This window comes from Citrobacter sp. Cpo126 (genome assembly GCF_030332445.1).
GTDB lineage: Bacteria > Pseudomonadota > Gammaproteobacteria > Enterobacterales > Enterobacteriaceae > Citrobacter > Citrobacter portucalensis.
In genome coordinates this window covers 57,672-173,014 of record NZ_JAOWHT010000029.1, presented here as the reverse complement: position 1 = coordinate 173,014, position 115,343 = coordinate 57,672, and the positions used below count along the sequence as shown (strand labels likewise).

The following is a 115,343-nucleotide window of genomic DNA, read 5'->3' as shown; positions in this document are numbered from 1 at the left end:
CTGGAAGGGACCGGTCGAATAAACGCAGATTCGGCGCGGGCCAGCTCCGTCATGCGGGTTTTATCGCCAAGAATGCTGCCGCCGCTGACCGGGCTGCTGGGATCGACGGCGATCACCGCTACCCGTAATCCGTGGTGGATAAGCAGCATGCCGAATGCTTCCAGAAAAGTGCTTTTGCCCGCGCCCGGCGTACCGGTGATCCCCAAACGCAGGGCGTTACCGGTGAACGGCATAATCGCGTCCAGCAATTGCGTACTTAACGGCTGGTGGCGCGGGTGGTTGCTTTCGACCAGCGTCATTGCCTGGGCGAGTGTGGCTCTTTCACCGAGTCGTAAGCGGCGGACGGTATCCTCAAGCGTGGCGGCGTTAATCATGATGCTGACTGATACGGGTTAACACATCGCGGACGCTGTCGAGCATTGGCGTGCCGGGACCATAAATGGCTGCCACGCCATGTTCGTGCAGGAAGGCGTAATCCTGTGGCGGAATAACGCCTCCTGCTACCACGCAGATATCTTCACGCCCCCATTTTTTGAGTGCGGTAACCAGTTCCGGGATCAGCGTTTTATGGCCCGCCGCCAGTGACGATGCGCCTATTACATGCACATCGTTTTCTACCGCCAGACGGGCGATCTCTTCCGGAGTGGAGAACATCGGGCTGAGATCGACATCGAAACCGAGATCGGAATAGGCGCTGGCGATTACCTTCGCGCCGCGATCGTGGCCGTCCTGGCCCATCTTGGCGATCAGAATACGCGGGCGGCGGCCATTTTCCGCGAGGAACTGTTCGGTTTGCGCAACGATGGTATCGAACTCATCGGCGGATTTGTCTGACTGATGATAGCTTTGCGCAATCACGCCGGTGACGCAGTGGCTGGGAACCAGATACCGATCAAAAGCGACTTCCAGCGCGTCGGAGATTTCACCGAGTGTGGCGCGAACGCGGGCGGCGTTGACGGCAGCAGCCAGCAGGTTTTCATTATGCTGCGCGGCGTGGGTCAGTGCCGTGAGCGCGGCTTTAACGGCATCGTTGTCGCGGGTGGTGCGGATATGTTTCAGCGAGGCAATCTGCTCGTTGCGCACCTTCACGTTGTCGATCTCCAGTACCGACGTCTCGTCTTCTTTATCCAGCTTGTACTTATTGACGCCGACGATAACGCGCTTACCCTGGTCGATCAGCGACTGTTCACGCGCGGAAGCTTCTTCGATCATCCGTTTAGGGAGCCCGGCTTCGATCGCTTTCGCCATGCCGCCTGCCTCGTCAATCTGTTTGATGATCCTGCGTGCCTGCTTCACAATTTGATCGGTGAGAGACTCGACGTAATACGATCCGGCCAGCGGATCAACGGTGCGGCAGATCTCTGATTCTTCCTGAATGATGATTTGCGTATTACGCGCAATACGGGCGGAGAAATCGGTGGGCAGACCGAGCGCTTCATCAAAGGCGTTGGTATGCAGCGACTGGGTGCCGCCAAGCGTAGCGCCGAGCGCTTCAATAGTGGTTCGTACCACGTTGTTATATGGATCCTGCTCGGTCAGGCTCCAGCCAGACGTCTGGCAGTGGGTACGCAGAGCAAGAGATTTCGGGTTGGTCGCGCCAAAGCTGCTGACCGCTTCGCTCCACAAATAGCGCGCTGCGCGCAGCATGGCGACGTTCATAAACAGATCCATGCCGATGCCGAAAAAGAACGACAGGCGTGGGGCGAAGTCATCAATTTTCAGTCCGGCGGAGAGTGCGGCTTTGATGTATTCAATACCGTCTGCCAGCGTAAACGCTACCTGCTGCACGCAGTTTGCTCCGGCTTCACCCATGTGATAGCCGCTGATGCTGATGGTGTTAAAGCGCGGCATGTTGCCGGAGCACCAGGCGATGATGTCGGCGATAATGCGCATGGACGGTTTTGGTGGATAAATGTAGGTGTTGCGGCACAGGTACTCTTTCAGAATATCGTTCTGAATGGTCCCGGTGAGTTGTTCCGGCGTTACGCCTTGTTCTTCTGCAGCGACGATATAAAACGCCAGCACCGGCAGAACCGCGCCGTTCATGGTCATCGATACTGACATCTTATCCAGCGGGATCTGGTCGAACAGTATCTTCATATCTTCGACGGTATCGATCGCCACGCCCGCTTTGCCGACGTCACCCGCCACGCGCGGGTTGTCAGAGTCATAGCCACGATGGGTGGCAAGGTCAAAGGCGACGGAAAGCCCTTTTTGCCCGGCGGCGAGGTTGCGGCGGTAAAAGGCGTTGGACTCTTTGGCGGTAGAGAAACCGGCGTACTGACGAATGGTCCACGGCTGCGCGGTATACATGGTGGCGCGCGGGCCACGCACGTAAGGCGGCAGGCCGGGAAGGGTGCCCGTGACTTCCAGATTATCGAGGTCTTCTTCGGTGTACAGCGGCTTGATGGCAATCCCTTCCGCCGTCTGTCTTTCCAGCGACTCGACGGTTTTTTCCCGTCGACTGAGTTCTTTATTGGCGAGTGTTTGCCACTCCTGCACGTTTGCCATTTTTTGCTCCGTATTACGCAATAAGTTGAATCTTTGCGAATACGGTGAGCTTTTTCATTTGGCTTGTCGCCAGCAAAAAATAGCCAACAGGGCGTCGTTTTTTGCCGCGTGGCGTGTTTGATTTTGTGATTTATTTCAAAGACGTGGTGGGAATAGCATGAAAAGAGGGTAAAAGGCTTGTCGGCCGGATAGGGCGTTACGCCACCATCCGGCACTCAGAGGTTATGAGCGGTTTAATCCTGACGCAGTACGTTGTGACCATAGGCCAGCAGCGCATCGGTGACGTTGCGCATCATGCGGCTTTCCGGCGCAAAACGGTGCCAGTACAGCATCCGGCGCTGGAACAGACCTGGCGTTAAGTCGATAAGCTCACCGCTTTCCAGTTCTTTCTCAATCTGCAAGTGGGGGATCATGCAGCAGGTCGTTCCCTGACGCGCCAACTGAACAAAGGCTTCAGACGAGTTAACGATATGACACGGCACGCTGCCCGGCGGCAGGTCGAAGTTTTGTTGCAGGAACGCCTGGTGCATATCATCAAGATGGTCAAACGCTACCGCTGGGGCTTTCAGCAGGGCAGAGCGGGTGACGCCGTTAGGGAAATAACGCTCGGCGAAAGGTTTAGAACCGACAAACAGGTAGTCCAGCGCGCCGAGTTTATCCACCAGACAGCTTGGCAGCGCCTGATGTTGAATACTCACCGCACCGACCACTTCACCACGACGCAGACGTTCCTGAGTTCGGGTTTCATCCTCAACCTGCAGGTTCAGCCGAATCGGCGAATTTGCCAGTACCGGAGCCAGCGCCGGAAGCAACCAGGTCGCCAGACTGTCGGCGTTCACCGCCAGTGAGAGCAGCAGCGGCGTCGAGCCGGTTTGTTCATCACCCAGCCACTCGTCTTCCAGCAGTTCAACCTGACGCAAAAGCGCCAGTAGTTTCTGCCCCTGTTCGGTTGGGCGTGGTGGTACGGTACGCACCAGCAGCGGTTGTCCGAACATATTCTCAAGCTGTTTTATGCGCTGTGAAACCGCGGATTGCGTGATGCACAGCTTTTGCGCCGCGCGCTCAAATCCTCGTTCACGAATAACCGCATCCAGTGCTTGTAGTGTTCTGTAGTCCGGACGTTTCATTGCTTTGACGCACTCCTGAAAATTTTGCTTGTTCTGCACTATGACACAAATTTAGGTTGGGTAAAGACGAAATCCGCCGCTTGCGAGCGGGTGTGGGGACATTTTTCTGCACAATGTTCTATAATGCGCGTGAATTTTCCCACCATATTCACACCACAGGCGAAACGATCATGACGCAGGATGAACTGAAAAAAGCAGTAGGATGGGCGGCACTTCAGTATGTACAGCCCGGTACCATTGTGGGCGTAGGTACAGGTTCAACAGCCGCACACTTTATTGATGCGCTGGGCACAATGAAAGGTCAGATTGAAGGTGCGGTATCCAGTTCGGACGCTTCAACCGAAAAACTCAAAAGTCTCGGTATCCACGTGTTCGATCTTAACGAAGTGGACAGCCTCGGCGTATACGTTGACGGCGCGGATGAAATCAACGGCCACATGCAGATGATCAAGGGCGGCGGCGCAGCGTTGACCCGTGAAAAAATTATTGCTTCCGTGGCGAAGAAATTTATCTGCATTGCCGACGCGTCCAAAGAAGTCGATATTCTCGGTAACTTCCCGCTGCCGGTTGAAGTGATCCCAATGGCGCGCAGCGCTGTGGCTCGCCAGTTGGTGAAGCTGGGCGGTCGTCCTGAATACCGTCAGGGCGTAGTGACGGACAATGGTAACGTGATCCTTGATGTACACGGTCTGGAGATCCTCGATGCCATCGCGATGGAAAACGCCATCAATGCGATTCCGGGCGTGGTAACCGTCGGTCTGTTTGCCAACCGTGGTGCGGATGTTGCGCTGATCGGTACGCCAGACGGCGTGAAAACTATCGTAAAATGATCTGACGGGAGTGTCTTCTCCCGTTAAAAAAATTTTGGCAGGGCAAATTTGGTGACTTGTGTCACGTTTATAATATTGTCCTGCCGATCTCTCCAAAGAAAAAGTTATCGCCAGTATTTTCCTCTGACATTTCTCTCTGAATGACATTTCTTCAGCACGGCGACGCAAACGTTCATATTGCCGCAATATTATTTTTTGATATGTTGAAGAGACGGATGAAAATCCCACACACAACACATCAGTTTGAACAAAAAAAGACAGGGTCGGGGAAATGGCAAAGGTATCACTGGAGAAAGATAAGATTAAATTTCTGCTGGTTGAAGGCGTGCATCAAAAAGCGCTCGAAAGCCTTCGTGCAGCAGGTTATACCAACATCGAGTTTCATAAAGGCGCTCTGGACACTGAACAACTGAAAGAGTCCATCCGTGATGCCCACTTCATTGGCCTGCGATCCCGTACCCATCTGACTGAAGATGTGATTGACGCCGCAGAGAAACTGGTCGCGATTGGCTGCTTCTGTATCGGCACCAACCAGGTTGATCTCAGCGCTGCGGCAAAGCGCGGTATCCCCGTGTTTAACGCACCATTCTCTAACACACGTTCCGTTGCGGAACTGGTGATTGGCGAACTGCTGCTGCTGCTACGCGGCGTACCCGAAGCAAACGCCAAAGCACACCGCGGCGTGTGGAATAAACTGGCTACCGGCTCGTTTGAAGCGCGTGGCAAAAAACTGGGGATCATCGGCTACGGCCACATTGGTACTCAGCTGGGCATTCTGGCGGAATCGCTGGGGATGCACGTCTATTTCTATGATATTGAAAATAAACTCCCGCTCGGCAACGCCACGCAGGTGCAGCATCTTTCCGACCTGCTCAATATGAGCGACGTGGTCAGTTTGCACGTACCGGAAAATGCCTCCACCAAAAATCTGATGGGCGCGCGTGAGATTGCGTTGATGAAACCAGGCGCGCTACTGATTAACGCCGCACGCGGCACAGTTGTTGATATTCCTGCGCTGTGCGACGCGTTAGCGACCAAGCACCTGGCAGGGGCAGCAATCGACGTATTCCCAACCGAGCCGGCAACCAACAGCGATCCTTTCACTTCGCCGCTGTGTGATTTCGACAACGTGATCCTGACGCCGCACATTGGTGGTTCAACGCTGGAAGCACAGGAAAACATCGGTCTGGAAGTGGCTGGGAAACTGACCAAGTATTCCGACAACGGCTCTACGCTGTCTGCAGTTAACTTCCCGGAAGTTTCGCTGCCGCTGCACGGCGGTCGTCGTCTGATGCACATTCACGAAAACCGTCCGGGCGTACTGACTGCGCTGAACCAGATTTTTGCCGAGCAGGGCGTCAACATTGCCGCGCAGTATCTGCAGACTTCCGCACAGGTAGGTTACGTGGTTATTGATATTGAAGCGGATGAAGATGTGGCAGAGAAAGCGCTGCTGGCGATGAAAGCCCTTCCGGGAACCATTCGCGCTCGTCTGCTGTACTGATTTCCTCTACATGGGCAGGCGGTTGACCTGCCCATCTTTCCTCTGATTTTCCGGCCTCAAAATCTCTTCCTGTCACGCATACATTCTGTTTTCGAGCCTTGCCGCAATTGGCAAAAAAGCTACCACTCCCAGATTTTGGACGGCGTCACCACCGCAGGCAGCGGGATATCCCATTCTTCGACAGGCAGCTTTTCCACTCGCTGACAATCGTGCGCGTAGCCTACGGGCTGGATCTTATGCTGCTGCCAGTTTTGAAGCGTTCGATCGTAAAATCCACCGCCCATACCCAGGCGTTGCCCGACCTCATCAAACGCCACTAACGGCGTAATCAGTACATCCAGCTGTGAGAGCGGCAATACGTCACGTACATCAAGCCGTGGTTCCTGGATCTTTAAGCGATTGGTTACCAGGTCGCTGTGCGGATGATAGTGCAGGAACAGCAGGTTGCCAGGGCTGAAGGGATGAAGAACCGGAAGATAGACGCGCTTGCCTGCCCGCCACAGCTGATCTATTAGCGGCTGGGTATCGAGTTCGCCATCGAACGAGAGGAATACCGCCACGGTATGAGCGAGTATAACAGGGGGATAACTGAGCATTCGGGTCGCGGCTTGCTGACCGTATTGTCGTTGCTGTTCGGAAGTAAGCGTGCGACGACGCTGCCGAATCAGTTGACGGATTTCTTGCCGGGATAAAGGGAGTTCAGAAAGTAATGTCATGGCTGTTGCCAGGTAGAAGGGAATCTCCGAGATGCCGCCGCAGGCTGTAACCCTTGAACCCTTGGTTCAAGGTGAATGCGTCGTCACAGTTTTAAGGCTTCTCGGACGGGCCGAGCATGCTCACCAACCGTGGAGCGCCACATTCTTGTGGTATGAAATATCGGCTCAGGGGACTGGCCCGCTTGCAAACATCTCAGAGAAATTTTGTCTTCACGGTCACTCTACCACAGTAAACCGAAAAGTGTTATTCAAAGTTTTGGCCCGTTTTTTCGGTTATGCGACCCTGATCAAGCAACGCCTGTTCGATGGTCTGTTGTAGCATCCGAATACGTTGTTCCATGCTCGCCGCGTACTCACGCGTCTTCGCTTTTTCCTGAGTTAATTCATAGCTGATGTTCAACGCGGCGATGAAAACCAACTGCTCAGTATTTGTGACTCTAGTGCGAACTTTCAGATCTTGCAATCGCTGATTGAGATCGTCCGCAGCCTGATTCAACGCATCCCTTTGTTCAGGCGGGCAATTCACTCGCAGTGAACGGCCAAATATTTGGATATCGACGGGTTGTGCAGACATGCCACCTTCCTGCTGATTGACTGCGCTGCCTTCGTCTCCAGACCGTGGGTCCGCGAAGGGGCGACACTATAGCTACCCTGGTATCAAGATACAAGCCCTTTTCTGGTCCACCAGGGTCCAAAGTGGTAGCATACCATGAATATTCCTCCCTTTGATGACGAATGCTTATGTCTATACAGAACGAAATGCCTGGTTACAACGAAGTTAGCCAGTTTTTGAACCAACAAGGGGCTGGATTAACCCCGGCCGAAATGCACGGCTTGATAAGCGGAATGATTTGCGGCGGAAACAACGACAGCTCATGGCAGCCGCTGCTGCACGACCTGACGAACGAAGGTCTGGCCTTTGGTCACGAGCTGGCTCAGGCGCTGCTGAAAATGCACTCAGCCACCAGTGATGCCCTCGAAGACGACGGCTTCCTTTTTCAGCTTTATCTGCCTGAAGGGGATGACGTCAGCGTGTTCGATCGCGCCGATGCGCTGGCGGGATGGGTAAACCACTTTTTACTGGGCCTTGGCGTCACGCAGCCGAAGCTCGACAAAGTGACCGGCGAAACCGGGGAAGCGATTGACGACCTGCGCAATATCGCTCAGTTGGGATATGACGAAGACGAAGATCAGGAAGAGCTGGAAATGTCGCTCGAAGAGATCATCGAATACGTGCGCGTAGCCGCCTTGCTGTGCCATGACACGTTTACGCGTCAGCAGCCGACCGCGCCGGAAGTCCGTAAACCGACTCTGCATTAAGAACGAAACGCAAAGGAGAGTGTGATGAGCGAGATATCTCAGCAAGAATTCCAGCGTCGTCGCCAGGCTTTACTGGCACAAATGCAGCCCGGCAGCGCCGCGCTGATTTTTGCCGCACCGGAAGCGACGCGTAGCGCGGACAGTGAATACCCCTACCGCCAAAGCAGTGATTTCTGGTACTTCACCGGTTTTAACGAACCTGAAGCCGTGCTGGTGCTGATTAAAAGTGATGACACTCATAACCACAGCGTTTTGTTCAATCGGGTTCGCGATCTGACAGCGGAAATCTGGTTTGGCCGCCGTCTGGGCCAGGATGCTGCCCCGGCAAAACTTGGCGTTGACCGGGCGCTGGCCTTCAGTGAAATCAACCAACAGCTGTATTTACTGCTCAATGGTCTGGACGCGGTATACCACGCCCAGGGCGAGTATGCCTGGGCCGACGAGATTGTGTGCACGGCGCTGGATAAACTGCGCAAAGGCTCCAGACAAAATCTGCACGCGCCTGCCGCGATTATCGACTGGCGTCCGATGGTGCATGAAATGCGCCTGTTCAAATCACCGGAAGAAATTGCGGTCATGCGTCGTGCCGGAGAAATCACCGCACTGGCGCATACCCGCGCGATGGAAAAATGCCGTCCGGGAATGTTTGAATACCAGTTAGAAGGGGAGATTCACCATGAATTTACCCGTCATGGCGCGCGTTATCCGTCCTATAACACGATTGTCGGCAGCGGTGAAAACGGCTGTATCCTGCATTACACCGAAAATGAAAGTGAAATGCGCGATGGCGATCTGGTGCTAATCGACGCTGGATGCGAATACAAAGGCTATGCGGGTGACATTACGCGTACCTTCCCGGTAAACGGTAAATTTACCCCAGCGCAGCGTGAAATCTACGATATCGTACTGGAATCCTTAGAGACCAGCCTGCGTCTGTATCGTCCCGGAACGTCCATTCAGGAAGTCACTGGCGAAGTGGTGCGTATCATGATTACGGGCCTGGTGAAGCTTGGCATTCTGCACGGTGATGTCGATCAGTTGATTACCGAAAATGCTCACCGCCCATTCTTTATGCATGGCCTAAGTCACTGGCTGGGTCTGGATGTGCACGACGTCGGCGTTTATGGTCAGGACCGCTCACGTATTCTTGAGCCGGGAATGGTACTCACCGTCGAACCGGGACTATATATCGCGCCGGACGCCGATGTACCGCCGGCTTATCGTGGTATCGGCATTCGTATTGAGGATGACATCCTCATCACCGAGGACGGCAATGAAAACCTGACCGCCAGCGTAGTGAAGAAAGCTGATGACATTGAAGCCTTAATGGCTGCGGCGCGACTGCAATGAGCGTGATTATCGTTGGTGGTGGTATGGTCGGTGCGACGCTGGCGCTGGCCATTTCCCAGCTCAGTCATGGGACGCTGCCGGTTCATCTGATAGAAGCGAGCGAACCTGAAACTGACCGTCATCCTGGGTTTGACGCCCGGGCGATCGCGCTGGCGGCAGGAACCTGCCAACAGCTGGCGCGAATTGGTGTATGGCAGGCGATTGCCGATTGCGCAACGGCCATTAAAACGGTTCACGTCAGCGATCGCGGCCATGCCGGATTTGTGACGCTGGATGCGCAGGAATACCGTATTCCGGCTCTGGGTCAGGTGGTAGAACTGCACGACGTCGGGCTGCGTCTGTTTGCGCTGCTGCGCAAAGCACCTGGCGTCACATTGCACTGCCCCGACCGCGTAGCCAGCGTGTCGCGCACGCAGGAGCGCGTTGAAGTGACGCTGGAGAATGGCGAGATGATTACCGGTCGCCTGCTGGTGGCTGCTGACGGCACGCGTTCCGCACTGGCGACTGCCTGCGGTGTTGACTGGCTGCAACAGCCTTATGAGCAACTGGCGGTGATTGCCAACGTCACGACCTCTGTACCGCACGACGGGCGAGCGTTTGAACGCTTCACGCAATATGGCCCGCTGGCAATGCTGCCAATGTCTGACGGTCGCTGCTCGCTGGTGTGGTGCCATCCGCTGGAGCTGCGTGATGAGATCATGGCCTTGTCCGACGAACAGTTTTGCCGTGAACTGCAAACCGCATTTGGCTGGCGACTGGGACGTATTACCCAGGCTGGTAAACGCAGCGCTTATCCGCTTTCGTTAACTACGGCGCTGAAAGCGATTACCCATCGTACCGTGCTGGTAGGGAACGCCGCCCAGACGCTGCACCCCATTGCCGGGCAAGGCTTCAACCTTGGCCTGCGCGATGTAATGAGCCTTGCTGAGACGTTGACGCAGGCGCAAAACGGCGCGGAAGATGTGGGTGATTATGCGGTGCTGGCACGCTATCAGCAGCGCCGCGAGCGCGATCGCGAGACGACGATTGGTGTGACCAACAATTTAGTGTATTTGTTTGCCAATCACTGGGCCCCGCTGGTTGTTGGGCGCAATGTCGGGTTGATGGCGATGGAATTATTCACCCCTGCGCGCGATGCGCTGGCGGAGCGGACCCTGGGTTGGGTTGCACGATAAATATGACCTGTAGGCCGGATAAGGCAACGCCGACATCCGGCAAGGGTCCCCGCAAAAATGCCTGATGGCGCTGCGCTTATCAGGCCTACGGATTACAGGTTTCGAGGTACAAACAGTGCAAAGTGTTGATGTAGCAATTGTTGGTGGCGGCATGGTGGGGCTGGCGGTTGCCTGCGGCCTGCAGGGCAGTGGGTTACGCGTTGCTGTATTAGAACAACATGTTCCGCAGCCGTTGGCGGCGGATGCACCTCCTCGGCTTCGCGTTTCGGCCATTAATGCAGCCAGCGAAAAACTGCTTACCCGTCTTGGCGTCTGGTCCGACATTGTTGCCCGTCGCGCTTGCTGCTACCACGGCATGGAAGTCTGGGACAAAGACAGCTTTGGACGCATTGAGTTTGATGACCAGAGCATGGGTTATAGCCATTTGGGCCACATCGTTGAAAACTCAGAAATCCATTATGCGTTGTGGCAAAAGGCACAGCGTTCAGCGGATATTACGCTGATGGCGCCAGCTGAAATACAGCAGGTGGCCTGGGGCGAGAACGAGGCATTTCTGAGCCTCAAAGATGGCGCAATGCTGACGGCGCGTCTGGTCGTCGGTGCCGATGGTGCTAATTCCTGGCTGCGCAATAAAGCGGACATTCCGCTCACCTTCTGGGACTACCGTCATCATGCGCTGGTGGCGACTATCCGCACGCAGGAAGCTCACGGTGCGGTTGCGCGTCAGGCGTTTCATGGTGAGGGGATCCTGGCATTCCTGCCACTCAGCGATCCACACCTGTGTTCTATTGTCTGGTCGCTCTCGCCGCAAGAAGCAGAACGTATGCAGCAGGCAAGCGTTGACGAGTTTAATCAGGCGCTGAATATCGCCTTTGATAATCGTCTGGGGCTGTGCAGCCTTGAAAGCGAACGTCAGGCGTTTCCGCTGACGGGACGTTATGCTCGCCAGTTTGCGGCCCATCGTCTGGCGCTGGTGGGGGATGCTGCGCATACCATCCACCCGCTGGCGGGTCAGGGGGTTAACCTTGGCTTTATGGATGCGGCGGAACTGATCGATGAGCTTAAGCGGCTACAGCGTCAGGGCAAAGATATTGGGCAGTATCTCTATTTACGCCGCTACGAGCGCAGCCGTAAGCACAGCGCAGCGCTGATGCTGGCGGGGATGCAGGGTTTCCGTGAACTGTTTGCAGGCGAGAATCCGGCGAAAAAACTGCTACGCGATATTGGGCTGAAACTGGCCGATACCCTCCCGGGCGTAAAACCACAACTCATCCGTCAGGCGATGGGACTGAACGATCTTCCCGAGTGGTTACGTTAGTGTCCGTAAGGACAATCTTAAGAGTTTGAGACCCGTCACACTTTCCTCTCCCGGCCTTCGCGCCGGGGTGCTTCTCTCATTTGAAATAATCTAATTCCACGCCTTTTTTCGCATTAGTTTTTCTAATATTGCGTTTTTTTCATAACGCCATTTTTGACATTTTTTCCACATTTAATGTGGATTGGTGCTGTGATTTTACGCTTACCTTTGTTTGTTGTTCTGATTAATTGCTATATGTATGGAGTTTTATTCTGTTGGCGATCTGGCTGTTTTTCGCCATAAGCTAATGTGATGGTTAATTTTGACTTATGGTTTAGCGTCTGTTTCGGTGGTAAGTTCAGGACAAAGAGAACGTTTGCGTCGTAGCCCCTGGAGCGGCTGCGGTGCTGGGTTTCGTGGCGAAAATTTCACCGCGAAAGAGTTGGTAGCCCCGCTTATTCAACGAGGAAAAGATGGCTCAACAGACTCCTTTGTACGAACAACACACGCTATGTGGCGCGCGCATGGTCGATTTCCATGGCTGGATGATGCCACTGCATTACGGTTCTCAGCTCGATGAACACCATGCTGTTCGCACCGACGCCGGAATGTTTGATGTGTCGCATATGACCATCGTCGACCTGCGCGGTAGCCGCACCCGGGAGTTCTTGCGTTATCTGCTGGCAAACGACGTCGCGAAGCTAACGAAGACGGGTAAAGCCCTCTACTCCGGGATGCTCAACGCTTCGGGCGGCGTGATAGATGACCTGATTGTCTACTACTTCACTGAAGATTTCTTCCGCCTCGTTGTAAACTCCGCCACCCGCGAAAAAGACCTATCCTGGATTACCCAACACGCTGAACCTTACGCCATCGACATCACCGTTCGTGACGACCTGTCGCTGATTGCGGTGCAGGGGCCAAACGCGCAGGAAAAAGCAGCCACGTTGTTTACTGACGAACAGCGCCATGCGGTAGAAGGTATGAAGCCGTTCTTTGGCGTTCAGGCGGGTGATTTGTTTATCGCAACCACCGGTTATACCGGCGAAGCAGGCTATGAAATCGCCATGCCGAATGAAAAAGCGGCTGATTTCTGGCGTGCGCTGGTACAGGCTGGTGTCAAACCTTGTGGTCTCGGCGCGCGTGACACCCTGCGTCTGGAAGCGGGTATGAACCTGTATGGTCAGGAGATGGACGAAGGGATTTCTCCGCTGGAAGCCAATATGGGTTGGACCATTGCGTGGGAACCTGCCGACCGCGACTTTATTGGTCGTGAAGCACTGGAAATGCAGCGCGAAAAAGGCCACGAACAGCTGGTCGGGCTGGTGATGACTGAGAAGGGCGTGCTGCGTAATGAACTGCCGGTGCGTTTCACCGATGCTTCTGGCAACCAGCATGAAGGCATTATCACCAGTGGCACATTCTCCCCAACCCTGGGTTACAGCATCGCGTTGGCGCGCGTGCCTGCGGGTATCGGTGAGACTGCGATCGTACAGATCCGTAACCGTGAAATGCCGGTAAAAGTGACTAAACCTGTTTTTGTGCGTAACGGCAAAGCCGTCGCGTAATTCATCCTTTTTTGGAGATTGATTGATGAGCAACGTACCTGCAGAACTGAAATACAGCAAAGAACACGAATGGCTGCGCAAAGAAGCTGACGGTTCTTACACCGTTGGTATCACCGAACACGCTCAGGAGCTGTTAGGCGACATGGTTTTCGTTGACCTGCCAGAAGTTGGCGCCACCGTCAGCGCGGGCGATGATTGCGCCGTTGCGGAGTCCGTAAAAGCGGCATCCGATATCTATGCGCCAGTAGGCGGTGAGATTGTTGCGGTTAACGATGCGCTCAGCGACTCCCCGGAACTGGTCAACAGCGAACCGTATGCGGGTGGCTGGATTTTCAAAATCAAAGCCAGCGATGAAAGCGAAATTGAATCGCTGTTGGATGCCACTGCGTACGAGGCATTACTGGAAGACGAATAAGATTGTGCCGGATGGCACTGCGTTTATCCGGCCTACGGTTTTATGTAGGCCCGGTAAGCGTCAGCGCCACCGGGCAATTGAGTTAGAGACCATCACGATTCACTGCACGTTTCAGGAACCATCGCCCATGACACAGACGTTAAGCCAGCTTGAAAACAGCGGCGCTTTCATTGAACGCCACATCGGACCGGACGCCGCGCAGCAGCAAGAGATGCTGAATGCGGTTGGCGCCGAGTCGTTAAACGCGCTGATCGGCCAGATTGTGCCGAAAGACATTCAGCTCGCAACCCCGCCACAGGTGGGCGAGGCGGCGACCGAATACGCTGCGCTGGCTGAATTAAAAGCCATCGCCGGGCGTAACAAGCGCTTCACGTCCTACATTGGCATGGGCTACACCGCCGTGCAGTTGCCACCGGTTATTCTGCGTAACATGCTGGAAAACCCAGGTTGGTACACCGCATATACGCCGTATCAGCCGGAAGTCTCCCAGGGACGACTGGAAGCTCTTCTGAACTTCCAACAGGTCACACTGGACCTGACGGGGCTGGATATGGCTTCCGCTTCTCTGCTGGATGAAGCCACTGCGGCTGCTGAAGCCATGGCGATGGCCAAACGTGTCAGCAAACTGAAAAATGCCAACCGTTTCTTTGTGGCGGCTGATGTTCACCCGCAAACGCTGGACGTGGTTCGCACCCGTGCAGAAACCTTTGGCTTTGACGTCATTGTTGATGACGCGGCGAAAGCACTGGATCACCAGGATGTGTTTGGCGTGCTGTTGCAGCAGGTTGGCACCACCGGTGAAGTGCACGACTACAGCAAACTGATTGCCGAGCTGAAATCCCGTAAAGTTGTGGTCAGTGTCGCTGCCGACTTTATGGCGCTGGTACTGCTGACTGCACCGGGCAAACAGGGCGCGGATATTGTTTTCGGCTCTGCGCAACGCTTCGGCGTACCGATGGGTTACGGCGGCCCACACGCGGCATTCTTCGCCGCTAAAGACGAATTCAAACGCTCCATGCCAGGCCGTATTATCGGCGTATCGAAAGATGCGGCGGGCAATACCGCACTGCGCATGGCGATGCAGACTCGCGAGCAGCATATCCGCCGTGAAAAAGCGAACTCCAACATTTGTACCTCGCAGGTTCTGCTGGCCAACATCGCCAGCCTGTATGCCGTTTATCATGGTCCGGTTGGCCTGAAACGTATCGCTAATCGCATCCACCGCCTGACTGATATTCTGGCGGCCGGTCTGCAGCAGAAAGGGCTGAAGCTGCGCCATGCGCACTACTTCGACACTCTGTGTGTTGAAGTGGCCGACAAAGCGGCTGTTCTGGCGCGTGCCGAAGCGGCAGAAATCAACCTGCGTAGCGATATCCATAACGCGGTAGGTATTACGCTCGATGAAACCACCACCCGTGAAAATGTGGTGCAGTTGTTCAATGTTCTGCTGGGCGGCAACCACGGTTTGAATATCGATACGCTGGATAAAGATGTGGCGCTCGACAGCCGTTCCATTCAGGACAGCATGCTGCGTGACGATGCGATCCTCAGCCATCCGGTGTTTAATCGCTATCACAGCGAAACCGAGATGATGCGCTACATGCACTCGCTGGAGCGCAAAGATCTGGCGCTGAACCAGGCAATGATCCCGCTGGGTTCTTGCACCATGAAGCTGAACGCTGCCGCCGAGATGATCCCTATCACCTGGCCGGAATTCGCTGAACTTCACCCGTTCTGCCCGCCAGAGCAGGCAGAAGGTTATCACCAGATGATCGGCCAGCTTTCCGAGTGGCTGGTAAAACTGACCGGTTATGACGCCGTCTGCATGCAGCCGAACTCTGGCGCGCAGGGCGAGTATGCGGGTCTGCTGGCGATTCGTCACTATCACGAAAGCCGTAACGAAGGCCATCGCGATATCTGTCTGATCCCGGCTTCTGCCCACGGTACCAACCCAGCATCCGCACAGATGGCGGGGATGCAGGTTGTGGTTGTCGCGTGTGATAAGAACGGCAACATCGACCTGGACGATCTGCGAGCAAAAGCAGAACAACATGCTGCGAATCTCTCCTGCATCATGGTGACCTATCCGTCTACTCACGGCGTGTATGAAGAAACGATCCGTGAAGTGTGCGACGTTGTGCACCAGTTTGGCGGCCAGGTTTACCTCGATGGCGCGAACATGAACGCTCAGGTTGGGATCACTACGCCGGGCTTTATCGGCGCAGATGTCTCGCACCTCAACCTGCATAAAACATTCTGCATTCCGCACGGCGGCGGCGGCCCAGGTATGGGACCGATTGGCGTCAAATCACATCTGGCACCGTTCGTACCGGGTCACAGCGTAGTGCAGATTGAAGGAATGCTCACCCGTCAGGGCGCAGTTTCTGCGGCGCCGTTCGGTAGTGCATCCATTCTGCCGATCAGCTGGATGTACATCCGTATGATGGGTGCAGAAGGTCTGAAGCAGGCAAGCCAGGTGGCTATCCTTAACGCTAACTACATTGCCAGCCGTCTGAAAGATGCTTATCCGGTGCTGTATACCGGTCGCGACGGTCGCGTGGCGCATGAATGCATTCTCGATATTCGCCCACTGAAAGAAGAGACTGGCATCAGCGAACTGGATATTGCCAAGCGTCTGATCGATTACGGTTTCCATGCGCCGACCATGTCATTCCCGGTCGCGGGTACCCTGATGGTTGAACCGACTGAATCTGAAAGCAAAGTGGAACTTGATCGCTTTATCAATGCGATGCTGGCAATCCGCGCTGAAATCGATCGCGTGAAAGCCGGTGAATGGTCACTGGAAGATAACCCGCTGGTTAACTCACCGCACACGCAAAACGAGCTGGTCGCGGAGTGGAATCACGGTTATAGCCGCGAAATCGCCGTCTTCCCGGCTGGTGTGGCGAACAAATACTGGCCGACCGTGAAACGCCTTGATGATGTTTACGGTGACCGTAACCTGTTCTGCTCCTGCGTGCCGATGAGCGAATATCAGTAACTTTTCCGCGCAGTAAAGCTTTTGTAGGCCGGGTAAGGCGAAGTCGCCTCCCGGCTTTTTCATATCTGGAGGTATCCATGGGAATCGCACTGGTTACTGGCGGCAGTCGCGGCATTGGGCGGGCAACCGCGCTGCAGTTAGCGCAAGAGGGTTACACGGTTGCGGTTAACTTTCATCACAATATCCGTGCGGCAACGGAGGTGGTGAATACTATTGTCGCTGCCGGGGGAAAGGCGTTTGCTCTACGGGCTGATATCAGCGATGAAAGCCAGGTTGTGGCAATGTTTGAATCTATTGACCGCGAAGGTGAACCACTGACTGCGTTAGTGAATAATGCCGGGATTTTGTTTGAACAGAGCACGGTGGAAAGCCTAACCGCCGAAAGAATTAACCGCGTGCTGGCGACCAATGTTACCGGCTATTTTTTGTGTTGTCGGGAAGCGGTAAAGCGCATGTCGTTCAAACACGGAGGGCAAGGCGGGGCGATTGTGAATGTCTCTTCGGCGGCATCGCGGCTTGGTGCGCCATTCGAATATGTTGATTACGCGGCCTCAAAAGGCGCTGTGGACACGCTCACCACCGGCCTTGCGCTGGAGGTTGCGGCGCAAGGGATCCGCGTAAACTGCGTGCGACCTGGTCTTATCTACACTGAAATGCACGCTTCAGGCGGCGAGCCGGGAAGGGTCGATCGCGTGAAATCGATGTTGCCTATGCAGCGCGGCGGACAACCGGAGGAGGTCGCGCAGGCGATTACCTGGCTGCTGAGCGAGAAGGCGTCGTACGTAACGGGCAGTTTTCTGGAACTGGCTGGCGGGAAGTAGGGTTTAATCGCCGGATGGCGCTACGCTTATCCGGCCTACGGGAATTTAATCTGTAGGCTGGATAAGGCGTTTACGCCGCCATCCGGCAAAAAATCAAAGTTTCTCGCCGTTGCTGGCAATCACCGCTTTGTACCAGTTAAAACTTTTCTTGCGTGAACGCGACATATCGCCGGTGCCGTCGTCGTGTTTGTTCACGTAGATAAAGCCGTAGCGCTTGCTGTACTGACCGGTGGTGAACGAGACACAGTCGATGCAGCCCCACGGCGTGTAGCCCATCAGGTCTACGCCATCATAGGTTACCGCTTTCATCATCTCTTCAACGTGGGCGCGCAAATAGTCGATGCGATAGTCGTCGTTGATGCTGCCGTCTTCTTCCACTTTGTCGTAGGCACCAAATCCGTTTTCTACGATAAATAGCGGTTTCTGATAGCGCTCATACAGTTCACATAAGGCGAAACGCAGGCCGACCGGATCAATCTGCCAGCCCCAGTCGGACGCTTTTACGTGCGGGTTCGGTACGCTGCCCTCAAAACCAGAAATGGCATCGCCGCTGCCGCCTTCCGCTTTTACCGCGTTGGTCATGTAGTAACTGAATCCGAGATAGTCACAGGTGCCTTCACGCAGGATTTGCTCATCTCCGGCTTCCATTCGGATGTTGAATTCGCGGCGTTCCCACTCGTTCAGTACATATGATGGATAGTAGCCGCGCAGTTGAACGTCGGTGAAAACGTAGCGCTCACGCATCGATTCCTGCGCGAACATCACATCTTCAGGCTTACAGGAGAACGGGTACAGCGGCACCATCGCCAGCATGCAGCCGACTTTCATTTCCGGGTTGATGCGACGTGCGGCTTTCACTGCCAGAGCGCTGGCCACGAACTGGTGATGCAGCACCTGGTACATGGTTTCTTCCGGGTTTTCATGCTCGGTATACACCACGCCGGAGCAGCAATAACCAAACAGCGGTGCGCGCCAGTTGCGCTGGTTGTTGATCTCGTTAAAGGTCATCCAGTATTTGACCTTGTGCTTGTAGCGCTCAAAAACGACTTCAGCAAATCGGACAAAGAAATCGACGACTTTACGATTGGTCCAGCTACCGTATTGTTGAACCAGGTGCAGCGGCATTTCAAAGTGGGAAAGGGTGATGACCGGTTCGATGTTGTACTTCAGCAGTTCATCGAACATGTCGTCGTAGAACTTAAGCCCTTCTTCATTCGGCTGGCTTTCGTCCCCTTTGGGGAAGATACGGGTCCAGGCGATTGAGGTACGGAAGCATTTGAAGCCCATCTCGGCAAACAGCTTGATGTCTTCTTTGTAATGACCGTAAAAATCGACGGCTTCGTGGTTGGGGTAGTACTTACCGGGCTCAACTTCCTGAGTGATTTCTCGCGGAACGCCGTGTGCCCCTCCGGTCAGTACATCGCAAATGCTGGGGCCTTTGCCACCTTTGTTCCAGCCGCCTTCAACCTGGTGCGCCGCAACCGCGCCACCCCATAAAAAATCTTTTGGTAAGGTAAGTTTTTTCATCTGCGCTCAGTCTCAAATTAATACCATCTGATTTTGAGTCTAACAAAGGAAAGATAAATGTCACGATATAACAAAATAGCGCTAATGTGATTTGTTACATCCAAAAAACAGATTGTTTTTTTACGCTATTCTTTTCGCCAACTTGCGGCCGAGTGATTCCAGAATATAAATAACAGGGATCTGCGTGGTTATATCGTATACCCCGGCAATGCGCGTCTGTGGAACGTGCCAGGAGAGATTAAAGTCAGCCAATTTGGCCAGCCGCGAATGTTCATGACTGGTGACAGACAGGACCTTACAGTTATGCAGGCTGAACTGGCTGGCAAAACGCAGGATCTCTTCTGTTTCACCGGAAACGGAAAGCACGATCGCCAGCGCGTTTCTGGCCATGTCATTCGTTACCGGGAAATAAGGGTCATCAATGTGATTACTGAATTTTCCAACGTTTGAGAAAAAACGTGCGCCATATTTGGCTAAGGCTCCGGATGTTCCCGCCCCAACGAATATAATACGCTCGGAAGATAATATAATATCAACAGCCTGATCGAGCAGATTATCGAACTCATCGTTATTAACGCCTTTAAAGAAGCTGATAATTTCGCTAGCACCGAAATTAGCCTGTTGCGGTTCATTCTGCTCTAAATATAATTTGAAGCGCACGCGAAATTCTGAGTAACCTTCACACTTAAGCTTGCGGCAAAAGCGCAGTACGGTGGTAGTGGAAACACCCACGGCATCGGCCAGTTCGCGAATGGTCATGTACATGACTTTGTCACGGTTTTTGATGACATAGTTGTAGACCAGCATCTCAAGATTGTTGAGACTGGCGATGGCAGCGTGGGAGAACATACTCACAATGGCAAAACTCACTCATCAGACTTCATCTACAGGGAATAATAACATGCAGCCAAATGACATCACTTTTTTTCAGCGTTTCCAGGATGACATTCTGGCCGGACGCAAGACCATCACTATTCGTGACGAGTCTGAATCACACTTCAAAGCCGGGGACATTTTACGGGTTGGGCGCTTCGAAGATGACGGTTACTTCTGCACGATTGAGGTTGTTGGCACCTCAACCGTCACGCTGGATACGCTGACGGATAAACATGCCCAGCAGGAAAACATGACGCTTGAAGAACTTAAACGTGTCATTGCCGAGATTTACCCGGATCAGACGCAATTTTATGTGATTGATTTTAAATGCCTTTGATTTTAATAGTACGCATGTTAGCTGAAATTTAAAAACTAACACCATGATTTTTAATGGTAAATATTTATCTGGTAATTATTTTAGCTAACAGGTGTTCACTGGAACCATTCTCAGTTACGCTAGAGGAGCAATCACGATAGGGTTCGTTTCTCGGGAGTAAGTTATGGTTCAGAAGCCATTAATCGTGCAGGGATATTCGCTGGCAGAGGAAATAGCCAACAGCATCAGTCACGGTATCGGGCTGGTGTTTGGGATTGTCGGACTGGTGTTGTTGCTGGTTCAGGCAGTGGATACCAATGCCAGCGCTATGGCGATTACCAGCTATAGCCTGTACGGCGGCAGCATGATCCTGCTGTTCCTCGCCTCAACCTTGTATCACGCGATCCCCCATCAGAGAGCGAAAGTCTGGCTGAAAAAATTCGACCACTGTGCGATTTATCTGCTGATTGCCGGGACCTATACGCCATTTCTGCTGGTGGGGCTTGATTCGCCGCTGGCTCGTGGGTTGATGATTGTTATCTGGAGCCTGGCGCTGCTCGGTATTTTATTCAAACTGACCATCGCACACCGGTTTAAAATTCTGTCGCTGGTGACTTACCTGACAATGGGCTGGCTTTCGCTGATTGTGGTGTATCAACTGGCGGTGAAGTTGGCGGCGGGAGGCGTGACGTTGCTGGCTGTTGGCGGTGTGGTGTATTCGCTGGGCGTAATTTTCTACGTCTGTAAGCGTATTCCTTATAACCATGCGATCTGGCACGGTTTTGTGCTGGGCGGCAGCGTTTGCCACTTCCTGGCGATCTATCTGTACGTGGGGCAACACGCATAGATTCAGTGCAACCCCGGGGGCGGCGTAAACGCCTCGCCCGGGCTGTATTTTGTTGGCCGGACGAGGCAATGCCGCAATCCGGCGGCCTGTGCCGAATTGCCTAATGGCGCTGCGCTTATCAGGCCGACCAATTACTCTTCGTCTAACGAATATGGCAGCGGTACGATACGCAGCGTTTTTGCGTCGTCACGGACGCGGAACACGCTGTCGGCCTCCATGTCGTTATTCATCACAACCTGCACCAGTACCTGACCATCGGCCAGTTGTACTGCGGCAAGTACGGTACCAGTACGACGCCAGTTCTCGCCCATTTTTAATTCAAGGTCTTCGCCAGCTTCCGGTACTCGACCGGCGGCACCCGCCAAAGTCCACATGGCGCGTTTGTTGGCTCCGCGGAATTTTGCACGAGCCACCATTTCCTGACCGGTGTAGCAGCCTTTTTTAAAGCTGATCCCGCCCAGAGCCTGCAGATTGGTAGCCTGTGGAATAAACTGTGCACTGTTGGCTGTATCAATAACGGGGATACCCGCTTCGATATCCAGCGCCAGCCACTGCTGGCTGTTATTTAACTCAGCTTCGCCACGCAGCTTTTCAACCAAGGTTTCTGCTGTGGTGGCATCAACGATCAGCAGAAAACGTTCGGCAGGGTGTTCGAACCACAATACCGTGGAGGCACCTTCGGTAATGACCTGCTTATCACTGTTCGGTAATTCGCTAAAGAGATTGGCCAGCGCTGCACGTGCCTGGAATCCCGCTACGCCCAGCAAGACGCGCTCGTCGTCTGGGGCGATCGCCACCTTCGAGAAGACCGCGTATTTTTTCAGCTCAGTGAGCTGCGCATCACGCAGGCTACGGCGCTCAAGCCATGCAAAACCGTCACCCTGGCGGAACAGACGCAGGTTGCTCCACATTTTACCTTTGGCGTCACAATGTGCAGCCAACAGGTGCTGATGCTCGGTCATCTGGCTGACATCCGCCGTGACCTGACCCTGAATATACTTCTCACTGTCGACACCGGTGATGGTGGCGAGCGCCCAGTCATCGAGCGTCATTAGCGTCAGAGGTAAACGCGTTGACGCAAAAGGCTGGCGAGGAGGAAAAGATGTAAAAGCCATAATAATGTCCTGATTTGCTTAACGCAGTGATGATGACTAATGGTAAAAGAGCTATGGGCCATTGCAAGCGGTTTAAACAGGCTATTTGTGCCATATATTGTGCTTTGCGAGGAGACATCCAAAATTGGTGAATCCTTTGGCTTAATAAGGTTTTATTTAGCGAGCGAGCTTCAGTTTACTGATATTCCCGTAAAAAGAGCGGGAAAAACACGTTACAATAGCGGGATACTTCGTTTTCGCGAGACAGGGAGAAGAACATGGATATTAACAACAAAGCACGTATTCATTGGGCATGCCGCCGCGGTATGCGCGAGCTGGACATCTCGATCATGCCGTTTTTTGAACATGAATATGACAGCTTAAGTGACGAAGAAAAACGTATCTTCATCCGTCTGCTAGAATGTGATGATCCAGATTTATTTAACTGGTTGATGAATCATGGGAAACCAGCTGATGAGCAGCTGGAACAGATGGTGCGACTTATCCAGACACGGAATCGGGAACGTGGTCCAGTGGCAATCTGATTTACGCGTATCATGGCGCGCGCAGTGGCTTTCACTGCTAATTCATGGGCTGGTCGCGGTGTTTATTTTATTGATGCCCTGGCCATTGAGCTACACCCCATTATGGCTGGTTTTGCTCTCTCTGGTGGTGTTCGATAGCGTTCGCAGTCAGCGTCGAATCAACGCCTGTCAGGGTGAGATTCGGCTATTGATGGATGGCCGTCTGCGCTGGCAAGGGCAAGAGTGGTCTATCGTTAGCGCCCCCTGGATGGTTAAAACAGGTATGATGCTACGCTTGCGATCTGATGCCGGAAAACGTCAACATTTGTGGCTGGCAGCAGACAGTATGGATGATGCAGAGTGGCGGGATTTACGGCGGTTGATGCTGCAAAAGGCGAAGCAAGGGTAACGCATGACACATGCCTGATGGCGCGCAGCTTGAAGGCCAACAGTTAGGTGCGTCATGCAGGCCGGATAAGGCATTTACGCCGTCATCCGGCAAATCGGTTATCAGGACCAGTGCTCGGCCATTTCCCCAAGAATTTGCTCGCACCAGGCCTGAATGCGTTCATCGCTGAGATCGTACTGGTTCGTCTCATCCAGCGCCAGGCCAACAAACAGCTGTCCATCAGCAATGACGGGTTTATCGCTGGTGAATTCGTAGCCTTCTGTGGGCCAGTAGCCGACAAACTTTACACCTTTGGTGATCAGTTTATCGTGCAGCATACCCAACGCATCCAGGAACCATTCGCCGTATCCCAACTGATCGCCCATACCGTAAAGCGCGACAATCTTGCCCTCCAGGTTGAGGTCGTCCAGTTGCTCCCAGACCGCTTCCCAGTCCTCCTGAATTTCACCGAAATCCCAGGTTGGGATGCCCAAAATGAGCACGTCATATTGCTCCATTAGGGTCGGAGAATCGTCTTTGAGGTTGTGCAGTGTCACCAGTTCGGGACCCAGGATATCGCGGATTTTTTCTGCTGCCATTTCGGTGTAGCAGGTGCTGGAACCGTAAAAAAGACCCATGTTCATGACGTAAACATCTCAATTCTGCTGTAGCGTTGCGGGTAGTGTAACAGAATCGCCGCATTCTCGGCACAATGAGGCATAATGCATCAAAAATGAGAGTGGAATAAGGGGCGCGAGTGGAACAGGATCTGGCGCGCATCGAGCAGTTTCTTGATGCCCTGTGGCTGGAACGAAATCTGGCGGAAAACACATTAAGTGCGTATCGTCGCGATCTGACCATGCTTGTGGAATGGTTACATCACCGCGGCGCTTCGCTTGCGACCGCGCAAAGTGATGATCTGCAAGCCTTGCTGGCTGAGCGGATGGATGGAGGGTATAAAGCCACCAGTTCCGCACGTTTGCTCAGTGCGACGCGACGTTTTTTTCAGCATCTGTACCGCGAAAAATATCGCGAAGATGACCCCAGCGCCTCGCTTGCATCACCTAAACTTCCGCAGCGCCTGCCTAAAGATCTCAGCGAAGCGCAGGTTGAGCGGCTGCTACAAGCGCCGCTTATTGAGCAACCGCTGGAGCTACGCGACAAAGCCATGCTGGAAGTGCTGTATGCAACAGGCCTGCGCGTGTCTGAACTGGTAGGACTGACGATGAGTGACGTCAGCCTGCGTCAGGGTGTGGTACGGGTGATCGGTAAAGGTAACAAAGAGCGCCTTGTCCCGTTGGGTGAGGAGGCTGTGTACTGGCTGGAAACTTACCTGGAGCATGGGCGTCCATGGTTGCTCAACGGCGTATCGATTGATGTGCTGTTTCCTAGTCAGCGGGCGCAACAGATGACCCGTCAGACCTTCTGGCATCGTATCAAACACTATGCTGTGTTGGCGGGAATCGACAGCGAAAAGCTGTCACCGCACGTCCTGCGGCACGCGTTTGCCACGCATTTGCTCAACCATGGCGCAGACCTGCGCGTGGTGCAGATGCTACTGGGGCATAGCGATCTCTCGACAACGCAGATTTATACTCATGTCGCAACGGAGCGCTTGCGGCAACTACATCAACAGCATCACCCGCGAGCGTGAGTGCTGACAGGATAGGATAGGCTATGAAAAAACGTTTTATGATGTTCACCCTTCTGGCGACGGCGTTTTCCGGCATGGTACATGCAGACGACGCGGCAATTCGTCAGTCATTAGCAAAGCTGGGTGTGCAGAGCACCGAGATTCAACCTGCTCCGGTTGCGGGCATGAAAACCGTACTGACCAATAGCGGCGTGCTGTATGTTACCGAAGACGGTAAACATATTATTCAGGGACCGATGTACGACGTGAGCGGCGCAAGTCCGGTGAATGTCACCAACCAACTGCTGATGAAGCATCTGAACGCGCTGGAAAAAGAGATGATCATCTACAAAGCGCCGCAGGAAAAACACGTCATTACCGTTTTCACCGACATCACTTGTGGTTACTGCCACAAGCTGCATGAAGAGATGAAAGATTACAATGCGTTGGGGATCACCGTTCGTTATCTGGCCTTCCCACGTCAGGGGCTGGACAGCCAGGCTGAGCAGGACATGAAGTCTATCTGGTGTGCTAAGGACAAAAACAAAGCCTTTGATGATGCGATGGCAGGCAAGGGCGTGAAAGCGGCGACCTGTGATGTGGATATCGCTAACCACTATGCGCTGGGCGTACAGTTTGGCGTCAGCGGTACACCGGCGATTGTGCTGAGCAATGGCTATGTCGTACCTGGTTATCAGGGCCCGAAAGAGATGAAAGAATTCCTCGACGCACATGCAAAACAGACCAGCGGTAAATAATTCGCGTGAAACAACAGATACAACTTCGTCGGCGTGAAGCCGACGAGACAGCCGAGCTGCCTGATGACTTGCCGCCATTGTTGCGTCGTTTATACGCCAGTCGCGGTGTACGTAGCGCGCAGGAGCTTGAGCGTAGCGTCAAAGGAATGCTGCCGTGGCAGCATTTAAACGGTGTCGAAAAGGCGGTTGAGATCCTCTACAACGCCTTTCGTGCGGGAACTCGCATCATCGTTGTTGGCGATTTCGATGCCGATGGCGCGACCAGCACGGCGCTAAGCATCCTGGCGATGCGCGCGTTGGGCTGCAGTAACGTTGACTACCTGGTGCCAAATCGTTTTGAGGACGGTTATGGTTTAAGCCCGGAAGTCGTTGATCAGGCCTATGCCCGTGGTGCTCAGCTGATTGTCACCGTAGACAACGGCATCTCGTCTCACGCGGGTGTCGAACATGCCAGAACGTTGGGGATCCCGGTCGTTGTGACCGATCACCACCTGCCAGGGGATACGCTGCCGGGCGCGGAGGCGATCATCAATCCTAACCTGCACGACTGTGAGTTCCCGTCGAAATCGCTGGCAGGCGTTGGTGTAGCCTTCTATCTGATGCTGGCGCTGCGCACTTTCCTGCGTGACAAAGGCTGGTTTGATGAGCGAGGCATTGCACCGCCGAACCTGGCGGATTTGCTCGATCTGGTTGCGCTTGGCACGGTGGCGGACGTAGTACCGCTGGATGCCAATAACCGCATTCTGACGTGGCAAGGCTTAAGCCGTATCCGTGCTGGAAAATGCCGCCCTGGTATCAAAGCGCTGCTGGAGATTTCCAATCGCGACCCCCTAAAGCTGGCAGCCAGTGATTTAGGTTTTGCCCTCGGGCCACGGCTGAATGCGGCGGGGCGTCTGGACGATATGTCCGTTGGCGTAGCGCTGTTGCTGTGCGACAACATTGGTGAAGCGCGCGTGCTGGCCAATGAGCTGGACGCACTCAACCAGACGCGCAAAGAAATTGAGCAGGGTATGCAGGCCGAAGCGCTTACCCTGTGTGAAAAGCTGGAACGCAGTAGCGATACGCTTCCGGGCGGCCTGGCAATGTATCATCCCGAGTGGCATCAGGGCGTTGTGGGGATTCTGGCATCGCGCATTAAAGAGCGATTCCATCGTCCGGTGATAGCGTTTGCCCCGGCAGGTGATGGTACTCTCAAAGGCTCCGGGCGTTCGATTCAGGGGCTGCACATGCGTGATGCGCTGGAGCGCCTGGACACCCTTCATCCGGGCATGATCATCAAGTTTGGCGGTCACGCCATGGCTGCGGGCTTATCGCTTGAAGAGGCGCAGTTTGAGCGTTTCCAGCAGCGTTTTGGCGAACTGGTAACCGAGTGGTTGGATCCCTCCTTACTGCAAGGTGAAGTGGTGTCGGATGGCCCACTGAACGCGTCGGAGATGACCATGGAGGTCGCACAAATGCTGCGTGATGCCGGACCGTGGGGACAAATGTTCCCGGAACCGCTGTTTGACGGGCATTTCCGTTTGCTCCAGCAGCGTCTGGTCGGTGAGCGTCATCTGAAGGTAATGGTGGAGCCCGTAGGCGGTGGTCCGCTGCTGGACGGCATTGCGTTTAACGTCGATACCACCTGCTGGCCGGACAACGGCGTGCGCGAAGTTCAGCTTGCCTACAAACTGGATATTAATGAGTTTCGCGGCAACCGTAGTTTGCAGATTATAATCGACAATATCTGGCCACTTTAGCGTCACTAATCGCTATAAAAAAGGGCGTGGATTAGTTACAATCCCGCTCTTATCACCGCATTTTGACTAGTCCAATAAAAGAAATCAGACAATGTTTGAAATTAATCCGGTAAATAACCGCATTCAGGACCTCACGGAGCGCTCTGACGTTCTTAGGGGGTATCTTTGACTATGATGCCAAGAAAGAGCGTCTGGAAGAAGTAAACGCCGAGCTGGAACAGCCGGACGTATGGAACGAACCCGAACGCGCGCAGGCGTTGGGTAAAGAGCGTTCTTCTCTTGAAGCCATCGTTGATACGCTCGATCAGATGAGCCAGGGCCTGGAAGATGTCTCCGGCCTGCTGGAACTGGCTGTAGAAGCCGACGACGAAGAAACCTTTAACGAAGCCGTAGCAGAACTCGACACACTGGAAGATAAGCTGGCCCAGCTGGAATTCCGTCGTATGTTCTCCGGTGAATATGACAGCGCAGATTGCTATCTCGATATTCAGGCAGGTTCTGGCGGTACGGAAGCGCAGGACTGGGCAAGCATGCTGATGCGCATGTATCTGCGTTGGGCTGAAGCGCGCGGCTTCAAGACTGAAATTATTGAAGAGTCTGAAGGTGAAGTGGCGGGTATTAAATCCGTAACCATCAGAATTGCTGGCGAATATGCGTACGGTTGGCTGCGTACTGAAACCGGCGTACACCGTCTGGTTCGTAAGAGTCCGTTCGACTCCGGCGGACGTCGCCATACGTCGTTCAGTTCTGCGTTTGTTTATCCGGAAGTTGATGATGATATTGATATCGATATCAACCCGGCGGATCTGCGTATTGACGTTTACCGTGCCTCCGGTGCGGGTGGTCAGCACGTTAACCGTACGGAATCTGCGGTGCGTATTACCCACATCCCGACTGGGATTGTGACGCAGTGTCAGAACGACCGTTCCCAGCACAAGAACAAAGACCAGGCCATGAAGCAGATGAAAGCGAAGCTTTATGAACTGGAAATGCAGAAGAAGAATGCCGAGAAACAGGCGATGGAAGACAACAAGTCAGATATCGGCTGGGGTAGCCAGATTCGTTCTTATGTCCTTGATGACTCCCGCATCAAAGATCTGCGTACCGGGGTTGAAACCCGTAACACGCAGGCGGTGCTGGATGGCAGCCTGGATCAATTTATCGAAGCAAGTTTGAAAGCAGGGTTATGAGGAACCAACATGTCTGAACAACACGTACAGGGCGCTGACGCGGTAGCCGACCTTAACAATGAACTGAAAACGCGCCGTGAGAAGCTGGCGAGCCTGCGTGAGCAGGGGATCCCGTTCCCGAACGATTTCCGTCGCGATCATACCTCAGACCAACTGCATGCTGACTTCGACGCGAAAGAAAACGAAGAGCTGGAAGCGCTGAACATTGAGGTATCCGTTGCTGGCCGTATGATGACCCGTCGTATTATGGGTAAAGCATCATTCGTTACGCTGCAGGACGTTGGTGGCCGTATTCAGCTGTACGTTGCTCGCGATGACCTGCCTGAAGGCGTCTACAACGAGCAGTTCAAAAAATGGGATCTGGGCGATATCCTCGGCGCGAAAGGTAAGTTGTTCAAGACCAAGACCGGTGAGTTGTCTATTCACTGCACCGAACTGCGTCTGCTGACCAAAGCGCTGCGCCCGCTGCCGGACAAATTCCACGGTCTGCAGGATCAGGAAGCGCGCTATCGTCAACGTTACCTGGATCTCATCTCTAACGATGAATCCCGCAATACCTTTAAAGTGCGTTCACAAATTATGGCTGGCATCCGTCAGTTCATGGTGGGTCGCGGCTTTATGGAAGTGGAAACCCCGATGATGCAGGTGATCCCTGGCGGTGCCGCTGCGCGTCCGTTCATCACCCATCATAACGCGCTGGATCTGGATATGTACCTGCGTATCGCGCCGGAACTGTACCTCAAGCGTCTGGTGGTTGGCGGCTTCGAACGCGTATTCGAAATTAACCGTAACTTCCGTAACGAAGGCATCTCTGTTCGCCATAACCCAGAGTTCACCATGATGGAACTCTACATGGCTTATGCGGACTACAAAGATCTGATCGAACTGACCGAATCGCTGTTCCGTACGCTGGCGCAGAACGTTCTGGGAACGACTGAAGTGCCTTACGGTGAAGAAGTCTTCGACTTCGGTAAACCGTTCGAAAAACTGACCATGCGCGAAGCGATTCAGAAATACCGTCCGGAAACCAACATGGCCGATCTGGATAACTTCGACTCTGCAAAAGCGATTGCTGAATCTATCGGCATCAAAGTTGAGAAGAGCTGGGGTCTGGGCCGTATCGTGACCGAGATCTTTGAAGAAGTTGCGGAAGCGCACCTGATTCAACCGACCTTCATTACCGAGTACCCGGCAGAAGTTTCTCCGCTGGCGCGTCGTAATGACGAAAATCCGGAAATCACTGACCGTTTCGAATTCTTCATCGGCGGACGTGAAATCGGTAACGGTTTCAGCGAGCTGAACGATGCGGAAGATCAGGCGCAGCGTTTCCAGGATCAGGTTAACGCTAAAGATGCGGGTGATGACGAAGCAATGTTCTATGACGAAGACTACGTTACCGCTCTGGAACACGGTCTGCCGCCGACTGCGGGTCTGGGCATTGGTATCGACCGTATGGTTATGCTGTTCACCAACAGCCACACTATCCGCGACGTGATCCTGTTCCCGGCGATGCGCCCGGTTAAGTAAGATGTGAAATGCCGGATGGCGGCTGACGCCTTATCCGACCTACGATTCGTTATGTAGGCCAGATAAGCGTAGCGCCATCAGGCAATAATTTGTTGGCAGTAATTCCGCAACAGCGCACGCGCTTCTTTGTCTGCAACTTGCATTACCATCCACGGGCTAAAAGCCCACGGCGTCGCGTCAATCCCGCTTAAGACATCCTCAAGACTGCTCCACTGGCAATCCATCACTTCATCTGGGTTTAGCTGTAGCGGACTCACGATATGTGCGGCATAAACCGGGCACACTTCGTTTTCAACTATTCCACTCGGGTCTGTAGCGCGATAACGAAAGTCAGCGTATACGGGGCTGAGCAAGTCGATGTCTGCACCCAGTTCGAAGCGAGCCCGGCGAACAATAGCTGCTTCGTGGGTTTCACCCAGCTGCGGGTGACCACAGACAGAGTTGGTCCAGACGCCAGGCCAGGCTTTTTTGTGCAGCGAGCGGCGGGTGACCAGCAGTTGGCCCAGCTCGTTAAATATCCAGCACGAGAAAGCGGAATGCAGGGGAGTTGTGGCGGTATGCGCCGCATATTTTTCCAGCGTTCCGCAGGGTTGGTCCTGCTCATTCAATAAAATGACATGTTCCTGTCGCATAGCGTCCACCATCAATCTTAAGCACCCATATTATATGCTTAATTAAGTCAGATTGATTAACAGAGGGTGTGAAATGCCAGGGCCGACGATTCGTTGCGCGATATGATTTGGCATCCGGTGTCTGGCTGCTATGATAAAGCGTCTGAAAATGTTGCGAGGTATTGTTTTGAGTGCAGGACGCCTGAAGAAAAATGGCCTGGGTATCGTGATGTTGCTTTGTGTCGGTCTGCTGTTAGCAGGGTGTTCCGGGAGCAAGTCGTCTGATACAGGAAGTTATTCCGGCTCCGTGTATACCGTGAAGCGGGGGGATACGCTATACCGTATTTCGCGCGCTACCGGGACCAGCGTGAAAGAGATCGCCCGCCTGAATAATATTTCACCGCCCTATACCATTGAAGTAGGGCAAAAACTGAAGGTCAGCGGTGGCGCGAAAACCAGTTCTAACTCTGGCAAAACAACCAAGAAATCCTCAACCAAAACGGCAGCGGCCAGACCGTCTTCGTCCGTACCGCAGTCTTCATGGCCTCCGGTAGGGCAACGTTGCTGGCAGTGGCCTGCCAGCGGTAAGGTGATCCTGCCTTATTCAACCGCGGACGGCGGCAATAAAGGCATTGATATCTCGGCTGCGCGCGGTACACCGATTTATGCCGCCGGAGCCGGGAAGGTGGTTTACGTCGGTAATCAGCTGCGGGGCTATGGTAATCTCATCATGATTAAGCACAGTGAGGACTACATCACTGCGTATGCGCATAATGACACCATGCTGGTGAACAACGGTCAAAACGTGAAGGCCGGGCAGAAAATCGCGACGATGGGCAGCTCGGATGCGACTACGGTGCGGCTGCATTTCCAAATCCGCTACCGGGCGACGGCTATCGATCCGCTGCGTTATTTACCGCCGCAGGGCAGTAAGCCAAAATGCTGACGGTGAATTAATCGCCAGTCAGTGGGTAAGTCCCTTGCCAAGAAGAGCGTAAGGTTTATAATCCCTTACGCACTTTGATGCGGGCGTAGTTCAATGGTAGAACGAGAGCTTCCCAAGCTCTATACGAGGGTTCGATTCCCTTCGCCCGCTCCAAAATTCTCTCCCTGTAGTTAATCCTTAAAAACGTTAGATAGCGACACCGGAATCCGGTGGCAGCGTGTTGTTACCTTCACCCAGATTACGTTGTAGCAATACCGTGTCGAGCCATAGCCCATGTTTGAAGCCAATGTTTTTCAGTGTGCCGATTTGCGTAAATCCGGCCTGCTGATGGACTTTTAACGATCCCTGATTATTGCTGTCGCCGACGATGGCAATCAGTTGCCGATAACCCTGTGCTTCAGCCCAGCCAATCACATGACGCAGTAAGGCTTTTCCTACACCCTGACGCTGAGCCGTTGGAGCAATATAAATCGAATCCTCAAGGGTATAGCGGTAGGCATAGCGCTCGCGGTAGCGGGTGAGGTAGCAATACCCGATGACCTTATCTTCCTGCAGAGCGACGACCCACGGCAGCCCGAGGCTGCGGATTTTTTCCAGACGAGCAAGCATCTCGTGTGCATCCGGCGGGTCGGTTTCAAAGCTGCCGGTACCGTGAAGAACATGATGTGCATAGATATCGCGTATGGTGAGGATGTGCTTTTCTTCTGCGTTAACGATTTTCATTGACCGGCTCCCATTGGCGTCTTTGCCCAGATTACCTGAAAGACTGAGGGGAAGGTAAGTGCAAAAAATTATGCTTCTATCAGTTGCTTGTAATGCAAATAGGCTTGCATATTGTAAGGGGAAATAATTGATTGTGGTTGATATTGTCAATAGTACGCAAGGTTGGTAAATATATTAACAGGTAGAGTAATACACAATTATTCACGCACGTATTTGATTGAGTTTCCAAATACCAATTATGGTAGGTTTCGAAAAATGATAAATAAAGTTGTTTGATTTCAACGCATTGTTACTGTATCTAATTCTTCTTGCGCCTGTACCCTTATTTTCATTTCATTGGCCCTGTTTGAGCCCTAAAAATTAAGTTATATTTTGTTGTTAGCAGAGAGCCTATTATCAGATTTTTCTCTATTCACCTCTCAAAATAGTTACCATGCAAACAGTTGCGCGGTGTAGCTATGCTAACCAGCAATAGTAAGCATCGTCACATGATGTCACCGGGCAAACTTTGTTTAAATCCAGAATTCAATCCCAAGAGTATTAGGATTATTTAGTCTAAAATACTTTTTTGCCTAAGAATTTTCTTATTGCGTAGCCACGAACTACATGGAGTGATAAAATTCCCGAGTTTATGCCTCCTGTCCAACGATTAGAGGACGCGGTGCGGGTAGTCAATAAGACGAAAGAATTAATTGCTTCATAACCCTATTACGAAATAAGCGGCAGTGCATCTTACATGGTCGGCAACTGTCAGGGATTGACTGTAACTTATTGAAAACGCTTATTTTTACTCTGATGTAAGATATAAGGGCAGATATGTTCAGTATGCGTCGACATGCCAACTTCATTAAACGTTTTAAGTCTGTAAGCTGTTTATTTACGGCAAGCATTCTTTTCCCTATGCAAATCTCTGCTGCGGTATCAGATTATGATGCTTTGGTTATTGAAGCGCGGGGAGGGAATAGTGCGCCGCTATTGCGCTACCTTGAGGATCAGGGAAAGAAAAGTGCGCTAACGCCAAATCAGGTTGCCGACTGGTTGCAAGTTTCTGGTTGGGTCGATAACAACGATAAAACAACCATTCAAATCTGGCAGCGGTATCGTGGGCAGATGGATGTGCCTGCGCGCGGCAAAGTCGCCGCTGCACGTGCGTACCGTAACCAGAAAAACTGGAATGATTCATTGGCGGTGTGGGAAAGCGTTTTACAGGAAGAGCCTGATAACGTGGATGTACGCACCGGCTGGATAATGACGTTGGCGGATGCGCGCTACAATCAGCAAGCCCTTACTGAAGCGAATAAATGGGCGCAGGCGCATCCGGGCGCAGACTCCGACGCACTGCTTGCCTACGTATATCATTCTCAAGGGAAAAACTGGGATGCACTGTTGGTTGCCAGCCAGGCGGATGATGTTGATCCAGGCAACAAAAATGCAAAATCCACGCTGCTATCTGCGCTGTCGGCGAACCGCGTTTCCGGACCCGCTTTAAATATTGCGGAGGTCGTTCCCACTGCTGATCCAGTGAAGCGCCGTCTTGAGCTTGATGCGGCGGCTGAAATGGTACGCTCCTCCTATACGTCCGCACGTAATGAAGAAGAACGGTTTATCGTGGCCGATAAAGCGCTGGCCCGTTATGACCAGTTGCTGGCGGCCTGGAAAGATGAGCCGTCTGCGCAGAATGATGTCCGTCGGGCGAGAATTGACCGTATGGGTGCCTTGTTGGTGCGTAAGCGTACTGCCGAAGTGATTGATGAGTATGAGTCCCTTTCTGCAAGCGGCGAAGTACCAAACTATGCAAAACGCTGGGTGGCATCAGCATGGTTAAGCGAACGTCAGCCGGAAAAAACCGAAGCGATGCTGGCGAGCATTTACTACCCGAATGGACCTATCCCGGTGACGCCGCTCAGTCCTGAGGATCAACAAGATCTGTTCTACGCGCACATTGATAATGAAAACTTCGATGCTGCCAAAAAACAAGTTGATGATTTGATCAAAGAGAGTCCGTATCTGCGGCGTATCTATGGCTCGCCAACGCCGCAGCCTAACGATAACTGGCTGCTCGGACAGTCGCTACTGACGCAATATCATATCGCTGCCAATGAACTGCCAGAGGCAGAAAAGCTCGCAGAGCATCTGGCACGAACAGGCTCTGGTAACCAGGGATTGCGCATATCTTATGCCTCTGTGCTTGAAGCGCGTGGATTGCCGCATGCGGCGGAGAAAGAGCTTAAGCTGGCGGAAGTCATTGAGCCAAGCAACCTGGAGCTGGAACGTCAGCAGGCTTACGTTGCACTGGATCTTCAGGAGTGGAAACAGGCAGATGAACTGACGGATGACGTTATTGCCCGTAGCCCGGATGATGAAGCGACGCTACGCCTCGCGCGTATTCGTGATGTCCACAAAATGTCGGAAGTGCGCATTAGCGGAACGCAGGGGATCTCGTCCGATAGCCCGGTCAGCGGTAAGAATGACTTCAACATCAACACGGCTATTTACAGTCCGCCGATTAATGACAACTGGCGACTGTTTACCGGATTCAACTTCGCTACCGGTGAATTTGAGGAAGGGAAGGGCATCAGCCGCGATCTGGCGGCGGGGGCAGAATGGACTTCCCGTGATTACTGGGCGGAAATGGAAGTGTCAGGCCGAAATTATGGCGATGGTCAGAAGATTGGCGGGCGTCTATCCGGCTGGCATGACTTTAATGACAACTGGCGCGTTGGTGGGTCGGCCGAACGCCTCTCTCGCAATACCCCGTTGCGCGCGCTGCGTAGTGGCGTGTATGCCAACGGCGGCGATATGTTTGTTCGCTGGTATCAAAACGAACGACGTGAATATCAACTGTCGTTTGCCGCATCACATTTCTCGGACGGTAACGATCGCATCGAATATGGACTCAGCGGAAAAGAGCGCATGTGGACCACGCCGCGCTTCACGCTGGACTTTACGCCGGGTATCGGCGGGAGCACCAACACCAAAGAGAATGTGCCGTATTACAACCCGAAGAGTGATTTTTCCGTTGTCCCTGGCTTGAGCGCGGAGCAGGTTCTTTACCGCCACTATGATACCGTCTGGACGCAGCAAGGCCTGGCAGGCGTAGGTGGCTACTGGCAGCAAGGTGAAGATGCAGGTGCTATCGTCCAGGTGGGATACGGCCAACGGCTTAAATGGAACAACGTCGTAGATGGCGGGGTGATGCTGATTTGGGATAAACGCCCCTATGACGGTAAACGTGAGCGGAATATCTCCCTCGCTTTCGATTTAAATGTCAGGTTTTAAGGATTGTTCATGCTGAAAAGATGCCTGTGGCTTAGCGCATTAATCGCTGGCTGGTTGATGATTACCGCGTGCAGCAGCGCGCACAATACAACGCCTCGCTATGTTCCTCCCGCAGAGAGAACACCGCTGACGGCGGATCATCCGTGGCCGAAAAATAGCTTTCTGGTGCTCGGCTACCATGATGTGGAGGATGGTGCAGCCGACCAGCGCTACCTCTCTGTGCGTACCAGCGCGTTGAGCGACCAAATGGCCTGGCTGCGTGATAATGGCTATCAGCCGATCAGCGTGCAGCAAATTCTGGACGCCCATGACGGTAAAATTGTACTGCCGGAAAAAGCGGTATTACTCACCTTTGACGACGGATATAGCAGTTTTTATACCCGCGTCTGGCCATTGCTGAAAGCCTACAACTGGCCTGCACTCTGGGCACCAGTAGGCAGTTGGGTTGATGCGCCAGCCAACAAAAAAGTCGATTTTGGCGGCTTAATGACCGCGCGAGATAAATTCGCCACCTGGAAAATGGTCGAAGAAATGGGCAAGTCGCCGTTGGTAGAAGTCGGTGCGCACACCTGGAACTCGCACTTTGGCGCTGAGGCCAACCCGCAGGGGAGTAAAGAGCCCGCTGTGGCGAACCGCCTGTATGATAAGAAAACCGGCACTTACGAAACGGACGAACAGTACACGCGACGTATAAACACGGATATCTCTCTGATCACTAACAAGATCAAAGCGGTGACCGCCAAATCGCCGCGCGCGTGGGTATGGCCTTACGGCGCAGCCAACGGTACAACGTTAAACCTGGCCAAAGAGCATGGCTATAAGATGGCCTTTACGCTTAATGAAGGGTTGGCAAATGCCGCGTTTCTCGATGATATTCCGCGCGTGCTGATTTCTGATAACCCATCCCTTAAGCGCTTTGCCAGTCAGGTCGCTCAGGTCCGTGAACCACAGACGATGCGCGTGATGCATGTCGATCTGGATTACGTGTATGACAAAGACCCTGCTCAGCAGAAGCGAAATATCGATAAGCTGATCCAGCGCGTTTATGACATGCGTATTTCTCATGTCTTCCTGCAGGCGTACGCCGATCCGCAGGGCGACGGGAATATTCGCGAACTCTATTTCCCCAACCGCTGGCTGCCGATGCGTGCCGATCTCTTTAACTATATCTCCTGGCAGTTACAAACGCGGGCAGGGGTGACGGTGTATGCCTGGATGCCGGTTCTGGCTTTCGATCTCGACGCGTCCATTCCACGCGTAACCGCATGGGATCCGAAAACGGGACGCACTGCTATCAATCACGAGAACTATGTTCGTCTCTCGCCCTGGGACAGCGAAGCGCGCAAACGCATCACTGAAATCTATGAAGACCTGGCGAAGCACGCCAGCTTCAAAGGTATTTTGTTCCATGACGATGCTTTCCTGACGGATTTTGAAGATGCGTCACCGGAGGCGTTAGCCGCCTACCGTGCCGCAGGGCTTCCGGGCAGTATCGAGCAAATACGTAATAATCCTCAGGCGTTCGAGCGCTGGACTCGCCTGAAAAGTAAGATGCTGATTGACTTCACCAAACAACTGACCCGGACGGTGCGTAATATTCGCGGTCCACAGGTGCAAACTGCGCGCAATATTTACGCCATGCCGGTACTGGAGCCTGAAAGTGAAGCCTGGTTTGCACAAAACCTGAATGATTTCCTCAATACCTATGACTGGACGGCGCCGATGGCGATGCCATTCATGGAACAGATCCCGGCCAATGATGCCAACGCATGGCTTGACCGACTGGTGAATGCCGTTGCACAAACCCCTGGGGCGCTGGATAAAACCGTGTTTGAACTGCAGGCACGAGACTGGCGTAAATCCGGGGATCAGGCTGAAATCAGCGGAAAACAAATAGCCGAATGGATGCGCCAGCTGAAATTAAGCGGTGCAGGTAACTACGGCTATTACCCGGATGATTTCATCAGCGACAAACCTGAGATGTCAGAGATTCGCTCGACGTTCTCCTCATACTGGTATCCGCAAAAATGACCGATCGCATTATTGCTTTCCTGATACTTTGCCTGATGTTCAGCCTGCCGTTTGGCGTGGCTGTCATCTTTACGGGTGAAGTGATGTTGAACTTCGTCTTCTTCTGGCCATTGTTCATGTCTGCTTTGTGGATAAGCGGCGGGGTCTATTTCTGGTTTTACCGTGAACGTCACTGGAAATGGGGAGATGACACGCCACCACCGACCCTGCCGGGGAATCCACTGGTTTCCATTCTGATCCCCTGTTTTAACGAAGGGATCAACGCGCGTGAAACCATTGAGGCAGCACTGGCACAGCGATATAAGAATATCGAAGTGATCGCCATCAACGATGGCTCGACGGATGACACTCACGACGTGCTGGAACAACTGGCAGTGGAATACCCCAGCCTGCGGGTGATTCATCTGGCTGAAAACCAGGGTAAAGCGCTGGCGCTCAAGACCGGTGCAGCCGCTGCGCGCAGTGATTACCTGGTGTGCATTGATGGCGATGCGTTACTGGATCGTGATGCCGTTGCCTATATTGTGGCCCCGCTGATCCAGTTCCCGCGCGTTGGTGCAGTGACGGGGAACCCGCGTATTCGAACCCGCTCTACGTTAATCGGTCGTGTGCAGGTCGGTGAGTTCTCTTCCATTATCGGCTTAATTAAGCGTACTCAGCGAGTCTATGGGCAGATCTTTACCGTTTCCGGCGTAGTTGCGGCGTTTCGTCGTCGCGCGTTGGCCGAGGTCGGTTACTGGAGCCCGGACATGATCACCGAAGATATCGATATCAGCTGGAAGCTGCAATTGCGCCACTGGTCGGTATTCTTTGAGCCGCGCGCACTGTGCTGGATCCTGATGCCTGAAACATTAAAAGGGCTATGGAAGCAGCGTTTGCGCTGGGCGCAGGGTGGTGCAGAGGTGTTTATCGTTAACATGCGTCGTCTGTGGTCGTGGGAGTTCCGCCGCATGTGGCCGCTGTTTCTTGAGTTCTGTTTTTCTACCGCCTGGTCGTTTGCCTATGCGATCAGTATCGTGCTGTTCCTGTTAGGGCTGATGATCCCGATGCCGGACTCGCTGTATGTACAGCATCTGTTCCCGCCAGCCTTTACCGGGCTTATTCTCGGTGTGGTCTGCTTAATACAGTTTGCGGTGAGTCTGATGATTGAACGACGCTATGAAAAAGGCATTGGCGCCTCGTTGTTCTGGATTATCTGGTTCCCGGTGGTGTACTGGATGCTAAGCCTGTTCACTACGCTGGTGGCTTTCCCGAAAGTGATGCTTAAACGCAAACGCGGCAGGGCGCGCTGGGTGAGTCCTGACCGTGGAATTGGGAGGATCGAATCATGAACCAGCCACTGATCTTCACGGAGCGGCGTTTGCTGCCGCGCATCATCGATGTGTTGTTGACGGCCATCGCATGGGTTGGATTTATCTATTTGATCTATAAAGGGCTGATCACAGCCCTGGCGCATTCACCGTATATGGGGGTGCGACCCTTTTTCACCACGCTGGATACGGTCACGTTTTATATCCTTGTCGCCCTGGTCAACGGCCTGGTGCTGATTGGCTGGGCGAAGTACAACCAGTTTCGTTTTCGGGTCGAACGCCGCAGTCGCAGACCCGGGCTTGAAGACCATGAGCTGGCAGAAAGTTTGCGTATTACTCGGGAGCTGGTTACGGAACTGAACAAGGCGAGGGTGCTGACGGTCCACCATCATGAGAATGGCGAAATCAGTCATATCGATGTGGACAGGGATATTGCCGATAACCGCCTCCCGCCGCCGACGCCAGCGATGTTGGAGTATTTGCCGCCAGAGCCGCAGCCGTCGATACAGAAAAAGCCTGAATGATATTTCTGCTTTCAGCCGCTTCCTTCAGCCTCGCATAGGTCTATGATTAGACCCAGACAATAAAAAAATGCGAGGCAATGTCGTGGATAAGGAACTACTGGATGCAGGTTACCGGGCCTATACTGGCGAGAAGATTGACGTCTACTTCAACACGGCGATGTGTCAGCATTCGGGCAATTGCGTGCGGGGAAGCTCGAAGCTGTTTAACCTGAAACGTAAACCGTGGATTATTCCGGATGAAGTGGACGTTGCCACGGTCATCAAGGTCATCGATACCTGTCCGAGCGGTGCGCTGAAATATCGCCAAAAATGAGTGAGGGAAGCATGGAAATTCTTGCAGGCCATAACAAGTTTTATGTCAATGATGCTGAGGGCAACCAGGTTGCCGAGATTGTTTTCGTGCCGACGGGCGAGCATCTGAGCATCATTGAACATACCGATGTCGATCCCAGTCTGAAAGGTCAGGGCGTCGGCAAACTGCTGGTGGCGAAAGTGGTAGAGAAGATGCGCGCTGAAAACCGCAAAGTTATTCCGCTGTGCCCGTTTGCCAAACATGAATTTGATAAAACCCGCGAGTACGACGATATCCGCGCCTGATTATCTTATATGCACTGGAAGGTATAACAGCCATCCGGTGCATCACGCTCGATGCAGTAAATCCTGATAAATCCCCGTCAGTATCCCTTGCGGGCCAAACTCTTTTTTAATCCACTGAGTGACACGACCGGTTGCCGAATGCTGGGTTGCCAAAAGCATTCGTGAATCCTGACGTGGGTTGTGGATCTGCCGTGTCACCAGCAACGACTTTTCCATCGCCTCGCGCACCATATAGTCTGGCAGAAAACCGATGCCCTCCCCCAGGATCTGGCACTGGCACTTGGTATTAAAATCGGGAACCAGAATCGACTCTTGACCGTGTAACAGCCAACCGACTTTTTTGTTGATGGTGTGCGCGGTGTCTTCCACCATGATGTTCGGGTACAGGCGTAGTTGGCTCTCAGAGATGGGTTCAGGCATAAACGCCAGCGGATGATCCGGGGCAATCGCGAACGACCAACGGATCGCGCCGATCTCGGTGTAATCAATTCCGCCGCCGTCCAGTAATGTATCGGGCGCGCCAATGGCGATATTGGCCAGGTTATTGATGATCGAATCCCAGACGCCGTTATACACCTCTGTAGTGACGGTTATCTGGCAGGTTGGAAACTGTTTCTTGAGTACCTGCAGCAGCCTCGCCGTATGTTGAGGGGTATACAACAGCTGGTTAATGCAGATGCGCACCCGAGCCTCAATTCCCTGAGCGATGGTATCAATGCTGCGCTTGATGGCGTGGAAATCGTTGAGCAGGTCGGTCGCCTTGCGAAACAGGTAACGCCCGGACTCGGTCAGCTCAATGCTGCGAGTACTGCGGGTAAACAGCACCACGTCGAGACCCATTTCCATGCGCTTAATGGTGTAACTAATTGCCGATGTGGTTAAGCCAAGCTCCTCCGCCGCCTTGCTGAAACTGCTATAGCGGGCAGCCATCGTAAATGCCAGTAGGTTTTCCTCGGTAAATATTGAATTCATCTTTCTCCCCTCCGGCGACAATGCGCATCCGCAACACGATGATTGTTGAATGTATTTGTAATCCTTATACAGAGCAATCAGTTTTGAACAGAATTTAACACTAGTTTTACATTTGATTTGAAGGCAATCACACTTCTGTATTTTAATTGCAGGCCGCTATCCGTGCAGCATACCGCCTGATTTCCCGGACTACTGATTAGTGGCTAAAAGGGCCCCAGCCATAAGGGAAAGATTGCACTACAGCACGTTTTGTTCTCATTGTTAAAATTGATTCAATAATCGATGCGCTAACGATGAATGAAATTTAAGCGGATGTTATTCTCTGCACTCTATTGCTATTCTCAGGTTATCGGATATTTAAAAAGTCTAAAAAACTGCAGGAGAGCAATTATGTCAGAGAAAGAACTCATTACTGAATTTCTGCTGGCGGCAGAGCAGGGCAATGCCGATGGATTAAAATCCTGTCTGGCAAAAAATGTGGATATTAACGCCACCAACCGCCAGGGGCGTACTGCCATTATTATTGCCAGCCTGAATAAACATTATGACTGTGTTTCTTTATTGATTGCTGCGGGTGCCGATATTAATAAACAAGATCAAACTTGTTTTAACCCCTTCCTGATTAGCTGCCTGACTAATGATTTAACGCTGTTGCGTACGGTATTACCGGCTGACCCTGACCTCAATTGCCTGAGCCGTTTTGGCGGCGTTGGTATTACACCTGCCAGCGAAAAAGGTCATGTCGAGATCGTGCGCGAACTACTGCTGCGTACCGATATCAATGTCAACCATACTAATTTTGTTGGCTGGACGCCGCTCCTGGAAGCCATCGTGCTAAATGACGGCGGTGCGAAGCAGCAGGAGATCGTTAAGCTGCTGCTCGACCATGGCGCAAACCCACACATGACGGATAAATACGGTAAAACCCCGCTGGAACTGGCGCGAGAGAAAGGGTACCACGAAATTGCCGAGCTGCTGATTGCGGCCGGAGCCTGACACAGGAGCGCCATTATCGCTACGCCATCACGGCGATGCGTACGGGCGCTAACCGCAGACAGCGCGTTTCTCACTTTCCGGGGAACGGGACGGGTTGAACAGGTTTTTTCCCACGCGGTAAACCTGTTGATACCCGAACAGCAGCGGCTGCTGACGTTACTGAGTGAAGATTGTGATAACGCACCTAACAGCTGTCGGTTGGCGCTGACGCATTGTGAAGACCTGTTTCACCCCGGTGAGCGGGTCAATTTTAGCGGGTCGGGAATAGTTGTTGGCAATGATAAATGGATAGAAACCGCCGGTTGCCAGCTGTGGCGAATACCACGGTGGACATCTGATGCAGCAAGCCTTGCCGCAGTCGGCTGGCAGCACTGGGAAGAGGTTATCCGCCAACAGCTAAAAAGCGACGACACATTATTTCTGTACCGGGGTGACAATCCGTTTTATCAGGAAATCACCCGTCAATTACTCAACCGCCGACAAACATTACTGACGGCGTTGCGTACAGGAGAAAATATTACTACGGCGGTCAGCCATTTAATTGGTTTGGGGATAGGGCTGACGCCCTCATCGGATGATTATTTAGTAGGCTTAAGCACCATTTTATTTATTCCCGGACATCCGCTGAGGAAATATAGAGACGATTTTTTAGCGGCATTGCAACGTGCAGGAAATAATACAACGCTACTTAGCAAAATAACGCTAGAGGAAGCATTTAATCAGCGTTATCGGGAAAGCATCGGACGGCTGCTGAACCAATTTATTACTGAGCAACAACTCGTTTCTACGCAATATATTACTGACATTAAAAATATCGGTTCAAGTTCTGGCTGCGACATGCTGTATGGCATGGCGGATGCCTGCGCCCTGAGCCACAGGTCCGGAGGGAATTATGTCGATCAGGATAGTTGTTAAAAAGAACACGTATTTTGATTCTGTCTCACTGATGTCTATCTCCACGCGCGCAAATAAGCTCGATGGCGTTGAGCAGGCGTTTGTGGCTATGGCGACAGAGATGAATAAGGGCGTGCTGAAGAATCTCGGCCTGCTGACGCCTGAGCTGGAAGAGGCGAAAAGTGGCGATCTGATGATTGTCATTAAAGGCGCCAGCGAGGCGGCGAACGACCAGACGCTGATGGCGATTGACGATCTGTTTACGCATAAAGAGCAGGGTGGCCAGCATGAATCGCGCTATGCCACGCTTGCCAGCGCGAAGAAGCATGTTCCTGAGAGCAATCTGGCGGTGATCTCGGTCAATGGCCTGTTTGCCGCGCGTGAAGCGCGCCAGGCGCTGCAAAATAACCTCAATGTGATGCTGTTCTCTGACAACGTCTCTCTTGAGGACGAGCTGGCGCTTAAGCAGCTGGCGCATGAAAAAGGACTGTTGATGATGGGGCCAGATTGCGGAACCGCCATCATTAACGGCGCGGCGCTGTGTTTTGGCAACGCGGTGCGTCGCGGCAACATCGGAATTATTGGTGCCTCCGGTACCGGCAGCCAGGAGCTGAGCGTACGCATTCACGAATTTGGCGGCGGAATTTCCCAGTTGATTGGCACAGGTGGACGCGATCTTAGCGAAAAGATTGGCGGCCTGATGATGCTTGACGCGATTGGCATGCTGGAGGCCGATCCACAAACTGAGATCATCGCACTTATCTCCAAACCGCCTGCGTCAGCGGTGGCGCGCAAGGTGCTGGAACGTGCGCGCGCCTGTCATAAGCCCGTGGTGGTGTGTTTCCTCGGACGTGAAGCCGCGCCTGCGGATGAAAAAGGCCTGCAGTTTGCCCGCGGTACTAAAGAGGCGGCGTTGAAAGCGGTACTGCTGACCGGCGTGAAAAAAGAGAGTCTGGATCTGCATCCGCTCAACTGGCCGCTGATTGAAGAGGTTCGCGCCCGTCTGACTCCACAGCAAAAGTACATCCGTGGCTTGTTCTGTGGCGGCACGTTGTGCGATGAGGCGATGTTTGCTGCCATGGAAAAACATGCCGAAGTTTACAGCAACATTCATCCGGATCCGGCATTCCGCCTGAAAGATCTCAACCGCAGCGTGGCGCATACCTTCCTCGATTTCGGTGATGACGATTTTACCAATGGCAAACCGCACCCGATGATCGATCCCACCAACCGCATTAGTCGTCTGTTACAGGAAGCGCGCGATCCTGAAGTTGGCGTGATCGTGATGGACTTCGTCCTTGGATTTGGATCGCATGAAGATCCGGTTGGCGTGATGCTCGATGCGATCGTTGAAGCCAAAGCGATCGCCGCCGCAGACGGTCGTCCGCTTGAGATCCTCGGCTATGTGCTGGGAACCGATCTTGATACGCCGTCGCTGGAAAAACAGTGTCAGATGCTGACCGACGCCGGGGTTATCTGGGCGAGCAGTAGCACCAACACCGGATTGCTGGCGCGTGAATTTATCTGTAAAGGGGAGGAAGCCTGATGAGCCAGACACTGTTTAACCAGCCGCTGAACGTGATTAACGTTGGTATCGCAATGTTCAGCGATGACCTGAAAAAGCAGAACGTACCGGTGACCCAGCTCGACTGGACGCCGCCGGGCCAGGGCAACATGCAGGTGGTAGCGGCACTGGACGACATTGCCGATTCACCGCTGGCAGACAAAATCGCGGCCGCTAACCAGCAGGCGCTGGAACGCATTATCCAGTCGCATCCGGTGCTGATTGGCTATGACCAGGCGATCAACGTCGTGCCGGGCATGACCCGTAACACCATCCTGCACGCCGGGCCGCCAATCCGCTGGGAAAAAATGTGCGGCGCAATGAAGGGGGCGGTAACCGGGGCGCTGGTCTTTGAAGGGCTGGCGAAAGATCTGGATGAAGCCGCGGAACTGGCCGCCTCGGGTGAAATCATCTTCTCTCCGTGCCACGAGCATGACTGTGTCGGCTCGATGGCGGGCGTGACGTCGGCATCGATGTTTATGCACATCGTCGAGAACAAAACCTATGGCAACCGCGCATATACCAATATGAGCGAGCAGATGGCGAAGATCCTGCGTATGGGCGCGAACGATCAGAGCGTTATCGATCGTTTGAACTGGATGCGCGATGTGCTGGGACCGATGCTGCGCGATGCTATGAAGCTGGCGGGCGAAATCGATCTGCGCCTGATGCTGGCGCAGGCATTGCACATGGGTGATGAGTGCCATAACCGCAACAACGCCGGGACGGCGCTGCTGATTCAGGCGCTGACGCCGTGGATTATTCAGACCGGCTATCCGGTTGAGCAGCAACGTGAGGTGTTCGAGTTCGTCCTTAGTAGTGATTACTTCTCCGGACCGACCTGGATGGCGATGTGTAAAGCCGCAATGGACGCTGCACACGGTATTGAATACAGCACCGTGGTGACGACGATGGCGCGCAACGGCGTTGAGTTCGGTCTGCGCATTAGCGGCTTACCGGGCCAGTGGTTTACCGGTCCGGCGCAGCAGGTGATTGGGCCGATGTTTGCGGGCTATAAGCCGGAAGATTCCGGACGTGATATCGGCGATAGCGCGATCACCGAAACCTACGGCATTGGCGGTTTCGCGATGGCGACGGCACCGGCCATCGTAGCGCTGGTGGGCGGTACGGTCGAAGAGGCCGTTGATTTCTCTCGCCAGATGCGAGAAATCACTCTCGGCGAAAACCCCAACGTCACCATTCCGCTGCTTGGTTTTATGGGCGTACCGACCGCTATCGACATTACGCGCGTGGGCAGCACCGGCATTTTGCCAGTGATCAACACCGCCATTGCGCACAAAGATGCGGGGATCGGCATGATCGGCGCCGGAATAGTTCACCCGCCGTTCGCCTGTTTTGAAAAGGCGATCCTCAACTGGCGCGACCACTACTGCCAATAACAATAACCGGGGCTAACGCGATTAGCCCCACAGTAGCGAAGCGAAAAACGTTGCTTACCTGCAGGGCTGGGCGATCTCCGCGATCGCAAACGATGCTTAACCTGTTAAGGATATTCCATGAACAGCATAAAACTAGAATGGAAACGTGGTGACTGGGCGGCTTACTTTGGGCTGATGACCAACAACCTGACTAACCTGCTGACAATGATGGGACTACTCATTTTTGTCGTCGGGATCCCTACCGAAATTGTCTATGGTCGCATTGCGCCTGCCTTTGGTCTGGCGGTGCTGGTGGCCAGCGTCTGCTACGCCTGGTTTGGCCTGCAGATGGCAAAGCACACCGGGCGTAACGACGTAACGGCGCTGCCGTCCGGACCGAGTGCACCGTCAATCTTCACCGTGACCTTCCTGGTGCTGATGCCGGTTTATCAGCAAACCAAAGATGCCAACTTCGCTATCCAGATAGCCCTGGTGTGGTGCTTTGTCGAAGCGTTGATCCTGGTCGGCGGCTCCTTCCTGGGCGAGACCATCCGCAAGATGATCCCGCGTACGGTACTGCTTTCTTGTCTGTCCGGCCTGGGGCTGTTGCTGCTGGCGATGAACCCGATGCTGCAGGCATTCGAAGCGCCGACGGTTTCTTTCATCGTCCTGTTGCTGATCTTCATTAACTGGTTCGGTAAGAAGCCGATTTTTGCCCGTATTCCTACCGGTTTACTGCTGCTGATTGCCGGTACGGCCCTGGCGTGGATCTCCGGTTTACAAAGCCCGGAAGCCATTAAAGCTTCGATGTCTTCCTTTGGCTTCAACCCGCCGGAAATTCATGTCGACAGCTTCCTGCAAGGTTTACCGCACGCACTGCCGTATCTGGCTTCTGCAGTTCCTTTGGGCCTGGCGAACTATATTTTTGACCTGGAGAACATTGAAAGTGCGCACGCGGCGGGCGATGAGTACAACACCCGTAAGGTCATGATGGCGAACGGCTTTGCCTCCATGCTCGGCTGCATGCTGGGTAACCCGTTCCCGGTGACCGTATATGTTGGGCATGCGGGCTGGAAAGCGATGGGCGCCAGCATCGGCTATACCCTCGCTTCAGGCATCACCATGTTCCTGGTGCCGCTGTTTGGGTTGGGCGCGTTTATGCTCGCCATTATTCCGATGACCGCGATAGTGCCGATTCTGGTGTTTATCGGCGTGGTGACCGCCAACCAGGTGGTGCGAGAAACGCCCAAAGTCGAGGTTCCCGTTATCTTCATCTGTCTGTTCCCGTGGATCGCCAACTGGGCATTGACCATCGTCAACAGCGTGATGGGTGCCGCCGGAACATCCGCGGGGAAACTGGGTAGTGACTTGCTGCACAGCAAAGGTGTCTATTACGACGGACTGGTGCATCTGGGAAGCGGCGCACCGCTGGCCAGCATGCTGTGGGGCTGCGTCGCTATCTTCGCCATTATGAACAAGCCGTTACGCGGCGCGATTGCCGCAGCCTTTGGCGCGCTGTTATCGCTGTTTGGCGTGATTCACTCCCCGGCGGTTGGCTTTGCGGAAGGCAGCTCGATGATGTTTGTTGTGGCCTACCTGATGATGAGTGGCATGTTTGTCCTCAAGCATGTTCTTGATAGCCGTGAAGCGGTGACTGCGCCTGAGCAGGAACCAACGAAAACGACCTGAATTGCCTGCAAGCGGAAGATAACACTATGAAAGAACTTGTGGTCGTTGCCATTGGCGGCAACAGCATTATCAAAGATAACGCCAGCCAGTCGATTGAACACCAGGCTGAAGCGGTGAAAGCGGTAGCGGATACGGTGCTGGAGATGCTGGCATCGGACTACAACATTGTGCTGACGCACGGTAACGGGCCACAGGTAGGGCTGGATCTGCGGCGTGCGGAAATCGCGCACGAGCGTGAAGGGCTGCCGCTTACCCCGCTGGCAAACTGCGTTGCCGATACGCAGGGCGGTATCGGTTACCTGATCCAACAGGCGCTGAATAACCGTCTGGCGCGGCGCGGTGAGCAGAGGGCAGTTACGGTGGTCACGCAGGTGGAGGTCGACAAAAACGATCCGGGCTTCGCTAATCCGACCAAGCCCATTGGCGCGTTCTTTAGCGAAGTGCAGCGTGATGAACTGCAGCGGGTCAATCCGGGCTGGCGCTTTGTTGAGGATTCGGGGCGCGGCTACCGTCGGGTAGTCGCCTCTCCACAACCGAAGCGCATTGTCGAGGCGGAGGCGATCAAAACGCTGACCCAGCAAGGCTTTGTGGTTATTGGCGCGGGTGGCGGCGGGATCCCGGTGGTGCGTAGCGATCAAGGGGATTACCAGAGCGTGGACGCGGTGATTGATAAAGATCTCTCCACGGCGCTACTGGCGCAGGAGATCCGCGCCGACATTTTGGTGATCACCACCGGCGTCGAGCAGGTCTGTATTCATTTTGGCAAACCCAACCAGCAGGCGCTGGATACGGTGGATGTCGCAACGATGACCCGTTACATGCAGGAGGGACATTTCCCGCCTGGCAGCATGTTACCCAAGATCGTTGCCAGCCTGGCGTTTCTGGAGCGTGGCGGTAAACGAGTGATCATCACCACGCCGGAATGCCTGCCTGCCGCACTGCGCGGCGAAACGGGCACCCATATTGTCCATTCCTGAGAGGAGACGTGAATGAAGGAAAGTAACAGCCGCCGTGAATTTTTAAGCCAGAGCGGAAAAATGGTGACCGCTGCCGCGCTGTTTGGCGCGGTCGCTCCGGTCGCGTATGCTGCTAATCCTGTCGGGAACACCTGCGGGTCGAAGAGCACAATGACGATTAACGATAAACACTATTACCTGGATAACGTCCTGCTGGAAGCGGGCTTTGATTACGAAAACTCGGTGGTGGTGCACACCCGTACCGCGCTGCAAACCGTTGAAATCCAGGACGGAAAAATCGTTGCGCTGCGCGAGAATAAGCAGCATCCGGATGCGACGCTGCCCCACTATGATGCGGGTGGAAAGCTGATGCTGCCCGCCATGCGCGACATGCACATCCATCTGGATAAAACCTTTTACGGCGGTCCCTGGCGTTCGCTGAACCGTCCGGCGGGCACCACTATTCAGGATATGATCCGCTTGGAACAAAAGCTGCTGCCTGAACTCCAGCCTTATACGCAGGAGCGCGCAGAAAAGCTGATCGATCTGCTGCAATCAAAAGGCACCTCGATCGCCCGCAGCCACTGCAACATAGAACCGGTTTCCGGGCTGAAAAATCTCGAAAACCTGCAGGCGGTACTGGCGCGTCGTCAGCCGGGTTTTGCCTGTGAAATCGTGGCGTTTCCGCAGCATGGCCTGCTGTTATCAAAATCTGAACCGCTGATGCGCGAAGCGATGCAGGCGGGAGCGCATTATGTCGGCGGTCTGGACCCCACCAGCGTCGATGGAGCGATGGAAAAATCCCTCGACACCATGTTCCAGATTGCGCTGGATTACGATAAAGGCGTGGATATCCATTTGCATGAAACCAGCCCGGCGGGCGTGGCGGCAGTGAATTACATGGTGGAGACGGTGGAGAAAACGCCGCAGTTAAAGGGCAAACTGACCATCAGCCACGCGTTTGCGCTGGCAACGTTGAACGAACAGCAGGTGGATGCGCTGGCGGGCCGCATGGCGGCACAGCAGATTACCATTGCCTCGACGGTGCCGATCGGTACCTTGCACATGCCGCTCAAGCAGTTGCGCGATAAAGGCGTGGAAGTGATTACCGGAACCGACAGCGTAATTGATCACTGGTCGCCGTATGGGCTGGGCGACATGCTGGAAAAGGCAAATCTGTACGCCCAGCTCTATATTCGCCCCAATGAGCTTAACCTGTCGCGTGCGCTGTTTCTTGCCACCGGCGATGTGCTGCCGCTAAACGATAAAGGTGAGCGCGTCTGGCCAAAAGCGCAGGATGAAGCCAGCTTTGTGCTGGTGGATGCCTCCTGTTCGGCGGAAGCGGTCGCGCGAATTTCCCCACGCACCGCGACCTTCCATAAAGGGCAACTGGTGTGGGGGAGTGTCGAAAGCTAGCCTGGTTTTACGCGCAGCGGCAAGCGCTGCTGCGCTCTCTTGGTGTTAACCGACGATCCCCATATAGCCGTGAATCCCCATATATAAACCGACCATCGCAATGAGCACACTGGAAAAATAGGGGGCTTTGCGTGCCATCGTGTTAAATCCGCTCCAGCGTTTGGCCGCCTGCTGCACGCTGATTGCCGCTCCCACGCCCACCGTTACGAGCGTCAGCGCCAGCCCGAGGCTGAAGCACAGCACCATGGTCGCACCCAGCGTGAAGGCTTTGAGCTGGATGCAAATCAGCAGCACCGTAATGGCGGCTGGGCACGGGATAAGCCCGCCGGTCAGACCGAACAGTAATATTTGGCCGTTGGTGACCTCTTTGCCCGCAAAGCGGCGCTGAATATCGGTGGCATGCGCCCGTTCGTGGGCATCCTGATACTCTTTCGAGCCTTCGGTGAGTCCTGCCAGTGCGGCATGGTCGTGATTATGCTCGTGTTCGTGATGATGATGGTGATGATCGTCATCGTGGTCATGATGATGGTCGTCATGATCATGGTGGTGGTGATGCCCGTGATCGTGGTCGTGATGCGTCAGGGCCAGCCAGTTCTGCTCTCCCTGCCAGGTTCGCCAGAACATCCAGAATGCGGTCCCGAGAATAATAATCGCCGAGACAAACTGCAGCCAGGGCTCAACGGCCTGGGCAGTAAACGCTTTGCTGATATACATCCCACCGAGCGCAATCAGCCATACCACGGCGGTATGCGACAGCGTTGCTGCCAGCCCCAGCATCACCGCCTGTTTGATGGTCCCCTTAATGGCAATAATAAAGGCCGCCATCATCGTCTTGGAATGCCCCGGTTCCAGACCGTGCAACACACCCAATAGAATCGCGCTGGGAATGAAAAACCAGGCGTTACCTTGCTGAAGAAGCGTAGAAAACTCACCCATGAGAATGATTCTTAGTTGTTTAATTTCGCCTGATTCTACTCCCCCCCAGTATCAAATACTACCCCCCAGTAGAATGTCGATGGTATTGTCCCTACAGCCAGACGTTAAAAAGGTAAAGTTATGTCACATACGATCCGCGACAAACAAAAGCTGAAAACCCGAACCAGCAAGATTCAGGGGCAGGTAGCGGCGTTGAAAACCATGCTGGATGAACCGCATGAATGCGCGGCAGTATTGCAGCAAATAGCGGCGATCCGCGGGGCAGTAAACGGATTAATGCGTGAAGTGATTAAAGGTCATCTGACCGAGCACATTGTGCATCAGGGCGATGAAATTAAGCGCGAAGAGGATTTGGATGTGGTCCTGAAAGTGCTGGATTCGTACATCAAATAAGTCAGTTTAACGGCTCATCCGCTTACTGGAATGAGCCGTTAAACAACACATTCTAGCCAAAAAACATCACAGATACGCACAGCAGACCGACAATCAGGGTGATCAGATTACCCACTGAACGGTACGGCTTCAGCGCCGGGATCAGATAGGTAGACAATGTCGGCATGATAAACAAAATCATGGCAATCAGCGGGCCGCTTATCGCGTAAATCATTGAAATAGCATTAGGATTAATGCAGCAGATGATAAACGTGATAGCCGAGACAAGCATGATGGACAGAGCGCGGTTAAAGGCCCGGCTTTTCTTCACACCCACCTGATGCAACGACGTTTTTACTACCTCCGTTGCCCCTTCAATCACGCCAAAGTAGGTGCCGAGGAACGATTTTGACATCGCTACGACGGCAACGATGATCCCGGAAATCGACAGCCATGCCGGCGCGTTTGGCATCATCGACAGCGCGGAAAGAATCGTCACGCCTTCATTTTTCGCGTCTTCGATATAGTTTGTCGGAATCGAAAGCAAGCAGCTGAAGACGAAAAACAGTACGCTCAGGCAGATGATAACGTAGGCTACCTTCATGATTTTTTTGCATTTACCCATGGCCTGCTCGCCGTATTTCTCTCGTCTGTCGATGGCGAACGTAGAGATAATTGGCGTATGGCTAAAAGCGAAAACCATCACGGGAATAGATATCCAAACCTGATGAAGCGTGTGCTGATCGAAAGACATCTGGCCGGTGAGTAGCGTTGGCTGCCAGCTTCCGGTCAGGTAGAGCGAAAGGAACAAAAAGTACGCGATGAGGGGGAACACCAAAAAGCCCATGACCCGAATAGTGGCTTGCCGGCCCATCAGAAAAATCAGGTTCAGCACCAGCACCACGCCAAGGCTGACCAACATGCGGATCCGCAGATCGATAGTGATATGTTTTGCCAGCTGTTCAGTGAGTGAATTGGTTATCGCTACGGCGTAGATCAGCACCACCACAAAGAAGGCAATAAAATAGAGGGTGGTGATCAGGCTGCCAATCTTCTTACCGTAGTAGTGGGTAACCGCGCCAGTGATCCCTTCACCAGCCGACGTTTTTGAGGACAGGATAAACTGGCATAGCGCCTTGTGCGGCCAGTAGGTTAAAGGCCAGGCGACGAGTGCGGTGATAAACAATACCACCGCGCCTGCAGAACCCAGCTGTATGGGTAGGAATAGGGTTCCTGCGCCGACGGCAGTCCCATATAGTGCGAAGCTCCAGAGAGTCTCTTCTTTTGACCAAAATTTCGACATTATTTGAACGTATCAACTATAAAATAAACAAAAAGAAGCGCAATTTACCACAAATGGCAGAGGCTGGGGGAGGTGTGAACAAGAGGGCGAGTGAATGGGACAATAGCCGGAACCGAGAAGATTCCGACTATTATTTTAATTATCAGGCAGTAACGCGCTGCTGGCGGCGCTTCATAACGCGCTCGCGTAACGTGTCATAAGCCCAGTTATAGAACATGGTGTACGGCAGGAAGAACAGGAAGAAACCTATTTCCAGCGTGAATGCCTGAACCAGGCTGACGTTCAGCACATACGCCACGATGCTCACCCCGATCACAATAAAACCGCTCTCGAAGCCTAACGCGTGAAATGCTCGCACTTTCGCCGTACGTTTTACCAGGTGCGACGGCCACAAACGGTCAAACAGGGCGTTATAAATGATATTCCAGATCATCGCTGTGGTGGCGAGAAGAATGGTCAGTCCGCCCATTTCCAGTACCGAGCGCTGCATCAACCATGCGGTGGTTGGTGCGAGGATCGCGGTGGCAATGCCTTCAAAGCAGACGGCATGAAAAATACGCTCAACTAACGAGCGGCGTTGGACAGTATCGTGTTGCATAACCTAAAACCTTCTTTGATGCCCGGATAACGGAATGGTGGCAATTTTATCGTTTTATGTGATATCTAAAAGATAGTATCCATCGATAAAGTAGATAGTTCATGCGTTATTCTCCTGAAGCATTAACGGCATTTGTGGAGACCGTTTCCTGCGGTTCATTTTCTGCGGCGGGCCGGCGGTTGCGTAAAAGCCAGTCCACTATCAGTACGGCCATTGCGCATCTGGAAGCCGATCTTGGTTTTGCGCTGTTTGACCGCTCATCCCGCCAGCCAACGCTGACCGAGGAAGGTAAGCGGGTGTTGGGCTATGTGCAGGCTATTCTGACGGCCAGCGAACGTCTCGATGAGGCGGCGATCTCGCTGTCGGGTGAAACTGAGGCGCGTCTGACCTTTGTGCTGTCTGACACGCTGCATCCGGATGTGCTGGAAGAGTTGATGGTGCAGTTTGATCGCAAGTTTCCCCATACCGAGTTTGAATGCCTGATTGGCGAAGATGAAGACGTGATCGATCTGCTGCAAAAAGGACGTGCTCAGGTGGGGTTGATCGAGGCGCGGGAAGATTACCCGACCGACATGGGCGTTACGCGTCTGCCGATGCAAACCTGGATGGGATTATACGTTGCAGCGTCGCATCCGCTCGCGGCTCAAGAAAAACTGCAGTGGGAGCAGCTACACACCTGGCGCGAGCTGCGCTTGAATACCTATCTGGAAAGCGGCACCAACGTGGCGCGCGGCCCCGTCTGGTCTGCTCCTAACTATCTGTTATTGCTAAGTATGGCTGTTCAGGGATTCGGCTGGTGCGCGCTCCCTTGTGCGCTGGTGGAGGAGTTTGCGGCAGAAAAACCACTGGTGCAATTAAAGATGCCTGGCTGGCCAAAGGCTATCTCTATCGATCTGTTGTGGAATAAGAAATCACCGCCTGGTGTGGCAGGAAGTTGGCTGCGTGACCATTTACAGCAGAGTGGCGTTCATATGACCAATAAGTGATACGAATTTCCTTTGTGATAAAAATCACCGTTTTTAAACAACCTTGATAACTATTTTTAACAATCATCTACTATTGCGGTGTTATTTTGCGCTGAGGTAGTGATGAAAGAGGTTGTGATCGTCGGGGCATTAAGGACACCGATTGGCTGCTTCCAGGGGACGCTGGCGCGCCACTCTGCCGTTGAGTTAGGCAGCATGGTGGTCAAGGCGTTACTGGAACGCACGGGCGTGGACGTTCACGCTGTGGATGAAGTGATCCTCGGACAGGTGCTTACCGCAGGTGCCGGGCAGAACCCTGCGCGTCAGTCTGCCATCAATGGTGGGCTACCCAATACCGTTTCCGCCATCACCATTAACGATGTCTGTGGCTCGGGTCTGAAAGCGCTGCATCTGGCGACCCAGGCTATCCAGTGTGGCGAAGCCGACATTGTGATTGCGGGCGGGCAAGAGAATATGAGCCGTGCACCGCATGTCCTTACCGATAGCCGCACTGGCGCACAGCTGGGGAACAGCCAACTGGTCGACAGCCTGGTACATGACGGTCTGTGGGATGCCTTCAACGATTATCACATGGGCGTTACCGCGGAAAACCTGGCGCGAGAATACGGAATCAGCCGCGAATTGCAGGATGCCTACGCGCTGCACTCGCAGCACAAAGCGCGGATGGCAATTGATGCCGGACGCTTTAAAGATGAAATCGTGCCGGTGGTAACACAGCGTAACGGGCAATCGTTCGTGGTGGACACCGACGAACAACCGCGTACCGATGCCAGCGCCGAAGGGCTGGCGCGTCTGGATCCTACCTTTGACAGACTCGGTTCGGTAACGGCGGGTAACGCGTCATCCATCAACGACGGTGCCGCTGCGGTGATGATGATGAGCGAGGCCAAGGCGCAGGAACTTAACTTACCTGTGTTGGCCCGTATTCGCGCCTTTGCCAGCGTCGGAGTCGACCCTGCGCTCATGGGGATTGCGCCAGTGTATGCAACACGCCGCTGCCTTGAGCGCGTGGGCTGGCAACTGGCTGATGTTGATCTTATCGAAGCTAATGAAGCCTTCGCCGCGCAGGCATTATCCGTTGGGAAAATGCTGGAGTGGGATGAACGGCGGGTGAATGTGAACGGCGGGGCCATTGCGCTCGGCCATCCGATTGGCGCTTCTGGCTGTCGTATTCTGGTTTCGCTGGTACATGAAATGGTGAAACGTCGGGCGCACAAGGGCCTGGCAACACTGTGTATTGGTGGTGGTCAGGGGGTGGCGCTCGCTATCGAACGAGACTAATCTCCGTCATACTTCAAGCTGCATGTGCGTTGGCTTTACTCGCTCACCCCAGTCACGTACTTATGTACGCTCCGGGGAATTCGCTGCGTCGCCGCGTGATTCGGCCTTACGGCCTCACCCCTTCGGGGCCAGCGCAAGCGCTGTTCAAAACGGCCGGGAAGTTTTGTCCTGCAACTCGAATTATTTAGGGTATATATTTTTCTTCTCGAACAGTTTTCTGCCGTGTTATCTCTTCCTCTATAAAAAAGCCCTCCAGCAGGAGGGCAAGGCCAGTTACAGAAACATACACTCTAAACCCTGCCAACATATCAAAACGTTGTTTCATTTCATGTGATTGATAGCGCACTTTGTTAGAAAAGGTGTGTGAATGACGTATGAGCCTGGCTGTATTTTCAATATCTTATCCCTGCCACTAATGATCTACTCTTTTGTGTTTTTATCTATCTAATTGTTTTAAATGATTTTATTGAAACCATTTTTGCGATTTATATGCGCTAGCGTGATCGCACTTACACTTTTGATAATAAGATGCGGAAAAAGTGAAACATCGTTTTATTTATAATTGAAAACACATTCAGGGAGGGATATCATGAGCGCATAAGATAAAACGGAACAGCGTTTTGCTATTCGTTTAAGCATTCACGGTCAATTTATCACTGGAGGTAAATGTGGACGTAAGACAAAGCATCCATAGTGCGCATGCGAAAACCCTGGACACTCAGGGGCTGCGTAATGAGTTTTTGGTCGAAGAAGTGTTTGTCGCAGATGAATACACCATGGTCTACAGCCACATCGACCGCATCATTGTTGGCGGCATTATGCCAGTGGCCAAAACCGTCTCTGTGGGTGGCGAAGTCGGCAAACAGCTGGGCGTAACCTATTTCCTCGAACGTCGTGAGCTGGGTGTGATCAATATCGGCGGCCCGGGCACGATTACCGTTGACGGCCAGTGCTATGAAATTGGTCATCGCGACGCGCTGTACGTCGGAAAAGGGGCAAAAGAAGTGGTATTCGCCAGTATTGATACGGCGAAACCGGCGAAGTTTTACTACAACTGCGCGCCGGCACACACGACTTACCCAACTAAGAAAGTCACGCCTGCAGACGTTGCGCCAGTGACGCTGGGTGATGACCTCACCAGTAACCGTCGTACCATCAACAAATACTTTGTGCCGGATGTTCTGGAAACCTGCCAGTTGAGCATGGGTCTGACTGAACTGGCTCCGGGTAACCTGTGGAACACCATGCCGTGTCATACCCATGAACGTCGTATGGAAGTCTATTTCTATTTCAATATGGAAGAAGACACCTGCGTCTTCCACATGATGGGTCAGCCTCAGGAAACGCGTCATATTGTGATGCACAACGAGCAGGCGGTGATTTCTCCAAGCTGGTCTATTCACTCCGGTGTCGGCACAAAAGCTTATACGTTCATTTGGGGCATGGTCGGCGAAAACCAGGTCTTTGATGATATGGACCATGTTGCAGTAAAAGATCTGCGCTAGTTGCGGGCGACAGCCGTGCCTGCTGCGGCGGGCATTATAAAAAATTAAGGATTTACAATGATTTTGAATGCATTCTCTCTTGAAGGTAAAGTCGCCGTTGTGACCGGTTGTGACACAGGTTTGGGTCAGGGTATGGCGCTGGGCCTGGCTGAAGCGGGCTGCGATATCGTCGGTATCAATATTGTTGAACCGACAGAAACCATCGAACGCGTGACCGCACTGGGCCGCCGTTTTTTAAGCCTGACCGCCGATCTGCGTCAAATCGATGGTATTCCGGCGCTGCTGGAGCGCGCAGTGGCAGAATTCGGCCATATCGATATTCTGGTCAACAACGCGGGTCTTATCCGTCGTGACGATGCGATCGATTTCAGCGAAAAAGACTGGGACGACGTGATGAACCTGAACATTAAGAGCGTGTTCTTTATGTCTCAGGCTGCGGCGAAGCATTTTATCGCTCAGGGTAACGGCGGCAAAATTATCAATATCGCCTCTATGCTTTCCTTCCAGGGCGGGATCCGCGTGCCGTCTTACACCGCATCTAAAAGCGGCGTAATGGGTGTTACCCGTCTGATGGCGAACGAGTGGGCAAAACATAACATCAACGTCAACGCGATTGCACCGGGTTACATGGCGACGAATAACACTCAACAGCTGCGTGCTGATGAGCAGCGTAGCGCAGAGATCCTCGATCGTATCCCGGCGGGTCGTTGGGGTTTACCGAGCGACCTGATGGGGCCTGTCGTGTTCCTGGCGTCCAGCGCATCTGACTATATCAACGGCTATACCGTTGCAGTAGATGGCGGCTGGCTGGCACGTTAATTCACTTTCCAGAACCGTTAAACCCTGCCCTCTGGCAGGGTTTTTTTATATTCGGATTAATAAAATCCATATTGTGGTTATAAATTATTCCATATTAAATTTCATACGTATAAATTTATTGTTTTTAATATTCTTTAATATCAACGAATTAAATTTAATTGAGTGATTGTCGGTAAATTTTAAAATTGGAATATCCATCACATAACCATGTGGTGTAGCTATTTAATCCATGTTTTTGCCGTTTCCCGCCTGACGCTTCCTGCAAGGGATCCCTTACTTTCAATGGCATGGTTACTCTGTATCTGGCAGGAAAAAATGGTCTCAATAAATAATGATGCTGCTTTAGCGCCGCGCCTAGTGCGCGATACGCGACGTATGAATATGTTTGTTTCTATCTCTGCGGCTGTCGCAGGGTTGTTATTCGGCCTGGATATTGGCGTGATTGCTGGCGCGTTGCCTTTTATCACCGATCACTTTGTGTTGACCAGCCGCCTGCAGGAGTGGGTGGTAAGTAGCATGATGCTGGGTGCGGCAATTGGTGCGCTGTTTAACGGTTGGTTGTCATTCCGCCTGGGGCGCAAATACAGCCTGATGGCGGGCGCGATCCTTTTCGTCGTCGGATCTCTGGGCTCGGCGTTTGCCTCCAGCGTAGAAATGCTCATTTTTGCTCGCGTGGTGCTGGGCGTAGCGGTGGGGATCGCGTCTTACACCGCACCGCTCTATCTCTCTGAAATGGCCAGCGAAAACGTGCGTGGCAAGATGATCAGTATGTATCAGCTGATGGTGACGCTGGGCATCGTTCTGGCCTTTTTGTCCGATACCGCGTTCAGCTACAGCGGTAACTGGCGCGCTATGCTGGGCGTGCTGGCGCTTCCGGCTGTATTGCTGATTATTCTGGTTGTTTTCTTGCCCAACAGCCCGCGCTGGCTGGCGGAGAAAGGTCGCCACATCGAAGCTGAAGAAGTACTGCGCATGTTGCGCGATACGTCAGAAAAAGCCCGCGATGAGCTGAACGAAATCCGTGAAAGCCTGAAGCTGAAGCAGGGTGGTTGGGCGCTGTTTAAAATTAACCGTAACGTGCGTCGTGCGGTTTTCCTCGGAATGTTACTGCAGGCGATGCAGCAGTTCACCGGGATGAACATCATCATGTATTACGCGCCGCGCATTTTTAAAATGGCGGGTTTTACCACCACAGAGCAGCAGATGATTGCCACGCTGGTAGTTGGCTTAACGTTTATGTTCGCCACCTTTATTGCCGTCTTCACGGTCGACAAAGCAGGACGTAAACCGGCGCTGAAAATTGGTTTCAGCGTAATGGCTATCGGGACGCTGGTGCTTGGTTATTGTCTGATGCAGTTTGATAACGGCACGGCTTCCAGTGGGCTATCCTGGCTGTCAGTTGGCATGACGATGATGTGTATTGCAGGCTATGCAATGAGCGCCGCGCCGGTGGTGTGGATCCTGTGTTCGGAAATTCAGCCACTGAAATGCCGTGATTTTGGTATTACCTGCTCCACCACCACCAACTGGGTGTCGAACATGATCATTGGCGCAACGTTCCTGACGCTGCTCGACAGCATTGGTGCCGCCGGTACGTTCTGGCTCTATACTGCGCTGAACGTCGTGTTTATTGGCATCACGTTCTGGCTGATTCCAGAAACCAAAAACGTCACGCTGGAGCATATCGAACGTAAGCTGATGGCAGGCGAAAAGTTAAGAGATATTGGGGTGTAAGTCAGACAAGCATGCCGGATAGCGATTCAGCCTTGTCCGGCCTGCGAGTGGAGTCTCTTACAGGCCGGGAAAGCGTCAACGCGACCCGGCTTTTTTATTTAGCACCTTACCCGTGCAGAAAATCTTCGCGAATTGGGGTAAAGGTATCCAACAGCGTTCCCGGTTTTAAGCAGACGCAGCCATGCATAATGTTGGGCTGTTTATACAGGGTATCGCCCGCCCTAACGATATGTTTCTCTTCGCCGATGGTAAATTCAAACTCACCGGACAACACGTAAGTCAGCTGCTCGTGCGGATGATTGTGCATCGGGCCGATTGCGCCTTGCTCGAAGTTCACCTCAACCGCCATCATGTTACCGTCGTGAGCAAGAATACGCCGGGTAACGCCATTGCCCAGATCGTCAAGCGTGGTCTCTTTATGAAAAATAAACATCCGGCCTTCCTGTAATTAATTAAAACAATGTTTCATTAAAGCTATATCAGAAAATTAAAAAAAGAAATGCACGCCAACAGATGTGGAAAGTTGATCACATCTTTGGTTCACTGGAGAGACAACAACGAGTCAGGGGAAATGATGAAAACGATCGGTCTGTTAGGCGGTATGAGCTGGGAATCTACCATTCCTTATTATCGACTCATTAATGAAGGGGTAAAACAGCGTCTGGGTGGTCTGCATTCGGCACAGATTCTGTTGCACAGCGTGGATTTTCACGAGATTGAAGTCTGCCAGTCAAGCGGTGACTGGCAGCGAGCTGGTGAGATCCTCGCGCAGGCCGCCACAGGGCTACAGCAAGCCGGGGCGCAAGGAATTGTTTTGTGTACCAATACCATGCACAAAGTTGCAGAGGCGATTGAAAGCGCCTGTGATGTGCCGTTTCTGCATATTGCTGACGCGACGGGGCGGGTGATACAAAAGCAGCAGATGAACAACGTGGCGCTACTGGGTACGCGTTACACCATGGAGCAGGATTTTTACCGCGGGCGTTTACAGACTGAATTCGGCATTAGCACGTTGATCCCTGAAGCTGATGATCGTCAGAAAATAAACCAGATTATTTTCGATGAGCTGTGTCTCGGTGAATTCAGCGAGGCTTCCCGCGATTATTACCTGGGCGTCATCGACCAACTGGCGAAACAGGGGGCGCAAGGGGTGATCTTTGGCTGTACCGAGATTGGTCTGCTGGTTCCCACCGAGCTAAGCCCACTACCGGTTTTCGACACTGCGGCAATCCATGCGCAAGATGCGGTGGCGTTTATGCTTTCGGCTGCGGATGCAAAATAGCCTCCAGCGGGTCAATAAGCCTCGGTAGATGGGCTTGCAGATGCGCCGTAAAAGCATCAACCAGCGCCGAGGCGGGGCGATGAAGCGGGTGAATCAGGCTGACTGTAAAGGGTACCGAAATACTGAAGCGGCGGATAACGACTCCGCTGCTGGCGTAATCCAGCGCGGTCAGTGGGTTCACCACCGAGATCCCCACGCCTGCCCGCACCATTGCACAAATTGAAGCGGCGCTATGGGTTTCAATCACCATGCGGCGCTTCACCTGGTGCTCATTAAACAGGGTATCCAGTAGCTGACGGTAGCTGTCGGTACGCGACAGGCTGATGTAGTTTTCTCCCTGAAAATCCTGCGGCGTTAACACCGCTTTCTTAGTCAGCGGATGGCCCAGCGGCAGCACGCACACTTCATCCAGCGCCAGCAATTCGGTGCGTTTCGTTCCGGCAGGCGTATGCAGCGTTTCCGTTAACCCCAGATCGTGGCGCTGCGCCGACAGCCACTCTTCCAGCAGCGGTGACTCCTGCGGCACTATCTGAATATTGACTTGTGGATAGCGTGCGAGGAATGGCTGCAGCAGCGGCGGTAAAAAAGACTGTGAGAATACCGGCAGGCAAACAATCGACAATTCGCCCTGGCGAAACTCGCGCAGGCTTTCGGCGGCGCTCACAATTCTGTCCAGGCCATACCACGAACGTTGCACCTCTTCAAACAGACGTAACCCTTGCACGGTTGGGTGCAGTCGGCCACGCGTACGTTCAAACAGCGTTAATCCCAGCACTTTCTCGAATCGGGCCAGTTCCCGGCTGACGGTGGGCTGCGAGGTATGTAGCATGCGCGCGGCTTCTGTCAGATTGCCTGCCGTCATGATGGCGTGAAAAATTTCGATGTGTCGCAGGTTAACGGCGGGCATGGGCAATCCTCAAATGAATCAATCCATATCATTTTTGCATAGACTCACGATAAAACGATATTTTTTATTCTTTTCGGGCTGTGGCGTAATCATAAAAAAGCCAATACCGGAGCACACCATGCCACGCCCACTCAATAGTACTGACACTGACCTGACCGCCGACAACCTGCTGCGCCTGCCTGCCGAATTCGGCTGCCCGGTGTGGGTCTATGATGCGCAGATTATCCGCGGGCAGATTGCCAAATTGAGTCAGTTTGACGTGGTGCGTTTCGCCCAGAAGGCATGTTCGAATATTCATATTTTGCGCCTGATGCGCGAGCAGGGCGTGAAGGTTGATTCCGTCTCGCTTGGCGAAATTGAACGTGCGTTGGCGGCAGGCTTCGTACCGGGGAAAGATGAAATCGTCTTTACCGCCGATATGATTGATGAAGCGACGCTCGCGCGGGTGCATGAATTGAGCATTCCGGTAAATGCCGGGTCGGTGGATATGCTGGAACAACTGGGCCAGGTCTCGCCGGGCCATCGCGTGTGGCTACGCGTAAACCCTGGCTTTGGGCATGGGCACAGTCAGAAAACCAATACCGGCGGCGAAAACAGCAAGCACGGGATCTGGTATAGCGATCTTCCCGCGGCGCTGGAGGTGATTCAGCGCTATAAGCTGAAGCTGGTGGGGATTCATATGCATATCGGCTCCGGCGTGGACTATGCGCATCTGGAGCAGGTGTGCGGTGCGATGGTGCGCCAGGTGGTTGAATTTGGCCAGGATCTGGAGGCGATCTCCGCGGGTGGCGGTTTATCAATCCCGTATCGCGAAGGCGAAGAGGCGATCGATACCGATCACTACTTTGGATTGTGGAACGCTGCGCGTGAACAGATTGCTAAACACCTGGGTCACCCGATCGCGCTTGAGATAGAGCCGGGGCGTTTTCTGGTCGCGGAAGCTGGCGTGTTAGTGGCGCAGGTGCGTAGCGTAAAAGAGATGGGTAGCCGCCACTTTGTGCTGATCGATGCGGGCTTCAACGATCTAATGCGCCCGGCCATGTACGGTAGCTATCACCATATCTCCGCGCTGGCAGGGGATGGTCGTTCTCTGGAACACACCCCGCAACGGGAAACCGTGGTAGCCGGGCCGCTGTGTGAATCTGGCGACGTGTTTACCCAGCAGGAGGGCGGAAATGTGGAAACCCGTCTGTTGCCTGCGGTGGTGCCGGGCGATTATCTGGTGCTGCATGATACTGGGGCGTACGGCGCGTCAATGTCGTCAAACTACAATAGCCGTCCGCTGCTGCCGGAGGTTTTGTTCGATAACGGTGTGGCGCGGCTAATTCGCCGTCGCCAGACCATTGATGAGCTGTTAGCGCTGGAATTAATCTGATTACAGCGTTGTGAAATGCCGGATGGCGCTACGCTTATTCGGCCTACGAGATTAACTGCGCCGCCATCCGGCATTTGATTACTTAAAGTATGGCCCGAGCGTTACTGAGTCACGTAGTACCAGTTTGCCGGTAAACGGTGGGATTGGCTCGACGCTCTCGCCGTTGGCCAGCCGGATAGCCTGGTCGATTGCCGTGGTTATCATGGTATCAATCGGCAGATAAACGGTAGACAGCCCCGGCTCCAGCCATTTGGCGCTGGGCGCATCATCAAAACCAAACAGTGAGACGTCCGTTGGGATCCTCAGCCCGGCCTGATGTAACGCTTTTGATGCGCCTAATGCCATGTCATCGTTACAGGCGAACAGGGCGCTGAATCTCACCCCTTCCTCCAGCAGTTCACGGCAGGCCTCATAGCCTCGCGTCATCGTGGAGTCGCCGTATTTGACCTTATCGGGATCCCAGGGAATACCGTTTTTTTCCAGCGCCTTACGATACCCCATCAGGCGGGATTTACCGGTAGGCGTATGGCCTGGCACAGTGATACAAGCAATATCGCTATGTCCCTGCGAGATCAGATAATTGACCGCCTGATAGGCCGCGTCTTCCTGTTCAAAGAAAATTGCGCGATCGCGGGCCTGGCTGACATCACGGTTGATGACCAGCAAGGGCATAGCAATGCTGTTCATCAACGACATAATCGCCTTTTCACTCATATAGCGGGTATAGAGAATAATGGCGTCGCACTGCCTGTCCGCCAGCATTTGCACGGCTTCCTGCTCACGCTCTGGTGTGTCGTGTCCGTCGGTGACGATCAACTGCTTGCCGTGAGATTCCGTCTGGCGTGAAGCCTGTTGCAGCAGGCGGCCAAAGTAGAATCCATCAAATGTGGAAACTACCAGACCAATGCTGTTGCTGGTGCGGTTTGCCAAAGAGCGCGCTAAAAAATTAGGCCGATAATCAAGTGCCTGCATGGCCTTAAACACTTTCTGGCGCGTGCTCTCTTTTACCTGACCCGTGCCATTCAGTACGCGCGAAACGGTTGCTTTTGAGACGCCTGCGTGTCGTGAAACGTCCAACATCGTAGTCATAACGCTATCCTGGTTAATCGTTTGACGATGAATTCCCCGGCTCTGTCAGCGTCGAAACGGAATGGCGACGCACCAGAGTTGGGTTAAAAACGTGGGTAATTTCAGGCACGGGACGCTTCTCCGCCAGCGCGAGCGCCAGTTCGGCAGCCTGGGTTGCCATCGTCACGATCGGGTAGCGCACCGTGGTCAGACGCGGGCGCACGTAGCGGGAAACCAGCACATCATCAAAACCAATCAGCGAGATTTCTCCCGGCACATCAATGCCGTTATCATTCAATACGCCCATGGCACCAGCCGCCATTGAGTCGTTGTAGCAGGCTACCGCAGTGAAGTTTTTGCCACGGCCAAGTAACTCGGTCATGGCCTGCTCACCGCCACTTTCATCCGGTTCACCAAACGTTACCAGTCGATCGCTGACAGGAATATTGCTCTCTGCCAGCGCGTCGTAATAGCCTTGCAGACGATCTTCAGCATCTGAAATCGTGTGATTGGAGCACAGATAGCCAATGCGCGTATGGCCCTGCTGAATGAGGTGTCGGGTCGCGAGCCAGGCGCCGAAACGGTCATCAAGGGCAACGCAACGTTGTTCGAATCCCGGCAGAATTCGGTTAATCAATACCATGCCGGGGATTTGCTTCATGAGCGATGCCAGCTCAGCATCCGGGATAATTTTTGCGTGGACAACAAGGGCTGCGCAGCGGTGGCGAATGAGCTGTTCAATCGCCAGTCGTTCCTTCTGTTCGTTATGGTAGCCGTTACCAATCAGTAAAAAATTACCGGTGTTATACGCCACCTGCTCGACAGCTTTAACCATTGCCCCAAAAAATGGATCGGACACATCACCTACCACCAGACCGATGGTTTCAGTGGATTGTTGTGCCAGCGCACGCGCATTGGCGTTGGGGTGGTAGCTGAGTGATTCCATTGCACTCGTTACGGCCAGGCGCGATGCTTCGCTGGCTTTAGGGGAATCATTAATCACTCGAGAAACGGTGGCGACTGATACACCAGCTAGTCGGGCTACATCCTTTATGGTCGCCATGATAGTACCTGTTGTGGGTAAACGCTTACATTCCGTCAGTGTTACGGAAAATGGCTGGCTGTTCAAGCAGATTGCCCGTCAGAACGTCGCAAATGTGAGCGCACACGAGCGAAGTAAGACAGAAAATAGAAAATGCTAATTTTTGCTTACACTTTGCGATGTGCTGTTGCGATTGTTCGCTGGTGAGGGAACTGAGCAGATTGCTAGAGTTGAGATCCCAGAGGTATTGATAGGTGAAATCAACTTTCGGGTTGATCACTAGAATTACACCAGCCTGCGCAGATGCGCAGGTTTTTTTTTACCTTCAGCCTATCTGTAACAGTAACCGATAATTTACACAACTCGTTGCATTTGGGTTCATTCCTTTGCGTTTTCGCACTGGCGTATCTGGCTGCTGACGACCACAATCAAGATCCCAGAGGTATTGATTGGTGAGATTATTCGGTACGCACTTCGTACCTGTCTCTTGCACCAACCTGCGCGGATGCGCAGGTTTTTTTTCGGATTGTATTTACCAGTTACCTGTCGCGCCCATTCCCCAACTCGTATACTCTCCCACCATTGATGTTCATATAATTAATGGCACAGGGAGTTGAGATGCTATTTGGCTTTTTTCGTAATCTGTTTCGCGTGCTTTTCCGCGTTCGCGTCACGGGCGATGTCAGCGCGCTACAGGGAGAACGCGTTCTAATCACTCCCAACCATGTCTCATTTATAGACGGCATCCTGTTGGCGCTCTTTTTACCGATTCGTCCCGTCTTCGCTGTTTACACCTCGATCAGCCAGCAATGGTATATGCGCTGGCTAACCCCGCTGATTGATTTCGTACCGTTAGATCCAACCAAACCGATGTCGATTAAACATCTGGTTCGTCTGGTCGAACAGGGCCGTCCGGTGGTTATTTTCCCGGAAGGACGTATTTCGACCTCCGGCTCGTTAATGAAAATTTATGACGGTGCGGGGTTTGTTGCCGCTAAGTCGGGGGCGACGGTGGTCCCTGTGCGCATTGAAGGCGCGGAGCTTTCCCGCTTTAGCCGCCTGAAAGGTTTGGTTAAACAGCGATTCTTCCCGCGCATCCGCTTACACATCCTACCGCCCACACAACTGCCGATGCCGGAAGCTCCGCGTGCTCGCGATCGCCGCAAAATTGCCGGAGAGATGCTGCATCAAATTATGATGGAAGCACGCATGGCGGTTCGTCCGCGTGAAACGCTATACGAGTCGCTGCTGGCGGCGAAATACCGTTTTGGCGCAGGCAAAAACTGCATTGAAGATGTTAACTTTACCCCGGACAGCTACCGCAAGCTGCTGACAAAGACGCTCTTTGTGGCCCGTATTCTGGAAAAATACAGTGTCGAAGGTGAAAAAATCGGCCTGATGCTGCCAAACGCGGGGATCAGCGCAGCGGTCATTTTTGGCGCCATTGCGCGCCGACGCATTCCGGCCATGATGAACTACACCGCGGGCGTGAAAGGATTAACCAGTGCCATTACTGCGTCTGAAATTAAAACGATCTTCACATCCCGACAGTTTCTCGATAAAGGCAAACTCTGGCATTTACCGGAACAGCTCACCCAGGTGCGTTGGGTTTATCTGGAAGACTTAAAAGCTGATGTGACCTTTAGCGATAAGCTGTGGATTTTCTCACATCTGCTGGCACCGCATCTGGCGCAGGTGAAGCAGCAGCCGGAAGACGCTGCGGTGATCCTCTTTACTTCTGGTTCAGAAGGCCATCCGAAAGGTGTGGTTCACAGTCATAAAAGCATTCTGGCGAACGTTGAGCAGATCAAAACGATTGCCGATTTCACCGCCGATGACCGTTTTATGTCGGCGCTGCCGCTGTTCCACTCCTTTGGCCTGACGGTGGGATTATTCACGCCGCTACTGACTGGCGCAGAAGTGTTTCTTTATCCCAGCCCGCTGCATTACCGCATTGTGCCAGAGCTGGTATACGACCGGAACTGCACCGTGTTGTTTGGTACTTCAACGTTCCTCGGCAACTACGCGCGTTTTGCGCATCCGTACGATTTCCACCGCCTGCGCTATGTGGTGGCGGGAGCGGAAAAACTTCAGGACAGCACAAAGCAGCTGTGGCAGGAGAAATTTGGCCTGCGCGTTCTTGAAGGCTATGGCGTGACGGAATGTGCGCCGGTTGTGTCGATTAACGTACCAATGGCGGCAAAATCGGGAACGGTAGGGCGCATCTTGCCTGGTATGGATGCTCGACTGTTGGCCGTTCCGGGAATTGAGGACGGTGGGCGTTTACAGCTGAAAGGTCCTAATATTATGAGCGGCTATTTGCGCGTCGAAAAACCTGGCGTGCTGGAAGTGCCGACAGCAGAGAATGCGCAAGGTGAGATTGAGCGCGGCTGGTATGACACCGGAGACATCGTGCGCTTTGATGAAAACGGCTTTGTACAGATTCAGGGGCGCGCTAAGCGTTTCGCTAAAATTGCCGGAGAGATGGTTTCGCTGGAAATGGTTGAGCAACTGGCGTTGGCGGTATCCGCAGACAAAATGCACGCTACGGCGATCAAGAGTGATGCCAGCAAAGGTGAGGCGCTGGTGCTGTTCACTACCGACAGCGAGCTGACACGTGAAAAACTACAGCAGTATGCGCGGGCGCACGGTGTACCTGAACTCGCCGTACCGCGTGATATTCGCCATCTGAAGCAACTCCCCATACTCGGCAGCGGTAAGCCGGATTTTGTTACGCTGAAAAGCTGGGTCGATGAGCCGGAAAAACAACATGAGTGAGTCAGTGCACACTAACACTTCAATCTGGTCCAAAGGGATGATGTCCGTTATCGCCGCGCAGTTTCTGTCGGCGTTTGGCGATAATGCGTTGCTGTTTGCTACGCTGGCGTTGCTGAAAGAACAATTCTATCCGGACTGGAGTCAGCCAATCCTGCAAATGGTGTTTGTGGGCGCTTACATTCTGTTTGCTCCCTTTGTGGGACAGGTGGCGGATAGCTTTGCCAAAGGCAGAGTGATGATGTTCGCGAACGCTCTGAAACTGCTGGGCGCGGCGAGTATTTGCTTCGGCATTAATCCGTTTCTTGGGTATACGCTGGTGGGGATCGGCGCGGCGGCATATTCACCGGCCAAGTACGGCATTCTCGGTGAACTGACTACCGGCGACAAACTGGTGAAGGCTAACGGCCTGATGGAAGCCTCCACCATTGCCGCGATTTTGCTCGGTTCTGTCGCCGGCGGCGTTCTGGCCGACTGGCACGTGATTGCCGCGCTTTCTGCCTGTGCCCTGGCCTATGCTGGCGCGGTGGTGGCTAACCTGTATATCCCGAAACTGGCCGCGGCTCGTCCTGGCCAGTCCTGGCATCTGGGGAAAATGACGCGCAGTTTCTTCTGTGCGGCTTCATCGTTGTGGCGTAATGGCGAGACGCGTTTCTCGCTGGTGGGAACCAGCCTTTTTTGGGGCGCGGGCGTTACGCTGCGTTTTCTGCTGGTGCTGTGGGTCCCGGTGGCGCTCGGCATCACCGATAACGCCACGCCGACCTACCTCAATGCCATGGTAGCGATCGGGATTGTGGTCGGTGCGGGTGCGGCAGCGAAGCTGGTAACGCTGGAAACCGTTTCGCGCTGTATGCCTGCGGGGATCCTGATTGGCGTCGTGGTGCTGATTTTCTCTCTTCAACATTCGCTGCTTCCGGCCTACGCATTGCTGATGCTTATCGGCGTGTCGGGTGGCTTCTTTGTGGTGCCGCTGAATGCGTTGCTGCAGGAACGGGGTAAGAAAAGCGTCGGCGCGGGTAATGCGATAGCGGTGCAAAACCTGGGTGAAAACAGCGCGATGCTGTTGATGCTGGGGATTTACTCACTGGCGGTGCTGGTGGGGATCCCGGCAGTTGCGATTGGTATTGGATTTGGTGCGCTGTTTGCGCTGGCGATTGCGGCGCTGTGGATTTGGCAGCGCCGCCATTAGTCTGTTGTATGCTGATGCCGGATGGCGGCGTTGCTTTATCCGGCCTACAGGATGCTCACTTTGTAGGCCTGATAAGCGTAGCGCCATCAGGCGCTAACTGTTACGGTGCAGGATAGGTATACACCTGATGCACCGCTTCAATCTCCGCCAGTACTTCTTCGCTCAACTCCAGATGCAGACTTTCAACGTTGGTTTTTAGCTGCTCCATCGTCGTGGCGCCCAGCAAAGTGCTGGCGACAAACGGCTGACGATGCACGAATGCCAGCGCCATTTGCGCAGGATCCAGATTATGGCGTTTCGCGATATCCACATAGGCCGCAACGGCTTTCTGCGTCTGCTCGCCGCTGTAGCGCGTGAAACGACTAAACAACGTATTGCGTGCACCGGCAGGTTTCGCGCCGTTCAGGTATTTCCCGGTTAACGTACCGAAGCCCAGGCAAGAGTAAGCCAGCAGCTCAACGCCTTCATACTGGCTCACTTCAGCCAGTCCAACCTCAAAGCTGCGGTTCAGCAGGCTGTAGGGGTTCTGGATGGTGGCGATGCGTGGCAGATCGTGTTTGTCCGCCAGGTGTAGATAGCGCATCACGCCAAACGCGGTTTCATTAGAAACGCCGATGTAGCGAATTTTCCCAGCGCGCTGAAACTCGGCCAGTGCGTCCAGCGTATCGAGAAGGGAAATGACCGGCGCGGAGTCTGTCCAGCTGTAGCCTAACTTACCAAAACAGTTGGTCGGGCGCTGCGGCCAGTGAACCTGATACAGATCCAGATAATCAGTTTTCAGTCTTTTCAGGCTGTCGTGCAGCGCTTCACGGATATTTTTACGGTCCAGCGCCTGATTCGGTCGAATGCCGCTGTCGTTGTTACGTGATGGTCCGCTGACCTTAGACGCAACGATCAGCTTTTCGCGGCTGCCGTGTTTGGCGAGCCAGTTACCTACGTAGGTTTCGGTGAGACCCTGGGTTTCAGGACGCGGCGGTACCGGATACATCTCGGCAACGTCGATCAAATTAATGCCCTGTGCTACGGCATAATCGAGCTGTGCATGTGCGTCGGCTTCGCTGTTTTGTTCACCAAACGTCATTGTGCCCAGCCCCAGTGTACTGACTTCCAGCGAGCTGTGGGGTATACGGTGATATTGCATAGCCGTTTCCTTTTTATAATCACGACATAAGGATTATAAAAATGGCTGAGGGAAGAGAAAAAGGGAAGTAAAATTGTTAAGGCCAGCGCGCTGCTGACCTCAACCATCAGCGTTCAATGATTTGAGACACATCATCGCGGTTAATCTGCATCGCATTGCCCTGCTGGTCGTGATAGCTCACCAGACCAGTATCATCGTCAATTTCTGGTTTTCCATCGGTCAGGATCATTCGACCATCTTTTGTCGCCATAACATAATCGCTGCTGCATCCGGAAACGGCAAAAGCCAGTCCTACGGCGGAAATCAAAACTGCCCATTTTTTCATCTGCTTATCCTCACATGGCCTGCGTCTGACAATAGTTTAGTAATAACGCGAAGTTGTGCAGGGTGAAAGCAGTAAAATCTTAAACTGTGAGAAGGGGTAGGTGTGGCTGGCATTCGCTCCCCTTGCGGGGAGCGATGGATTTCATCAGAGCGGATTTTTTTTATTACGCCACAGGTTCAGGGTCTCTACCGCGATAGAGAAGAACATGGCGAAATAGATATATCCTTTTGGAACGTGGACGTCGAAACTTTCCAGAATCAGCGTAAAACCGACCAGAATCAGAAACGAGAGCGCCAGCATTTTTACCGAAGGGTGGCGATCGACAAACTCACCAATCGGGCGAGCAGCAAACATCATCACGCCTACGGCAATCACCACCGCCGCCATCATGATAAACAGATGATCGGACAAACCAACCGCAGTAATCACGGAATCCAGACTGAAGATAATGTCTAACAACATGATCTGTACAATCGCGCCCAGGAAAGAAGATACACGGGTTTTTAACCCCTCTTCCTCACCTTCAATGGATTCGTGGATCTCTTTACTGGCTTTCCAGATCAGAAACAATCCCCCCAGCAGAAGGATCAGGTCGCGTGCTGATATCGCCTCGCCAAACAGCTCGAATAACGGGTTTGTCAGCCGCGTTACCCAGGCGATAGAAGCCAGCAGTGCCAGACGCATGATCATCGCCGCCGCCAGCCCAATACGTCGGGCATGATTGCGTTGCGCTGTCGGGAGTTTGGCTACAACCAGAGAAAGGAAAATAATATTGTCGATCCCAAGAACGATCTCCAGCAGCGTCAGCGTACCGAGCGCAAGCCAGGCGTTAGGATCGGTTATCCATGCAAATAACATCGAACAAAGTCCTGCCAAAAAAAAGAAGCGGTAATTATAGGCCCGTAACGCGGCGGGTGAAAGGCCGGACGGTGCCTATTGCGCCTGGAACAAGAAATGTCGCTCAAGCAATGCGCGGGTGAAGTTCTTTTTCAGGTAAAAGCCGCGTGGCAGGGTCAGGATGGGTTCGCCGTTGGCGCCAATGGCCTCGGTAAGCGCGCGGGCGTTGGCGGCTTTAGGACGCAGTTGCAGTACTTCCCCATGGCGAGCGGTGATGCGTTCGACATGTCCTAACACAATCATGTCCATTAACTCTTCCCAGTCCAGACGCAATTGCCGGTCTTCTTCTTCATTCGGGCTCCACAGCAGGGGAGAGCCGACGCGGCGCTCAGCCAGAGGGATGCTGCGTTCGCCTTCTACCGGGATCCACAGAACACGTTTGAGTTTGTGCCGTACATGGCTGGTTTCCCAGGTGACGCCGGTATTGCCGGTTAACGGCGCCACACACACAAAGGTGGTTTCCAGCGGTCTGCCAAGACTGTCCACAGGGATCGTTTTCAGCTCCACGCCCAGCGCCGCAAAATCCTGCTCTGGTTTACTGCCCGCGCTGGCACCGAGCCAGATTTCCAGCAGGACGCCAATCCAGCCTTTATCGCGCTTAAGATCCTTCGGCGTAACGATTCCCGCCATTGCCGCTAATTCTCCTAACGCGTAGCCCGAAAGCTGCCGTGCCTGGCTCAGCAACTGGGCTTCAGATTCAGGGGGAGAAAGCAACGGACGGAGTTCTGGCATCGGTTAACCCTTAGGTGAAAAAATGAGCAATGATTTTATACCGTGTGGACAGAGTTTATCTTTTTCCACATGCTTTATTCAATTCTATGATTTATATTGGTTTTTAGATTCACGTTCGCAGAGTTGCGCAACAGCGAAGCGGGTTTTCCAATTCTGGTCACTGACAATGAACAGGATCTTACACCATGTTATCCACAGAAAGATGGGATAACTGTGAAAAACCCCCACTACTGTTTCAATTTACAGCCTTGACGTGCGACGAAAATCGAATTTTCACACAAATTGTGCCTAACTTATTGGCATAATCTGTGGATAAAACCAACGCTGGTCGATCTTTCATCAGCGTGAAGATCGTATGCGTGATGCACATCACATTTCTGTGTGTTAATCTGCGTTGATCGGTTTTAACTTTATGAATGTATAAGAGTATTTTTGATATGTGACGAATGTCTTATTCGGACTGTTCTGGGTTTTCCCATAGTAATTCCGTACTTCTTCACAACTATATCCACAGAAAAGGTGAATAAAATCGCCTTGCTTGCCCTTCTTCTGTTTATAACTCGGCCTTTAACTGTGAGTTATTCAATTGTTATTAGAATATCGCACCCTTAACAGAGTGGTTTACCGCCCCTCAGGAGTGTGAAACAATCGTTTGTATATAAGGTTTATGTTGAGGTAGTCCGGTGATTGATGACGATGGCTACCGCCCGAATGTAGGGATAGTAATTTGTAACCGCCAGGGGCAGGTCATGTGGGCCCGGCGATTTGGTCAGCACTCCTGGCAATTCCCACAAGGTGGGATCAATGCAGGAGAGACAGCAGAGCAGGCGATGTACCGGGAACTCTTTGAAGAAGTGGGTCTCAGTCGTAAAGATGTACGGATCCTTGCTTCTACTCGTAACTGGTTGCGTTACAAGTTACCGAAACGTTTGGTGCGTTGGGACACAAAGCCGGTTTGTATCGGCCAGAAACAAAAATGGTTTCTTCTGCAATTGGTCAGCAGCGATGCTGAAATCAATATGCAAACCAGCAGTACACCTGAGTTCGACGGCTGGCGCTGGGTGAGTTACTGGTATCCGGTTCGACAGGTGGTGTCATTTAAACGCGATGTCTATCGCAGGGTGATGAAAGAATTCGCAAGTGTTGTCATGGCGCTTCAGGAGAGCACTCCTAAACCGCAAAGCGCACCTGCGTACAGACGTAAAAGAGGTTAAGCTACGCAAATTATGCTCACCCGCCTGCGCGAAATAGTCGAAAAGGTGGCCAGTGCTCCGCGTCTGAACGAAGCGCTGAATATACTGGTTACCGACATCTGTCTTGCGATGGATACAGAGGTCTGTTCGGTTTATCTGGCCGATCACGATCGACGTTGTTATTACCTCATGGCGACCCGGGGACTAAAAAAACCACGTGGTCGCACTGTCGCACTCGCGTTTGATGAAGGTATCGTTGGCCTGGTTGGCAGGCTGGCGGAACCTATCAACCTCGCCGATGCGCAAAAACATCCCAGCTTCAAATACATTCCTTCGGTAAAAGAAGAGCGTTTTCGTGCATTCTTAGGCGTACCGATCATTCAGCGTCGACAGCTTTTAGGTGTGCTGGTGGTGCAGCAGCGTGAACTGCGTCAGTACGATGAAAGTGAAGAGTCTTTCCTCGTCACGCTCGCCACGCAAATGGCGGCCATACTTTCGCAGTCGCAGCTAAACGCGCTGTTCGGCCAGTACCGTCAAACGCGCATCCGTGCGCTGCCTGCCGCTCCCGGTGTGGCGATAGCCGAAGGTTGGCAGGATGCGACGCTGCCGTTGATGGAACAGGTCTACCAGGCTTCAACGCTGGATCCTGTGCTTGAACGCGAGCGACTGACCGGTGCGCTGGAAGAGGCGGCGAACGAATTCCGCCGCTACAGCAAGCGTTTTACCGCTGGGGCGCAGAAAGAAACGGCGGCGATCTTTGATCTTTACTCGCACTTGCTTTCCGATACCCGTCTGCGCCGCGAGCTGTTTGCGGAAGTGGATAACGGTTCGGTGGCCGAGTGGGCGGTTAAAACGATCATCGAAAAGTTTGCCGAACAGTTCGCTGCGCTGAGCGATAACTACCTCAAAGAGCGGGCCGGAGATTTACGCGCGCTGGGCCAGCGCCTGCTGTTCCACCTTGATGACTCTATCCAGGGGCCAAATGCCTGGCCGGAACGCTTTGTGCTGGTGGCGGACGAACTTTCGGCGACCACGCTGGCGGAGCTTCCTCAGGACCGGTTAGTTGGCGTGGTTGTCCGGGACGGCGCAGCCAACTCTCATGCGGCAATTATGGTGCGTGCGCTGGGTATCCCTACCGTTATGGGGGCCGATATCCAGCCGTCGGTGCTGCATCGCCGTACGCTGGTGGTGGACGGTTATCGCGGTGAACTGCTGGTCGATCCGGAACCGGTATTGATCCAGGAATACCAGCGTCTTATCAGTGAAGAAATTGAGCTGAGCCGCCTGGCGGAAGACGACGTCAACCAGCCAGCACAGCTGAAAAGCGGCGAGCGCGTGAAGGTGATGCTCAATGCGGGCCTCAGCCCGGAACATGAAGAAAAGCTGGGTAGCCGAATCGACGGCATTGGCCTGTATCGCACCGAAATTCCGTTCATGCTGCAAAGCGGTTTTCCTTCGGAAGAAGAACAGGTTGCGCAGTACCAGGGTATGCTGCAAATGTTTAACGACAAGCCGGTGACCCTGCGTACGCTGGATGTCGGCGCCGATAAACAGCTGCCCTATATGCCGATCAGTGAAGAGAACCCCTGCCTTGGCTGGCGAGGGATCCGCATAACGCTCGATCAGCCGGAGATCTTTTTGATCCAGGTTCGCGCTATGCTGCGTGCGAATGCGGCAACCGGAAACCTGAGCATTTTGCTGCCGATGGTAACCAGCATCGATGAAGTGGACGAAGCGCGACGTTTGATTGAACGCGCCGGACGCGAAGTGGAGGAGATGATCGGTTACGAGATCCCGAAACCGCGCATTGGCATCATGCTGGAAGTTCCGTCGATGGTGTTCATGCTGCCGCATCTGACAAACCGGATAGACTTTATCTCGGTTGGAACCAACGACCTTACCCAGTACATACTGGCCGTCGATCGTAACAACACACGGGTAGCCAGCATTTATGACAGCCTGCATCCGGGGATGTTGCGTGCGCTGGCGATGATTGCGCAGGAAGCCGAAAGAAGCGGTATCGATTTGCGCCTGTGTGGTGAAATGGCGGGCGACCCGATGTGTGTGGCTATTCTGATCGGTCTCGGTTTCCGTCATTTGTCGATGAACGGTCGTTCTGTCGCTCGCGTAAAATATCTGCTGCGTCATATCGATTTTGATGAGGCGCAAACGCTGGCGCAGCGCAGCCTGGAGGCACAGATGGCAACAGAAGTACGCCATCAGGTAGCGGCCTTCATGGAGCGTCGTGGCATGGGGGGCTTGATTCGCGGGGGATTGTAGGTCTGACAAGCGTAGCGCTATCAGGTATTACGGGGGATAGAGATTACCTATACAGATCTTTTACATCTTCCCGGCATCCGCTTCTAACCCCTTGTGCTATCATTCGCACCTTTGGAGCGCCTGCATTATGCAGGCGCGCTTATCAATTGCTGTCTGACTTCAGCGAAATAACAAGAACTTGTGGTGACAGATGACCAGTAGCTATCTGCATTTTCCGGATTTCGATCCGGTCATTTTCTCAATCGGACCCGTCGCGCTTCACTGGTACGGCTTAATGTATTTGGTGGGGTTTATTTTCGCGATGTGGCTGGCGACGCGCCGCGCGAATCGTCCGGGCAGTGGCTGGACCAAAAATGAAGTAGAAAACTTACTGTATGCGGGCTTCCTCGGGGTTTTCCTCGGTGGGCGTATTGGTTACGTACTGTTCTATAACTTCCCGTTATTCCTCGATAATCCCCTGTATCTGTTCCGCGTCTGGGACGGCGGTATGTCCTTCCACGGTGGACTTATCGGTGTGATCCTGGTAATGATTATCTTCGCCAAACGCACTAAGCGTTCGTTCTTCCAGGTTTCTGATTTCATTGCCCCGCTGATTCCCTTTGGCCTTGGTGCAGGGCGTCTGGGCAACTTTATCAACGGTGAGCTGTGGGGACGCGTTGACCCGAACTTCAAGTACGCCATGCTGTTCCCGGGCTCCCGTACCGAAGATATTTTACTGCTGCAAACTAACCCGCAATGGCAGTCTATTTTTGATACCTACGGCTCGCTGCCACGCCACGCCTCACAGCTTTATGAGATGGCGTTGGAAGGCGTTGTGCTGTTTATCATTCTGAACTTGTACATTCGCAAACCGCGCCCGATGGGTTCGGTATCCGGTCTGTTCCTGATTGGTTATGGCGCGTTTCGTATTATTGTTGAATTCTTCCGCCAGCCGGATGCGCAGTTTACCGGCACCTGGGTACAGTACATCAGCATGGGGCAGATCCTCTCTATCCCGATGATTGTCGCAGGCATTATTATGATGGTTTGGGCGTACCGCCGCAGCCCACAGCAACACGTTTCCTGAGGAACCATGAAACAGTATTTAGAACTGATGCAAAAAGTGCTGGATGAAGGCACACAGAAAAACGACCGTACCGGAACCGGAACGCTTTCCATTTTTGGTCATCAGATGCGTTTTAATCTGCAGGAAGGGTTCCCGCTGGTTACGACTAAACGCTGCCATTTACGCTCGATCATTCATGAGCTGCTGTGGTTCTTGCAGGGCGATACTAACGTTGCCTACCTGCATGAAAACAACGTCTCAATCTGGGACGAATGGGCGGATGAAAACGGTAATTTAGGCCCGGTTTACGGCAAACAATGGCGCGCGTGGCCTACGCCAGATGGTCGCCATATCGACCAGATCACCACCGTGCTAAACCAGCTGAAAAATGATCCGGACTCTCGCCGCATCATCGTTTCCGCATGGAACGTCGGTGAGCTGGATAAAATGGCGCTGGCACCGTGCCATGCGTTCTTCCAGTTCTACGTGGCGGATGGCAAGCTCTCCTGCCAGCTGTATCAGCGTTCGTGCGATGTGTTCCTCGGCCTGCCGTTTAACATTGCCAGCTACGCTTTGCTGGTACACATGATGGCGCAGCAGTGCGATCTGGAAGTGGGTGATTTTGTCTGGACCGGCGGCGACACGCACCTGTACAGCAACCATATGGATCAAACGCATCTGCAGCTTAGCCGTGAACCGCGCGCGCTGCCGAAACTGGTTATCAAACGTAAGCCTGAATCAATCTTTGACTATCGCTTCGAAGACTTCGAAATTGAAGGCTACGATCCGCACCCGGGTATTAAAGCACCGGTAGCTATCTAACCTGTTTCATGCCGTCACAACCGACGCCCATGTGCGTCGGTTTTTTTTGTCTCAAATCGCGTTCTTCGGCGTGGATTCCTGAAATATTGCAACGGCCTGTAACGTGCTAAATATTCCCCATAGCTCGCCGTAGAAACCGAATTTCCCGCTCGTTATTCATTTTCCTCACGCCATACTGGCGACATGAAAAAACAACAAGGTTACACGCTTCTCGAAACCCTGATTGCGATGCTGATTGTCGCGGCGCTTGGTGCATCTGGACTGTATGGTTGGCAGCGCTGGCAGCAGCAACAGCGGCTGTGGCAGACCGCCTGCCAGGTGCGGGACTACCTGCTGCAACTGCGTGAAGATGCTAACTGGCGTAACCGCGATCATGTGATAAGCGTGATTCGGGATGGCACATCATGGTGTTTTGTCAGCTCTGCGGCTTCGCAAACCACGTGTCGACCCGCTTCGTCTTTGGTTTTTACATCGCCCTGGAACGACGTCGAAATGGCAGAGATAACACCTTCACTGGCCTTTTTTGGACTGCGAAATACGGCATGGGCCGGACATATACGCCTGAAAAATACGGCAGGGGAATGGCGCGTGGTGGTGTCTGGCTGGGGACGAATCAGGCTTTGCGAGCGCGATGAGGCCAGATTATGTCAGTAAATGAACGGGGATTTTCACTGCTGGAGATGCTCATTGCCATGGCGATTAGCAGTATTTTATTGCTTAGCTCAGCACGATTTTTACCGGCGCTACAGCGAGAGATTCTGCGTAACACGCGCCAGTTAGTACTGGAAGATGAAATATGGCAGCGGGTCTACACCGTGGCGAAGCATCTTCAGCGGGCGGGGTATTGCCGGGGAAACTGTGTCGGAGAGGGACTGGTGATATCGGCTAAGGGAGACTGTGTTATTGCCCGCTGGGATGCCAACAGCAATGGCGTTTGGGAAAGCGGTCCCGTGAAAGAGGATGATTCTATAGGGTTTCGTTTACAGGACAAGGTGTTGGAAACCATGCGTGGAGCCACCGGCTGCACTGGCAAAGGATGGGACAAAATGACCGATCCGGCCACGATGCAGATTGAGGCATTCCAGGTTGAAAGGCTGAATTTCAGCGGATATTCCCCGCTTCTTACGCTGCGTTTGCGTGGAGTGAGCAATGACGAACCACAAAAAGTTGTTGAAGCGGTCTACAGCGTTACGGGATTCAACCTGTGAACCGTGAGCGAGGCGTATCTTCTCTGGCAATGGTCCTGTTGCTGCTGGTGCTCGGTAGTCTGCTGCTGCAAGGCGTTAGCAGACAGGAGGCCAGTTTTGCTGCGCGTGTGGCCACACAAAGTCAGGCGCTGCAGCGTCAGGCGGTAGTGCAATCCGCGATGGAATGGGGGCGTACGCAGCCCTGGCGCTTACAACCCCCCGTACAGTGTCGGCGCGATCCCACGCAGGATGCCGCGGTTTGTCTGCGTCGGCTTACCAATAATTTTGTTCTGCTTATTGCCCACTATGAAGGGATATCGTTATGGCGTCAGGGGGCGGTTATTGATGGCAACATAGAATTTTCGGCGCGTGGCTGGAGCGATTTTTGTCCGCTAAAGGAGCAGACGTTATGCCAGATCCCCTGAACAGACAGCGTGGCTTTAGTCTGCCGGAAGTGATGCTGGCAATGGTACTGATGATCATGATTGTGACCGCGTTGTCAGGATACCAGCGGGTACTAATGAACAGCTTTATCATCAGAAACCAATATCAGCAACTCTGGCGCCACGCCTGGCAGCAAACCCAGCTGTACCCGTTTTCATCGCCTGTGAACTGGCAGGTTAACCGAATGCAGACAACGAGAGCGGGATGTGTCAGCATCAACGTTATAATTTCTTCACCCCTCGGCAGGCAGGGTCAGATGACGCGTCTGCATTGCCCGAATCGTAAGTAGTCAGGAGTCGCTATGTTAAGGGTCTACCACTCCAACCGTCTGGATGTGCTGGAAGCGTTAATGGAATTTATCGTTGAGCGCGAGCGGCTGGACGACCCCTTTGAACCTGAGATGATCCTGGTTCAAAGTACCGGTATGGCGCAGTGGCTACAAATGACTCTTGCACAGAAGTTTAGTATTGCCGCCAATATCGATTTTCCGCTGCCCGCGAGTTTTATCTGGGATATGTTTGTGCGCGTGCTGCCGGATATCCCGAAAGAGAGTGCGTTCAGCAAACAGAGTATGAGCTGGAAGTTGATGACGCTGTTGCCACAATTGCTGGATAGCGATGACTTCGCATTGCTACGCCACTATCTGACGGACGATACTGATAAACGTAAGCTTTTTCAGCTTTCCTCGCGCGCGGCTGACCTTTTCGACCAGTATTTAGTCTACCGCCCTGATTGGTTGACCCAGTGGGAATCGGGGCGACTGGTTGAGGGGCTCGGCGAGTCTCAGGCCTGGCAGGCACCGTTGTGGAAAGCGCTGGTGGAATACACCGCGGAATTGGGCCAGCCGCGCTGGCATCGTGCCAATTTATACCAACGATTTATTCAGACCCTGGAAAATGCGTCTGAATGTCCGCAGGGGCTGCCTTCTCGCGTCTTTATTTGCGGAATTTCGGCGCTACCGCCGGTTTACCTGCAGGCCTTGCAGGCGTTGGGTAAGCACATTGATATTCATCTGCTATTTACCAACCCTTGTCGCTACTATTGGGGCGACATTAAAGATCCTGCCTGGCTGGCGAAGCTGATGGCTCGTCAGCGTCGGCACAGCTTTGAAGAACGGCATCTGCCGCTGTTTCGTGATAACCAGAAAGCCGAAGGATTATTTAACAGCGATGGCGAACAGGATGTGGGCAACCCGATGCTGGCCTCGTGGGGCAAGCTGGGGCGTGATTACATTTATTTGCTTTCGGAGCTGGAAAACAGTCAGGAAATGGATGCGTTTGTCGACATTACGCCTGACAACCTTTTGCATAATATTCAATCGGATATTCTGGAACTTGAAAGTCATGCCGTGGCGGGCGTTACGCTGGAAGAATATTCCCGTAGCGACAATAAACGCCGGCTTGAGCTGAACGACACCAGCGTGACTTTCCATGTCTGCCATAGCCCACAGCGCGAGGTGGAAATTCTTCATGACCGGCTTTTGGCCATGCTGGAAGCGGACCCAACGCTGACGCCGCGCGATATTATCGTGATGGTGGCGGACATCGACAGCTACAGCCCATTCATTCAGTCGGTCTTTGGTAGCGCGCCAGCCGAGCGTTACTTACCTTATGCAATATCTGACCGTCGGGCACGCCAGTCTCATCCCGTCTTACAGGCCTTTATCAGCCTGCTGTCGCTGCCGGATAGCCGTTTTGTCTCAGAGGATGTCCTGGCGTTACTGGATGTTCCCGTGCTGGCGGCGCGTTTCAACATTGATGAAGAAGGGTTGCGCTATCTTCGTTTATGGGTCAATGAATCCGGGATTCGTTGGGGAATTGACGACGATAACGTGCGTGAACTGGAACTTCCACCTACAGGTCAGCATACCTGGCAATTTGGTTTAACGCGTATGCTGCTCGGCTACGCGATGGAAAGCTCGCAGGGCGAGTGGCAATCGGTATTGCCTTACGATGAGTCCAGCGGCCTGATTGCCGAGCTGGTAGGGCATCTGGCCTCGTTGCTGATGCAGCTTAATCTCTGGCGTAGAGGGTTAGCGCAGGAACGACCGCTGGAAGAGTGGCTACCCGTTTGTCGGGAAATGCTTAATGATTTCTTCATACCGGACGCGGACACCGAAGCTGCAATGACGCTGATTGAACAGCAGTGGCAGGCCATTATTACCGAAGGTTTAGGGGCCGAGTACGGCGATGCTATACCGCTCTCTCTGTTGCGTGATGAGCTAGCCCAGCGCCTTGACCAGGAACGCATCAGCCAGCGCTTCCTGGCGGGGCCCGTTAACATTTGTACGCTGATGCCGATGCGCTCCATTCCGTTCAAAGTGGTGTGCCTGCTGGGTATGAACGATGGGGTTTATCCGCGTCAGCTTGCGCCGCTGGGCTTTGATTTAATGAGCCAAAAACCGATGCGGGGTGACCGCAGTCGTCGCGATGATGACCGCTATTTGTTCCTCGAGGCATTAATCTCGGCACAGCAGACGCTCTACATCAGCTACATTGGCCGCTCTATTCAGGATAACAGCGAGCGCTTCCCGTCGGTGCTGGTGCAAGAACTGATGGACTACATTGGACAAAGCCATTATCTGCCGGGCGATGAATCGTTGACCTGCGATCAAAGCGAGGAAAGGGTAAAAGCGCACATAACCCGTTTGCATACCCGTATGCCCTTTGATGCACAAAACTATTTGCCGGGCGAACAGCAAAGCTATGCCCGGGAATGGCTGCCTGCGGCGAGTCTGTCAGGAAAAGCGCACACGGATTTTGTGCAGCCTCTTCCCTTTGAAATGCCAGAAACGCTAACGCTGGAAACGCTGCAGCGATTTTGGGCACATCCGGTACGCGCTTTTTTCCAGATGCGTTTAAGGGTCAACTTCCGCTCTGAAGAGAGTGAGATCCCGGATACGGAACCTTTCACTCTTGAAGGGTTGACCCGCTACCAGCTTAATCAGCAATTGCTTAATACGCTGGTTGAAGAGAACGATGCTGAACGACTGTTCCACCGTTTTCGTGCGGCGGGCGCGCTACCCTATGGGCCGTTTGGCGAAATTCTGTGGGATACGCAGCGTCAGGAAATGCAGTCGCTGGCTGAACGCATTATCGCCTGTCGTCAGCCCTGTCAGAGCATGGAAATCGATCTTAACTGTCACGGCGTGCAAATCACCGGTTGGCTGCCGCAGGTGCAAGAGGACGGTTTGTTGCGCTGGCGCCCATCTTTGATAAGCATTGCGCAGGGTGTGCAACTTTGGCTGGAACATCTTGTCTATTGTGCCAGTGGCGGTAGGGGAGAGAGCCGATTGTTCCTGCGTAAAGACGGAGAATGGCGTTTTCCGCCGCTGGATGCAGAACAGGCGCTGCTGTACCTGTCGCAACTCATTGAGGGGTATCGGGAAGGCATGTCGTCACCGTTGCTGGTATTACCCGAAAGCGGTGGTGCATGGATAAAAACCTGTTATGACGCCGCAAATGATGCCATGTTAGATGACGATGCAACGTTGCAAAAAGCGCGCAGTAAGTTTCTGCAAGCTTATGAAGGCAACATGATGGTACGTGGCGAAGGTGATGATATCTGGTATCAGCGTCTTTGGCGTCAACTGGATGCTGATACGCAGGAGGCTATTGTTTTACAGTCTCAGCGCTACCTGTTACCGATTTTTCGCTTTAATCAGTCATGATGATTGTATAAAAATTGCGCAATCCGATGGCTTCCACTATGATGCGCATTCTGTCACGGACTGATTCTTACAAAGAGATGATGCTGGCTCGTTCAGCACATAGTCTTGCCCTGTTCAGATCATGTATTTATGCGTGGTTTGTAGTGAACAGGTGAATACGTTAATGATGAGGTTTGTGAATGCCCCGCAGCACCTGGTTCAGCGCATTACTGTTGTTCGTCGCCCTTTGGGTTCCCGTAAGTCAGGCAGATACCGGTTGGCAGCCTTTAGCTGAAACCATCCGTAAAAGCGATAAAGACACCCGTCAGTATCAGGCCGTGCGCCTTGATAACGGCATGGTTGTGCTGCTGGTATCCGATCCTCAGGCCGTGAAATCCCTTTCTGCACTGGTAGTCCCCGTGGGCTCGCTGGAAGATCCGGACGATCATCAGGGGCTGGCGCACTATCTCGAACACATGTGTCTGATGGGCTCGAAAAAATACCCACAGCCGGACAGCCTGGCTGAATTCCTGAAAATGCACGGCGGTAGCCACAATGCCAGCACTGCGCCTTATCGTACGGCCTTCTATCTTGAAGTCGAAAACGACGCGCTGGTGGGGGCGGTGGATCGCCTGGCGGATGCTATTGCCGATCCATTGCTGGATAAAAAATATGCCGACCGCGAGCGTAACGCGGTTAACTCCGAGCTGACACTGGCGCGTACCCGAGACGGGATGCGTATGGCGCAGGTGAGCGCTGAGACGATCAACCCGGCGCACCCAGGTTCGCGTTTCTCTGGCGGGAATCTTGAGACATTAAGCGATAAACCGGGCAACCCGGTGCTGCAGGCATTACAAAAATTTCATGAAAAGTACTACTCTGCGAACCTGATGAAGGCGGTGATTTATAGCAATAAACCGCTGCCAGAGCTGGCGCGGATAGCGGCTGACACCTTTGGGCGCGTACCGAACAGGAATATCGCAAAGCCTGAGATTACCGTCCCGGTCGTCACTGATGCGCAAAAGGGCATCATCATCCACTATGTTCCGGCAATGCCGCGTAAAGTATTGCGCGTCGAGTTTCGTATCGATAACAACAGCGCGCAGTTCCGCAGTAAAACCGATGAACTGGTGACCTACCTGATTGGCAATCGTAGCCCGGGCACGTTGTCTGACTGGCTGCAAAAGCAGGGCCTGGTTGAAGGTATTCGCGCAGACTCCGATCCGGTGGTCAACGGGAACAGCGGCGTATTAGCCATTTCCGCGACGTTAACCGACAAGGGGCTGGCGAACCGCGATGAAGTTGTCGCGGCAATCTTTAGCTACCTCAATTTGTTACGCGAGAAAGGTGTCGATAAACGCTATTTTGACGAGCTGGCGCACGTGCTGGATCTCGATTTCCGTTATCCCTCCATCACCCGTGATATGGACTACGTGGAATGGCTGGCTGATACCATGATCCGCGTTCCCGTCGAGCATACGCTGGATGCGGTGAATATTGCTGATCAGTACGATGCGAAAGCCGTTGAGCAACGTCTGGCAATGATGACGCCGCAGAATGCGCGTATCTGGTATATCAGCGCGAAAGAGCCGCATAATAAAACCGCTTATTTTGTCGATGCGCCTTACCAGGTGGATAAAATCAGCGACAAAACCTTTGCCGACTGGCAGCAAAAAGCGCAGGGCATTGCGCTGTCGTTACCGGAGTTGAACCCCTACATTCCGGATGATTTCACGCTGATTAAGACGGATAAAAAATACGCTCACCCAGAGCTGATCGTTGATGAGCCGGATTTACGTGTGGTGTATGCCCCGAGCCAGTATTTTGCCAGCGAGCCGAAGGCTGACGTCAGCGTGATCCTGCGTAACCCGAAAGCCATGGACAGCGCCCGCAACCAGGTCTTATTCGCACTTAACGATTACCTGGCAGGGATTGCGCTCGATCAGTTAAGTAACCAGGCATCGGTAGGTGGAATTGGTTTCTCTACCAACGCTAACAATGGGTTGATGCTTAACGCCAACGGCTACACCCAACGTTTGCCGCAGCTTTTTCAGGCGCTGCTGAGCGGCTATTTCAGCTATACCTCAACGGACGAACAGCTGGAACAGGCGAAATCCTGGTATGCCCAGATGATGGATTCCGCAGAAAAGGGTAAAGCTTACGATCAGGCTATTATGCCGGTGCAGATGCTTTCTCAGGTGCCGTACTTCTCCCGCGACGAGCGCCGTAAGCTGCTGCCTTCCATCACCCTGAAAGAGGTGATGACCTACCGCGACGCTTTAAAAACCGGTGCGCGACCTGAATTCCTGGTCATTGGCAATATGAGCGAAGCTCAGACAACGAGCATGGCGCGGGATATCCAAAAACAGCTTGGTGCGAACGGGTCACAGTGGTGTCGCAACAAAGATGTGGTTGTGGACAAGAAGCAGTCCGTCATCTTTGAAAAAGCAGGCAGCAGCACGGATTCAGCGCTGGCGGCGGTATTTGTGCCAACCGGATACGATGAATACGCCAGTTCAGCCTACAGCGCTATGTTAGGTCAGATTGTTCAGCCGTGGTTCTACAATCAGCTGCGTACTGAAGAACAGTTAGGCTACGCCGTATTTGCTTTCCCGATGAGTGTTGGCCGTCAGTGGGGAATGGGGTTCCTGCTGCAAAGCAGTGATAAGCAGCCGTCTTACCTCTGGGAGCGTTATAAAGCGTTCTTCCCGACGGCGGAAGCGAAGCTGCGGGCGATGAAACCTGAAGAGTTCGCGCAAATTCAGCAGGCGATTATTGCGCAAATGCTGCAGGCGCCGCAAACGCTGGGGGCAGAAGCCTCACAGTTAAGCAAAGATTTTGATCGCGGCAATATGCGCTTCGATTCACGTGATAAAATAGTGGCTCAGATTAAACTGCTGACGCCGCAAAAACTTGCCGACTTCTTCCATCAGGCGGTGGTTGAGCCGCAAGGCATGGCGATATTGTCACAGGTTTCCGGCAGTCAGAATGGGAAAGCAGAATATGTGCACCCGGAAGGCTGGAAAGTGTGGCAGACCGTCAGCGCGTTGCAGCAAACCTTACCCCTGATGAGTGATAAGAATGAATGATGCCGCTGAGTCCCTTGATCCACTGCGCTTGCCTCTGACGGGCGAGCGCCTGATTGAAGCCTCTGCGGGCACCGGTAAAACCTTTACCATCGCCGCCCTATATTTACGTTTACTGCTTGGACTGGGCGGCTCTGCCGCCTTTCCTCGTCCTCTGACCGTCGAAGAACTGCTGGTGGTCACCTTCACCGAGGCGGCTACCGAAGAGCTGCGCGGTCGAATTCGTAGCAATATTCATGAACTGCGAATTGCCTGCCTGCGTGAAACCACCGACAACCCGCTATATGCCCGTTTGTTAGATGAAATTGCCGATAAAAAACAGGCCGCGCAGTGGCTGCTATTGGCTGAAAGACAGATGGATGAAGCGGCGGTGTTTACCATCCACGGCTTTTGTCAGCGTATGCTCAGTCTTAATGCCTTTGAGTCAGGCATGCTGTTCGAACAGCAGCTGATAGAAGATGAATCGCTGCTGCGCTATCAGGCCTGCGCGGACTTCTGGCGTCGGCACTGCTACCCGCTGCCCCGCGACATTGCGCAGGTGGTTTTTGAAACGTGGAAAGGACCGCAAGCGCTGCTGAGAGATATCGATCGCTATCTGCAGGGGGAAGCGCCGGTTATCAAGGCGCCACCGTCTGATGACGAAACGCTGGCCTCCCGGCATGAACAAATTCTCGCACGCATTAACCAGATCAAGCAGCAATGGTGTGATTCTGTTGATGAGCTGGATGGCCTGATGGAAGCCTCCGGAATTGACCGGCGTAAATTTAATCGCGGTAATCAGGGCAAGTGGATCGAAAAGATCAGCGCGTGGGCGCAGGAAGAAACACAAAGTTACCAGCTTCCTGACGCGCTGGAGAAATTCTCACAGCGTTTTCTGGAAGAGCGAACCAAAGCGGGCGGGATAACCCCTCAGCACCCGCTGTTTGTCGCTATTGATGAACTGCTTAGCGAACCGTTAACTCTCCGCGATCTGGTGATCACCCGGGCGCTGGCGGAGATCCGCTCGGCAGTTGCCGAGGAAAAACGTCGCCGCGGCGAGCTGGGTTTTGACGATATGCTCAGCCGTCTGGATGCGGCGTTGCGCAGTGAAAGCGGCGATGCGCTGGCGACGGCTATTCGTACTCGTTTCCCGGTCGCCATGATCGATGAATTCCAGGATACCGATCCGCAGCAGTACCGTATTTTTCGTCGGATCTGGCAGCATCAGCCGGATACCGCACTGCTGCTAATTGGTGATCCGAAACAGGCAATTTACGCGTTTCGCGGCGCGGATATCTTCACCTATATGAAAGCGCGCAGCGAAGTCAGCGCACACTATACGCTTGATACCAACTGGCGTTCGGCCCCCGGCATGGTCAATAGCGTGAATACGCTTTTCAGCCAGATGGACGACGCCTTTATGTTCCGCGAAATCCCTTTCAGCCCGGTAAAATCCGCAGAAAAAAACCAGGCGTTACGGTTTGTTTTGCACGGCGAAACGCAGCCAGCAATGAGTATGTGGCTGATGGAAGGAGAAAGTTGCGGCGTAGGCGATTATCAGAGCTACATGGCCCAGGTGTGCGCCACACAAATTCGCGACTGGCTTAAGGCCGGGCATTCTGGCGCTGCGCAACTGGTCAGTGGCAAAGTATCCAGCCCGGTACGCGCGTCGGACATCAGCGTACTGGTGCGTAGCCGCCAGGAGGCGGCGCTGGTCCGTGATGCATTGACGCAACTGGCCATTCCCTCTGTCTACCTCTCCAACCGTGACAGCGTATTTGAAACGCTGGAAGCGCAGGAGTTGCTATGGGTGCTGCAGGCGGTGATGACGCCGGAACGTGAGAACACGTTGCGTAGCGCGCTGGCGACCTCAATGATGGGTCTGAATGCGCAGGATATTGAAGCGTTAAATACCGACGAGAATGCCTGGGATGCGGTGGTCGAAGAATTCGACGGCTATCGTCAGATCTGGCATAAACGCGGCGTGATGCCGATGCTACGTGCGCTGATGACGGCTCGCCAGATTGCAGAGAACCTGCTGGCGACGGCGGGAGGCGAACGTCGACTGACCGACATTTTACATATCAGCGAACTGTTGCAGGAAGCGGGCTCGCAGCTGGAAAGCGAGCATGCGCTGGTGCGCTGGTTGTCCCAGCATATTCTTGAACCCGACAGCAACGCGTCCAGCCAGCAGCTCAGGCTGGAAAGCGACAAGCATCTGGTCAAAATCGTCACCATCCATAAATCGAAAGGGCTGGAGTATCCGCTGGTCTGGCTGCCGTTTATTACCAATTTCCGCGTTCAGGATCAGGCTTTCTACCACGATCGTAGCTCTTTTGAAGCCGTGCTGGATCTCAGCGATGCTGAGGAGAGCGTTGAGCTAGCCGAAGCAGAGCGTCTGGCGGAAGACCTGCGTTTGCTGTATGTCGCGCTAACCCGTTCGGTATGGCATTGCAGCCTTGGCGTTGCGCCGTTGGTGCGACGTCGGGGCGATAAAAAAGGGGATACCGATGTGCATCAGAGTGCACTTGGTCGCCTGTTGCAAAAAGGTGAGCCGATGGATGCCGTGGGTCTGCGTAGCGCGATTGAAGCGCTTTGTAGCAACGATATTGCTTGCCAGACTCCCGCGCAGCCTGACGGTGAACCCTGGCAGGTTGCGCAGGCCGTTAGCAGCGAACTGAGTGCTAAAATACTGCAGCGTAAGCCCGGCGATAGCTGGCGCGTGACCAGTTATTCCGGTCTGCAACAGCGTGGACAGGGTATCGCGCAGGATCTGATCCCACGACTGGATATCGATGCCACAGGCGTCGGCGAGGTTATTGAAGAGTCAGGACTTACACCGCATCAGTTCCCGCGCGGCGCTTCGCCGGGTACGTTCTTGCATAGCCTGTTTGAAGACCTCGATTTTACGCAATCGGTGGATCCGCATTGGGTCGAGGAGCAACTGGCGTTGGGCGGTTATGACGCACACTGGACGCCGATTTTGACCGAATGGCTGGACGCCATTTTGCAGGCGCCTCTCAACGAGACTGGCGTGAGTTTGAGCCAGCTATCCGCGCGTGAAAAACAGGTGGAGATGGAGTTTTATCTGCCGATTTCGCAGCCGTTGATGGCCAACCAGCTTGATGCGTTAATTCGCCAATACGATCCGCTCTCGGCGGGGTGCCCTGCGTTGGACTTTATGCAGGTTCGCGGCATGCTGAAAGGCTTTATTGACCTGGTATTTCGCCACCAGGGGCGTTATTACCTGCTCGATTACAAATCGAACTGGCTGGGTGAAGACAGCTCCGCCTATACGCAGCAGGCAATGGCCTCTGCCATGCAGGCGCATCGCTACGACCTTCAATACCAACTTTATACCCTCGCGCTGCATCGCTACTTACGCCATCGCATTGCTGATTACGATTATGAACGCCATTTTGGCGGCGTTATCTATCTCTTCCTGCGCGGCGTTGACAGTGAAAATCCGCAGCAGGGAATTTACGCGACCCGACCTGACGGAGAGTTGATTGCGTTGATGGACGAGATGTTTGCCGGTGCGGTGCAGGAGACGATGCTATGACAATCCAGAAACGATTTCTGGAGGCTGTTGAGCAAAAACAGCTCCGGCCTCTGGATGCTCAGTTCGCGCTGGCGGTTGCCGGAAGTGACAACCCTGCCGTTGCGCTGGCTGCGGCGTTGCTCAGTCGTGAAGCGGGAGAAGGGCACGTCTGCTTACCGCTTTCACGGTTATCTCTGAGCGAGGACGCGCATCCTCTGTTAAGCGCCTGGCTCGCTGAAACGGGCGAGCCAGAAGACTGGGCGGAATGTCTGCTGGCTTCCAGTGCGGTAAGCCGTGGCGAGCAACCCACGCCGCTGGTGCTGTACGGCGATCGCTTGTATCTGAACCGGATGTGGCACAACGAACGTACGGTGGCTCGCTTTTTCAGTGAAGTGAACCACGCCATTGAAGTGGATGAACAACGGCTGACCCACACGCTGGCGGCGCTGTTTCCGCCATCGGAGGGGGTTAACTGGCAAAAAGTAGCCGCTGCTGTTGCGCTCACCCGCCGGATATCGGTGATCTCAGGCGGACCGGGGACGGGAAAAACGACAACGGTCGCAAGGCTGCTGGCGGCGTTGATTCAAATGGCGGACGGTGAGCGCTGTCGTATTCGACTGGCGGCGCCAACGGGAAAAGCGGCTGCGCGCCTGACCGCCTCACTGGGAGCGGCGCTACGAGAGCTACCGCTAACCGATGAGCAAAAGAAACGCATCCCCGATGACGCCAGTACGCTGCATCGATTATTAGGCGCTCAGCCTGGCAGTCAGCGCCTGCGTCATCATGCGGGAAACCCGCTGCATTTGGATGTGCTGGTGGTGGATGAAGCCTCGATGATTGATTTACCGATGATGTCGCGACTTATCGATGCGCTGCCGCCGCACGGACGGGTGATTTTTCTGGGCGATCGCGACCAGCTCGCTTCCGTCGAAGCGGGGGCCGTGCTGGGGGATATCTGTGCTTTCGTCGGTGACGGGTTTACCCCGGAACGCGCCCGCCAGCTCAGTCGCCTGACCGGGAGCGCTATTCCTGCCGGGTCGGGAATTCAGGCAGCAGCGTTGCGCGACAGTCTGTGCCTGCTGCAAAAAAGCTACCGTTTCGGCAGCGATTCCGGAATCGGTCAGTTGGCCGCGGCGATTAATCGCGGCGACAAAACTGCGATAAAAACGGTGTTCCAGCAGGGATTTAGCGACATCGAAAAACGCACGCTACACAGCAGCGAGGATTATGCCGCGATGCTGGATGAGGCGCTGGCGGGATATGGGCACTACCTGGATTTGTTGCACGAGGGTGCGGAGCCGGGGGCTGTCATTCAGGCCTTCAATGAGTATCAACTGCTATGCGCCCTGCGGGAAGGTCCGTTTGGCGTTAGTGGTTTGAATGAACGCATTGAGCAGGTGATGGCGCAAAAACGTAAAATTCATCGTTCGACGCATAGCCGCTGGTATGAGGGAAGGCCGGTGATGATCGCGCGCAATGACAGTTCGCTGGGATTATTTAACGGTGATATCGGCATTGCCCTTGACCGTGGACAGGGCCTGAGGGTGTGGTTTGCGTTGCCGGATGGTTCTATCAAATCGGTGCAGCCCAGCCGCTTGCCTGAACATGAAACCACCTGGGCGATGACGGTGCACAAATCGCAGGGATCTGAGTTTGACCACGCGGCGTTGATTTTACCCAGCCAGCATTCACCCGTGGTTACCCGCGAGCTGGTCTATACCGCCGTTACCCGCGCGCGCCGCCGCCTGTCGCTGTATGCCGATGAGCGGATATTGAGCCGCGCCATTGCTACCCGCACTGAACGCCGCAGCGGACTGTCAGCATTATTTAATGACGGCATGATGTAGATGTAGGCCGGATAAGCGTCAGCGACATCCGGCCTAAAAAAGATGTGCCAGCGATGTAGGCCGAATAAGGCAGTTATGCCGCATCCGGCAACCACTCCTATGCCAAATCCGCCATCAGCACTTTTGACCGCCGCTGATAGTTGTACATCTCTTTCTTGCTTTCCGGCAGCAGGTCGATATCCACCGGCGTGAAGCCGCGTTCCTGGAACCAGTGGATGCTGCGTGTGGTTAACACAAACAGCTTGCTCAACCCCATTTGCCGGGCCTGCGCGGCGATTCGTTCCAGCAACACTTCCCCGCGTGACGAGCTACGGTAGTCCGGATGCACTGCTACACACGCCATTTCGCCAATTCTCTCTTCCGGGAAAGGGTACAGAGCGGCACAGGCGATGGTCAGGTTATCACGCTGAATAATGGTGAATTTGTCGATCTCCATTTCCAACTGCTCGCGCGAGCGGCGCACCAGAATACCTTGCTGCTCCAGCGGGCGGATAAGCTCCAGAATCCCGCCGATATCGTTAATGGTAGCGCGACGGATCTGCTCGGCACTTTCCATTACGATCTGCGTACCGATCCCGTCGCGGGAGAACAGTTCCTGCAGCAATGCACCATCTTCCTGATAACTGATCAGATGGCAACGGCGTACGCCACTGCGACAGGCCTTCACTGCCCCACGCAGGAAGCGCACCGTGCCGGAGCTGTAATCGCCTTTCTCTTCCTGCAACTCAACACGAGCCTGAGCTTCGTTAGGAAACAGCTCGGAAATAATATCGCCGTCATCGTTGGTTACACCCTGAGAGGAGCAAAAGCCGATCATTTTCTCGGCCTTCAGTTTGATAGCCAACTGCGTGGCGACCTCCTCTGACGTCAGGTTAAAGCTCTCACCGGTGACAGAAACGGCAACCGGGCCCATCAGCACAATTGCGCCGCTGTCTAACTGGCGGTGAATGGCATCTTCATCAATACGACGAATACGCCCGCTATGGCAGTAATCTACGCCGTCATCAACGCCCAGCGGCTGAGAGATAATAAAATTACCGCTAACCACATTGATGTGAGCACCCTGCAATGGCGTATTATTCAGGCTCATCGACAGGCGGGCGGTAATATCAAGCTGAAGTAATCCCGCAGCCTGCTTGACCAGCTCCAGCGTTTTAGCGTCGGTAACGCGCGTATTTTTGTGGTACACCGGCTCATGATGATGCGCCGCAAGATTGGCATCAATCTGCGGTCGTGCGCCATAGACCACGACCAGGCGGATGCCGAGGCTATGAAGAAGACCAATGTCATTGACGATACTGGAAAAGTTTTCATGCTCGATGGCTTCGCCGCCCAGCATAATGACAAACGTTTTTCCCCGATGGGTATTGATATAGGGAACAGAATGGCGGAATCCCTGTACCAGTTCGGTTCTACGCTCCTTCACCACGGCACACCCTCATTGCATGATTATTCGTAATTTGTGTATTTTTATTCTGTTTTTGCGCTGTGCGCAAGCGTAATTTTTACCCATGCCGAAGATTTTTCTCAGTAATGCCGTGAATATAAAAAGAATGTTTACCCTTTTATAGATGACAGATTATGCGTCATTCGCTAAAGTTTCCGGTCAATTCGGACGTTTTACGTATTACCTCTAAAAAAGATTTCTTTTGCTCGGGAGAAGCATGTCGGGATCCAATTCAGCAATCAGTCGCCGCCGTTTATTGAAAGGTGCGGGTGCTATGTGGCTTTTGAGCGTCAGCCAGGTGGGTCTGGCGGCCGTGAGTCAGGTCGTTGCCGTACGTATCTGGCCTGCGTCCAGCTACACTCGCGTCACGGTAGAATCTAACCGTCTGCTGAAATACAAACAGTTTGCCCTGAGTAATCCTGAGCGTGTGGTTGTGGATATTGAAGACGTTAATTTGAACTCGGTGCTCAAGGGTATTGGTACGCAGATTCGTCCTGACGATCCGTATATTAAGTCGGCGCGCGTTGGCCAGTTTGATCCAAAGACCGTGCGGATGGTGTTCGAGCTGAAACAGAATGTGAAGCCGCAACTTTTTGCGCTGGCTCCGGTGGCAGGCTTTAAAGAACGTCTGGTGATGGATCTCTATCCCGCGAATGCCCAGGACGTTCAGGATCCGCTGCTGGCATTGCTGGAAGATTACAACAAGGGCGATCTGGATAAACAGGTGCCACCTGCACAAAGTGGCCCGCAGCCGGGTAAAGCGGGGCGCGATCGTCCCATTGTCATTATGCTGGATCCAGGCCACGGCGGAGAAGACTCCGGTGCGGTGGGGAAATACAAGACGCGTGAAAAGGATGTGGTGCTGCAGATTGCCCGCCGCCTGCGAGCCCTCATAGAGAAAGAGGGCAACATGAAGGTCTTTATGACACGAAATGAAGATATCTTCATTCCGCTTAAAGTCCGCGTGGCGAAAGCGCAGAAGCAGCGTGCTGACCTGTTTGTCTCTATTCACGCCGATGCCTTTACCAGTCGACAACCCAGCGGTTCGTCGGTGTTTGCGCTCTCGACCAAAGGTGCGACAAGTACCGCCGCGAAATATCTGGCGCAGACCCAGAACGCCTCGGATCTCATTGGTGGCGTCAGTAAGAGCGGTGACCGCTATGTCGACCACACCATGTTCGACATGGTGCAGTCGCTGACCATCGCCGACAGTCTGAAGTTTGGTAAAGCGGTATTGAGTAAGCTTGGCAAAATCAACAATCTGCACAAGAACCAGGTTGAACAGGCCGGGTTTGCGGTACTAAAAGCGCCGGATATCCCGTCTATTCTGGTCGAAACGGCATTTATCAGTAACGTTGAGGAAGAGCGCAAACTCAAAACGGCGACCTTCCAGCAGGAAGTTGCAGAGTCTATTCTGGCAGGGATTAAAGCCTACTTCGCCGATGGGGCGACGCTGGCGAGAAGGGGATAACAAAAAAGCGCTGAAAAGCGCTTTTTTTATGGGCGGCAGAAACAAAAAAACACCCGTTAAGGTGTTTAATGTGTTGGTTGCGGGGGCCGGATTTGAACCGACGACCTTCGGGTTATGAGCCCGACGAGCTACCAGGCTGCTCCACCCCGCGTCACCGTACTGCTTATATTTTATCAAATTTGATTGGTTGCGGGGGCCAGATTTGAACTGACGACCTTCGGGTTATGAGCCCGACGAGCTACCAGGCTGCTCCACCCCGCGTCCGTCTTTTTGCTTCGTATTTCAAACTACATCAGCGTTGGCTTTCCTCGTTCACCTCAGTCACTTACTGGAGTAAGCTCCTAAGGATTCACTGCGTCGCCGCCTTGCTGTGATTCGAACTACTTTGCAAAAATCTTACATCAAATTTTAATTGGTTGCGGGGGCCAGATTTGAACTGACGACCTTCGGGTTATGAGCCCGACGAGCTACCAGGCTGCTCCACCCCGCGTCCGTGGATGCGCACTATACTCTGCTCGCATTTTCATGCAACCCTTTTTTCACCTTGATCACGTTTTTAGGGTGAAAATGAACAAAAACAACGCATTCTGGATTATTTTTTGCTCAAAATTTGCGTTCGGGTATGTATACGCATTTCATTAGGTTCGGGGGTTTGTTATCTTCGTCTCGCATTCAGGCAACATAAGACGAGAACAATGAAAGGACGTTGGGCAAAATATCTTCTGGCGGGAGCTGTAGTCGCGATGCTCGCCGCGTGTTCCTCAAAACCCACCGATCGTGGGCAGCAGTATAAAGACGGGAAATTTACCCAGCCTTTCTCACTGGTGAACCAGCCTGATGCGGTTGGCGCGCCAATCAATGCCGGTGATTTCGCCGAGCAGGTTAATCAAATTCGCAGCGCTTCGCCACGTTTGTACGGCAACCAGAGCGACGTCTACAACGCTATCCAGCAATGGTTACGTGCGGGCGGTGATACGCGCAGTATGCGCCAGTTTGGTATTGATGCCTGGCAAATGGAAGGGGCGGACAACTACGGTAACGTCCAGTTTACCGGTTACTACACACCGGTTATCCAGGCGCGCCATACGCGCCAGGGCGAGTTTCAGTATCCTATCTATCGCATGCCGCCAAAACGTGGGCGCTTACCCTCTCGTGCCGAGATCTACGCGGGCGCGCTAAGCGACAATTATATTCTGGCATACAGCAACTCCCTGATGGATAACTTCATTATGGATGTTCAGGGCAGTGGTTACATCGATTTTGGCGATGGCAGCCCGCTCAACTTCTTTAGCTATGCCGGGAAAAACGGCCACGCCTATCGCAGTATCGGTAAAGTGCTTATCGACCGTGGCGAAGTGAAAAAAGAAGATATGTCGATGCAGGCTATTCGCCACTGGGGTGAAACGCACAGCGAAGCCGAAGTGCGTGAGCTGCTGGAGCAGAACCCATCGTTTGTCTTCTTTAAACCGCAATCTTTTGCTCCGGTGAAAGGGGCCAGCGCGGTGCCGCTGATTGGCCGCGCGTCCGTAGCTTCTGACCGTAGTATCATTCCTGCGGGCACAACGTTACTGGCGGAAGTCCCGTTACTGGACAATAACGGCAAGTTTACCGGCCAGTACGAACTGCGCCTGATGGTGGCGTTAGATGTGGGTGGGGCTATTAAAGGGCAACACTTCGACATCTATCAGGGTATTGGCGCTGACGCCGGACACCGTGCCGGGTGGTATAATCACTACGGTCGCGTATGGGTACTAAAAACAGCGCCGGGTACGGGTAACGTGTTCAGCGGTTAATGGCGGGATGGCACTTCGCTTATCAAGCCTACATTATTGAGTAGGCCTGATAAGGCGTAGCCGACATCAGGCAGTCAGACTGCTCGGTATTAATGAATTTGAGGTTCTATGTCTGTGGTTATTAGCGATGCCTGGCGCCAACGTTTTGGCGGTACGGCACGTCTGTATGGCGAAAATGCGTTGCAGCTGTTTGCCCAATCACACGTTTGCGTTGTTGGGATTGGTGGAGTAGGGTCATGGGCGGCGGAAGCGCTGGCGCGAACCGGTATTGGCGCTATCACACTCATCGATATGGATGATGTGTGCGTCACCAATACAAACCGCCAGATCCATGCGCTGCGTGATAACGTCGGTCTGGCAAAAGCTGAAGTGATGGCGGAGCGTATCCGACAGATTAACCCGGAGTGCCGGGTGAACGTGGTCGATGATTTTGTTACGCCAGATAACGTTGCTGAATATATGAATGCGGGATTTTCGTACGTCATCGATGCGATTGATAGCGTGCGCCCAAAAGCGGCACTGATCGCGTACTGTCGGCGTAACAACATTCCGCTGGTGACCACCGGTGGTGCGGGCGGACAGATCGATCCTACGCAGATTCAGGTCGTTGATTTGGCAAAAACCATCCAGGATCCGCTGGCGGCCAAGCTACGTGAGCGGCTGAAAAGCGATTTTGGCGTGGTGAAAAACAGCAAAGGCAAGCTGGGCGTGGACTGCGTGTTCTCGACCGAAGCGCTGGTTTACCCGCAGGCGGATGGCTCGGTATGTGCGATGAAAGCGACGGCGGAAGGGCCGAAGCGTATGGATTGCGCGTCCGGGTTTGGCGCGGCCACCATGGTGACAGCCACATTTGGCTTTGTTGCTGTCTCCCATGCGCTGAAGAAGATGATGGCGAAGGCCGCGCGTCAGGCCTGATTGTGTCGGATGTCGCTACGCTTATCCGACCTACGGTTCGTGCAGTGTTGTAGGCCGGATAAGACGTATCAGCGTCGTCATCCGGCTTTCTGGGCCGCCTCGAGAATCGCCTCGTTCAGAGCATGTAGTCCCTGGCTACGCGAGGCGCTGAGCTGAGCGCGTAAACCCAGTTCGTCAAATAACGCCATCGGCGCACGCGCCAGTAATTCGGCTGCCGTTTTACCTTCGACCGCGGTGAGTAATACCGCCAACAGCCCGCGTACTATTCGACCTTCGCTGTCGCCGAAGAAATGCAGAGTGCCATTCTCATGAAGAGTATGCCCCAGCCAGACGCGGTTTTCGCAGCCCGCAATTTCTTTGGCCTGCGCCTTTAGCGCATCCGGGAGCGCCGGCAACTGCTTACCCAGCAGAATCAGCTGGCGATATTTATCTTCCCACTGAGTAAGCGGGATAAAGGTATTGCGTAACGTCTCTTCGGTTACGGTTGTGCCAAACGGGTGTCCGGCGAACTGAGGGCTTGTCATTAATCCACCAATATTTCCAGCGCGCGGTCGACGGCTGCGACCAACGCATCCACATCGCTTTGGGTATTATAAGGGGCAAATGAGGCGCGTAGTGTTCCGGATACGCCAAGTTCCGCCAGCAGCGGTTGTGCGCAGTGTTGCCCCGCGCGCAGCGCAATGCCATATTCGGCCAATAGAGTGACCATATCGCTGTGATGAACACCCGCGAAATCAAAGGCTAACAGACTGGAGTCCTGGCAGCGGAAGGAACGAAAGCCAGGGCGTTTCGCCAGGGCATCTTCTGCCAGCGTCGCCAGACCCCGGCTCCAGTTTTCGGCCTGCGCAACGTCGACGTCCGCCAGCCATTCGAGCGCCGCGCTTAGCCCGATAACGCCTGCAACGTTAGGCGTACCGGCTTCCAGCTTCCATGGTGCGGGCTGAGTGGTGAAACCGTCAAAACTGACTTCGCTAATCATCTTACCGCCCCCAAGCCAGGGAGACATGGCTTCCAGCAGTTCCGGCTTACCGTACAGCACGCCAATACCGGTGGGGCCATATAGCTTGTGGCCTGAAAACGCATAGAAATCAATATCCAACTGCTGTACATCGGCAGGGTAATGCACAATCCCCTGGGCACCATCAACCATCACCACCATGCCAGCCGCATGGGCGAGCGTAATGGCGCGGGCCAGATCCGGGCAGCCACCGGTGACGTTCGACATTTGCCCGAGCGCCAGAATGCGGCTGCGCGGGGTGATGAGCTGCGTGAGGATCTCAACGTCTGGCAACAAATGGGGGTTGAGTGGGAGTTTGACGACCTTAGCCCCCGTTTGCTCCGCGACCATCAGCCAGGGAACGAGGTTGGCGTGATGTTCCGCTGCGCTAACGATAATCTCATCACCCGGTTGAAGGCGTGGACGCGCATAGCTTTGGGCAACCATGTTGATCGCTTCCGTTGTGCCGCGGGTCCAGACGATGGTTTTGTCATCCGACGCATTAATCAGGTGTGCGACTTTTTCCCGCGCGGCTTCATAGCGTGCGGTCAGGCGCTGGGCTTCAGCAAACTGGCTGCGATGGACGTTCCCGGCACTCAGGCTATAAAACTGATGGGTAGCTTCAATGACCGCCTGTGGCTTCAGCGCCGTAGCAGCACTGTCGAGATAGACGCCAGCATCGTTGAGTGCGGGAAATTGTGCGCGAAACTGCGCGGGGTTAAAAGCGTTCATGGTATTCCTCAGTTCAGTAAACCGATCGTGGCGCAAAAAGGGCATTGATACAAGGGTTGTGCTAACCATCGGAATACTCTGGATATCCTGGCAAAGCCCGTTCAGTGTCTTATGCTAAATAGCGTTAGGCGAACAATTTTGCCTGTTACGGAGTATGTTTTTAATAGCATAAATCGCTTTAAGGAGAAGAAGATGAAAAAGACTGCCGCCATTATTTCTGCCTGTATGCTGACTTTTGCCCTGAGCGCCTGTTCTGGTTCGAATTACGTGATGCACACCAATGATGGTCGATCAATCGTAGCTGATGGTAAACCACAGACCGATAATGAGACGGGGATGATTTCGTATAAAGACGCTAACGGCAACAAACAGCAGATTAACCGCACTGACGTGAAAGAGATGGTAGAACTGGAGCAATAATAGCCGGTCGGCCATCGACGAAACGTGGACAAAAAAAAGCACCGCAATTTGGCGGTGCTACATTAATCACTATGGACAGACAGGGTAAATGTACAGGAAGTGAAAAAGGGTAGCTTTGCTACCATGGTCTGAATCGCAGACCAATTGCAAACACAACAACACAACATCACAACCGTAAGCCAAAAGCCCACCAGAACACGCATTCCGATAAAACTTTTCGTTCCGGCTTCAGGAAGTGCCGCCACTATAGGTATTTGCTGGTAGAACCTCAACGGACAATTTATAATGGCTCAGATAAAAAAAACTAATAGGTTACAGCCTGTTAGCTAATTGTTAAATTCATTTAACATCAAAGCCTAAAAGTCATGTCAAAACGATTACCACCCTTAAATGCGTTACGTGTTTTTGATGCTGCAGCGCGTCATTTAAGCTTTACTCGCGCAGCAGAAGAGCTTTTTGTGACGCAGGCCGCAGTAAGTCACCAAATCAAGTCACTTGAGGATTTTTTGGGGCTAAAACTGTTTCGTCGACGCAATCGATCTTTGCTGTTAACGGAAGAAGGTCAAAGCTACTTTCTCGACATTAAAGAGATTTTTTCGCAATTAACCGACGCGACGCGTAAACTTCAGGCACGCAGTGCAAAAGGTGCGCTTACCGTTAGTTTATTGCCCAGTTTTGCGATCCAATGGCTGGTGCCCAGACTCTCTAGCTTTAACTCAGCTTATCCGGGAATCGATGTCAGGATCCAGGCGGTGGACCGTCAGGAAGACAAACTGGCTGATGATGTTGATGTGGCGATTTTCTACGGACGCGGTAACTGGCCGGGTCTGCGCGTTGAAAAATTGTACGCAGAATATTTATTGCCGGTCTGCTCTCCGCTGTTGCTTACCGGTGATAAACCGCTAAAGACACCGGACGACCTGGCAAAACACACTTTATTGCATGATGCGTCGCGGCGAGACTGGCAAGCCTATACGCGCCAGCTTGGCCTGAATCATATCAACGTGCAGCAGGGACCTATCTTCAGCCATAGCGCCATGGTGCTACAGGCTGCAATCCATGGACAGGGGATCGCGCTGGCTAACAACGTCATGGCGCAGTCCGAAATTGAAGCCGGACGTCTGGTCTGTCCGTTTAACGATGTTCTGGTCAGCAAAAACGCATTTTATCTGGTTTGTCATGACAGTCAGGCAGAACTGGGTAAAATAGCCGCCTTCCGTCAGTGGATTCTGGCGAAAGCGGCCACGGAACAAGAAAAATTCCGCTTTCGTTATGAACAATAATTTACGTAGGGTATTCAAATGACCAGCCGTTTTATGCTGATTTTTGCCGCCGTAAGTGGCTTTATCTTTGTGGCGTTGGGCGCCTTTGGGGCACATGTTCTGAGCAAAACCCTCGGTGTTGTTGAAATGGGGTGGATTCAGACCGGCCTTGAGTATCAGGCGTTTCATACGCTGGCTATCTTTGGCCTGGCCGTCGCCATGCAACGGCGCATTAGTATTTGGTTTTACTGGAGTAGCGTGTTTCTGGCATTAGGTACAGTGCTGTTTAGCGGCAGCCTGTATTGTCTCGCGCTCTCTCATTTACGCCTGTGGGCGTTTGTTACCCCTGTCGGCGGCTTCAGCTTCCTCGTAGGCTGGGCGCTGATGTTAGTGGGCGCTATTCGATTGAAACGTAAGGGCGTTAGCCATGAATAAGGTTGTATTGTTGTGTCGCCCAGGTTTTGAAAAAGAGTGCGCCGCAGAAATTACGGATAAAGCAGGACGCCGGGAAATCTTCGGTTTTGCCCGCGTGAAAGACAATGCGGGTTACGTCATCTTCGAATGCTATCAGCAGGACGATGCTGAAAAGTTAGTGAAAGAGCTGCCGTTTAGTTCGCTGATTTTTGCTCGTCAAATGTTTGTGGTGGGCGAGCTGCTGCAATACTTACCGCCGGAAGATCGTATTACACCGATCGTTGGCATGTTGCAGGGAGTGGTGGAAAAGGGTGGCGATCTGCGAGTAGAAGTTGCCGACACCAATGAAAGCAAAGAGCTGGTTAAATTTTGCCGTAAATTTACCGTACCGTTGCGTGCAGCGCTGCGCGAAGCGGGCGTACTGGCAAAGTATGAAACGCCAAAGCGTCCGGTGGTTCACGTCTTCTTTATCGCCCCTGGCTGTTGTTATACCGGCTATTCCTGGCCTGACAATAACTCACCGTTTTACATGGGGATTCCGCGTCTGAAGTTTCCAGCCGATGCGCCGAGCCGTTCAACGCTCAAGCTGGAAGAAGCGCTGCACGTGTTTATCCCTGCCGATGAATGGGATGAGCGTCTGGCGAACGGAATGTATGCGGTGGATTTAGGCGCCTGCCCGGGCGGATGGACCTATCAGCTGGTTAAACGCAATATGTGGGTTTACTCCGTGGATAACGGTCCGATGGCGCAAAGCCTGATGGATACCGGGCAGGTCACCTGGCTACGTGAAGACGGATTTAAGTACCGGCCGAATCGCAATAACATTTCGTGGATGGTCTGTGACATGGTGGAGAAGCCGGCGAAGGTTGCCGCGCTGATGGCACAATGGCTGGTCAACGGCTGGTGTCGTGAGACGATCTTCAACCTCAAGCTGCCGATGAAAAAACGCTACGAAGAGGTATCACAGAACCTGGCTTACATTCAGGCCCAGCTTGATGAACATGGTGTAAATGCCCAGATTCAGGCGCGTCAGCTGTATCATGACCGTGAAGAAGTAACCGTTCACGTACGTCGTCTGTGGGCTGCCGTCGGCGGTCGTCGCGACGAGCGATAAGGCTACGACCCAGGCCGGATGGCGGCGTAATCGCCCTATTCGGCCTGGATTGCTTCAATCAGCTGTGTATCTGAAACAATATGCGTCACATCATCCAGATGCCCAATTCTGGCCTCTCCCGAACGATTAAATTTACTTTTATCGATCAGTAATAAAGACTGCGATGCACGCTTAAGCAGAATGGATTTGAAGTCTGCGTTGGTTGCATTTGAGTCCCAGAGCGCACCGTCGCTGTCGATCCCTTCGCAGGAAAAAATAAACAGGTCAATCTCGAGTGGTTTTAGCTGCGAGATAAGCGAGGGATTAACGTAGCAACCGTATTTGCGCTCAAGGCGACCGCCGGAGCTGATAAGCTGAATATGTTCACGTTTAGCCAATTCCTGGCAGATGGGCTGGCTGTTGGTAAAAACGTGAATGTTGATGTCCGGTAACTGTCGCGCAAGATACCAGCAGGTAGAGCTGGCGTCTAAGGCAATCACCATACCTTCTTCGATCCATGCCAACGCTTCACGGGCGATATCCGCTTTGTGCGCATAGTGGCTTTTGAGTCGAATATGAAATGGGTCACCGCTGTCCTGATTTTCCCGGTGAATAACTTTGGCCCGACCGTGGTTGCGTAACACTTTTCCCTGGGTCTGTAACTCGCTGAGATCGCGGCGGATGGTCTCTTTGCTGACGTTAAGCTGCAAAGCCAGGGCTTCGGTTGTCAGGCTTTTGTGGTTAGTAAGCAGATCTACGATTGCCTGCTGGCGCGCCGCTTTCATGTTCTGATCCTCATCTAATGATGAATGCCCGTACCTGACGGGCATTCTGACCAGAGATTACGGCGTTACCCCTTTTTTTAAAAGAATATTCCCGTACTTTGCCCGCTCTCCTGTGATAACGATCGCAAACGCCTTTTGTGCTCGTTCGTAAAAGGCAAAGCGGTCAATACGCGTGATATCCGGGCAGGGGGTCTGTAATGAAAGTGCCTGACGATAGCGAGCCTCAACATCAGGATCGAGAGTGTCGCCTTCAACCGCAGCCATCATCACCAGCGGTGGGGCGTAGCTGTCCAGTTCAAATAGCGGAATAAGCGCCCGCAGTAGATCGCTGACCAGCAGACCGTCAGCGCGGATGACCTGCGGCCCCATGCTGTTGGCCGGGAAGTGGGCATCGGAAAAGATAATCTCATCGCCGTGTCCCATTTCGGCCAGCACTTTCAGTAAGTCGGGGGAAATTAAGGGAGATATCGTTTTAAGCATGTTACTCGACTCCTGTGAGTTCGGATTCGGTTTGCGGATAGAAGTAACGGTACTGATAGCGCACCTGTTCGCGCGCCTGCTCCGGGGAGGTAAATTCCCCGATGCCTGACCAGGCAAACATTGCGGCGCCTGCCACGGTGGTTTCGGCATCATCCAGCACTTTGACAGGGATCCCGAGAACGTTCGCTTTGATTTGGTTCCACAAGATGTTGCGGCTGCCCCCGCCAACTAATAGCAGTTCAGTGGCCTGGAAATGGCCGATTTTTTCCAGCGTTTGCAGATTCCGCTGCAGCTGTTCTGTCAGTCCTTCCAGCGCGGCGCGATAAAAGTGTCCACGGGTAGTATTGAGGGTAACCCCTTGCCAGCCCGCATTCTGACAGGCCAGCAGGTCGCAGTGCATCTTCACCCCTTCGGCACCAGCGGGAATATCCCGAGCTTCATCAATCAACGTTTGCCAGGGCGTGTCCGCGGTCCATAACAGCTTACGAACCCATTCAAGCACACCGGAGGCCAGCCACTGCATACCGGGATTGTTAAGCCCAGCCTGACTATCCAGCTCACAGGTGGAGCCCGCATAATGACTGAGCAGGGAGGTATTTACCTGCGCACTGCGTACCATCAGAATTTCCCATGTGCCGGAAGAGAGTACCGGTTCATCCTGTTGGGCTCCTGCGCCAAATAGCGCAAACTGTGTGTCGTGTCCGGCAGAGATGACTGGAATACCCTCTGGAAGTCCGAGCTGGCTGGCGGCCTCGCGTTGCAGTACCCCAATTTGTTCGCCTGCTTCAACCAGGCGCGGAAACAGGCGACGCGGTATGCCTGTTGCCTGCAAAATGTCCTGGCTGAAATCACGTTGCTGGATATCCAGCATCTGGCTGGTTCCCGCCATGGTGATGTCAGTTGTGAACTCGCCGGTTAAACGTTGGTTGATAAGCGACGAGATAAACAGCCAGGCGTGCGCCTGTTCCAGTAATTGCGGGTGGTTCTCTTTCAGCCACACCAGTTTGTACAGCGTATTGAAGCTAAACGCCCCAACGCCGGAGATTTCCTGCAGTTGCTGCGGTGACATGTAGCGATGGATATTCTCCATTACCGCTGCGGTACGTGGGCATTTCCAGCTGATCACCGGGTACAGTTGTTTGCCGTTCTTATCCACCAGCGCGCCATCCACGCCGAAGGTGGTGACGGCGATCCCGCGAATTTGGCAGGCGGCCAATTGTGAGGAAAGCCGCTGACAGCAGTCGGCAAAGCGCTGCAGAATGGCCTCCAGCGACCATTGGTGCCAGGCACTGTTTTCTGCGGCGATGTCACTGGCGTTCGGGGTCGCTGCGCGGGCGACAATCTTTCCCTGTCGGTCAACGGCAATGGCCCGTACGTTGGTCGCGCCACAGTCGAGAACCAGAATAACCTCTTGTTTCATAATTGCTCCTGGGAGATTACCTATTGCCGGATGGCGGCTTCGCCTTATCCGGCCTACAAAACCGTGTGCTTCGTAGGCCGCGCCGCCATCAGGCAATCGCTCGATGTTTAACGCTTATACAGCGGACCGTAGTTCTGACAAGCGCGGTAATCCTGACCTTCCGTATCCATACCGTGGGCGGCCCAGGAGGAAGGACGATAAATTTTCTCGTCTTCCACGTTGTGCATGCACACCGGGATACGTAGCATGGCGGCCAGAGTGATAAAGTCCGCACCTACGTGACCAATCGTCAGCACCCCGTGGTTAGCGCCCCAGTTAGCCATGACGGAATAGACGTCGCTGAACGGGCCCTTGCCGGTTAAGCGCGGAGCAAACCAGGTGGTTGGCCATGTGGAGTTGGTACGCGCATCAAGCTGGTCGTGCATATCTTTCGGCAATTCCACGCTCCAGCCTTCCGCGATTTGCAGCACCGGTCCCAACCCTTTGATGATGTTGATACGGCTCATGGTGAACGGCACACCGCCTTCAGTCAGGAAGCGAGATGAGTAACCGCCCCCGCGGAAGTATTCGTGAATAGCCGGGCACCATTCGGTTGCCGCCAGGCATTCATCCGCCTCTTTCTGCGAGATTTCCCAGTGTGGTTTCATGGTCGGTTTACCTTCGCTGTCGCGCTGTTTGCAGGAACCGTCCAGTGCCGCAGAACCGGAGTTAATCAAGTGAATGATGCCGTGCTCAGCAAGGCCGGTCAGCGGTTTACCCGTCACGCGTTCAACCGCCTCTGGCGACCAGTAGGTGCGCACATCGGCAAAGACCTGGGCCGTGCCGGTGAGTTGATGGCCGAACAGCATCGCTACGCCGTTCAGGCTGTCGTTTTCGGTTGCGACAACGAACGGTTCACGAACGCCATTCCAGTCAAAGGAACTGTTGAGCAACGCTTCGGCGGTATCGCCATTTGGGTATTGATCGGTCCAGTGACGTTGCCCCTGGAAGCCCGCGGCGATCGCGTTATAGCCCAGGGATTCTTCGACCAGACCTTTGTCTGCCAGCTTTTTGTTACCCTGCATCATGTCGCGAATGCACATAGCCATCAGCAGGCTTTCTTTCAGCACTGCGCGGCTTTGTTCAGCGTTACGCTTATATTGCTGCGCGTTCTGATCTTCGCCGTAGCGGAAGTTTTTGTCCGCCCACGCCAGCGCCATTTCCAGCTCGGTTTCATCATAGATTTTCTGGTCAATGCGACGACGCAGCTCGGTCATATCAACCGCCTGCACCTTCATACCCAGCCAGGATTCAAAGAAGTTATGGTCGACGATAGAACCGGCGATGCCCATTGATACACCACCGACAGACAGGTAGCTTTTCCCTTTCATACTGGCGACCGCTAAGCCGGCACGGGCAAAGCGCAGCAGTTTTTCTTCAACATCGGCAGGGATAGATGTGTCGTCTGCATCCTGTACGTCATGACCATAGATGGAGAAGGCAGGAAGGCCTTTTTGGCTGTGAGCTGCCAGTGCGGCGGCCAGGTAAACCGCCCCCGGACGTTCCGTGCCGTTGAAGCCCCAGATCGCTTTCGGGCGCATCGGATCCATGTCGATGGTTTCACTGCCGTAGCACCAACATGGGGTAACGGTAATCGTCACGCCAACATTCTGGCTGCTGAATTTTTCTTCACAGGCTGCGGATTCCGCCATGCCGGCGATACAGGTATCGGCAATCACACATTCAATTTGTGCGCCGCAGGCATGACGAAGTTTTTCAGTGATAAGCGCTGCGGTAGCTTTAGCCATATTCATGGTTTGCTCTTCGAGCGACTCACGTACACCCATACGACGTCCGTCAATAACCGGGCGAATACCAATTTTTGGTAAGCTGATTTTTTTCATCACAGATTCCTCACGTTATTCGGATAAATATTCAGTTGGCTGCCGTTTGTGAACGGAAGCGGGCAAAAATAAAGATGATGGCGAAGCAAAGCGCCGGGACCAGTTCAGCGGTCGGGATATTGCCAGCGGCATCGCTGACAAAGCCCATCACCGGGGTCACAATGCCGCCGCCAATGATGGTCATGACGATAAAAGACGAGCCATATTTGGTGTCTTGTCCCAGATTTTTGATCCCCAGAGAAAAAATGGTTGGGTACTGAATCGACATAAATGCGCTGCACAACGTCAGGGCCAGCAGGCCGATCTGGCCACCGGTGAAGGCGGAAATCAGGCACAGAATCATGGCAAGCAGGGCATATGCGGCCAGCACTTTATGCGGCGCAAAGCGACTGATAAGCCAGGTGCCGGAGAAACGACCGATAAAGAAGCACACCATGGTGCCGGTCAGGTAGTTGGCGGCGAAACCTGGCGTCATGCCAGGGATCTCTTCGATTGCGTAGCGAATCAGGTAGCTCCAGCAGGCAGTTTGTGCACCGACGTAGCAGAACTGCGCCAGTACCGCCCAGCGCCAGTGACGAATGCGCACCAGGCGGGAAAGGGACGCGGAGAATGAACTCTGAGCGTTATCACTGTGATCGTCACTTTGCAGGGTCGGAAACTTGGTAAACATGATCAGCAGGGCGACCAGCAAAACGACCGCGACGATGATCATATAAGGGGTTTGAACCGATAACACCAGGCTGTGCTTGTAGGCGCTTAGCTGTTCTGGCGCCATCTTATCGAGTACGTCTTGAGATTGATGTGGCACATTAGACAAAATAAGACTTTGCCCAAAAACAACCGCAATAATGGCACCAAATGAGTTAAAAGTTTGCGCGAGATTTAATCGGAAGTGACCGCCGCTTTCCGGGCCCAGTACGGTTACAAAGGGGTTGGCAGCCGTTTCCAGACAACCTAAGCCCGCCGCAATAATAAATAGTCCAATCAGGAATAAGGTGTAATTCATTACCTCAGCCGCTGGCCAGAATAATGCTGCACCGATGGCATATAAGAATAATCCGGTAATAATGCCTGCTTTATAACTTAGTTTTTTCATCAGGATCCCGGCTGGGATTGGAATGACGAAATAACCAAAATAAAAAGCAGATTGAATCAGACCAGCCTGAAAGTTTGTTAATGTAAAAGCTTGCTGAAATTGTGGTAATAAAATGTCATTAAGATTATTGGCAACCGCCCAAAGAAAAAACAGTGAACAGAGTAACGCAAAGGGAATGACATAATTTTTTGTCTGCCCCCGCTCTACCGCATGAAAACTTTGTGTTTGTATTGATGTGTTTCCCATAGCATCCTCATCAGTTCATAAGCATGTTCAACGGCTTAAGAGTACGATTGGTGATTTTCACCAACCTGCTAATCCAGGTGAGTTCCGGTAACCTGCCAGATAAAATTGGCCTTCATGAATGAACTCATGAATTCATTTTCAAATAAAAACCGGCCATTAATATGATGGTGGTCACATTTATGCTCAGGGTGTGGGTTTATGTGATTATCATCACTTTAATTTCTTTAAAACAATGACCGTTTGAGAAAAATAAATTAAAAAGCCACAGGGATAATGCCCGAATTAATTAGTTAAGTGGAAAACGGGCAATGGTAACAATTCATTCGCAAATGACCGTTTTACAATGGTTTTATTAAGAACGGACATTTTGCAATTGTAATATTATGCCTGCATGTTTTTATTCAGCGTTATTAGTTGATGAACATCACAAAATCCAGTGCTAAAAATTCCCTTCTCTTTATTCAGCATGATGATAGTTAGCAAATACCCGCTTAAATCAACAGAGCGTCGAGGTATTAGCAATGTTCTGTTGTCGCATTTTGACTCACTGAGAGAGGTAAGTAATGGAACGAAATACGCTGGCACGGCAGATTATCAATACCTGCCTGGAAATGACCCGTCTGGGGTTGAATCAGGGGACTGCGGGTAATGTAAGTGTGCGTTACCAGGACGGGATGTTAATTACCCCGACGGGTATTCCGTATGACAAACTCACCGAATCCCACATAGTGTACATCAACGCTGAGGGGCAGCACGAAGAAGGGAAATTACCTTCCAGCGAGTGGCGGTTCCATATGGCCGCTTATCAGACGCGTCCCGATGCTCAGGCGGTGGTCCATAATCATGCCGTGCATTGTACTGCTGTTTCTATTCTCAATCGGCCAATCCCGGCAATCCATTACATGATTGCGGCGGCTGGCGGTAACTCAATTCCCTGTGCGCCATATGCGACGTTTGGTACGCGTGAGCTTTCCGAGCACGTTGCGGTAGCGCTGAAAAACCGAAAAGCAACGCTGTTGCAGCATCATGGGCTGATCGCCTGCGAGGAAAATCTGGAAAAAGCCCTGTGGTTAGCGCATGAAGTGGAAGTGCTGGCGCAGCTTTATCTCAGCACGCTGGCGATTACCGATCCGGTTCCGGTACTGGACGATGAGGCTATCGCTATTGTGCTGGAAAAATTCAAAACATATGGATTGCGTATTGAGGAATAGGAGATAAAACGATGGCGAACAGAATGATTCTGAACGAAACGGCATGGTTTGGCCGGGGAGCTGTTGGCGCATTAACCGATGAAGTTATTCGTCGTGGTTATCGCAAAGCATTGATTGTGACTGATAAAAATCTGGTGCAGTGCGGCATTGTTGAGAAGGTGACTTCCCGAATGGATGCTGCAGGTCTGGCATGGGAAATCTATTCAGGCGTTATTCCTAATCCAACCATTGCGGTAGTGCAGGAAGGATTGAGTGTCTTTCAGCAAAGCAGCGCAGACTATCTGGTCGCCATTGGCGGTGGCTCCCCGCAGGATACCTGTAAAGCGATTGGCATTATTAACAATAACCCGGAGTTTGCGGATGTACGCAGCCTTGAAGGGTTATCGCCGACACGCTTCCCGAGCGTGCCAGTTATGGCTATACCAACCACTGCGGGAACGGCGGCGGAAGTGACCATTAACTACGTGATCACTGACGAAGAGAATCGGCGTAAGTTTGTTTGTGTCGATCCACATGACATCCCGCAGGTGGCGTTCATTGATGCTGACATGATGGACGGCATGCCTGCTGCATTAAAAGCGGCTACTGGCGTAGATGCACTGACTCATGCCATTGAAGGCTACATCACGCGGGCTGCGTGGGCGCTTACCGATGCGCTGCACATTAAAGCCATCGAAATTATTGCCGGGTCATTACGCGGTTCCGTTGTGGGCGACAGCCAGGCGGGGGAAGCGATGGCTCTGGGCCAGTACGTTGCCGGGATGGGTTTCTCCAACGTAGGTCTGGGATTAGTGCATGGCATGGCACACCCGTTAGGCGCGTTCTACAACACGCCGCACGGCGTCGCGAATGCCATTTTGCTGCCGCACGTGATGCACTATAACGCCGAATTCACCGGGGAAAAATTCCGCGATATCGCCCGGGTAATGGGGGTTAAGGTTGAAGGACTGACGCTGGCAGAGGCACGCAAAGCGGCGGTGGATGCCGTCTTCGCCCTTAATCGCGATGTAGGTATCCCACTGCATCTACGCGATGTTGGCGTCCGTAAAGAGGATATTCCTGCGCTGGCGCAAGCCGCATTTGACGATGTTTGTACCGGGGGAAATCCGCGTGAAGCGAGCCTTGGGGATATCGTTGAGCTGTACCATACCGCCTGGTAATCACCTGGCGTTTATCTGGCCTACAGGGTTGTACAATAAGTAGGCCGGATAAGCGCAGCGCCATCCGGAAATAAGGCTACCGCGCCAGCCGTAGTTGCCGTAGGTTTCCGTCGATATGTAAGTCTGTTTGCAGCCGCGCGATATCGCGGCACAAAAACGCCATCTCCCGATGTTCTTCGAGTTTCTTGCGCCATTTCTCCGGTACATCATCCAGGTGTTCATACAGCGCTTCCAGCGTTGGAAACTGTGCCAGCAGTTGTGTGGCACTTTTAGGACCAATACCGGCAACCCCCGGTATTTTAGAACTGCTGATCCCGGCCAGTCCCCAGTAATCAGGCAACTGTTGCGGCAGTACGCCGAACTCTTTCTCGATAAACGGCGCATCCAGCCAGCGTTTCTGGAAATAATCGCGAATCCGCAGCGTTGGGGAGAGTAGCTGACAGTAGCCTTTATCGGTTGAGACGATAGTCGCCTGGTGTCCCGCCTGGCTAACTTTCACCGCCAGAGTGGCGGCTAAATCATCGGCTTCATTCCCGCTGGATACCCAGCAGCAGACGCCGCGCTGTTCAAAAGCGGCGCGTAAGGCGGGCATTTCCTGGTGTAAATCGTCAGGCATCGGCGGGCGACCGGCTTTGTAGTCAGGTAACCGTTGGTGACGCCAGCCGCTGTTACGCGCTTCGTCATCAAATACCGCCACGGCGTGCGTGGGCTGACTGTGCACAATCAGCTGATCGAGCGCGTGCTGGCATGTCTCCACGCAGGGGGAGCCCTGTACGGCGTGAATACGGCGGATGAGATTCAGTGCATCAACAATGAGCAGGTGGACGGCCACGGTGTTCTCCCTAACAAATTAGTCTGTAGGGTAACATTCACGACGAGTGGAGACGAGCATTGCGAAAGAGCGCTATCCGTAAGCCTGATAAGCGAAGCGCCATCAGGCAATAAAAGCCGGATGCGGCGAGCGCCTTATCCGGCCTACAGATACGAAAATGTGCTGAGAATTAATCGCAGGTGACAATCTTCATCGCCAGACCACCACGAGAGGTTTCGCGGTATTTGGCGTTCATGTCTTTACCGGTTTCGTACATGGTCTCGATAACTTTATCGAGGCACACGCGTGGTTCACTGGTACGGCGCAGCGCCATACGTGCAGCGTTCACCGCTTTAACCGAAGCAATGGCATTACGCTCAATGCACGGTACCTGAACCTGGCCGGCAACCGGGTCGCAGGTCAGACCCAGGTTGTGTTCCATACCGATTTCTGCCGCGATGCACACCTGCATTGGGCTACCACCCAGCAGTTCAGCCAGACCAGCCGCTGCCATGGAGCAGGCGACGCCAACTTCACCCTGACAACCGACTTCGGCACCAGAGATAGAGGCGTTCATCTTGTACAGTGAACCAATGGCGCTCGCGACCAGCATGTAGCGTGCCAGCGAGTTAGCGTTCACTTCACGGATAAACTTGTCGTAATACGCCAGTACGGCAGGAACAATCCCGCATGCACCGTTGGTTGGTGCAGTCACCACGCGTCCACCGGCTGCGTTTTCTTCGTTCACGGCCAGCGCGAACATGTTGATCCAGTCAACAACCGCCATCGGGTCGGTGGTGGTTTTGTCGCTGCTGACCAGCATGCGACGCAGCGCAGCAGCACGACGCGGAACGCGCAGTTTGCCCGGCAATACACCTTCGGTAGTGATGCCTCGTTCAATCCCGCTACGCATCACTTCCCAGACGTTAGCAAAGTGCTGTTCCAGCTCTTCTTTGCTGTGCAGCGCCAGTTCGTTTTGCATCATCAGACCGGAAAGCGACAGGCCGGTTTCCTGGCAATGACGTTGCAAATCAGCTGCGGATTTATACGGATATGGCACGTTTACCGGAGAGTTGTTCGGTAAACCAAAATGTTCTTCATCAACGATGAACCCACCGCCAATGGAATAGTAAGTCTGGCTGTAAATAGCCTTTTCGCCCGCCAGTGCGGTAATGCGCATCCCGTTTTCGTGCAGGGACAGATTGTCCGCATGGAAATTCATGCACTTGTCGACCGGGAACTCGACCTCATGTTGACCGTCTGCCAGCAGCAAACGCCCATGAGTATTCACATCCTGGATAAAGGACGGAATGGCATCAATGTCTACGGTATCCGGCAGATTACCCGCCAGGCCCATAATTATCGCGATGTCGGTATGGTGACCTTTCCCCGTCAGAGATAAAGAGCCATAGACATCAACCACTACGCGGGTTACGTCAGTGAGAATTCCGCGTGCAATCAGGTCATCCGTGAATTGTTTGCCTGCTTTCATCGGGCCAACAGTGTGGGAGCTGGAAGGGCCAATGCCGATTTTGAAAATATCGAATACGCTAATCATGAGGCGTCCATTGTGTATCGAGGTGCGCCGCCCCGAGGAGCGGCGCAGGGGAATTAACTGAACAGAGAGTAGAAAATAGCGGAGATAGCGATCAGGCCCATAATCACAACGAAGACGTTGCTGATATGGCCGCTGTACTTACGCATTGCCGGTACTTTCTGAATGGCATACATCGGCATCAGGAACAGAATCATCGCGATGATTGGGCCACCCAGGGTCTCAATCATGCCGAGGATGCTTGGGTTCAGCGTCGCCACAATCCAGGTGGTTACCAGCATGAACAGCGCAGTGATTTTGTTCAGTTTGTTGATTTCGATGGATTTGCCTTTGCCACGCAGAGACTTAATCACCATACCATTGAAGCCTTCACGTGCACCCAGGTAGTGGCCCAGGAAGGATTTGGTGATAGCGATAATCGCGATGATCGGTGCCATCCAGGCAATAATCGGCGCGTTAAAGTGGTTCGCCAGGTAAGACAGAATCGAGATGTTCTGCTCTTTCGCTGCTGCCAGGTCTGCCGGAGTCAGGCTGAACACGCAGCTGAAGACGAAGAACATAACGGTCAGTACCATCATGATGTGAGCGAATGCCAGAATCTTGGAGCATTTTTTCTCTGCTTCATCACCGTACTCTTCACGCTTCGCCACGGCGAAGGAGGAGATGATCGGGGAGTGGTTGAAGGAGAACACCATTACCGGAATTGCCAGCCACAGGGTCAACAGCAGGCCGTTGCCGGTGGTTGCCGCAGAGTCAAAAGACATGGTTTCCAGAATCGCACCGCTCCACTGAGGGATCAGGTACAGCGCCAGCAGCATCAGAGCCGCAACGAACGGGAATACCAGGATGCTCATCGCCTTAACGATCATCTGCTCACCGAAGCGCACGATGGTCATCATGCCGACAATCAGGATCAGTGACAGGATTGCGCGCGGCGGCGGCGTAATCGCCAGCTGGTGGGTCAGGAAGCTTTCAACCGTGTTGGTGATTGCTACGCTGTAAACCAACAGAATCGGGTAGATAGCGAAGAAGTAGAGCAGGGTAATCAGTTTACCTGCACCAACACCAAAGTGTTCTTCTACAACTTCGGTGATGTCTTCACCCGGATTTTTACCGGACAGCACAAAGCGAGTCAGACCGCGGTGTGCAAAGAAGGTCATTGGGAAGGCAAGGATCGCCATGATGATCAGCGGGATCATACCGCCTACGCCTGCGTTAATCGGCAGGAACAATACACCCGCCCCAATCGCCGTGCCGTAAAGGCCCAGCATCCACATGGTGTCTGTTTTGCGCCATGCGCTGCGGGTCTGGCCCGTAACGATAGTGCTGGTTTGAGTGTTTTCCATCTATTTCTCCTGGAGGAAGCTTAAAAAGTCGGGTTTGGGGTCAATCCAATGAGAAAGTACCCGACTGTAAATCGAAATTCGTTGAGCGATTTTTATATAATTTTTCGCCGTAATAATTTTCGGGCGGAAAGATACATTTTAGTAATGAATGTATCAGTGATCGGGATCCCAAATGCAATAATCCACCTTTTATGTGGATAAATTTGGGCCATTAATCTGTTAAAAAATAGTCAAAGCGAATTTACGGGCGCGAAGGCTAACATTAACGACATATCTCATGAAAGCGAAGGCGCGAAGATAGGCGTGTTCAGCTGTAAAAACTGTTGTTTTTAGATGATTTCGGCGACTAATAATAATTTTCTAAGATAAATCACGGTTGGTTTTTCAAGGTAATCGTTTGCGTGACGCGCTGTTTTTAATGAATCATCACTGGTATTTATATGATTGTCGGGGCTATGTGACTGGTATCACTAAAAAAAGCCGGGAGGCAAGTGCGCCAAACCCGGCTTTGATATGGACAAAACTGTCACCGCTATAGCGCTGCTAGCGGGTGTTGAAGGTTAGGCGCAGATCTCGTAGCAAGGGATATACGCAGTGCCCGGTAACTTCATACGATGTTGTGCAACAAAGCCCTGCAGGAGATCGTCCATGCGGCGCATCATTTCGCGGTCACCGTGGATTTTGTACGGGCCAAACTCTTCAATAGCGCGGATCCCGACTTCCTTCACGTTACCTGCCACAATACCGGAGAATGCACGACGTAAATCGGCGGCCAATACTTCAACGGGTTGATCCGGGTACAGCTTCAGGTTGGCCATGTTTTCATGGGACGGCTCGAACGGCATCTGCAGATCGGGCGCGATACGAATCGACCAGTTAAAGCTGTAAGCATCTCCTGTGTCGCGACGGTTTTCTTTCACCAGCGGCATCGCTTTTTTCATCAGACGCGCCACTTCTGCCGCATCGTCAATGATAATGCGATAGTGGCGACGTGCATCTTCCCCTAGCGTGTGCACGATAAATTCGTCCAGCACGCGGAAGTAATCCGCACTCTCTTTTGGTCCGGTCAGGATCAGCGGTAGAACCTGATCTTTGTTGGCCGGATTCATCAGGATCCCCAGCAGATACAGCAGCTCTTCTGCTGTCCCTACGCCACCCGGGAAGATGATAATACCGTGAGCGATACGCACGAACGCTTCCAGACGTTTTTCAATGTCCGGCATGATGATCAGTTCGTTTACCAGCGGGTTAGGCGGTTCAGCGGCGATGATTGACGGTTCGGTCATGCCAATAAAGCGGCTGTCTTTGTATCGCTGCTGGGCGTGGCCGACCGCGGCGCCTTTCATTGGCGCTTCCATCGCCCCCGGACCGCAGCCGGTACAGATGTTCAGTTCGCGCAGACCCAGTTGGGTGCCGACGCGACGGGCATACAGGTACTCATTTTCGTTGATTGAGTGACCGCCCCAGCAGACGACCATGTTCGGCGCTTCACCGACGTGCAGCGCCCGGGCATTACGCAGGATCG

The 115,343-nt window shown here is 53.3% G+C and carries 99 protein-coding genes, 4 tRNA genes and 1 other RNA gene (2 of these 104 cut by a window edge); 65 read left to right on the top strand and 39 right to left on the bottom strand.

The window, feature by feature from the left end; genetic code table 11:
• From meaB to argP, 3 genes are all read right to left on the bottom strand, one after another.
• Positions 1-374 carry the 5' end (the start) of a methylmalonyl Co-A mutase-associated GTPase MeaB gene (meaB, locus tag OGY17_RS07555; protein ID WP_286606779.1) on the bottom strand. The gene continues 622 nt to the left of window position 1, outside the view, so only the first 374 of its 996 coding nucleotides appear in the window; its start codon is at positions 372-374; its stop codon lies off the left edge, out of view.
• Complete coding sequence (scpA, locus tag OGY17_RS07550) at positions 367-2,511, bottom strand: methylmalonyl-CoA mutase (RefSeq protein ID WP_191215415.1); 2,145 nt, start codon at positions 2,509-2,511, stop codon at positions 367-369. Before scpA ends, meaB begins: the two co-directional genes overlap by 8 nt.
• A 233-nt stretch (positions 2,512-2,744) precedes the next feature.
• Positions 2,745-3,638 (bottom strand): DNA-binding transcriptional regulator ArgP, encoded by an 894-nt coding sequence (argP, locus tag OGY17_RS07545; RefSeq protein ID WP_003825477.1) that lies wholly within the window; start codon positions 3,636-3,638, stop codon positions 2,745-2,747.
• A gap of 170 nt (positions 3,639-3,808) precedes the next feature.
• On the opposite strand from argP, the gene rpiA reads away from it, so the two are divergent.
• Positions 3,809-4,468: a ribose-5-phosphate isomerase RpiA gene (gene rpiA, locus OGY17_RS07540; RefSeq protein WP_003825479.1), complete on the top strand. Its 660-nt coding sequence runs from the start codon at positions 3,809-3,811 to the stop codon at positions 4,466-4,468.
• Between the two features lie 271 nt (positions 4,469-4,739).
• Positions 4,740-5,972 carry a phosphoglycerate dehydrogenase gene (gene serA, locus OGY17_RS07535; RefSeq protein WP_003825480.1) on the top strand — a complete coding sequence of 411 codons (1,233 nt, stop codon included), beginning with the start codon at positions 4,740-4,742 and terminating at the stop codon, positions 5,970-5,972.
• Between the two features lie 119 nt (positions 5,973-6,091).
• Here serA and OGY17_RS07530 read toward each other — a convergent pair whose 3' ends face one another.
• The 3 genes from OGY17_RS07530 to zapA form a co-directional block, all read right to left on the bottom strand.
• Complete coding sequence (locus OGY17_RS07530; RefSeq protein WP_286606777.1) at positions 6,092-6,688, bottom strand: 5-formyltetrahydrofolate cyclo-ligase; 597 nt, start codon at positions 6,686-6,688, stop codon at positions 6,092-6,094.
• 19 nt (positions 6,689-6,707) lie between these two features.
• A non-coding RNA gene (gene ssrS / locus OGY17_RS07525) (6S RNA) lies at positions 6,708-6,891 on the bottom strand.
• Between the two features lie 41 nt (positions 6,892-6,932).
• Positions 6,933-7,262 carry a cell division protein ZapA gene (zapA, locus tag OGY17_RS07520; RefSeq protein ID WP_003026980.1) on the bottom strand — a complete coding sequence of 110 codons (330 nt, stop codon included), beginning with the start codon at positions 7,260-7,262 and terminating at the stop codon, positions 6,933-6,935.
• Positions 7,263-7,429: 167 nt separating this feature from the next.
• Here zapA and OGY17_RS07515 point away from each other — a divergent pair, with 167 nt between their 5' ends.
• From OGY17_RS07515 to OGY17_RS07480, 8 genes are all read left to right on the top strand, one after another.
• The gene (locus OGY17_RS07515) at positions 7,430-8,008 is read left to right on the top strand and encodes a YecA/YgfB family protein (protein ID WP_003026978.1); all 579 of its coding nucleotides are present in this window, start codon (positions 7,430-7,432) and stop codon (positions 8,006-8,008) included.
• Between the two features lie 24 nt (positions 8,009-8,032).
• Positions 8,033-9,358 (top strand): Xaa-Pro aminopeptidase, encoded by a 1,326-nt coding sequence (gene pepP, locus OGY17_RS07510; RefSeq protein WP_048215582.1) that lies wholly within the window; start codon positions 8,033-8,035, stop codon positions 9,356-9,358.
• Positions 9,355-10,533, top strand: a complete 1,179-nt coding sequence (ubiH, locus tag OGY17_RS07505) for a 2-octaprenyl-6-methoxyphenyl hydroxylase (RefSeq protein WP_286585628.1) — start codon at positions 9,355-9,357, stop codon at positions 10,531-10,533. Before pepP ends, ubiH begins: the two co-directional genes overlap by 4 nt.
• Positions 10,534-10,648: 115 nt before the next feature.
• Positions 10,649-11,851 (top strand): FAD-dependent 2-octaprenylphenol hydroxylase, encoded by a 1,203-nt coding sequence (ubiI, locus tag OGY17_RS07500; RefSeq protein ID WP_286606775.1) that lies wholly within the window; start codon positions 10,649-10,651, stop codon positions 11,849-11,851.
• A gap of 452 nt (positions 11,852-12,303) precedes the next feature.
• On the top strand, positions 12,304-13,398 hold the full coding sequence (gcvT, locus tag OGY17_RS07495; RefSeq protein ID WP_048215585.1) for a glycine cleavage system aminomethyltransferase GcvT: 1,095 nt from the start codon (positions 12,304-12,306) through the stop codon (positions 13,396-13,398).
• 25 nt (positions 13,399-13,423) lie between these two features.
• Positions 13,424-13,813, top strand: a complete 390-nt coding sequence (gene gcvH / locus OGY17_RS07490) for a glycine cleavage system protein GcvH (protein ID WP_003026965.1) — start codon at positions 13,424-13,426, stop codon at positions 13,811-13,813.
• Between the two features lie 127 nt (positions 13,814-13,940).
• Positions 13,941-16,814 carry an aminomethyl-transferring glycine dehydrogenase gene (gene gcvP, locus OGY17_RS07485; RefSeq protein WP_286606772.1) on the top strand — a complete coding sequence of 958 codons (2,874 nt, stop codon included), beginning with the start codon at positions 13,941-13,943 and terminating at the stop codon, positions 16,812-16,814.
• Between the two features lie 77 nt (positions 16,815-16,891).
• Positions 16,892-17,635, top strand: coding sequence for an SDR family oxidoreductase (locus OGY17_RS07480; protein WP_003825501.1), 744 nt, complete (start codon positions 16,892-16,894; stop codon positions 17,633-17,635).
• 93 nt (positions 17,636-17,728) lie between these two features.
• On the opposite strand, the gene bglA is transcribed toward OGY17_RS07480, so the two are convergent.
• Positions 17,729-19,162, bottom strand: coding sequence for a 6-phospho-beta-glucosidase BglA (bglA, locus tag OGY17_RS07475; RefSeq protein ID WP_191215418.1), 1,434 nt, complete (start codon positions 19,160-19,162; stop codon positions 17,729-17,731).
• 120 nt (positions 19,163-19,282) lie between these two features.
• A complete protein-coding gene (locus OGY17_RS07470; protein ID WP_008785744.1) occupies positions 19,283-20,011 on the bottom strand; it encodes a MurR/RpiR family transcriptional regulator in 729 nt (242 codons plus the stop codon).
• A 52-nt stretch (positions 20,012-20,063) separates the two neighbouring features.
• Here OGY17_RS07470 and yqfB point away from each other — a divergent pair, with 52 nt between their 5' ends.
• Together yqfB and trhA are read left to right on the top strand one after the other, a co-directional pair.
• Complete coding sequence (gene yqfB, locus OGY17_RS07465; RefSeq protein WP_008785743.1) at positions 20,064-20,375, top strand: N(4)-acetylcytidine aminohydrolase; 312 nt, start codon at positions 20,064-20,066, stop codon at positions 20,373-20,375.
• Positions 20,376-20,538: 163 nt separating this feature from the next.
• Positions 20,539-21,201, top strand: coding sequence for a PAQR family membrane homeostasis protein TrhA (gene trhA, locus OGY17_RS07460; protein ID WP_149608193.1), 663 nt, complete (start codon positions 20,539-20,541; stop codon positions 21,199-21,201).
• 131 nt (positions 21,202-21,332) lie between these two features.
• Here trhA and ygfZ read toward each other — a convergent pair whose 3' ends face one another.
• A complete protein-coding gene (gene ygfZ, locus OGY17_RS07455) occupies positions 21,333-22,316 on the bottom strand; it encodes a tRNA-modifying protein YgfZ (RefSeq protein ID WP_008785741.1) in 984 nt (327 codons plus the stop codon).
• A 257-nt stretch (positions 22,317-22,573) separates the two neighbouring features.
• On the opposite strand from ygfZ, the gene sdhE reads away from it, so the two are divergent.
• The gene (gene sdhE, locus OGY17_RS07450; RefSeq protein WP_003825514.1) at positions 22,574-22,840 is read left to right on the top strand and encodes an FAD assembly factor SdhE; all 267 of its coding nucleotides are present in this window, start codon (positions 22,574-22,576) and stop codon (positions 22,838-22,840) included.
• Positions 22,821-23,228 carry a protein YgfX gene (locus OGY17_RS07445; protein WP_003825515.1) on the top strand — a complete coding sequence of 136 codons (408 nt, stop codon included), beginning with the start codon at positions 22,821-22,823 and terminating at the stop codon, positions 23,226-23,228. Before sdhE ends, OGY17_RS07445 begins: the two co-directional genes overlap by 20 nt.
• 101 nt (positions 23,229-23,329) lie before the next feature.
• Here OGY17_RS07445 and fldB read toward each other — a convergent pair whose 3' ends face one another.
• Complete coding sequence (gene fldB, locus OGY17_RS07440; RefSeq protein WP_003026933.1) at positions 23,330-23,851, bottom strand: flavodoxin FldB; 522 nt, start codon at positions 23,849-23,851, stop codon at positions 23,330-23,332.
• 113 nt (positions 23,852-23,964) lie between these two features.
• Here fldB and xerD point away from each other — a divergent pair, with 113 nt between their 5' ends.
• From xerD to lysS, 5 genes are all read left to right on the top strand, one after another.
• On the top strand, positions 23,965-24,861 hold the full coding sequence (gene xerD / locus OGY17_RS07435; RefSeq protein ID WP_003825519.1) for a site-specific tyrosine recombinase XerD: 897 nt from the start codon (positions 23,965-23,967) through the stop codon (positions 24,859-24,861).
• A gap of 23 nt (positions 24,862-24,884) precedes the next feature.
• Positions 24,885-25,598, top strand: a complete 714-nt coding sequence (dsbC, locus tag OGY17_RS07430) for a bifunctional protein-disulfide isomerase/oxidoreductase DsbC (protein ID WP_048225463.1) — start codon at positions 24,885-24,887, stop codon at positions 25,596-25,598.
• A 5-nt stretch (positions 25,599-25,603) separates the two neighbouring features.
• Complete coding sequence (gene recJ, locus OGY17_RS07425; protein WP_191215419.1) at positions 25,604-27,337, top strand: single-stranded-DNA-specific exonuclease RecJ; 1,734 nt, start codon at positions 25,604-25,606, stop codon at positions 27,335-27,337.
• Positions 27,338-27,428: 91 nt separating this feature from the next.
• A protein-coding gene (gene prfB, locus OGY17_RS07420) for a peptide chain release factor 2 (RefSeq protein WP_100194817.1) occupies positions 27,429-28,527 on the top strand; the annotation gives its coding sequence in 2 pieces (ribosomal slippage) (positions 27,429-27,503 and positions 27,505-28,527; 1,098 coding nt in all).
• Positions 28,528-28,536: 9 nt separating this feature from the next.
• Positions 28,537-30,054, top strand: a complete 1,518-nt coding sequence (gene lysS / locus OGY17_RS07415; protein WP_005123357.1) for a lysine--tRNA ligase — start codon at positions 28,537-28,539, stop codon at positions 30,052-30,054.
• 77 nt (positions 30,055-30,131) lie between these two features.
• Here the strand turns inward: lysS and idi are convergent, their stop codons facing one another.
• Positions 30,132-30,686 carry an isopentenyl-diphosphate Delta-isomerase gene (gene idi / locus OGY17_RS07410; protein ID WP_071446519.1) on the bottom strand — a complete coding sequence of 185 codons (555 nt, stop codon included), beginning with the start codon at positions 30,684-30,686 and terminating at the stop codon, positions 30,132-30,134.
• A 166-nt stretch (positions 30,687-30,852) separates the two neighbouring features.
• Between idi and actS the strand changes: the two genes are divergently transcribed.
• Together actS and OGY17_RS07400 are read left to right on the top strand one after the other, a co-directional pair.
• On the top strand, positions 30,853-31,611 hold the full coding sequence (actS, locus tag OGY17_RS07405) for an amidase activator ActS (RefSeq protein ID WP_103285965.1): 759 nt from the start codon (positions 30,853-30,855) through the stop codon (positions 31,609-31,611).
• Positions 31,612-31,690: 79 nt separating this feature from the next.
• Positions 31,691-31,764 (top strand) — tRNA-Gly (locus OGY17_RS07400).
• 33 nt (positions 31,765-31,797) lie between these two features.
• Here the strand turns inward: OGY17_RS07400 and OGY17_RS07395 are convergent.
• Positions 31,798-32,334 carry a GNAT family N-acetyltransferase gene (locus tag OGY17_RS07395; protein ID WP_125363286.1) on the bottom strand — a complete coding sequence of 179 codons (537 nt, stop codon included), beginning with the start codon at positions 32,332-32,334 and terminating at the stop codon, positions 31,798-31,800.
• Between the two features lie 816 nt (positions 32,335-33,150).
• Between OGY17_RS07395 and pgaA the strand changes: the two genes are divergently transcribed.
• From pgaA to OGY17_RS07365, 6 genes are all read left to right on the top strand, one after another.
• The gene (gene pgaA, locus OGY17_RS07390) at positions 33,151-35,613 is read left to right on the top strand and encodes a poly-beta-1,6 N-acetyl-D-glucosamine export porin PgaA (protein ID WP_048225437.1); all 2,463 of its coding nucleotides are present in this window, start codon (positions 33,151-33,153) and stop codon (positions 35,611-35,613) included.
• Positions 35,614-35,622: 9 nt separating this feature from the next.
• Positions 35,623-37,644, top strand: a complete 2,022-nt coding sequence (pgaB, locus tag OGY17_RS07385; protein WP_286606769.1) for a poly-beta-1,6-N-acetyl-D-glucosamine N-deacetylase PgaB — start codon at positions 35,623-35,625, stop codon at positions 37,642-37,644.
• Positions 37,641-38,975 (top strand): poly-beta-1,6-N-acetyl-D-glucosamine synthase, encoded by a 1,335-nt coding sequence (gene pgaC / locus OGY17_RS07380; protein WP_032944880.1) that lies wholly within the window; start codon positions 37,641-37,643, stop codon positions 38,973-38,975. The genes pgaB and pgaC overlap by 4 nt, the downstream gene beginning before the upstream one ends.
• Positions 38,972-39,478 carry a poly-beta-1,6-N-acetyl-D-glucosamine biosynthesis protein PgaD gene (gene pgaD, locus OGY17_RS07375; RefSeq protein WP_003825542.1) on the top strand — a complete coding sequence of 169 codons (507 nt, stop codon included), beginning with the start codon at positions 38,972-38,974 and terminating at the stop codon, positions 39,476-39,478. The genes pgaC and pgaD overlap by 4 nt, the downstream gene beginning before the upstream one ends.
• An 82-nt stretch (positions 39,479-39,560) precedes the next feature.
• On the top strand, positions 39,561-39,791 hold the full coding sequence (yjdI, locus tag OGY17_RS07370; protein WP_286606766.1) for a 4Fe-4S mono-cluster protein YjdI: 231 nt from the start codon (positions 39,561-39,563) through the stop codon (positions 39,789-39,791).
• An 11-nt stretch (positions 39,792-39,802) separates the two neighbouring features.
• A complete protein-coding gene (locus OGY17_RS07365) occupies positions 39,803-40,075 on the top strand; it encodes a GNAT family N-acetyltransferase (protein WP_016157396.1) in 273 nt (90 codons plus the stop codon).
• Between the two features lie 42 nt (positions 40,076-40,117).
• Here OGY17_RS07365 and OGY17_RS07360 read toward each other — a convergent pair whose 3' ends face one another.
• Positions 40,118-41,047, bottom strand: coding sequence for a LysR substrate-binding domain-containing protein (locus OGY17_RS07360; RefSeq protein WP_003825551.1), 930 nt, complete (start codon positions 41,045-41,047; stop codon positions 40,118-40,120).
• A 390-nt stretch (positions 41,048-41,437) separates the two neighbouring features.
• Here OGY17_RS07360 and OGY17_RS07355 point away from each other — a divergent pair, with 390 nt between their 5' ends.
• The 7 genes from OGY17_RS07355 to OGY17_RS07325 all read left to right on the top strand — a co-directional run bounded on the left by OGY17_RS07355 (position 41,438) and on the right by OGY17_RS07325 (position 49,941).
• Complete coding sequence (locus OGY17_RS07355) at positions 41,438-42,043, top strand: ankyrin repeat domain-containing protein (RefSeq protein ID WP_008785731.1); 606 nt, start codon at positions 41,438-41,440, stop codon at positions 42,041-42,043.
• Positions 42,044-42,058: 15 nt separating this feature from the next.
• Complete coding sequence (locus OGY17_RS07350; RefSeq protein ID WP_081003617.1) at positions 42,059-42,958, top strand: oxamate carbamoyltransferase subunit AllH family protein; 900 nt, start codon at positions 42,059-42,061, stop codon at positions 42,956-42,958.
• Positions 42,936-44,483 (top strand): acyl-CoA synthetase FdrA, encoded by a 1,548-nt coding sequence (gene fdrA / locus OGY17_RS07345; protein WP_191215422.1) that lies wholly within the window; start codon positions 42,936-42,938, stop codon positions 44,481-44,483. The genes OGY17_RS07350 and fdrA overlap by 23 nt, the downstream gene beginning before the upstream one ends.
• Entirely contained in the window at positions 44,483-45,901 is a 1,419-nt protein-coding gene (locus OGY17_RS07340) for a YlbE family protein (protein ID WP_191215423.1), read from the top strand. Before fdrA ends, OGY17_RS07340 begins: the two co-directional genes overlap by 1 nt.
• 117 nt (positions 45,902-46,018) lie before the next feature.
• Positions 46,019-47,569, top strand: a complete 1,551-nt coding sequence (locus tag OGY17_RS07335; protein ID WP_003825560.1) for a hypothetical protein — start codon at positions 46,019-46,021, stop codon at positions 47,567-47,569.
• A 26-nt stretch (positions 47,570-47,595) separates the two neighbouring features.
• Positions 47,596-48,546, top strand: a complete 951-nt coding sequence (locus tag OGY17_RS07330; protein WP_008785727.1) for a carbamate kinase family protein — start codon at positions 47,596-47,598, stop codon at positions 48,544-48,546.
• Between the two features lie 12 nt (positions 48,547-48,558).
• Positions 48,559-49,941 carry an amidohydrolase family protein gene (locus tag OGY17_RS07325; RefSeq protein WP_191215424.1) on the top strand — a complete coding sequence of 461 codons (1,383 nt, stop codon included), beginning with the start codon at positions 48,559-48,561 and terminating at the stop codon, positions 49,939-49,941.
• 45 nt (positions 49,942-49,986) lie between these two features.
• On the opposite strand, the gene OGY17_RS07320 is transcribed toward OGY17_RS07325, so the two are convergent.
• On the bottom strand, positions 49,987-50,877 hold the full coding sequence (locus OGY17_RS07320) for a nickel/cobalt efflux protein RcnA (protein WP_191215425.1): 891 nt from the start codon (positions 50,875-50,877) through the stop codon (positions 49,987-49,989).
• A 120-nt stretch (positions 50,878-50,997) separates the two neighbouring features.
• Here OGY17_RS07320 and rcnR point away from each other — a divergent pair, with 120 nt between their 5' ends.
• Positions 50,998-51,270 (top strand): Ni(II)/Co(II)-binding transcriptional repressor RcnR, encoded by a 273-nt coding sequence (gene rcnR, locus OGY17_RS07315; RefSeq protein ID WP_191215426.1) that lies wholly within the window; start codon positions 50,998-51,000, stop codon positions 51,268-51,270.
• Positions 51,271-51,322: 52 nt separating this feature from the next.
• Here the strand turns inward: rcnR and OGY17_RS07310 are convergent, their stop codons facing one another.
• Together OGY17_RS07310 and OGY17_RS07305 are read right to left on the bottom strand one after the other, a co-directional pair.
• Positions 51,323-52,552 (bottom strand): amino acid permease, encoded by a 1,230-nt coding sequence (locus OGY17_RS07310; protein WP_008785724.1) that lies wholly within the window; start codon positions 52,550-52,552, stop codon positions 51,323-51,325.
• Positions 52,553-52,694: 142 nt separating this feature from the next.
• Positions 52,695-53,150, bottom strand: a complete 456-nt coding sequence (locus OGY17_RS07305) for a multidrug/biocide efflux PACE transporter (protein WP_008785723.1) — start codon at positions 53,148-53,150, stop codon at positions 52,695-52,697.
• Positions 53,151-53,251: 101 nt separating this feature from the next.
• Here OGY17_RS07305 and OGY17_RS07300 point away from each other — a divergent pair, with 101 nt between their 5' ends.
• The 5 genes from OGY17_RS07300 (at position 53,252) to araE (ending at position 59,475) form a co-directional block, all read left to right on the top strand.
• Positions 53,252-54,136, top strand: a complete 885-nt coding sequence (locus OGY17_RS07300; protein ID WP_191215427.1) for a LysR family transcriptional regulator — start codon at positions 53,252-53,254, stop codon at positions 54,134-54,136.
• Positions 54,137-54,238: 102 nt separating this feature from the next.
• Positions 54,239-55,417, top strand: a complete 1,179-nt coding sequence (locus OGY17_RS07295) for an acetyl-CoA C-acetyltransferase (RefSeq protein ID WP_032944867.1) — start codon at positions 54,239-54,241, stop codon at positions 55,415-55,417.
• A 668-nt stretch (positions 55,418-56,085) separates the two neighbouring features.
• Positions 56,086-56,922 (top strand): 5-dehydro-4-deoxy-D-glucuronate isomerase, encoded by an 837-nt coding sequence (gene kduI / locus OGY17_RS07290; protein ID WP_048215619.1) that lies wholly within the window; start codon positions 56,086-56,088, stop codon positions 56,920-56,922.
• A gap of 57 nt (positions 56,923-56,979) precedes the next feature.
• Positions 56,980-57,741 (top strand): 2-dehydro-3-deoxy-D-gluconate 5-dehydrogenase KduD, encoded by a 762-nt coding sequence (gene kduD, locus OGY17_RS07285; protein WP_003033923.1) that lies wholly within the window; start codon positions 56,980-56,982, stop codon positions 57,739-57,741.
• A gap of 315 nt (positions 57,742-58,056) precedes the next feature.
• Complete coding sequence (araE, locus tag OGY17_RS07280) at positions 58,057-59,475, top strand: arabinose-proton symporter AraE (RefSeq protein ID WP_191215428.1); 1,419 nt, start codon at positions 58,057-58,059, stop codon at positions 59,473-59,475.
• A gap of 106 nt (positions 59,476-59,581) precedes the next feature.
• Here the strand turns inward: araE and OGY17_RS07275 are convergent, their stop codons facing one another.
• A complete protein-coding gene (locus OGY17_RS07275) occupies positions 59,582-59,908 on the bottom strand; it encodes a cupin domain-containing protein (protein ID WP_048225407.1) in 327 nt (108 codons plus the stop codon).
• A gap of 141 nt (positions 59,909-60,049) precedes the next feature.
• On the opposite strand from OGY17_RS07275, the gene OGY17_RS07270 reads away from it, so the two are divergent.
• Positions 60,050-60,757, top strand: coding sequence for an aspartate/glutamate racemase (locus OGY17_RS07270; protein WP_191215791.1), 708 nt, complete (start codon positions 60,050-60,052; stop codon positions 60,755-60,757).
• Here OGY17_RS07270 and OGY17_RS07265 read toward each other — a convergent pair.
• Positions 60,729-61,664: a LysR family transcriptional regulator gene (locus tag OGY17_RS07265; protein ID WP_286606762.1), complete on the bottom strand. Its 936-nt coding sequence runs from the start codon at positions 61,662-61,664 to the stop codon at positions 60,729-60,731. The two genes, OGY17_RS07270 and OGY17_RS07265, sit on opposite strands and share 29 nt — an antisense overlap.
• 118 nt (positions 61,665-61,782) lie before the next feature.
• On the opposite strand from OGY17_RS07265, the gene lysA reads away from it, so the two are divergent.
• Positions 61,783-63,039 (top strand): diaminopimelate decarboxylase, encoded by a 1,257-nt coding sequence (gene lysA, locus OGY17_RS07260; RefSeq protein ID WP_191215429.1) that lies wholly within the window; start codon positions 61,783-61,785, stop codon positions 63,037-63,039.
• Between the two features lie 78 nt (positions 63,040-63,117).
• Here the strand turns inward: lysA and OGY17_RS07255 are convergent, their stop codons facing one another.
• Positions 63,118-64,128: a LacI family DNA-binding transcriptional regulator gene (locus tag OGY17_RS07255; RefSeq protein ID WP_174771111.1), complete on the bottom strand. Its 1,011-nt coding sequence runs from the start codon at positions 64,126-64,128 to the stop codon at positions 63,118-63,120.
• 13 nt (positions 64,129-64,141) lie between these two features.
• The gene (gene galR / locus OGY17_RS07250) at positions 64,142-65,170 is read right to left on the bottom strand and encodes an HTH-type transcriptional regulator GalR (protein WP_191215430.1); all 1,029 of its coding nucleotides are present in this window, start codon (positions 65,168-65,170) and stop codon (positions 64,142-64,144) included.
• 597 nt (positions 65,171-65,767) lie between these two features.
• On the opposite strand from galR, the gene aas reads away from it, so the two are divergent.
• Positions 65,768-67,927 carry a bifunctional acyl-ACP--phospholipid O-acyltransferase/long-chain-fatty-acid--ACP ligase gene (gene aas / locus OGY17_RS07245; protein ID WP_191215431.1) on the top strand — a complete coding sequence of 720 codons (2,160 nt, stop codon included), beginning with the start codon at positions 65,768-65,770 and terminating at the stop codon, positions 67,925-67,927.
• Positions 67,920-69,113 (top strand): lysophospholipid transporter LplT, encoded by a 1,194-nt coding sequence (gene lplT, locus OGY17_RS07240; RefSeq protein ID WP_008785713.1) that lies wholly within the window; start codon positions 67,920-67,922, stop codon positions 69,111-69,113. The genes aas and lplT overlap by 8 nt, the downstream gene beginning before the upstream one ends.
• 100 nt (positions 69,114-69,213) lie before the next feature.
• Here the strand turns inward: lplT and OGY17_RS07235 are convergent, their stop codons facing one another.
• From OGY17_RS07235 to mutH, 4 genes are all read right to left on the bottom strand, one after another.
• Positions 69,214-70,254: an NADP(H)-dependent aldo-keto reductase gene (locus OGY17_RS07235; RefSeq protein WP_286606756.1), complete on the bottom strand. Its 1,041-nt coding sequence runs from the start codon at positions 70,252-70,254 to the stop codon at positions 69,214-69,216.
• Positions 70,255-70,360: 106 nt separating this feature from the next.
• Complete coding sequence (gene ygdR / locus OGY17_RS07230; RefSeq protein WP_000758660.1) at positions 70,361-70,579, bottom strand: lipoprotein YgdR; 219 nt, start codon at positions 70,577-70,579, stop codon at positions 70,361-70,363.
• A 144-nt stretch (positions 70,580-70,723) separates the two neighbouring features.
• The gene (locus OGY17_RS07225) at positions 70,724-71,437 is read right to left on the bottom strand and encodes a TerC family protein (RefSeq protein WP_003033961.1); all 714 of its coding nucleotides are present in this window, start codon (positions 71,435-71,437) and stop codon (positions 70,724-70,726) included.
• Between the two features lie 75 nt (positions 71,438-71,512).
• Positions 71,513-72,208 carry a DNA mismatch repair endonuclease MutH gene (mutH, locus tag OGY17_RS07220; RefSeq protein ID WP_003033965.1) on the bottom strand — a complete coding sequence of 232 codons (696 nt, stop codon included), beginning with the start codon at positions 72,206-72,208 and terminating at the stop codon, positions 71,513-71,515.
• A gap of 683 nt (positions 72,209-72,891) precedes the next feature.
• Between mutH and rppH the strand changes: the two genes are divergently transcribed.
• The 12 genes from rppH (at position 72,892) to recD (ending at position 91,281) form a co-directional block, all read left to right on the top strand.
• Positions 72,892-73,422 (top strand): RNA pyrophosphohydrolase, encoded by a 531-nt coding sequence (rppH, locus tag OGY17_RS07215; RefSeq protein ID WP_003825602.1) that lies wholly within the window; start codon positions 72,892-72,894, stop codon positions 73,420-73,422.
• Positions 73,423-73,434: 12 nt separating this feature from the next.
• A complete protein-coding gene (gene ptsP, locus OGY17_RS07210) occupies positions 73,435-75,681 on the top strand; it encodes a phosphoenolpyruvate--protein phosphotransferase (RefSeq protein ID WP_003825604.1) in 2,247 nt (748 codons plus the stop codon).
• A 190-nt stretch (positions 75,682-75,871) separates the two neighbouring features.
• Positions 75,872-76,747 (top strand): prolipoprotein diacylglyceryl transferase, encoded by an 876-nt coding sequence (lgt, locus tag OGY17_RS07205; protein ID WP_003825606.1) that lies wholly within the window; start codon positions 75,872-75,874, stop codon positions 76,745-76,747.
• A gap of 6 nt (positions 76,748-76,753) precedes the next feature.
• Positions 76,754-77,548 carry a thymidylate synthase gene (gene thyA, locus OGY17_RS07200; RefSeq protein ID WP_003033990.1) on the top strand — a complete coding sequence of 265 codons (795 nt, stop codon included), beginning with the start codon at positions 76,754-76,756 and terminating at the stop codon, positions 77,546-77,548.
• Between the two features lie 183 nt (positions 77,549-77,731).
• Complete coding sequence (locus OGY17_RS07195; protein WP_008785711.1) at positions 77,732-78,202, top strand: prepilin peptidase-dependent protein; 471 nt, start codon at positions 77,732-77,734, stop codon at positions 78,200-78,202.
• Positions 78,193-78,756: a prepilin peptidase-dependent protein gene (locus OGY17_RS07190; protein ID WP_234103789.1), complete on the top strand. Its 564-nt coding sequence runs from the start codon at positions 78,193-78,195 to the stop codon at positions 78,754-78,756. The genes OGY17_RS07195 and OGY17_RS07190 overlap by 10 nt, the downstream gene beginning before the upstream one ends.
• On the top strand, positions 78,753-79,160 hold the full coding sequence (locus OGY17_RS07185; protein WP_125363220.1) for a DUF2509 family protein: 408 nt from the start codon (positions 78,753-78,755) through the stop codon (positions 79,158-79,160). The genes OGY17_RS07190 and OGY17_RS07185 overlap by 4 nt, the downstream gene beginning before the upstream one ends.
• The gene (locus tag OGY17_RS07180; protein WP_234103790.1) at positions 79,145-79,468 is read left to right on the top strand and encodes a prepilin-type N-terminal cleavage/methylation domain-containing protein; all 324 of its coding nucleotides are present in this window, start codon (positions 79,145-79,147) and stop codon (positions 79,466-79,468) included. Before OGY17_RS07185 ends, OGY17_RS07180 begins: the two co-directional genes overlap by 16 nt.
• A gap of 12 nt (positions 79,469-79,480) precedes the next feature.
• Positions 79,481-82,849 (top strand): exodeoxyribonuclease V subunit gamma, encoded by a 3,369-nt coding sequence (gene recC, locus OGY17_RS07175; protein ID WP_234103791.1) that lies wholly within the window; start codon positions 79,481-79,483, stop codon positions 82,847-82,849.
• A 179-nt stretch (positions 82,850-83,028) separates the two neighbouring features.
• Positions 83,029-85,917, top strand: a complete 2,889-nt coding sequence (gene ptrA, locus OGY17_RS07170) for a pitrilysin (protein WP_032944851.1) — start codon at positions 83,029-83,031, stop codon at positions 85,915-85,917.
• A complete protein-coding gene (recB, locus tag OGY17_RS07165; RefSeq protein ID WP_286606750.1) occupies positions 85,910-89,455 on the top strand; it encodes an exodeoxyribonuclease V subunit beta in 3,546 nt (1,181 codons plus the stop codon). Before ptrA ends, recB begins: the two co-directional genes overlap by 8 nt.
• The gene (gene recD, locus OGY17_RS07160) at positions 89,452-91,281 is read left to right on the top strand and encodes an exodeoxyribonuclease V subunit alpha (protein WP_103284769.1); all 1,830 of its coding nucleotides are present in this window, start codon (positions 89,452-89,454) and stop codon (positions 91,279-91,281) included. The genes recB and recD overlap by 4 nt, the downstream gene beginning before the upstream one ends.
• 97 nt (positions 91,282-91,378) lie before the next feature.
• Here recD and argA read toward each other — a convergent pair whose 3' ends face one another.
• Positions 91,379-92,710: an amino-acid N-acetyltransferase gene (gene argA / locus OGY17_RS07155; RefSeq protein WP_003034012.1), complete on the bottom strand. Its 1,332-nt coding sequence runs from the start codon at positions 92,708-92,710 to the stop codon at positions 91,379-91,381.
• A gap of 235 nt (positions 92,711-92,945) precedes the next feature.
• On the opposite strand from argA, the gene amiC reads away from it, so the two are divergent.
• Positions 92,946-94,199 (top strand): N-acetylmuramoyl-L-alanine amidase AmiC, encoded by a 1,254-nt coding sequence (gene amiC / locus OGY17_RS07150; RefSeq protein ID WP_048215635.1) that lies wholly within the window; start codon positions 92,946-92,948, stop codon positions 94,197-94,199.
• Positions 94,200-94,273: 74 nt separating this feature from the next.
• On the opposite strand, the gene OGY17_RS07145 is transcribed toward amiC, so the two are convergent.
• The 3 genes from OGY17_RS07145 to OGY17_RS07135 form a co-directional block, all read right to left on the bottom strand.
• Positions 94,274-94,350 (bottom strand) — tRNA-Met (locus tag OGY17_RS07145).
• A 33-nt stretch (positions 94,351-94,383) separates the two neighbouring features.
• Positions 94,384-94,460 (bottom strand) — tRNA-Met (locus OGY17_RS07140).
• Positions 94,461-94,612: 152 nt separating this feature from the next.
• A tRNA-Met gene (locus tag OGY17_RS07135) sits at positions 94,613-94,689 on the bottom strand.
• Between the two features lie 205 nt (positions 94,690-94,894).
• Between OGY17_RS07135 and mltA the strand changes: the two genes are divergently transcribed.
• A complete protein-coding gene (mltA, locus tag OGY17_RS07130) occupies positions 94,895-95,992 on the top strand; it encodes a murein transglycosylase A (RefSeq protein ID WP_103284770.1) in 1,098 nt (365 codons plus the stop codon).
• A gap of 108 nt (positions 95,993-96,100) precedes the next feature.
• Complete coding sequence (gene tcdA / locus OGY17_RS07125; protein WP_286606748.1) at positions 96,101-96,907, top strand: tRNA cyclic N6-threonylcarbamoyladenosine(37) synthase TcdA; 807 nt, start codon at positions 96,101-96,103, stop codon at positions 96,905-96,907.
• A 77-nt stretch (positions 96,908-96,984) separates the two neighbouring features.
• On the opposite strand, the gene csdE is transcribed toward tcdA, so the two are convergent.
• Positions 96,985-97,431 (bottom strand): cysteine desulfurase sulfur acceptor subunit CsdE, encoded by a 447-nt coding sequence (gene csdE, locus OGY17_RS07120; protein WP_057067295.1) that lies wholly within the window; start codon positions 97,429-97,431, stop codon positions 96,985-96,987.
• Positions 97,431-98,636: a cysteine desulfurase CsdA gene (csdA, locus tag OGY17_RS07115; RefSeq protein ID WP_153752329.1), complete on the bottom strand. Its 1,206-nt coding sequence runs from the start codon at positions 98,634-98,636 to the stop codon at positions 97,431-97,433. The genes csdE and csdA overlap by 1 nt, the downstream gene beginning before the upstream one ends.
• A 192-nt stretch (positions 98,637-98,828) precedes the next feature.
• On the opposite strand from csdA, the gene OGY17_RS07110 reads away from it, so the two are divergent.
• The 4 genes from OGY17_RS07110 to rlmM all read left to right on the top strand — a co-directional run bounded on the left by OGY17_RS07110 (position 98,829) and on the right by rlmM (position 101,846).
• Positions 98,829-99,056, top strand: coding sequence for a YgdI/YgdR family lipoprotein (locus OGY17_RS07110; protein ID WP_003825635.1), 228 nt, complete (start codon positions 98,829-98,831; stop codon positions 99,054-99,056).
• 365 nt (positions 99,057-99,421) lie between these two features.
• A complete protein-coding gene (gene gcvA, locus OGY17_RS07105; RefSeq protein WP_003034035.1) occupies positions 99,422-100,339 on the top strand; it encodes a glycine cleavage system transcriptional regulator GcvA in 918 nt (305 codons plus the stop codon).
• An 18-nt stretch (positions 100,340-100,357) separates the two neighbouring features.
• A complete protein-coding gene (locus OGY17_RS07100; protein ID WP_003034037.1) occupies positions 100,358-100,753 on the top strand; it encodes a DUF423 domain-containing protein in 396 nt (131 codons plus the stop codon).
• Positions 100,746-101,846 carry a 23S rRNA (cytidine(2498)-2'-O)-methyltransferase RlmM gene (gene rlmM, locus OGY17_RS07095; RefSeq protein ID WP_003034040.1) on the top strand — a complete coding sequence of 367 codons (1,101 nt, stop codon included), beginning with the start codon at positions 100,746-100,748 and terminating at the stop codon, positions 101,844-101,846. The genes OGY17_RS07100 and rlmM overlap by 8 nt, the downstream gene beginning before the upstream one ends.
• 35 nt (positions 101,847-101,881) lie before the next feature.
• On the opposite strand, the gene fucR is transcribed toward rlmM, so the two are convergent.
• From fucR to fucP, 5 genes are all read right to left on the bottom strand, one after another.
• The gene (gene fucR / locus OGY17_RS07090; protein WP_003825642.1) at positions 101,882-102,610 is read right to left on the bottom strand and encodes an L-fucose operon activator; all 729 of its coding nucleotides are present in this window, start codon (positions 102,608-102,610) and stop codon (positions 101,882-101,884) included.
• Positions 102,611-102,667: 57 nt separating this feature from the next.
• Positions 102,668-103,090: an L-fucose mutarotase gene (fucU, locus tag OGY17_RS07085; protein ID WP_048225364.1), complete on the bottom strand. Its 423-nt coding sequence runs from the start codon at positions 103,088-103,090 to the stop codon at positions 102,668-102,670.
• Position 103,091: 1 nt separating this feature from the next.
• On the bottom strand, positions 103,092-104,510 hold the full coding sequence (gene fucK / locus OGY17_RS07080; protein ID WP_008785697.1) for an L-fuculokinase: 1,419 nt from the start codon (positions 104,508-104,510) through the stop codon (positions 103,092-103,094).
• 107 nt (positions 104,511-104,617) lie between these two features.
• On the bottom strand, positions 104,618-106,393 hold the full coding sequence (gene fucI, locus OGY17_RS07075; RefSeq protein WP_003825648.1) for an L-fucose isomerase: 1,776 nt from the start codon (positions 106,391-106,393) through the stop codon (positions 104,618-104,620).
• Positions 106,394-106,424: 31 nt separating this feature from the next.
• A complete protein-coding gene (fucP, locus tag OGY17_RS07070; RefSeq protein ID WP_008785696.1) occupies positions 106,425-107,735 on the bottom strand; it encodes an L-fucose:H+ symporter permease in 1,311 nt (436 codons plus the stop codon).
• A gap of 563 nt (positions 107,736-108,298) precedes the next feature.
• Between fucP and fucA the strand changes: the two genes are divergently transcribed.
• Together fucA and fucO are read left to right on the top strand one after the other, a co-directional pair.
• On the top strand, positions 108,299-108,946 hold the full coding sequence (fucA, locus tag OGY17_RS07065) for an L-fuculose-phosphate aldolase (RefSeq protein ID WP_003825656.1): 648 nt from the start codon (positions 108,299-108,301) through the stop codon (positions 108,944-108,946).
• Between the two features lie 11 nt (positions 108,947-108,957).
• Positions 108,958-110,106: a lactaldehyde reductase gene (gene fucO / locus OGY17_RS07060; protein ID WP_241176773.1), complete on the top strand. Its 1,149-nt coding sequence runs from the start codon at positions 108,958-108,960 to the stop codon at positions 110,104-110,106.
• A gap of 76 nt (positions 110,107-110,182) precedes the next feature.
• Here the strand turns inward: fucO and xni are convergent, their stop codons facing one another.
• The 4 genes from xni to ppnN form a co-directional block, all read right to left on the bottom strand.
• Positions 110,183-110,938 carry a flap endonuclease Xni gene (gene xni, locus OGY17_RS07055; protein WP_213752691.1) on the bottom strand — a complete coding sequence of 252 codons (756 nt, stop codon included), beginning with the start codon at positions 110,936-110,938 and terminating at the stop codon, positions 110,183-110,185.
• 169 nt (positions 110,939-111,107) lie between these two features.
• Entirely contained in the window at positions 111,108-112,475 is a 1,368-nt protein-coding gene (locus tag OGY17_RS07050) for an L-serine ammonia-lyase (protein WP_003034070.1), read from the bottom strand.
• Positions 112,476-112,528: 53 nt separating this feature from the next.
• Positions 112,529-113,818, bottom strand: coding sequence for an HAAAP family serine/threonine permease (locus tag OGY17_RS07045; RefSeq protein WP_003034073.1), 1,290 nt, complete (start codon positions 113,816-113,818; stop codon positions 112,529-112,531).
• A gap of 560 nt (positions 113,819-114,378) precedes the next feature.
• Positions 114,379-115,343 carry the 3' portion of a nucleotide 5'-monophosphate nucleosidase PpnN gene (ppnN, locus tag OGY17_RS07040; protein WP_003034076.1) on the bottom strand. The gene runs 400 nt beyond the window's last position, so only the last 965 of its 1,365 coding nucleotides appear in the window; the start codon falls outside the window, past its right edge; it ends in the stop codon at positions 114,379-114,381.

Coding starts and splice junctions, on each gene's coding strand:
- scpA (WP_191215415.1), bottom strand. CDS start 2,511: ATGGCAAACGTGCAGGAGTGGCAAACACTCGCCAATAAAGAACTCAGT.
- argP (WP_003825477.1), bottom strand. CDS start 3,638: ATGAAACGTCCGGACTACAGAACACTACAAGCACTGGATGCGGTTATT.
- rpiA (WP_003825479.1), top strand. CDS start 3,809: ATGACGCAGGATGAACTGAAAAAAGCAGTAGGATGGGCGGCACTTCAG.
- serA (WP_003825480.1), top strand. CDS start 4,740: ATGGCAAAGGTATCACTGGAGAAAGATAAGATTAAATTTCTGCTGGTT.
- OGY17_RS07530 (WP_286606777.1), bottom strand. CDS start 6,688: ATGACATTACTTTCTGAACTCCCTTTATCCCGGCAAGAAATCCGTCAA.
- zapA (WP_003026980.1), bottom strand. CDS start 7,262: ATGTCTGCACAACCCGTCGATATCCAAATATTTGGCCGTTCACTGCGA.
- OGY17_RS07515 (WP_003026978.1), top strand. CDS start 7,430: ATGTCTATACAGAACGAAATGCCTGGTTACAACGAAGTTAGCCAGTTT.
- pepP (WP_048215582.1), top strand. CDS start 8,033: ATGAGCGAGATATCTCAGCAAGAATTCCAGCGTCGTCGCCAGGCTTTA.
- ubiH (WP_286585628.1), top strand. CDS start 9,355: ATGAGCGTGATTATCGTTGGTGGTGGTATGGTCGGTGCGACGCTGGCG.
- gcvT (WP_048215585.1), top strand. CDS start 12,304: ATGGCTCAACAGACTCCTTTGTACGAACAACACACGCTATGTGGCGCG.
- gcvH (WP_003026965.1), top strand. CDS start 13,424: ATGAGCAACGTACCTGCAGAACTGAAATACAGCAAAGAACACGAATGG.
- gcvP (WP_286606772.1), top strand. CDS start 13,941: ATGACACAGACGTTAAGCCAGCTTGAAAACAGCGGCGCTTTCATTGAA.
- OGY17_RS07480 (WP_003825501.1), top strand. CDS start 16,892: ATGGGAATCGCACTGGTTACTGGCGGCAGTCGCGGCATTGGGCGGGCA.
- bglA (WP_191215418.1), bottom strand. CDS start 19,162: ATGAAAAAACTTACCTTACCAAAAGATTTTTTATGGGGTGGCGCGGTT.
- OGY17_RS07470 (WP_008785744.1), bottom strand. CDS start 20,011: ATGTTCTCCCACGCTGCCATCGCCAGTCTCAACAATCTTGAGATGCTG.
- yqfB (WP_008785743.1), top strand. CDS start 20,064: ATGCAGCCAAATGACATCACTTTTTTTCAGCGTTTCCAGGATGACATT.
- trhA (WP_149608193.1), top strand. CDS start 20,539: ATGGTTCAGAAGCCATTAATCGTGCAGGGATATTCGCTGGCAGAGGAA.
- ygfZ (WP_008785741.1), bottom strand. CDS start 22,316: ATGGCTTTTACATCTTTTCCTCCTCGCCAGCCTTTTGCGTCAACGCGT.
- sdhE (WP_003825514.1), top strand. CDS start 22,574: ATGGATATTAACAACAAAGCACGTATTCATTGGGCATGCCGCCGCGGT.
- fldB (WP_003026933.1), bottom strand. CDS start 23,851: ATGAACATGGGTCTTTTTTACGGTTCCAGCACCTGCTACACCGAAATG.
- dsbC (WP_048225463.1), top strand. CDS start 24,885: ATGAAAAAACGTTTTATGATGTTCACCCTTCTGGCGACGGCGTTTTCC.
- lysS (WP_005123357.1), top strand. CDS start 28,537: ATGTCTGAACAACACGTACAGGGCGCTGACGCGGTAGCCGACCTTAAC.
- idi (WP_071446519.1), bottom strand. CDS start 30,686: ATGCGACAGGAACATGTCATTTTATTGAATGAGCAGGACCAACCCTGC.
- OGY17_RS07395 (WP_125363286.1), bottom strand. CDS start 32,334: ATGAAAATCGTTAACGCAGAAGAAAAGCACATCCTCACCATACGCGAT.
- pgaA (WP_048225437.1), top strand. CDS start 33,151: ATGTTCAGTATGCGTCGACATGCCAACTTCATTAAACGTTTTAAGTCT.
- pgaB (WP_286606769.1), top strand. CDS start 35,623: ATGCTGAAAAGATGCCTGTGGCTTAGCGCATTAATCGCTGGCTGGTTG.
- pgaC (WP_032944880.1), top strand. CDS start 37,641: ATGACCGATCGCATTATTGCTTTCCTGATACTTTGCCTGATGTTCAGC.
- pgaD (WP_003825542.1), top strand. CDS start 38,972: ATGAACCAGCCACTGATCTTCACGGAGCGGCGTTTGCTGCCGCGCATC.
- OGY17_RS07365 (WP_016157396.1), top strand. CDS start 39,803: ATGGAAATTCTTGCAGGCCATAACAAGTTTTATGTCAATGATGCTGAG.
- OGY17_RS07360 (WP_003825551.1), bottom strand. CDS start 41,047: ATGAATTCAATATTTACCGAGGAAAACCTACTGGCATTTACGATGGCT.
- OGY17_RS07355 (WP_008785731.1), top strand. CDS start 41,438: ATGTCAGAGAAAGAACTCATTACTGAATTTCTGCTGGCGGCAGAGCAG.
- fdrA (WP_191215422.1), top strand. CDS start 42,936: ATGTCGATCAGGATAGTTGTTAAAAAGAACACGTATTTTGATTCTGTC.
- OGY17_RS07340 (WP_191215423.1), top strand. CDS start 44,483: ATGAGCCAGACACTGTTTAACCAGCCGCTGAACGTGATTAACGTTGGT.
- OGY17_RS07335 (WP_003825560.1), top strand. CDS start 46,019: ATGAACAGCATAAAACTAGAATGGAAACGTGGTGACTGGGCGGCTTAC.
- OGY17_RS07330 (WP_008785727.1), top strand. CDS start 47,596: ATGAAAGAACTTGTGGTCGTTGCCATTGGCGGCAACAGCATTATCAAA.
- OGY17_RS07325 (WP_191215424.1), top strand. CDS start 48,559: ATGAAGGAAAGTAACAGCCGCCGTGAATTTTTAAGCCAGAGCGGAAAA.
- OGY17_RS07320 (WP_191215425.1), bottom strand. CDS start 50,877: ATGGGTGAGTTTTCTACGCTTCTTCAGCAAGGTAACGCCTGGTTTTTC.
- rcnR (WP_191215426.1), top strand. CDS start 50,998: ATGTCACATACGATCCGCGACAAACAAAAGCTGAAAACCCGAACCAGC.
- OGY17_RS07310 (WP_008785724.1), bottom strand. CDS start 52,552: ATGTCGAAATTTTGGTCAAAAGAAGAGACTCTCTGGAGCTTCGCACTA.
- OGY17_RS07305 (WP_008785723.1), bottom strand. CDS start 53,150: ATGCAACACGATACTGTCCAACGCCGCTCGTTAGTTGAGCGTATTTTT.
- OGY17_RS07300 (WP_191215427.1), top strand. CDS start 53,252: ATGCGTTATTCTCCTGAAGCATTAACGGCATTTGTGGAGACCGTTTCC.
- OGY17_RS07295 (WP_032944867.1), top strand. CDS start 54,239: ATGAAAGAGGTTGTGATCGTCGGGGCATTAAGGACACCGATTGGCTGC.
- kduD (WP_003033923.1), top strand. CDS start 56,980: ATGATTTTGAATGCATTCTCTCTTGAAGGTAAAGTCGCCGTTGTGACC.
- araE (WP_191215428.1), top strand. CDS start 58,057: ATGGTCTCAATAAATAATGATGCTGCTTTAGCGCCGCGCCTAGTGCGC.
- OGY17_RS07275 (WP_048225407.1), bottom strand. CDS start 59,908: ATGTTTATTTTTCATAAAGAGACCACGCTTGACGATCTGGGCAATGGC.
- OGY17_RS07270 (WP_191215791.1), top strand. CDS start 60,050: ATGAAAACGATCGGTCTGTTAGGCGGTATGAGCTGGGAATCTACCATT.
- OGY17_RS07265 (WP_286606762.1), bottom strand. CDS start 61,664: ATGCCCGCCGTTAACCTGCGACACATCGAAATTTTTCACGCCATCATG.
- lysA (WP_191215429.1), top strand. CDS start 61,783: ATGCCACGCCCACTCAATAGTACTGACACTGACCTGACCGCCGACAAC.
- OGY17_RS07255 (WP_174771111.1), bottom strand. CDS start 64,128: ATGACTACGATGTTGGACGTTTCACGACACGCAGGCGTCTCAAAAGCA.
- galR (WP_191215430.1), bottom strand. CDS start 65,170: ATGGCGACCATAAAGGATGTAGCCCGACTAGCTGGTGTATCAGTCGCC.
- aas (WP_191215431.1), top strand. CDS start 65,768: ATGCTATTTGGCTTTTTTCGTAATCTGTTTCGCGTGCTTTTCCGCGTT.
- lplT (WP_008785713.1), top strand. CDS start 67,920: ATGAGTGAGTCAGTGCACACTAACACTTCAATCTGGTCCAAAGGGATG.
- OGY17_RS07235 (WP_286606756.1), bottom strand. CDS start 70,254: ATGCAATATCACCGTATACCCCACAGCTCGCTGGAAGTCAGTACACTG.
- ygdR (WP_000758660.1), bottom strand. CDS start 70,579: ATGAAAAAATGGGCAGTTTTGATTTCCGCCGTAGGACTGGCTTTTGCC.
- OGY17_RS07225 (WP_003033961.1), bottom strand. CDS start 71,437: ATGTTATTTGCATGGATAACCGATCCTAACGCCTGGCTTGCGCTCGGT.
- mutH (WP_003033965.1), bottom strand. CDS start 72,208: ATGCCAGAACTCCGTCCGTTGCTTTCTCCCCCTGAATCTGAAGCCCAG.
- ptsP (WP_003825604.1), top strand. CDS start 73,435: ATGCTCACCCGCCTGCGCGAAATAGTCGAAAAGGTGGCCAGTGCTCCG.
- lgt (WP_003825606.1), top strand. CDS start 75,872: ATGACCAGTAGCTATCTGCATTTTCCGGATTTCGATCCGGTCATTTTC.
- thyA (WP_003033990.1), top strand. CDS start 76,754: ATGAAACAGTATTTAGAACTGATGCAAAAAGTGCTGGATGAAGGCACA.
- OGY17_RS07195 (WP_008785711.1), top strand. CDS start 77,732: ATGAAAAAACAACAAGGTTACACGCTTCTCGAAACCCTGATTGCGATG.
- OGY17_RS07190 (WP_234103789.1), top strand. CDS start 78,193: ATGTCAGTAAATGAACGGGGATTTTCACTGCTGGAGATGCTCATTGCC.
- OGY17_RS07180 (WP_234103790.1), top strand. CDS start 79,145: ATGCCAGATCCCCTGAACAGACAGCGTGGCTTTAGTCTGCCGGAAGTG.
- recC (WP_234103791.1), top strand. CDS start 79,481: ATGTTAAGGGTCTACCACTCCAACCGTCTGGATGTGCTGGAAGCGTTA.
- ptrA (WP_032944851.1), top strand. CDS start 83,029: ATGCCCCGCAGCACCTGGTTCAGCGCATTACTGTTGTTCGTCGCCCTT.
- recB (WP_286606750.1), top strand. CDS start 85,910: ATGAATGATGCCGCTGAGTCCCTTGATCCACTGCGCTTGCCTCTGACG.
- recD (WP_103284769.1), top strand. CDS start 89,452: ATGACAATCCAGAAACGATTTCTGGAGGCTGTTGAGCAAAAACAGCTC.
- amiC (WP_048215635.1), top strand. CDS start 92,946: ATGTCGGGATCCAATTCAGCAATCAGTCGCCGCCGTTTATTGAAAGGT.
- mltA (WP_103284770.1), top strand. CDS start 94,895: ATGAAAGGACGTTGGGCAAAATATCTTCTGGCGGGAGCTGTAGTCGCG.
- tcdA (WP_286606748.1), top strand. CDS start 96,101: ATGTCTGTGGTTATTAGCGATGCCTGGCGCCAACGTTTTGGCGGTACG.
- csdE (WP_057067295.1), bottom strand. CDS start 97,431: ATGACAAGCCCTCAGTTCGCCGGACACCCGTTTGGCACAACCGTAACC.
- csdA (WP_153752329.1), bottom strand. CDS start 98,636: ATGAACGCTTTTAACCCCGCGCAGTTTCGCGCACAATTTCCCGCACTC.
- OGY17_RS07110 (WP_003825635.1), top strand. CDS start 98,829: ATGAAAAAGACTGCCGCCATTATTTCTGCCTGTATGCTGACTTTTGCC.
- gcvA (WP_003034035.1), top strand. CDS start 99,422: ATGTCAAAACGATTACCACCCTTAAATGCGTTACGTGTTTTTGATGCT.
- OGY17_RS07100 (WP_003034037.1), top strand. CDS start 100,358: ATGACCAGCCGTTTTATGCTGATTTTTGCCGCCGTAAGTGGCTTTATC.
- rlmM (WP_003034040.1), top strand. CDS start 100,746: ATGAATAAGGTTGTATTGTTGTGTCGCCCAGGTTTTGAAAAAGAGTGC.
- fucR (WP_003825642.1), bottom strand. CDS start 102,610: ATGAAAGCGGCGCGCCAGCAGGCAATCGTAGATCTGCTTACTAACCAC.
- fucU (WP_048225364.1), bottom strand. CDS start 103,090: ATGCTTAAAACGATATCTCCCTTAATTTCCCCCGACTTACTGAAAGTG.
- fucK (WP_008785697.1), bottom strand. CDS start 104,510: ATGAAACAAGAGGTTATTCTGGTTCTCGACTGTGGCGCGACCAACGTA.
- fucI (WP_003825648.1), bottom strand. CDS start 106,393: ATGAAAAAAATCAGCTTACCAAAAATTGGTATTCGCCCGGTTATTGAC.
- fucP (WP_008785696.1), bottom strand. CDS start 107,735: ATGGGAAACACATCAATACAAACACAAAGTTTTCATGCGGTAGAGCGG.
- fucA (WP_003825656.1), top strand. CDS start 108,299: ATGGAACGAAATACGCTGGCACGGCAGATTATCAATACCTGCCTGGAA.
- fucO (WP_241176773.1), top strand. CDS start 108,958: ATGGCGAACAGAATGATTCTGAACGAAACGGCATGGTTTGGCCGGGGA.
- OGY17_RS07050 (WP_003034070.1), bottom strand. CDS start 112,475: ATGATTAGCGTATTCGATATTTTCAAAATCGGCATTGGCCCTTCCAGC.
- OGY17_RS07045 (WP_003034073.1), bottom strand. CDS start 113,818: ATGGAAAACACTCAAACCAGCACTATCGTTACGGGCCAGACCCGCAGC.